Consider the following 115343-nt stretch of genomic DNA (forward strand, 5'->3'; position numbering starts at 1 on the left):
ACCAATGTGGGTACTTTCGGCAGCCTGATGGGCACGCCTATCATCCCCCAGCCACAGGTAGCCATACTTGCAGTGGGCGCCATCAAGAAAAGACCTGTGGTTATTGAAACAGCACAGGGCGATTCCATCGCCATCCGGCATATGATGTACCTGAGTATGAGCTATGACCACCGTATCATCGACGGAAGCCTGGGAGCCACTTTCCTGACTGCCGTTGCCAGGGAACTGGAGCATTTTGATCCGCAGCGCGAGATCTGAATCACCTGGAAAAACTGATTTGAAATATTATTCTGCAGAAGGCTGACCGAATTTTTCGTGGAAAAAGGTCAGCCTTCTTCCTTTTTTCTTCACGATAAATAAATTGTCGTAGGCTGCATCCGGAAGATCTGACAGATAAACCTTACCTGTTAGTCCATTCACCAGGTCATCCACTGTATTGCTGTGACCAACAATCAGGATATTCTTTTTAAGCGATTTGAATTGAGCAATCAACAGGCTATCCACCTTTCCGTAATGCCTGATCCTCAGGCCTTCAGATTCGGCAAAAGGGGCAGCTGTCTGAATTGTCCGGACTGTGTTGGTCGAATAAACGTAACCAACCTTAGCTGTTGCCAGCTTCTCACGCAGCTTATTTGCCCTCTCCCTTCCTTTTTCAGACAATGGCGGATCATTGGGGGATTGCATGGTAATACCATCTGAGGCCTGCGCTTTCTCAGCATGCCTTACAATGTAATATTTCTGACTGCAGCCCGTTAACAGTAAGGAAAGCAGCAGGATTTGGAGGAACCTGTTCAGCATACTTGGGTTTTAAAGCAATTTCAGTAATTTATATTAAAATCAATCGCCATGAAAACTTTATCTCAAACCTGGTTTGCAGAAGGGTATATTGATTTTGAGTTAAAGAAATATACCCTGCTGGCCTACCTGCAGGAAGTGAACCGCCACTTCAACGAAAACAGGCTCTATCCACAGCTCGCGGATATTATTTTCCATTACCACAACATGGTGAAGTTCCGGGAGAATAAGAAATTCCTTCAGGAACAATTCCCGAAAAAACTTACAGGCATCCAGCTTGAAAAACTCCAGGTGCTGTACGAACAGCTTATTGAGGATGATGAGCTGATGGAAGAACTGGAAAACATCATCCAATACGCAGCCGGGGAAATGAAAGGAGCCATCAGGAATGGCACGGAGATTTATGAATTTGTGGAAGACAGGATCCAGATTGAACCAGTCGGACTGGTTCCGCTCGACAACAAGGAAGGTTATTTTTTCCTGAGCCCAGGTTCCACCAGGTCCACGCTCATCTACTACTACCGGTTAAGTATATTCGAAAAACATGATGAACAGTACCGAGCCATCAAAACGGATTTCATAACGCAATGGCAGCGAAGTATTTCAAATACTTACGAGAATATGAAGGTTTCGCTTATAAAAGAAAAAAAAGACCTGCCCAATCCGGCTGTTTACACCATTGAGGCAGATCTTTCATTTCCTTTGGAAGAGACCCTTTTACCCATTGCCAAGCGTTGCCTGGTCAGGTATATTTCTTAATAACCGAGTCCCCAGTCGATCCCTTTCAAGGTTGCCGGAACCCCATCTTTCAGCCATTTGGGAGCGGGGGCTCCTTTCAGGTAGTGATCGAAAAACTGTGCCATCCTGATCGTCCAGTCCTTCCGGTTTCTCCTTTCGATAATACCGTGCAGTTCGTCATTATAATTGATCATCCAAACCGGTTTACCCAGCCTCCTTAATGCTGTGAAATATTCGATGCCCTGGTACCAGGGAACAGCATCATCTTTGTCATTGTGCAGCATCAGCAATGGAGTTTTTACTTTATCGGCCCTGAACAAAGGCGAGTTCTTCAAATAGAGTTCAGGCTTTTCCCAAAGAGTGGCACCGATCCTGCTCTGCGTTCTTTCATACTGAAACTGCCTGCTCAGACCAGTTCCCCAGCGGATACCTCCATAAGCGCTGGTCATATTACTGACAGGAGCGCCGGCTTCAGCGGCTGCGAACATATTTGTCCTGGTAATAAGGTAAGCGATCTGGTACCCTCCCCAGCTATGCCCCTGCAGGCCCATTTTGGTAGAGTCTACCCATGGTTGTCTGGAGAGGTACTTCGCTGCTGATACTACGGAATTGTAGGCATCCTCACCCGGCTGCCCCGTTTTATAATAAATGTTCGGATCAAAGACAAGATAACCGTTGCTGGTATAATACGCTATATTAACCGATGCCCTTACCGGCATTGGCTCAATATAGAAAAACCGCCGGTCGGCATTCTTCTCATAAAAATAAAAGATTACCGGGTATTTCTTTTTGGGATCAAAATTTTCCGGCTTGTACAACAGGCCCTCACTCATTTTACCATCCAGCATTTTCCAACGGTGAAGTTCAACCGAAAACCAGTTATATTCCGATTGCTGCGGATTTATATTACTCATTTTCACATACACGGCAGGGTTAGACACATTCTGCCAGTCAGACTGGTAGATATCCAAACTGGCAGGGGTTTGCCTGGTAAATGCCACCACGCCGGCATTTCTTGATTTCACGGGGTTGCTTAAAACAGCTTCCTGTATGGCAGGTTTGCCACTGGTAAACCTGAACGTGTGTCCCATGGTATGCAATTGCCAGCCATAGCCCTTCGATTTGTGGTCAAACATGCTGAAGAGAACTGATTCACCGTCTTTTATGAATTTCTGTTCCGGATCCACACTGGTATAACGTAAACTGATGCCAAGTTTCCTTCCTTCACCCCCGGTAAGGTTAAATGGTTTTTCCGTTCCCGACGGATCGCATCGCCAGATGTCGTATTTATCATACACATATGCATAACGGTCACCTTCCTGCCAGCCCATCAATCCATGCGGCGGCGGGTCTGCCGGATGATCATCCTCCTCATCATATAATGGAACCGTAATTCCTTTTGTCAGCATGGCAGTTGATGACTTTTTAATGTCATAAACCATCCAGTTTTTTTTCTTTACATCGTACCAGCTGATATATTGTCCGGCAGGTGATATCCTTGCCATCCCCATACTAACTTTTTCCGCAACCGGTTTTCTGCTGCCGGTTTCCAAATCAACCAGGTATAAATTGACCATGCCGTCCATGGACCACTGCTGTTGAACCCTGTATTTATGGTTGCTCGTTCCGAGTGCATATCTCCCATTACCTTCCACTGACGGAAAAATCATTTCGCAGGTATCTGTGCCCAGCTGCACCAGTTTCCCATTACCTGTATGTATAACAGTCAGCCAGCTTCGCTTCAGCTCATTGTTCAGTTGTACCAGTTGCTGGGGTTGCAGGTAATCATCCCTGTAATTCCATACATCCAGCCTGGCGGTTTCAAATTCCACGAGACTGGTATCTTTTACCGGCCTGTCGGGCGCCAACCCGAAAAAAAGTTTTGAACCATCCTTGCTGAAATAATTATTAAAATCCGGACTGATGACCAATCCTGTATTTATATTACCCGTAGTGCGACCGGCCAGCATACGGGCACTGTCATTACCTGGCTGGTAGCTCCATAAGGAATAGTACTTTTTCAAAGCTTTCAGCGAACTGTCTCTCTCTGCAACAAAGGCTAGCATGGTGCCATCGTCCGTAATGGCATAACCTTTCACATCCTGGAATCTCCTGAGAACGGTATCAGCACGGTCTTTGCGGAGCTCATGCCATAATACGAGGGCCTGCTTCAGCGAATCGCCATTTTTCCTGGTGGTTTCAATGACAAGCACCTGGCCATTTTTATTGAACAGGTAATCACTCACCAGTTGGTACCGGAATTCTTTTCCGGTTACCAGATTTTTTACCACCAGTTCCGTCCCTTCTTCCACGTTTTCATTGCCGGATTTACCACCTGGCCTGCTGCCATTCTTTGGAGGGGTCAGTATATTAATTCCCTTTACCCTGGCTTCAGTTACTTTATTACGAAGACTGTCTGCCACCCTGGCAAGACTATCTGCAGTGGTAAGCATTCTTTGCAATCTTGCCAGTGAATCGGGTTGTTCAGATTTTGTACCAGGGACCTTCCAGAGGTGATAAGCCAGCCAGGATTCACCTTTTTCAGGCATTTTATATGATTTCACCCCTGCAAATTTCTGAACGCGCATGGTAGCCAGTTCCAGGATCACCAATGAATCCTTTGGCATATCATTGGGTGGTGTCTTTTTGATCCTTGCCTGGCGGGTATCCTTAAAATATGGTCGGATTTTCGCCACCAGGAAACGGCTGTCATCACTGATAGCGGCCTGGTAACCGCGCGGAATTTCAAGCATGTTTCGCTGGTCTGCAGATTTTACAACCAGCATCCCATCCCCTTCCTGTACTGTTACAGTGTACGCCAGAAATCTGCCATCAGCACTTATCAATTTCTCGCCAATACTTTGCCAGCCATCATAAACCGAGTGGTCCATAGGTTTTTTCTGTGCCATAACCGGGAACAATCCCGTAAGCATTGCCAGAACCAAAAATGCTATTCTCATGTGTTGCTGTTTAGATAATAAAAATAGCACAAACAATATCTTCCTCACTTTGTTAAATCGAATTGTTTTAGCATTACAATGAAAAAAATCACACATTTTCTTATCCTGATATTTTTGCCCTTCCTGTCGGCAACAGCGCAAAAAACTGGTGTTCTATCCGGACAGGTAACTGATCTTACCACCCAGGCTCCGTTATCAGGCGCTTCGGTCCTGCTGGAAGGGTATTCCAAAGGCACCTTATCCGACAGCCTGGGTCGTTTCACCATCACCAGCATTCCAACCGGATCATATAATGTGACCATTTCGCTCCAGGGCTATAAAACCATCACCCGATATAACATAATACTAAGTTCCGGAAATGAACAGGTGCTGAATTTCCAACTTGAACCTGTAGCGGAAACACTTGGCACGGTGGTAGTCAGTGGACGTCGCAGGACGGTTATGGCAGCATCCATTGAAACACCCCTCTCTGTTCAAAAGCTGACTACCGAAGAAATCAAAACAAATCCTGGCGGCAATTTTGACATCAGCCGGGTGATCCAGAGCCTCCCGGGTGTTGGCGGCACATCCGGCAGCGTGGGAGGATACCGCAATGATATCATTATTAGGGGTGGTGCCCCCAATGAAAATGTATACTACCTTGACGGCATCGAGGTTCCGGTCATCAACCATTTCGCTACACAAGGCAGCGCCGGCGGACCAACAGGGATATTGAACGTATCTTTTCTGGATGAAGTAAAACTCAGTTCCTCGGCTTTTAATGCCCGATACGACAACGCCCTTTCATCCGTGTTCCAGTTCAGGCAGAAAAACGGAAATCTCAACCGGACGCAGGGAAACTACCGGTTAAGTGCCACTGAATTTGCGGTTACCCTCGATGGCCCCCTCAGCAGGAAAAAGAAAATCACCTATCTGGCCTCTGTAAGAAGATCCTATCTCCAGTTATTGTTTAAAGCCCTGGATCTCCCCATCCGGCCGAATTACTGGGATTTTCAGACAAAGGTATCCTACCCGGTAAATCAAAAAACAACCATCAGTTTTATCGGGATCGGTGCATTGGATGATTTTAGTTTTACCGCACCCAAAGAAGCCAGTCCCGAAAAGTTATATTCCATCAATGCCAACCCGACCATCGCACAGAAGAGCTATACCATCGGGTTCACTATAAAAAAAACCATTCCGGGCGGTTACTGGGACCTCTCCCTCAGCCGCAATCACCTGCGAAATAATCTCGACAAATTTGAAGACAATAATGATCCGGATGAATCCGAAAGAATTTTGCGCATCCGCTCCTTGGAAAGCGAAAACAAATTACGCCTGGATATCAACCAGCAAAAACACAACTGGAAAATTTCTTATGGAACCATGTTTCAACTGGTGGATTATTCCAACAATGCCTACACCCTGGTACGAAAGGAACTGACAGATGAAAATGGCAGCATTATTCAGCCTGCCGTCTTCACCAGTTTCCGTTCGCCCATTGACCCCTTCCTGAAATTTGGGGTATATTCTCAAATCAGCAGGCGGTTTGCGGACAACCGAATAGGTATAAGCGCCGGCATCCGGTTCGACGGAAACAGCTTTACCTCGGAAGGATCCAATCTGCTAAAAACATTTTCGCCCAGAATGTCACTATCCTATGTACTGACAGAAAAATGGACAGCCAGCTTTTCCATGGGCAGGTATTATAAAATACCTCCTTATACCATACTTGGATTTGCTGATAACAATGGTAAAAGCGTAAACAAAGATGCAGACTACCTGCGTAGTGATCATCTTGCAGCAGGAATAGAGTATTTGTTCTCCGGTAATACGCGTTTTACACTGGAAGGATTTTACAAACGATATACCAATGTACCGGTATCCATCCGCAATGGTATATCACTCTCGAATCTGGGCGGTGATTTTAATGTGCTGGGAAATGAAGCAATAATCACCAATGGAAAAGGAGAAACCTATGGTATCGAATTTTTTGCCCAGCAGAAATTATCCAGGCGATTTTACGGAATTCTATCCTATACCTATTTCCATAGCAGATACAGTGGTTCGGATGGCGTATTAAAACCCAGCTCATGGGATAACAGGCATTTGCTGAGCATCACAGCAGGATACAAACTGCCCCGCAACTGGGAAATTGGCTTAAAGTTCAGGTTGCAGGGTGGCGCCCCTTACACCCCTTTTGATATGACAGCTTCACAACTAAACTACCTCTCCCAGGGAACTGGCATTTACCAGTACAGTTTGTTAAATACCCTGCGGTTAAATGCATTTAACTCCGGAGACCTTCGAATAGATAAAAAATGGAATTTTGAGAATTGGTCGCTAAATGTATACCTCGATGTAACCAACTGGTATGGTGCCGGCACACCAGCCTATCCGCAGTATACCTTCCGAAGGAATGAGGGTAATACAGATTTTCTGACCACCGACGGCCAGCCTGTAAAAGCCAACGGAAGCAATGCTATCCCTCTCATTTTAAGAAACGATGATGCCAATATCATCCCAACCATCGGGTTCATTATTGAGATGTAAAATGAGATCAAAGCGCTTTGTTCCGCATCCTGTAAACCCTGAACATCTGGATGGAAACAGCCAAAACAATCAGCAGGAGTCCAATGTAAAAATTCCAGTTCAGCATTTCATTTTCCTGGTAGATCAGAAAGGCCAGCAGGATACCATATACCGGCTCCAGGTTATAAGTCAGGTTAACCGTAAATGCGGAAATGTATTTCAACGCATATCCTGATAACTGGAATGCCCATACGGTGCAAACCCAGGCCAGAAATAGCAGCCAGCCAAAATCCGAGGGATCGGGAACTAGGTAATCGGTGGGGAACTGGTTCAGGTAAAAAGGCAATAACAGGCTAAGAGTGAGGAAACCGCCCGTCAGTTCATAAGTGGTAAGGGTTTCAACATTTACTTTTTTCAATATCTGCCTGTTGAGTATCGGGAAGATGGCTCCGAGCAGGGCAGAGATAAGTCCAATAATAATACCGGCCTTGTAACGGCTGTCGAAATGAAAAATAATATAGATGCCAGCCATGACCAGCAATCCCAGCAAAATTTCCTGAAATACCGGCCTTCGTTTAAGCATCAACGGTTCTGCTATGGCAGTAAAGAATCCGATGGCCGAAAAACAGACCAGCGCAACGGAAACATTTGAATATTTAATAGCCCCGTAAAAACTAACCCAGTGTAAAGCGGCAACCAATCCCACCCCTGTAATGGCCGCCATCTGCCGGAATGGGATTTTCTGGAGGCGGCCCTTCAGGCCGAATAATAACCATAATGTAACCGCGCTGATTAGAAGCCGGTACCATACCAGCAAACCTTCGTTGAGTGTAATCAATCGTCCCAGGACACCGGTAAAACCGGCAAGTATCACTGCAATGTGTAACCGAATAAATGCTGTTTTCATGCAGCGGCTTCCTCTCCTTCGGTATTTTTCATCCTGCTGTGATAGTCCTTGAAAAGGCTTTCCCACCTGAGTTTCAACACCCCGAGAATTCCTTCTTTCACTATTCCTTTATGCATTTTCGACACTCCGAATTTCCGGTCTTCAAATATGATGGGAACTTCCTTTATTTTGAATCCGAGTTTCCAGGAAGCAAATTTCATTTCTATCTGGAATGCGTAACCGAGGAAACGTATGCCATCGAGATTGATGGCTTCCAGCACTTCTTTTTTATAGCAGACAAAGCCGGCGGTGGTATCCCTGACAGGCATCCAGGTGATCAGCCTGGTATAGAAACTGCCTCCTTTGGAAAGCGCGATCCTGTCCCAGGGCCAGTTCACTGTGCCTCCGCCTTTGACATACCTCGACCCGATTGCCACATCAGCCCCCCCGGTCTTGCAGGCATCATAAAGGCGTTGAAGGTCATTTGGATTATGTGAGAAATCCGCATCCATCTCGAAAATAAAACGGTATCCTTTGGCGATTGACCATTTAAAACCGTGAATATAGGCGGTTCCGAGGCCCAACTTGCCTTTTCGCTCTTCGAGGAACAGCATGCCGGAGTATTTTGCCTGTAGTTCTTTCACTATGGATGCTGTTCCGTCCGGGGAGCCATCATCAATAACCAGCACATGAAAATCCTGATTTAAATTAAAGATTGCATGCAGAATATTGGAAATATTCTCACGCTCATTATATGTAGGTATGATGACGATTTTTTCCAAGCGAAAAATTTGACGCGCAAAGTTACTTTAATTAGCCCTTTTTAAGTAAGGTACGATTGAGTATTTCTGTGAGTTTCTGCTTGGTATGAAGCGGGAAATCCCCTTTCATCATCCAGTCATAATACTGTGGCTCAGATTTCAGGACTTCAGTTACCGGCCGGCCTTTGTGCTTGCCGAAATTGAATACCTCCACCCCGTTGCTGAAGATGAATCGCCTTGCGAAATCGACAACCGGTTCTTCACCAATAAATTTAATGATGGAATCAACCGTATCACCCAGTTGAGGGTAACGTTCGAGTTGCGCCTCCAGCACTTCCCAGGTTGCCTGGGCGTCCACTTCTGCACTATGTGCACCATCCAGGGCTTTATTACAATAGAACTTATAGGCTGCGCTAAGGGTACGCTGCTCCATCATGTGAAATATCTTCTGCACATCCAGCATCCTCCGGTTACCCATTTCAAAATCAAGCCCGGTGCGGAGAAACTCTTCTGCCAGCAGGGGAATGTCAAACCTGTTGGAATTATATCCTGCCAGGTCACAATTCTCCAGAAACTGTTTCAGTTCATTTCCTACCTGGCGGAAAGTGGGGGCATCTCTCACCATATCATCAGTAATACCGTGAATATCAGAGGCTCCGGCAGGAATGGGCATTTCCGGGTTGATGAGTTTTCTTTTGACTGTGCGGGACCCGTCTTTTCCTATCCTGACAATGGCGATTTCCACAATCCGGTCGGTTCCCAGGTTGGTTCCGGTGGTTTCGAGGTCTATAAATGCAATAGGTCTCTGTAATTGTAAAGGCATGGGCAAATGTAAGCTTATATGTGTTTTTCAAAGCAGCAATCCTTGCGTAAACCAATAAATTATTATTAATTTACATATCCGTAAACCCTCCAACCTGCATTTGCATTTAGGTATGCTATTTGCTGAATGGTGAATAATAACAAAAATCATGAAAAAGAAATCTTTAGTCTTATTCCTCCTTGCCGCCCTGGTTATTGGCTTTACTGCCTGTACATCAACTTCACGCAATGGTTGCCAGGTTTCCTCAGGTATGGTTGGATATAAATAATTGAAAAAATGGATTGGATTCAATTGAATGAAACTGCGCAACTGGAAGAAATACGTCAAAAATCCTATTCGCTGCCGCAGGTGATTTTCAAACACAGTACCCGCTGTTCTATAAGTTCAATGGCTAAATCAAGGCTCGAAAGAGCTAATAATCCCGGGGGAATAGAATTCTATTATCTTGACCTGATCCGCAACCGGTCGCTTTCGAACCAGGTTGCGGAAGATTTCAAGGTATGGCATGAATCGCCACAGGTTTTATTAATAATTGATGGAGAATGCCGGTATGATGAGAGCCATACCGGAATCAGCATGGATAGCATCGTTACATCCATTGCCCGATAAAATCCAGGAGCTCCTGCTTGTACTCGGAGTATAATTTTTTAAAGGTCTGTACCCTGTCGCGTACCTCTTCATGATCATCCAGTTTCATTTTTTCTGCCTGGATCTCATTGAGGCCTTTGACCTTCACTGCAAGTTCCTTTTCATGCTCGTTTACATCATGTAACAATTCGTCCAGGATTTCGCGTTGGAGGATAAATTTATTCTGGTGCTGCTCAAGTCCCGGCATCGCATCTTTAACTGTATTCTTTTTAGCCACTTCCAGTAAATACTTATCCAGGATAGAGAACTCTTCTTTAAAATACTTTAATTCACTTGCCCAAAGCTGGTGGTCAATATGAAGCTGCATAGCAGACTTTTTTACCTGATTCATGACAATTAAGTTTACTTAAAGATCGACAGAACCAGGAGCAATGTTTCTGACCCTTGTCAAACATTCCACTGAGATTGGTCAATTTAGTTACGCGAGTAATAATACAACTTCAACAAAATGGGTAAACCAGCATTTTCGCTTAGGGAAAAAAAGCCATTTTGATCGTTCCTGAATGCAATTGCCTCACCCTGCGGTTCTGCCTGAATGCTGATAATAACAGGGTCCTTCTGTAAACCGGAATAAACTGTTTCAGTTGCACTCTTCTTCCAATAATACAGGTTTGAATAGGTGCGTAAAAGAAGCTCTGTACCATCCGGAGACTGAGCGGCCCCTGTGATCCCGCCAATTTTCAACTGACCTTGTCTTTCTGCTGTATTGATGCCATTGCCTAATGAAGCAGCTTTAAGAACGAAAACCTGTGAAGGTGTTTCTTTTGTTACCAACACGATGTCTCCGCTGTTATAATCAATGACCATCGCTTCAGTATTATGATGCATTCCGTCATCATACCGGAATTTGATTTTGTCGTACTGCTCCAGGTTTGATACTGAAGCATCTGGTTCCGGGAACCTGTAAATAAAGTAGGTATCAAACACAGAATAATTATCTCCGGAATCAGCAATATAAAGGTATTTTTTTCCCGCAACCGGCCCTTTACCTATGGCCATATCTTCCCAATCCTGATTGGAAGCACCATGGATCTTTACCGGTGTTCCTAATTGTCCTTCATGGCTAATACTCAGTAATTCAGCCTGGTTATCCTTGTCCTGGATCAGCCAAAGAAATCCTGGCCTGGCATAGCTATCCGCCATGCCGGAAACCTCACCCGGAAAATCAGATGCCAAGACCCTGGATACCACGTTTTGGAAGGACTTTGACTCACCTGTACTGGTTGATTTGCTGCAGCTGAAAAACAGGATACCAAAAGAGGAACAGGCAACCAGTTGTTTTAAGAGAAACATATACGTGAAAATAATAACTTATATATTAAAAACAAAGCCCTGCCTTTAATTCCTTAATTATGGTTTTCCGGGGTAAAGGTCGAATTACAGCATGTGCTTTATGCAATCCAGGGTAATCAGTTGTTTTTTGAACCATCCCAAACTGAGGATCATACATAAACATGTGGTTTCCGCGGAAACAGAAGGCTATCCCTCAAAATGCCTTTAAATTTGAGTAGATTATATCAAGCATGAGGCGATCCCTTATTCAGATTTTACTTTTCCTGGCGATAGTGCCGGCAGCAAGGTCACAGGAATTTACTTTCTCCAGGTTATCCGTAACCGATGGGCTGAGTTCAAATTTTATTTACTCCGTGTGGCAGGACAGGAAAGGCTTTCTCTGGATCGGCACTGAAAATGGATTGCAACGCTATGATGGTAGCAAATTTGTCCAGTTTTACGATCATAACAGGTCTGATAACCTGCCAGCCTCTCCCATTAACCAGATCATGGGAGATAACAATGGCAATATGTGGATCAGGATGGGAAAAAAGACAGGCATTTTCAACCCTTTGACGCTCAGCTACCGTGAAGCTCCCATTATTTCCAAAGATAAATTACCCGTTAGGTCAGAAGCTTCAATCTGGAAAAACAACGAGGGCAGGTTTTTTGTTGTCGTACAGCGTCATTCCTGCCTTCCTTACAATGAAAAACTTCACCGTTTTGAAGAGGGTCCGCTTCCTTTCCGCCTGCCTCCAGACTGGAAACCTAACTATTTACACCAGGACAGCAGGAATGGAAATTATTGGATAGGCACCGATAGCGGGCTGGTTATGTATGATATTAAAGCCAGGACCTGGTTTACGGGTACAAATGCCGGGGATCAGCACCCTGAATTAAAAGCCTTTGCGGCCCACCGGAATGTAAGCAGTATTTGTATCGACAATAAAGGCCGCACCTGGATAAGCTTCTGGAGTTATGATCCCGGAGAAAAAGGTGGGGCCAGGATCGTTTATTATGATCCCTCCCAAAAAAAGACTCATGATTTTTCCGCGAGGGAATTCAGTAAAAACAAGGGGTATACAGAAGTTCACCGGATCAGGTCTCTGAATAACTCCACAGTGTGGACCTACGGCCTGAACCTTTTGGCAATGGAAGACAGTGCCAACAACAGCCTGATGAGCATTACCGACCCGTTCCAGACTGAATATGGCATCCGGTTCAAATATATCAATGACATCTTCGAAGACAATGAAAAAGTCCTTTGGGTGGCAACAGATAACGGGCTGTACGCCACGTCTGCAGAACCTGATAAATCACATCATATCATCCTTTCTCCTTACAAGGAAGAAGCCAATATTACCAGCTTAATGGAAACCAGAGAGGGAAAGCTTTGGCTAGGTACCTGGGGAAGGGGAATTGTATCAACAGAGGATTCCATTGAAGTAAAGAATATATACAAAGCCCACCCTGCCAATGACGATTTTAAAATGGTCTGGGACCTGCACCAGCACAGCAGAACCGGTTATATCTGGATAACCTGCCAGTCGGGGAAACTGGTTCGGTATGATCCCCGCAGGAAGATGTCAGATATGCTTCAACTGCCTGTCTTTAATAACCGGACTGTAAGGCAGGTGGCAGAAGACAAAGAAGGAAATCTCTGGTTTGGCACACAGGGCGGGGAAATTGTACAATACGGCGCGGGGAAGAGCCTTCACCCCGATTCCTTTAGATTAAAAGACAAGCTTTCGTCCATTATCAACAGGCTTTATTTTGACAAGCAGGGCCAATTATGGGTAGCAACGCATGGCGAGGGATTACTGGTCTATGACCCCGGTTCCGGAAAGCGGGTTGCACATTATTCCGATTCAGGGAAACAAAGCAATATGTTCCAGGAAAATGTGATCAGTGACATCGTTGAACTGAATGATTCCGTAATGGCCATTGGTTCCGGCAACCTGAATCTGCTGAATAAAAAAACCGGGCATATTGAAACTATTACACTTTATGAAGGATTACCCAGTTATAATATAACCTCGCTGCAAACAGATGGCTTTGGGCATTTGTGGATCAGCACCAAAGATGGCTTGTTCAAATACAACCCCAGAAAATCTGTCTTTACCCGGTATGACCAGCGGGATGGCCTGATAACAACCGCAAATAGCGAAACCCTTTTGAATAACAGCCTGCTGAGAAAAAATGGCCAGGTTGCTTTTGCGGGAAACCAGCAGGCGGTATTATTCGATCCGGCCTTTTTCATCAGCAAATTGGCCCCAAAGGATGTCACCATTACTGATTTCAAATTATTTAACCGGTATCTCCCCCCGGACTCCATTTTAAGGCTTGATAAGATCAGGTTGAAACATGAGCAAAACTCTATCAGCATTTTATTCGCATCACTCAGTTACAAACAGAGGGGTAAACTGATCTACTATTATATGCTGGAAGGTGCCGACAAAAACTGGATCCGGGATGATGGCGGATTGATAGCGAACTACAGCCTGTTACCTCCGGGTAACTATACTTTTAAGGTCCGGTGCGAAAATGAAGAGGGTACACCATCTTCCAATATGACCCAGCTGAACATACTGATCAGGCCACCATTTTACGGCACATGGTGGTTTATGGTCCTGATCGCAATCGTTATTGCAGGATTAACCTATCTGATCCACCGGCTCAGGATCAACAGGATCCTGGCTGTGGAAAAAGTAAGAAGACGAGTTGCCCGCGACCTGCATGATGATATGGGCTCTACACTCAGTACCATTAATATCCTGAGTGAAATGGCCAGGATGAAGATTGATACCGATACAAAAGCCAGCCGGGACTACATAGAAAAGATTAGCGATAACAGCAGCCGCATGATGGAAGCCATGGATGATATCGTCTGGAGCATCAATCCGATGAACGATAATATGCAGAGAATAACGGCCCGCATGCGTGAGTTCGCCGCCACCGTGCTGGAGCCCAAGGGGATTGAATACAGTTTCCATGTTGATGAAAAAGTAATGGACCTGGTCCTTGACATGGAAGCCCGCCGGGATTTTTTCCTGGTTTTCAAGGAAGCGATCAACAACCTGGCAAAATACTCAATGGCAAAACAGGCTGTAATTGATATCCGGATCAGCCATGGGAAACTGCATATGAATATTAAAGACGATGGTATTGGCTTTGAAACGGAATCCGCAGATTCAGGAAATGGCCTGACCAATATGAAAAAGCGTTCCGAAATGATGAAGGGCCTCCTGCGGATTATTTCGGGAAAAAATGAGGGAACACTGGTTCAACTGGAAGTGCCCCTGACATGATTATGTGATTGTGGGGGTAATCCGGTCTGCTTATTTTTGTCTTGAAAAGCAGCTTATGATAAAAGTGTTGATTTATGAAGACAATCCTCAGTTAAGAGAAGGACTGACCATGCTGATCAATGGATCTGAAGGGTTTGAGGTAATGGCTTCGTTCAAGAACTGCAACAACGCAGTAGAGGAAGTGGAATCCTTCCGGCCGGATGTTATCCTGATGGACATTGACATGCCGGGAATCAACGGAATTGAAGGTTTAAAACTCATTCGCCAGGGCAACAGTGAGGTAAAGGTTCTGATGCTGACTGTGTTCGACGATAACAGGAATGTATTTGAAGCCCTGAAAAATGGTGCAAACGGGTATCTCCTGAAAAAAACACCCCCCTCCCGTTTACTTGAGTATATACAGGAAGCCCATACCGGCGGAGCTCCCATGACAAGTTCAATTGCTTCACAGGTATTGAAAATGTTCTCCGAAATCCAGGCCCCTGCAAACGAAGATTATAATCTTTCGGAAAGGGAAAAGCAGGTCTTGCAATTGCTGGTAAACGGATACAGTTACAAAATGATAGCTGCAGAAATGTTTATTTCCATTGATACGGTAAGATCGCATATCAAGAAGATCTATGAAAAACTGCATGTCAATTCAAAAAGTGAAGCAGTTGCAAAAGCTTTTAAAAATAAAATTGTCTGACCATACAACGTTTTATAAACGGCAATAGTCAAACACACAGACTTATCCTTTTATATGAAGCAGGTAATATTCAAACACTTTTCACTTGCAGTGGTACTGATCCTGTTATCGGCCAGTAGCCTGTGTCCGGTCAGGGCGGAAAAATGCTTTATCATCAAAAGTTGTTCATCAACTGTTGAAATCAGGAACTTGCAGATGAATGCCAGCCAGGAACAGGAAGATGACAGCGAAGACAATCTTCCAATTATCGGCGGGGTAACGGGTATGAGCATGATTTTCCTATAAACCAGGTATAAAAAAAGCTGCTCCCGGAAAGGGAACAGCCTGCATATAGGGTTTAGAGAAAATACTCAGGTCTCCTGTACGAATCCCTTCTTAACGGCATACATAACCAATCCCGCCATCGACTTAGCCCCTGTTTTTGTTTTCAGCTTATCACGGATAGCTTCTACCGTACGCGGACTGATATCTACAATATCTGCAATTTCCTTGGTGGTTTTTTCTTCGCACATCAGCTTCAGGATCCTGATTTCCTTGTCTGTCAGTTGTGCATCAGCCAGTCCATCCGGCTCCATTTTACGGGTCCGGAGACCTGTAAGCAGCGCCTTATTGGTCAGTTCATTAAAGAAGAATTCCTGCTCATAGCAGGTTTTGATGGCCTGGTATATCGTTTCTGAATCAGAATTTTTTGTCAGGTAGGAATTGGCCCCAATCTCCATCAGCTTGGAGATCATGGAATGATCATTATGCATGGAAAGAATGATCACTTTTACATAGGGATTAATCTTCCGGATTTCAGGCAGGGTGGCAATTCCATCCATGATGGGCATCTGGATATCAAGTAAAATAACATCCGGTTCGATGTGTTTCAGCAGGTTCAGTAATTGCATACCATTGTCTGCTTCTGCAATCAACTCTACGTCCTTCTTGGCAGACAAAGCAGTTTTGACTCCTGCGCGAAACAGGGCATGATCATCTGCTATGGCAACTTTAATGGGATTGTTAGGGTCTGGTTTTTTCATACGGTGAATTTTGCGAATGAGTGAAGGACTTTTTTATCATCCTTACAGAATGCAAAATGTAAAAAATCCTGAACATTCACTATGGTATTTATACGTAAATATACCGTTTCGGAATATACTATTAGTATTATTCGTAATAATCACCGTAAACCTCCCGGGATTCGTCCGGTAGCATTATCGGAGTTTTACGAACATAAAGGGAAAATCCGCAAGGCAAAAATTCAGCAATTCCGCTCTTGTGCTGCTGTCTCATTGCTGGTACATTTGTTATAGAAGTTGATTGACGGGATCGCAACCTACAACCATCCAATGTCCAGTAACAACCGTCCAGAACTTTTTCAATATTCTATGAAACCGTCGACTCCAGTGTCAATCAACTTTCTTTTTTCCAAAAATCCATGAAAAGCCCGGAATTTCCTGACCGCTGAATATTCCGTGACCGGCCGAACTGACTCTCACCAATATCCGCTAAACCGTTGAACTCCAATGTCCGACCGATATATTTTTCATCGGTACCCTACAACCAAACCCAGTTCTTTAAATTTCTATGCCTGCTTTGAATGCCACAGGAGCGTAGTAGCGAAGGGGGAATAATTTATCATTCTGGCTAAGACATGAGTGAATGTTTATGAAATCAGCAGCCAACCTTCTAGGTTTACTTAATTCCGATGTGCAGTTCAAGGCAGGCTTTTGTATGCCCTGAAATACCGGTCCAGGAAACTGACTGCGTTTCCGGATCCGAATTTCTGCAGAATCGTGCCCGGATCAATCCAACCGTTTTCAGGTAATTTCCAGGTTCCCCTGTGTTGCAACATATAATTTTCAGCGAGCTTAAGTAAATCCATGCCTAGGTAAGAAAAGTCCATTGAACCAAGACAGCCCTCGGGAGGGTTTATCGTACCATCAAAATCACTACCAATACTGACCATATCCCAGGCAGGCAAACGATGACTGTCCAATACTTCAGCAATATGCTGTATCTGGGCCCAAACAAGGATAGCCCCGGTACTAACTTTCCGGCGGGTAGCGAGGATTGGAGCCTGCTGAAGAAATGACCTGCTGGCCAGTCTTCTTTTATCAAGCTGAATGGCAAATAAACCGCCTGACTTTGAAATCTCCACCAGTTCTTCATCATAGAAATTGATATCCGCCCGGTAAAACAGGTTTTCTGCCCCCGCAATAGTGGTTCCCCCATCAAGTTTCAAACCGGTAATACCTCCATGGCTTACAATGATGGGAAGCCAGGAGGCCTGCCCATAATCTGATTTCAGGATATCAAAATAAAGTTTCCGGCTTTTAAGGCTCATGTGTTTTATATCAACCAGTATCGGAGCACCATTGGACTCGCTTAACAATTCATGCAGGGTATTTACACCCAGATCTGTGAAACCATCATTCAGCCCTTCCCACTGGTTGACCAATGGCCCCAGGGTTTCCAGACTGCGGGCATGCCCGCACAGGTCATTGTAGAAATTATGGGCAAACGTTATAAACACAGGCGGGTGCGCCCAATCTTTAACTGTCCTGATTCTTTCCTTAACCTCATCGGGATCGGTCCTCCGGCCATACATCCCCAGTCCGGTATTGAACACATGGGCGCCTTCAATACTTAACACTACCCCCATCCGGTTTTTTGCAGACATCACTTCCTCCAAGTCCCGGGTTGTAGAAATCATGGTCCAGCTGCGCTCCTCCCCATTTACCGGTGCACTGCGCTGCCCATCACAGAAAAACCTATACTCCCGCTCCAGGTCCTGGAAATAATCAAGGTGGCGCTGCAAATGCCTAACCCGATGATAACCAATACCGGTAACAAGATTGGCCGATATAGCAGATAAGCCTCCACTGCCGGTTAGGTTGATAAAAAAACCCTTCTCAAAAGGATAAAGAGATACAAAAGCAAGTTTCACATTTCCTGAGCTCATCGCTGTAAAATCAGCCTGGGAATAGGCAGAAATACCTGAGATATTTTTAACCAGCCGACGGGCTGGTGTAAGTGACTGGTGATACCACAGGTTGCTCCGCGGATCAGGTTCGGCTGATTCGTTAAATGAATGACCATACGTTTTTAGATTCGGATGACAGTGTATATCTGCAAAATGGAAATCATTCATGACCGCTTGTTTTGGATTCACAGGTCCTCGGAAAAAATCTCAGTTGCATTCACCGCATTCTGCCTGACCAACCTGTAATGCAAACGCAAAGAATGTAACAAACCATATCGTCTGTAAGGCAGCCCATTTTCTTTTGAATATCTCTCCAGAATTTCGGTTACTCCCGGTGCATACACATAACTGATATTCGGGAACAGGTGATGCACCACATGGTAGTGAAAATTCCCCATCAGGCAGCTTGAAGCCCAGTTATCGAAACGGATATCATTGGTAGTACTTAACTGGTGCATGAACCAGCTGCTGTTTATTTGTCCGTCAGGTGAAATCACCGGAAAATTATTACTGACATTCACATGCGGAGTCAATAACACCATTAAGGCCAGAATACTTCCCGCCACTGTAAGTGCAATCAATGAGACCAGCGCCTGCCAAACAGGAACGCCCAGCCAAACAGGTAACAGTACCGTGTAACCGATATAAACCGTTTTAAAAAAGAAAAGCTTTGCATATTCTGTTCGCGGTATAGGATGAAACATACTAACCACCCTGTTATGCTGGAAAAAATCCCTGAAATCACGAATAAATATCCAATTAAAGAGGTAAAGTGGATACAGGAGAAATACGTACAGGTGCTGGAGCTTATTATATTTTTCAGGGGCCTGGTGTGGAAATATCTGTAAAGGTCCGCTTTGTTCAATATCACTGTCCCAGCCGTGAACATTCGGGTAATTATGATGCAGTTTATTATGCCTTTTTATCCAGATAAAACTGTTAGGTCCCAGCAGGTCGAACAGGTTTAGGAAATTCCTGTTGCTTTTTTTGGACCTGAACAGCAAACCATGGGTTGCTTCATGGAACAGGTTCAGGTACAGAAAGATGCCGGTTAAGCCCATGACTGCATAGGCTGAAATCATGACCCCTGCATTAAAACGATAATACAGCCCAAGGAAATATGCTATGAAATAAATTGCCGGAAAGGAAAAAATTTTAAATGCAGAATGCGGGTGATTGTTTTCTGGCAGGTCATTCAGCTTCTCTTTCACCAGTTGGCCGATTCGCAGGAAATGTGCCTGGTCTTCATCAACTTTCCGGAACCGTGGTTTATTTTCCATACATAGGGGATGAAAGGTGAACAGATCGCTTATAACATATTTACCACATTTTAAATTAGCCAATTAAAGGAGAATCAGCAAATCTGATTCCACGGGGCAACAAAAAAGGTGCAGTGTGTAAACTGCACCTTTAGAAATATCAGGAATCAAATGATTACTGTGCGCTTTCGCCTTCGCCGCCGCCTTCCAGTTTCTTCTTCAGTTCAGCCAGCACACCCAGGTCACCGAGGGTAGCTTTCTCAACCTTGCTCTGGATGTTCTTAACAGCTTTCTTGGTTTTGTCAGATTCTGCTTTGGCCTCTTTCTTAATCGCTTCTCTCTCTTCAGCCTTGGCAACTTCCCATGTACGGGTATGACTAACCACGATGCGTTTTTCGTTGCGGTCGAATTCGATCACCATAAACTGGTTGGTCTCCTCGGCATTTACCTGGCCACCATCTTCCTTGTTGAGGTGACGGTTGGGAGCAAATCCTTCCAGTCCATAGGGCAGTTGAACGATGGCACCTTTGTCATCCTTGCGGATAACTGTTCCTTCGTGAACTGTTCCGATAGCGAAAGTATCTTCCAGGGTATTCCATGGATCTTCTTCCAGTTGCTTGTGTCCGAGTTGCAGCTTGCGGTTCTCCTTATCGATTCCGAGGATCATGATTTCGATCTTCTCACCAACTTTGGTGTACTCAGAAGGATGGTTGAAGCGCTTCAGCCAGCTCAGGTCGCTGATATGGATCATACCACCGATTCCAGGCTCCAGTTCCACAAACACACCGTAAGGAGTGATATTCTTCACCAGACCGCTGTGACGGCTGTCAACAGGGTATTTGTTTTCGATCTCGTTCCATGGATCAGGAGTCATTTGCTTGATAGAGAGGCTCATCTTGCGGGCATCCTTGTCGAGGGTAACGATCTTGGCTTCGTACTCGTCTCCCAGTTTAAAGAATTCCTTTGCATTGATGGGGGTGTTAGCCCAGGTGATTTCACTTACGTGAACCAGACCTTCTACGCCCGGCATGATTTCCAGGAACGCGCCATAATCTTCGATATTAACAACCTTTCCTTTAACAACATTACCTTCCGCGATGTTCTCACCCAGTACATCCCAGGGGTGCGGAGTCAGTTGCTTCAGACCAAGGCTGATACGCTTCTTGTCGTCGTCGAAATCCAGTACAACCACGTTCAGTTTCTGGTCCAGCTTCAATACTTCTGAAGGATGGTTGATACGTCCCCAGCTGATATCTGTGATATACAGCAGGCCGTCCAGTCCACCCAAGTCCATGAACGCACCGAAATCGGTGATGTTCTTGATAGTACCTTCCAGTACCTGGCCTTTTTCCAGTTTGCCCATGATCTCAGCACGCTGTGCTTCGATATCGCTTTCAATGAGAGCTTTGTGAGATACAACCGCGTTCTTGATGGTTTCGTTTACCTTAACCACTTTGAACTCCATGGTCTTACCAACAAACTGATCGTAATCAGTTACAGGCTTCACATCGATCTGAGAACCTGGCAGGAAGGTTTCCATACCAAATACGTCCACAATGAGACCACCTTTTGTTTTGCTGGTAACTGTACCGGTAACGATTTCACCAGTTTTGTGTACTTCAACGATTTTTTCCCATGCACGAGTGATGCGCGCCTGCTTGCGGCTCAGGTGCAGGTGACCCTGACGGTCTTCCTTCTCCACTACCATCACCTCTACTTCGTCGCCGATTTTGAGGCCCTGGAGGTCACGGAATTCGTTCAGGGAGATCAGACCATCGCTCTTGAAACCAATGTTCAGAACAACGTCAGTTTTTGTGAGGCCTACTACAGCACCTTTGATCAGCTCACCGTCGGTGATGGCTACAAAAGTGGCATCATAAACCTTGTCATACTTTGCTTTTTCATCAGCATTGTAGGAAGATACATTGCGCTTGTCAATGCTCCAGTCGAAATCGTCGTGGGCAGTGGCTACAGTTGCAACTTCAGTTGCAGCAGCAGGCGCCTCAGGTGCAGTTGTTGTCGCTGTAGTTGCTTCTGCGGGTGCAGCAGCAGACTCCTGATCATCAGCGTTTAGTTGTTTTACAAAAAGATTTAGAAACATAAACTTTCCCCGATGGTTTTATTCGGGGCAGCAAAGATAGGCAAAATCCGCTTCTGAACTGGATTTTAGGGCAAAAAAACAGGGCAAAAACTAGAGGGAGCCTTCAGCCACGGCGGAATGGCAGGATGCAGCTATACTTTGCGCGGCAATAAAACCGCTTGTCCAGGCATGCTGGAAATTGAAACCACCTGTTATCCCGTCCACATCCAGTATTTCCCCAGCAAAATAGAGCCGGGGGTGCAGCCTGCTCTGCATCGTATCCGGGTCCACTTCCGACAGTTTTATTCCACCGGCTGTTACAAATTCCTCCTTGAAGGTGGTCTTCCCTTTTACTTCCAGATCCATGGAAGCCAGGTTTTTAACGAGTTTGTTCTGTTCTTTTGCCGGCAGGTCACTCCACCGGGTTTCAGGCCCGATTCCATTGGCCCCCAACAGGAAATCCCAGAAGCGCTGGGGTAATCCGAAGGGATTTCTATTGGTCATTTTCTGCGGCGCTTTTTCAAACCTGTACTGCTGGAAAAAATCCCGCAGACTGTTTTCATTATAAGCAGGCACCCAATTCACCTGAATTTTAAAATGCCAGTCCTTTTCCGCCAGATCTCTGGCCCCCCATGCACTGAGGCGCAGAATTGCCGGACCACTAAGTCCCCAATGCGTGATGAGTACCGGCCCCCTTTCAGATAATTTTGTACTATTGATTCTGACCTGGGCATCCTGTACCACCAGCCCCATCAATGCATTCAACGGATGGGTCGGAAGATTAAATGTAAAAAGTGAAGGCACCGGTGATTCGATGGAATGTCCGGTTGCAGTGATCCAGTCAAACATGGCAGGCCTGGGAAATCCCCCGCTTGCTATGCACAGGAAATCCGAATGGATGGTTTCCCTTGAACTCTGAATAATCCATTTTTCGCCGGAGCGCTCAACTTTCTGTACATCCTGGTTCAGGCGGATATCAATTCCCAACCGGTTCGCTTCGCGTAGCAAACAATCGATAATGGTGGAGGAATCATTGGTGACCGGAAACATCCTGCCATCCTCTTCCGCTTTAAGGACCACCCCTCTCTCACCGAACCATTTTATGGTATCAGCCGGACCAAAGCGAGCAAAGGTTTTCTTAACAAAATTGCCCCCCCTGGGATATTTTTTTGCCAAAGCAGGCACATCAAAACAGGAATGGGTAACATTACACCTGCCACCCCCACTGATTCTAACCTTGGCCAACAGCTTACTGCTTTTTTCCAGCACCACAACCTTCAAACCCGGTGCTTTTGCTGCCGCATTCACGGCACAAAAAAAACCGGCGGCACCGCCTCCTATCACTACCAGTATTTGTTGTCGCATGACAGCAAAAATAAAGGCAAATAATTTGGAAAGCCTACCATTGAAAACCCGGGAGGTAGAAAAATGTAAGCTGCCAGGAAGGTCCCTGGTTACAAAAATATAATTTGAAGCTGCCTTCAACTGTATTTTCACCCTCGGCGCTCTTTGCCTGGTATTTAATCATTCCCTCAGTAAAGCCCAGCCCCAGTCCCTCTTCCAGCCACTCAAAAGAGGTTTTCCCTATTTTGAATTCCAGTCCGGTGATCAATTCATACCTGTTCCTTTGTTCAATCATTTTGTCGCGAAACTGATCCCGGCTCAGCATGCATCCATCGGCCAGTACCGCAAATTCAGCCAGCACAAAAGACAAAGAATCCAGTTTATTGTTTTCCCAACTATAAAAAATCTCAGCTGTTGCATCATGCAGTTCCATTTCATGGTTTGGATGAAAATCCTCATAATTAAACACACAAACCATACCCGGGATCCTGATATCCTGAATCTGTTCCTGGAACAACTCATCCGTAATGAAATGGTAGAGGACACCGGGGTCTGATTCCCTGAAAACTTCCAGGCAGATACCATTTTCTGATAACAGTTCCCGCAACTGCAGTAAAGCCTGTGGTAATTCCTCTTCGGGAATTTCATCCTTTTTCCTGATAACCGGTTTACCAATGAACTCGTAAACACTAACCGCCGGGGCGTCCTTTCCCATCTTTTCAAATGCCATGACCATTTGAAGAAAATCTCGCTCCGCTTCCGGACTCAGATCGCCAAAGGATCCAAAGGAAGCGCCATACTCGGCCTGCATCTTTAATTTTAGAATATCGTTTTCAATGCGAATGTTTTCCTGCGGGTCAGTGTTAAAGCTTCCCTCAGCCGGATTTTTGTCCTGCTTCATAATAAATGTGTTTAAGTTTTTAAAAGGCCGCTGGCCGATTGACAGGACAAACATTGAAAAAATAAAAAACCTGGTCAGGAGTGAAAACACCCATTTGACCAGGTTTAAAACACCTATAATTATTCTTATCAGTAATCCGCGAAAAGATTGGGGTTATTCTTTTCCTCCAGTTCAATCTGCTCAAAACTGGAAAGTATATCGGCCTTTCCTCTTCTTACACATACCGTATGTTCAAAGTGGGCTGCAGGCTTGCCGTCTTTTGTTTTTACGGTCCAGCCATCTTCTTCGTACCATACTTCCTTCACACCCATATTGATCATAGGTTCAATGGCTATAACAAGGCCATCGTGCAACTTCGCACCGCTGCCCCTTTTACCGTAGTTCGGAACCTGCGGATCCTCATGCAGGTGCCTTCCAATTCCATGCCCTACCAACTCCCTTACCACACCATACTTATGCTTCTTTTCAGCAAAATCCTGTATTGCAAAGGAAATATCACCCACCCTGTTACCGGCTGTAGCCTTTTCAATTCCCAGGTAAAGCGATTGTTTTGTAACACGTAATAAACTTTGAACATTTTCGTCTATAGAACCAATGGCGAAAGTATACGCACTATCACCATGGAAACCGTTTTTATAGGCACCCACATCAACAGAAACAATATCACCTTCTTTCAATGGTACGTCGTTGGGAAAGCCATGAACCACGGCATCGTTCACACTGATACAACAGGTAAAAGGATATCCCTTATAATTTTTAAATGATGGTACCGCATTATTATCCAGGATGAACTGCTCAGCCAGGGCATCGAGCTGCAAGGTTGTAATACCAGGTTTGATGGCCCTGGCAACCGTTGCAAGTGTATTGCTGACAAGCTGGCAACTTTCACGAATCAATTCAACTTCTGCGGTGGTTTTATAGTAGATCATAATTGTTTAATGAGTCAATGGGCAAAATATCGGGTATTTACTAAAAAGAAACCCGGCAAAGTTAGTCTTTTGCCGGGTTTCTGTATAATGCAATGCGTTTTAAATAGGAGTCGTACTAACTGCCTGGCGCCCCTGGATCCGGCCGCTTTTCATCAGGCCATCATACTGGCGCATCAGTAGTTGGGTTTCAATTTGCTGCAGGGTATCCAATACAACACCAACCATGATCAGCAGGGAGGTTCCTCCAAAGAAGGATGCAAAACCCTGGGTGATTCCAAGTCTCTGGGCAAATCCTGGCAGAATACCAACCAATGCGAGCAAAACGGCACCGGGTAAGGTGATCCTGTCCATAACCGCACCAATATAATCAGCAGTAGGCTGACCAGGTTTTACGCCTGGAATGAAACCATTGTTTCGTTTCAGGTCCTCGGAGATTTGCTTGGGGTTGAAAATAAGTGCTGTATAAAGGAATGTAAACGCTACAACTATTACTGCGTAAATCACCATATGCCACGCGTCCCTGGGGTCAGAGAAAATTCTGGCAATACCCTGACCAGATTCAAAACTGGTATAAGAGAACAGGGTTGGCAGGAACATGATGGCCTGGGCAAAAATGATGGGCATAACACCGGCCCCATTCACCTTAAGTGGAAGGAACTGGCGGGCACCACCAAATTGTTTATTACCAATGATCTGCTTGGCATATTGAACCGGGATCTTACGAACACCCTGAACCAGGACGATCAATCCCATAATAATAGCCACCAACACAGCTATTTCAATAATGAAGATCAGGAGACCACCACCGCCGCGGTTGCTTTTAGCAGCCCATTCCTGGATGGCAGACTGTGGAAGGCGCGCAAGGATACCAACCATGATGATCAGGGATGTACCATTACCCAGTCCTTTATCAGTGATCTTTTCACCAAGCCACATAACAAACAGCGTTCCCGCCGTAAGAATAATAGTAGTGGAAAGCCAGAAATAGGGTGTATAACTGTCAAGCATAGCCGAACCGTTCACTTGTTTCAGGTAGGCTACATAAGCACCTGCCTGTACAGCTGTTACAGCAACTGTAAGGTAACGGGTCCACTGGTTGATTTTTTTACGGCCGCTTTCTCCTTCTTTCTGGACCTTTTGCATTTGAGGAACCAAGATGGTCATCAATTGCATGAAGATGGAAGCGGAGATATAAGGCATGATACCCAATGCAAAAATGGATGCTTGTGAGAAAGCCCCACCGGCAAAAGCATCAATCAATCCGAGCGCGCCGGATTTTGCACTGTCAAGGTCAATTTTGGTCGGGTCCAAACCGGGCAATACAATGTGTGCACCGATGCGATAAATCAGAATAAGCAGCAGAGTGGTTATGATTTTACTCCGTAACTCCTCAATGCTCCAGATATTCTTCAGCGTCTGAATTAATTTCTTCACGGGTTTTCTGAGATTTAAATGAGCCTCAAATAAAAAGGACGCATTATATCAATGCGTCCGCGCAAGATAAAGAAAATTACTTTACAATTTCAACGGTACCTCCTGCAGCTTCAATGGCAGCTTTTGCCTTATCACTAACAGCATTTACCTTGAATGTAATCTTGGACTTAAGTTCACCTGTTCCCAGAATTTTAACGTTGTCCGTATGTCCGATCAAACCATTGATATACAGGGTCTCAAGGCTGAATTCAGTGATATTGTATTTTTCAGCAAGCTGATCAATCTGTCCGAGGTTAAATACTTTGTATTCAACACGGTTGATATTTTTAAACCCGCGTTTTGGAACACGACGCTGGATAGGCATCTGGCCACCTTCGTGAGCTCTTTTGCTGGCGTAACCGGCACGGCTCTGACCACCTTTGTTACCCTTTGTAGATGTACCACCCTTACCGGATGCTTCTCCACGACCTAAACGTTTCTGACTGTGAGTTGCGCCTTCAGCAGGCTTCAAATTGTGCAGTTTCATCTTAACTTGATTTTTGACTTAACGGGGAATCGCCCCTCGCTTGTGATTAGAGAAATAGAGAGACGGAGGGATAGAATAATAGCATTAACTATTTCTCTATATCTCCATCTCTCTTTTTAATTATTTATGCCAGTTCTTCCACCTTCAGCAGGTGTTCAACCTTGCGAACCATACCCAGGATCTGGGGAGTGGCTTCAACTTCCCTTGAGGCATTCATTTTTTTCAGTCCTAAAGCAACCAGCGTTTGTTTCTGGCTTACGGGTCTGTCAATGGCACTCTTAACTTGTGTGATCTTAATCTTTTTCATCCGTATGCTTGTTTACAGATTAACCATTAAATACTTTCTTCAGGCTCACGTTACGGGTTTTAGCAACCTGGATAGGTTCACGCAGACTTGCGAGCGCCTTTACAGTAGCTTTTACCACGTTGTGCGGATTTGCAGAACCAAGGCTCTTGGCAAGAACGTCGGTAATACCTGCACTCTCCAGTACAGCACGCATGCTGCCTCCGGCAATTACACCGGTACCATGTGCAGCGGGCTTAATCAGGACCTTGGCAGCGCCATCCTTACACAGCTGGTCGTGAGGAATAGTACCGTGCATTACAGGAACCTTGATCAGGTTCTTCTTGGCATCTTCGATACCTTTTGTAATGGCTTCCTGCACTTCCTTGGCCTTACCCAGACCATGACCAACAACACCATTTTCATTACCTACCACAACCAGGGCAGAGAAACTGAAAGCACGACCACCTTTGGTAGTTTTAACAACACGGTTGATCGCCACAACTTTCTCCTTCAGTTCCAGGTCGCCGGCTTTAACTTTATTTAAAATTACTTGTGCCATTTATTGCAGAAATTAAGTTGAATTTAGATTTTGATAGTACTGATCGTTTAGAATAGAAGACCTCCTTCACGGGCGCCATCAGCTACCGCTTTCACACGGCCATGATACAGGTTTCCACCACGATCGAACACTACGTCTTTCAGTCCCAGCTCGCTGGCTTTCCTGGCAATTGCAGTTCCAACCAGTTTGCTTTTTTCAGTCTTAGTAACCTTTTGGGTCTGAATATCTTTATCGCGGGTTGATGCTGATGCCAGGGTTACACCATTTACATCATCAATCAACTGAACATATGTTTCGGCATTGCTACGGAAAACAGAAAGACGGGGCTTCTGTGCAGATCCGGAAATCTTTTTCCGGATACGATACTTGATCTTCTGTTTTTTGATCGATTTATTTTCCATTTTATCTGTTATTTTATTCCCGATACTGCCGGGAAAAGTTAGATGTTTTATTTACCAGCCGACTTACCAGCTTTCTTACGTACCACTTCACCCACAAAACGAACACCTTTTCCTTTGTACGGCTCAGGCTTGCGAAGACCACGGATCTTGGCAGCTACCTGTCCCAGCAATTGCTTATCAGAACTTTCCAGGATGATCTTGGGATTCTGTCCTTTTTCAGTTAAGGTAGCCACTTTTAATTCCTGGGGAATTTCGAAAATAATATTGTGAGAATAACCCAAAGCCAGGTCGAGGGTATTACCGGTATTGGCGGCTTTAAAACCTACACCCACCAGTTCCATCTCAGCTTTGAATCCTTCTGTAACACCTTTTATCTGGTTGGCCACGAGTGAACGGTAAAGACCATGCATGGCACGGTGACGGATCTGATCAGTCGGACGATTAATAATTACTTCACCATCCTTTACTTCCACGACAATATCACGGTCGATAGTTTGCTTCAACTCACCCTTGGGTCCTTTAACAGTGATCACGTTATCTTTTCCTACAGTAACGGTAACACCTGCGGGAATAGTGATCGGTTTTTTACCTATACGAGACATATCAAATAATTTTGATGTTTATTATTCTGGCTGGGATCGGTCAGTCGGGTATAGGACGACTTAATGTATCTTCAACCAATTATATGGAATTGCGCAATGTTTCCATTGCGCACTGAATTCTTAATAAATGTAACAGAGAACTTCTCCCCCTACGTTCTGTACCTTTGCATCCTTATCGGTCATAACACCTTTAGAGGTGGAAATGATGGCAACACCCAAACCGTTCTTTACACGCTTGAATTCTTCAGGCTTGGCATATTGACGCAGACCGGGGCGGCTAACCCTTTCGAGGCTTTGGATTGCGGGTTGCTTGGTAGCAGGATCGTACTTGAGGGCGATCTTGATTACACCTTGTTTGTTATCTTCTTCAAATTTGTACTTCAGGATATATCCCTTTTCGTACAGAATTTCAGTAATGCGCTTTTTCAGGTTAGAAGCAGGGATTTCCACAATACGGTGTCCAGCCATCTGGGCATTACGAACGCGGGTCAGAAAATCTGCTATAGGATCAGTAACCATTGTTTAAAATGAGTTGTAGTTTGATAATTGAGTTACAATGCGATATCCTATCTGATATCAACAATTTCACAGATCAGTGCACGAGGCAAATGATCTTACCAGCTGGCTTTTTTAACACCAGGGATCTTACCGGCCAATGCCATGTCGCGGAAAGTTACCCTTGAGATACCGAAGTAACGCATGTATCCTTTAGGACGACCGGTCAGCTGGCAACGATTTTTCAGACGAACAGGAGATGCATTTTTTGGAAGTGTATCCAGGGCCTGATAATCACCTGCAGCCTTCAGGGCAGCACGCTTCTCAGCAAACTTGGCAACCAATGCTTCTCTTTTCCTTTGTCTGGCTTCTACTGATTTTTTCGCCATTTTTTATTTCATTTATAGTTTAGAAACTGTTGCCTACTTCTTCCTTCAGCATTCAGCATTCCAATTATTGGTTTTCACCTTTTCTGATATTCTTGAAAGGCATACCGAGTTCCTTCAGTAACTCATAAGCCTCTTCATTGGTGTTGGCAGTTGTCACGAAAGTGATATCCAGACCGGTAATTTTATTAACCTTGTCAATATCTATTTCCGGAAAAATGATCTGCTCAGTTACACCCAGGGTATAATTACCTCGGCCATCAAATGCCTTTTCACTTACACCCTTGAAGTCACGTACACGGGGCAGAGATACTGCAATCAGACGATCCAGGAATTCGAACATCTTCTCACCGCGAAGCGTAACCCTTGCACCGATGGGCATGTTTTTACGCAACTTGAAGTTTGAGATGTCCTTTTTTGACATGGTAGCGACAGCTTTCTGACCAGTGATAGTGGTCAGTTCATCTACAGCGATGTCAACCAGTTTCTTGTCAGCCACGGCGCCATTGACACCACGGTTCAGACAGATTTTGGTGAGTTTGGGAGCCTGCATTACAGTGCCATAGCCAAACTTTTTCATTAAGGCAGGTACAACTTCCTTCTTGTACTTATCTGCCAGACGCGGAGTATATTTAACGGTGCTCATTACTTGATTACCTCCCCTGATTTTTTAGAAACACGAACTAACTTACCTGCTTCACGGGTACGTTTAACCTTGGTAGCTGCCCCAGCCTTTGCATCCCACAACATAACGTTGGAAATACTGATGGCGGCTTCCTTCTTTACAATACCACCCTTGGTATTCTGGGCAGAAGGCTTGGTGTGTTTGGTGATGATGTTTACACCTTCAACCACCACACGGGCTTTATCAACAATAACTTCCAAAACCTTGCGGGGTTTTTTCAGGTCTTTATCGTCGCCGGCAATAATTACCACCGAATCGCCCTTTTTGATGTTATATTTCGCTTTGAATCTTGTGTTCATGTAGATTCTGTTTATCTATTTATCACTTTTGTTTCCAGCCCGTGCTCCCAATCGGGGCGCAAAGGTACGATTATAATACTTCAGGAGCAAGAGAAATAATTTTCATATATCCCTTGTCACGAAGTTCCCTTGCTACGGGTCCGAAAATACGAGTACCGCGGGGTTCATCAGCGTTGTTCAACAATACAACTGCATTGTCGTCGAAACGGATATAGGAACCATCTTTGCGGCGTAATTTGTTCTTGGTACGAACAATTACAGCCTTGGTAACAGTACCTTTTTTAATGCCACCTGCAGGAATAGCGTCTTTAACAGTTACCACGATCTTATCGCCTATCCTGGCGTAATCCTGTCCACTGTTACCCAGTACACGGATCACCAACACCTCCTTGGCTCCACTGTTATCAGCTACATTGAGTCTGCTTTCTTGCTGAATCATCTTAAATTAATTTATCAATTAGTAATGTAAAACAGAGGGATTACTTCACCTTCTCCAGTATCTCGACCATTCTCCAGCGTTTTGTTTTGCTTAGAGGGCGGGTCTCCATGATTTTGACAGTATCACCAATGCTGCACTCATTCTTTTCATCATGAGCATGGAACTTGGTGGTCTTTTTCACGAACTTACCGTAGATAGGGTGCTTCACCTTTCTTTCTACTGCAACAGTAACGGTCTTCTCCATTTTGTTGCTGGTTACTACACCAATCCTTGTTTTACGCAAATTTCTTTCAGCCATTGTTATTCTTTTTAGCTTATTCGCTTGTTGTGTACACCTGGAAACCGCTTATCAGGCAGTCGCCAGTTTTTTGGTTAATTCCGTTTTCAAACGGGCAATGTCCCTGCGCAGGTCACGAATGCTCATAGGGTTCTCCAGCGGTGTAATGGCATGGGCGAACTCAAGCTTCTTCAGGCGCAGTTCATCTTCCTGGATACGAGCCTTCAGATCAGTCAGACTCATATCTTTCAGGCTTGTTACGAAATCGGTTTGCTTTGACATCGTATGGTCGATTTTTTTGTTAAGTTATCTTATGACTGCAGTTCACGGCGAACTACAAACTTTGTTTTGATCGGCAACTTCTGTGCAGCCAGTTCCATTGCTGTTTTGGCTATTTCTTCAGTTACACCGTCACATTCGAAAAGAATACGACCTGGTTTTACCACGGCTGCCCAATGGTCAGGGTTACCTTTACCTTTACCCATCCTCACTTCGGCAGGTTTGCGGGTAACAATTTTATCAGGGAAAATGCGGATCCATACATTACCTTCCCTTTTCATAGATCGGGTCATGGCCTGACGGGCACTCTCAATCTGGCGGTCGGTCATCCACACTGTTTCCAAAGCTTTCAATCCGAACGAACCAAATGACAGGCTGGTACCACGCTTTGCATTGCCTTTTACAGGCATCTTCTGCATCTTCCTGTGTTTCGTTCTTTTAGGTTGTAACATCTTTATTCAATTTGTCAATGTTCTTAAATGCTTTTCTATGGTTTACTGGTATCATTCACCATTCACCATTCACCATTCACGGTTTTAGTTTCTGCGTTCTCTCCTGTCGCCACCTCCACGGTTGCGGTCACCTCCACCTCTCCTGTCACCACCACGGAAGTCACGGCGATCTTCACCACCACGTCCTTCTCTCCTGTCGCTCAGTGCACCTTCCTTGCCACCAATGAAGTTGGGGTTCAGGTCACGCTTAGCAAGTACTTCACCTTTACAGATCCATACCTTGATACCAATCTTACCATAAACAGTCAGTGCAAACACATTGGCGTAATCGATGTCCATACGAAGGGTATGGAGCGGGGTACGTCCCTGCTTGATTTCTTCTGTACGGGCAATTTCAGCACCACCCAAACGACCGCCTACTTTAACCTTGATTCCTTCAGCACCCATACGGAGCGCAGAAGCAATCGCCATTTTAATAGCGCGCTTATAGTTAATACGGTTTTCAATTTGCTTGGCGATGGTATCGGCAACGATATTGGCATCCAGTTCCGGGCGACGAATCTCCAGAATATTGATCTGCACGTCATCCTTGCCGGTCAGCTTCTTCAATTCTTCCTTAATACGATCAACCTCATTACCACCTTTTCCTATAATGATACCAGGCTTGGAAGTGTGGATGGTTACGATCAGCTTACCAAGCGTACGCTCGATAACGATTTTGGAGATACCCCCTTTGTTGATACGCGCCATCAGGTAGGTACGGATCTTATGATCCTCCACCAACTTCCCGGCGTAATCTTTCTTACTGCCGAACCAGTTGCTTTCCCAACCGCGGATGATTCCTAACCTTGCACCAATAGGATTTGTTTTCTGACCCATTTGTTTGGTATATTAAGTTTATACGATTGATTTATTTTGTATCTACAACAACAGTTACGTGATTGCTGCGCTTGCGAACACGATAACCACGACCCTGAGGAGCCGGACGCATACGCTTCAGCGTTCTGGCACCATCAACAAAAATGGTTTTCACCACCAGTTGGGTCTCATCACCACCTTCATTTGCCTGCTTCCAGTTGCTGATAGCACTCACCACCAGTTTACGTAAAGGAACAGCCGGATGCTTGGCATTGTGCTCAAGCACAGCCAGCGCCTTTTCTACTTCCATGCCACGTACCAGGTCAGCCAGTAAACGCATCTTTCTGGGTGATGTGGGGTAATTTCTCAGTTTAGCTACTGCTTCCATGTTTATACGATTCTTGATTCAGAATGCCTAAGCATCCGTTTTTGAATTACATTTTCTTGCTTGAGTGTCCCTTGAAGTTGCGGGTAGGTGCAAATTCTCCTAATTTATGACCTACCATGAACTCCGTTACGTATACAGGGATAAACTTGTTACCATTGTGCACAGCAAAAGTGTGACCCACAAAATCGGGAGTGATGGTAGAGCGACGGCTCCAGGTTTTGATTACACCTTTCTTGGATTTACCATCGGTCATATCCAGCACCTTCTTCTCCAGTTTTGCCTCTACGTAAGGACCTTTTTTAATTGAACGAGCCATATCTAAATTTTAGATTGCTGATTGATGTTTGTTGTTTAATTGGCTAACTTCTTACCGTTAGATCGCTGAATGATCAGCTTATCAGAACCCTTATGCTTACGGGTCTTCAGACCTTTGGCATATTTACCGGTACGGCTTCTCGGATGTCCGCCGGATGCACGTCCTTCACCACCACCCATTGGGTGATCGACAGGGTTCATCGCAACACCACGGTTACGGGGCTTGATACCTTTCCAACGGTTCCTACCAGCTTTACCCATGCTCTGAAGGCTATGGTCGCTGTTAGAAGCCACACCAACTGTAGCATAACAGTTGATCAATACTTTTCTCAGTTCGCCGGAAGGCATTTTCAGTACTGCATACTTTTCTTCCTTGTTGCTCAGCTGTGCAGAAGTACCGGCACTGCGGGCAATCTTACCGCCCTGTCCGGGCTGCATTTCAATATTGTGAACAACAGTACCCAACGGCATGTTCTTCAGCATCAGGGCATTACCCAGTTCAGGAGCAACAGCATCACCACTGATAACTTCAGTACCAACCTGCAGGCCCTGGGGTGCCAGGATATAACGCTTCTCACCATCAACATAATTCAGCAACGCGATGAAAGCTGAACGGTTCGGATCGTACTCAATAGACGCAACTTTTGCAGGGATCCCCTTCTTGTTACGCTTGAAATCAACGATACGATACATCTTGGCATGACCACCACCTATGTAGCGCATGCTCCTGCGGCCTTGTGCGTTACGGCCACCAGTTCCAGATTTTGCTTCCACCAGACTCTTCTCAGGCGTATTGGTGGTGATCTCGGCATACGCGTTTCCAATTCTCCAACGCGTACCGGCTGTCATCGGTTTGTATTTTCTTAAAGCCATCTTCTTTACTTTTTACAGCGAACTTTTCAGCGTCGCCTACTTTAATGTTTGTTGTTCAATTATGCTGCTCCGTACAGGTCGATCGTCTCGCCTTCCGCAACAGTTACCAGTGCCTTCTTGTAAGCAGGCTTACGGCCCTGGATGAAACCGGCTTTTGTAAAGCGGGTCTTGTTTTTACCGGGGATCACTGAAGTATTCACATCCACAACAGTTACACCATAAAAGGTTTCAATCGCCTTCTTGATCTCCAGCTTATTCGCCTTCCTGGCAACCTTGAATGCAAAACGACGCAGGCTCTCCTGCTGGGCGTTTGCCTTCTCAGTTAAAATCGGCTTTATCAGAACTTCAGAAAGTTTCATTTCTTTCTATTTATTAATGTGATAATTATGCGTTTTCTTCTACATCAGCTTCGGTAAATACCTTGGCTGCGCTTTCGCTCATGAGCAATACCTGTGCATTTACGATATCGTATGTATTCATATCGCTCAGCAATGTTCCGCTCACACAAGGAATGTTGCGCAGGCTCAGATAGAGATTCTCACCGGTTTCAGGCAGAACGAACAATGTCTTCTTTTCTGAAAGGTTAAGAGCCTTCAACACACCAGTGAAAGTTTTGGTCTTAGGGGCATCCATTGCGATGTCTTCAACGATCACGATGGCATTCTCCTTGGCCTTATACGCCAGGGCGCTCATTTTTGCCAGGTCCTTCACCTTACGGTTGAGCTTGAAGCTGTAATCGCGGGGCTTGGGTCCGAAGATAGTACCACCACCTTTGTAAAGGGGGTTACGCAGGTTGCCCTTACGGGAACCACCGGTACCTTTTTGACGGTGCAGCTTGCGGCTGGCACCCTTTACTTCCATACGGGTTTTCACCTTATGGGTACCCTGGCGCTGTGCAGCCAGGAATTGCTTTACAGAAAGGTAGAGCACATGATCGTTCGGCTCAATACCGAAGATCTCTTCCGGCAACTCAATGGTTCTTCCGGTCTTCTGTCCTTGTATATTTAATACATCTACTTGCATCGTACTTCAGATTAAATGGTTTACTTCTGGATAAAAACGATAGAACCGTTGTGGCCAGGAACTGAACCACTAACCAGGATATAATTCTTGTCTGGGAAAACTTTCAGGATCTTCAGACCCTTCATCTTCACACGGTCGTTACCCATGCGGCCGGCCATGCGCATACCCTTCATTACGCGGGAAGCGTCAGAAGAGTTACCCAGTGATCCCGGAGCGCGCTGACGGTCGTGCTGACCGTGGGAAGCTTCACCCACACCACTGAATCCATGGCGCTTTACCACACCCTGGAAACCTTTACCCTTGGTATTACCTACCACTTCAACAGTTTCACCTTCAGCGAAAATGTCTGTAGTTACAGTTTCACCCAGAGCTTTTTCTATTGAGAAATCGCGGAATTCTTTAACGAAACGCTTGGCAGCAGTTTGTGCCTTTGAGAAGTGATTTGCTTCGGCTTTGGTAGCATGCTTTTCTTTCTTGTCGCCGAATGCGAGTTGCAGTGCATTGTACCCGTCAGAGTCTTTTGTCTTTACCTGGGTAACTACACAGGGGCCAGCTTCAATGATGGTACAAGCTGTTTGCTTGCCATCGGGACTGAAGATGCTGGTCATCCCAATCTTTTTTCCAATAATTCCTTTCATTTAATTACCATTTGTGCCGCATGGTTAAAAGGACAATCCATTATTCTACCTCCTTGCGAGATAGCGGAAAGATGGACTTCAATCCCCGTTTGCTATTGACCTTTTCCTTTTGTCGCCTCAGTTTCGTCCGGACTTTTATGCCCGGCGGAACCCTGGTAGATCATGTTCCCTTTTCAGAACATGCCGACTTTTGCTGCTGCAACGGCCGGTTTCGGAAGTACCAATAGTAAACAAACCCTGAACGGCTTGTTCATATTTACTTTTACTAATTAATGAATGATAAAGGATTTCCTTTCGGATTTGCCTTTTCACCCAACCCCAGCGCTCTTTTTTCCCGCTTGCCGCGGAATTGAGAGATAGGGCAGTTATTTATAAGAACTAAGTTTTTGCTTTTCAGCGGGTCCTGATTTCAGCGAATCTGTTACGCTTTGATCTCAACCTCCACACCAGAAGGAAGGTCCAGCTTGCTCAGTGCATCTACCGTTCTTGAAGAAGAAGTGTAGATATCCAGCAAGCGCTTGTGCGTGCAAAGCTGGAACTGCTCACGGGCTTTCTTATTCACGTGTGGTGAACGCAGTACGGTGAAGATTTTCTTTTGCGTCGGTAAAGGAATAGGTCCTGTTACCACGGCACCGGTGCTACGAACTGTTTTAACGATCTTCTCAGCTGATTTATCAACCAGATTGTGATCGTAAGACTGCAATTTTATTCTGATTCGCTGTGACATACCTATTATCCCAAAAATTTAATTGGGAGTGCAAAGGTAACGGTAGTTTTCTTTATTGCAAAAGAATTTTAAGAAATTTTCTGGCCGGTCAGGATAATATTTTTCTTCCCTCCCCCATCTGGACAAAATTACCCCATTTTAGCCGCTCCGTTGGTATATTTATCAGGTAACCAAACATCCCCACATGTTCAGATTCAACCGCCTGGCCGCCAGCCTGCTTCTGGCATTACCCCTGCTGGCCTCCGCCCAGAAAAAAAACACACCGCCTCCTGTCCGGGCCATAGACACCCTCGTACAGGAAGCACTTGCCTGGCGTAATATCGGACCCACCCGCGGCGGCAGAAGCAATGCCGTAACCGGTGTTCCCGGAAATCCGCTCCTCTACTATATGGGTAGCACCGGTGGCGGCATCTGGAAAACCGAAGACGCCGGCATTTCCTGGAAAAACATCTCTGATGGTTTTTTCAGAACCGGCTCGGTTGGCGCCATCGCCGTTGCCCCTTCCGACCCAAATATTCTCTATGTGGGTATGGGTGAACATGCCGTCCGCGGCGTAATGACCAGCGCAGGTGATGGTATTTATAAAAGTTCCGACGGCGGTAAATCATGGAAACATACCGGCCTGCCCTCCAGCCAGCACATCGCCGGTATCAGGATCCACCCCGCCAATCCCCACCTGGTATATGTTGCAGTCCAGGGCGCTTTGTACGGCCCCTCCGCCGACCGCGGCGTATACCGCAGCAGCGACGGAGGCCTGTCCTGGGAAAAAATTCACTTCGTAAACGACCTTACCGGCTGCAGCGACCTAAGCATGGATCCCTCCAATCCCAGGATCCTCTATGCCGGCATGTGGGAACACCAACGCAAACCCTGGGTGGTAATCAGCGGCGGCCAGGGGTCCGGTTTCTATAAAAGTACCGATGGCGGCGATACCTGGCAGAAATTGACCGACGGACTCCCTTCCCAAATGGGTAAAACAGCCATCTCTGTTTCTCCGGCCAACCCCAACAGAGTTTACGCCCTGCTCGAAGCTGAGGGCGATAAGGGGGGCGTTTACCGCAGCGAAGACGGCGGGCTCAAATGGTCGCAGGTGAACAAAAACCGCGTTACGGTGGCCCGGGCCTGGTATTATATCAACATCTTTGCCGATCCCCAAAACCCCGATCAGGTCTATGTACTCAACGCTCCCACCCTGAAATCCATTGACGGTGGTAAATCTTTTTCCAATATCGAGGTCCCACATGGTGATTGCCACGACCTATGGATCAATCCCGCCAATCCTGATAATATGATTGAGGCCAACGATGGAGGCGCCTGCATCAGCTTCAACGGTGGCCAGTCCTGGAGCAGTCAGGAAAACCAACCCACCGCTCAGTTCTACCGCGTGATTACTGATAACCGCTTCCCTTATTTTGTTTACGGCGGCCAGCAGGACAATACCACGGTGGCCATCGCCAGCAGAACGGCTTCTGCCCGGATTGGCATGAAGGACTGGTACGAGGTGGCCGGCGGGGAAAGTGCTTTCATTGCCTTTGACCCCAACCAGCCCGAAAAGGTCTTTGCCGGCAGCTACCAGGGGAATATTGATGCCTGGGACGCCACCACCCGCATCGAAAAGGATATTATGTCTTACCCTTTTATCGGCCTGGCCGTAAAACCGGCCGATGCCAGGTACCGTTTTAACTGGAATGCCCCGATTGTAGCCGACCCGCACCGTCCGGGGATCATTTATCACGCAGGCAATGTGGTGTTCCGCACCGATAACAATGGCCAGCGCTGGACAGTCATCAGCCAGGATCTTACCCGGAACGATAAGTCCAAACAGGGCGACGGAGGCACTCCATTCACCAATGAAGGCGCAGGCGGCGAGGTTTACAATACCATCAGTTACCTGGCATGCTCTCCCCTGCGAAAGGGTGAAATCTGGGCAGGAACTGACTGCGGACTGGTGCATATGTCCACCAATGATGGCAGTTCCTGGCAGAATATTACTCCCGCCGGCCTTGGCGAGGTCCTTGTCAACAGCATCGAACTGTCGCCACACGAACCAGGAACAGCCTACCTGGCGGTCACCCGCTACAAGTTCAATGACCCATCTCCCCTGGTCTATTTTACCCGCGACTACGGCAAGTCCTGGTCCCTCCGCGTGAACGGCATCCGCCCCGGCGATTTTGTACGGGTGGTCCGGGAAGACCCTGTTCGCAAGGGGCTGCTATATGCCGGCACCGAAACAGGGATGTATATTTCCTTCAATGGCGGCGAGCATTGGCAACGCTGGAAAACCAACCTGCCTGCGGTTGCCATCACCGACCTAACCATCCGGAACAACGACCTTGTGGCAGCTACTTCCGGCAGGGCTTTCTGGATCCTCGATGACCTGGGCCCTGTTCAGCAGGGTAACTGGGAAGCACAGCCGCTGAAATCGGCAATACTATTTACCCCCAGGCCTACGGTGCGATGGGATGTTCCCGCACCGACAACACCTGTGGCCGGACAAAATCCCCTTAATGGCGTCATCATCCACTACTGGCTGCCTGAAGCGATGGACTCCGCAACCCTCTCCCTGAAAGTGTACGATGGCAATAAAAAATTGCTGCGGACATATAACAGCCGGCCTGATAAAAAGCACCAGGCCTACCCGGGTGGTCCACCACCCCCCCAGATGATTCCTGCCAAAAAGGGATTGAACCGTTTTAACTGGGACATGAGAGGGGAGAATATCCCGGGAGTGCCCAACACCTTCATCAATGGCAGTTACCGGGGTCGCCTGGTTGCTCCGGGTGACTTTACGCTGGTTCTGCAAACTCCGACTGATTCCCTATCCGTATCATGCTCCATAATTGCGGATAAAAGAGTGGCCGCGGCCCTGGCGGACTATGCCCTGCAGGGCCAAATGATCAGCGCCATTGACAGCACAGTTACCGACATGCACCAGTCGGTCTCCCGCATGAAACAAGTGAAAAAACAACTTGAAGACCATGCTTCCCTGCTCAAAGGCAAATCAGGAACAGACAGCCTGCTGAAACTGGGCACAGGTCTCCTGAAAGACATCAACCAGTGGGAAGAAAAACTGATCACCAGCAGGCAGCAGACCTTCCAGGACGTGATCAATTTTTATAACCGACTCAACGCAGAACTGCTGGATCTGAAGAGAAGAATGGATACCCATGACCCGCGGGTTACCGAAGGCGCAAAGCAGCGCTACCGCGACCTGATGGAGGAGTGGGCAGTACAACGGATATCCCTGACCGAAATCATCGATGTGAAGATGGCAGCTTACAATAAACTGTACCGCGACCTTCAATTGCCGGCCTTAGTTCTGCCCGAATAATTTTATGGTGAGCCGGTAAAATATGTATAGGACCAGTGCCAGGATCAGAATCGCCGCTATGACCGGAAACGCCAGGCTTCCTGCGGATCCGGTTATGGCAGCGAGGTTCTCACCGGTGGCAACGACTGCATTTCCCGTACCGGCCGTGGTTTTGGTTGAAAAAAGCCGCAGGAAACCGGTTCCTAGCTGGATGGTACCGGCTGCTCCTCCCCCTGCGATAATGCCCAGGGTCCAGCGCAGAAGGGGATCCCATTCGCCCGTTGGCAGAAACGATGCCGCTACAACTGAACCTGCCACCATCGCCAGCGGGGTGGCCAGTGTATCGAGAATATTATCCACAAAAGCGATGTAATAGCCCGCTATTTCCAATATGGCGGCAGTAGCAAAACTGATGATCGCAGGTAGCGTGCCCAGCCACTCCATTCCGGCATTTACAGGTATCCATTTGAAATAGGCGCCGATGGATGCCGCCAGCAGGGGTATAAATACCCGGAAGCCACAACAGGCACTCAGGGCTATCCCCATGGCAATGGAGGTGATGAGGGTGGTATTCATCGTTACTGTTTGATCACTTACCCCCTGGAGGGCAATACTGTTTCAGGTAGTTGGTGAACAGGGTGGACAAATGAGTGAAAGTTCCTTCGCCTTCCGAAATGCTGTGTGTACGGTTAGGATAACTCATCATCTGGAATTGCTTATTGAAGCGGATCAATTCATTGAACAGCATTTCGGCATTGTTGTAATGCACGTTGTCATCGCCCGTGCCATGGATGTACAGGAGGTTTCCCTTCAGGTTCTTCGCATAGGTGATTGGCGAACCTTTCACAAAATCTTCGCGGTTTTCCTGTGGCAGTCCCATATACCTTTCCTGGTAAATATTGTCGTAGGTCAGCTGGTTACCCACCGCCGCAACAGAAATGCCGGTCTTGTAAATTTCCGGGTACTGGAACATCAGGTTGAGCGTGGCCGATCCACCGCCGCTCCATCCCCAGACCGCCACCCGCTCCGGATCCACATACGAAAGCTTGAGAATTTCTTTCGCTGCCATCGCCTGGTCGCGGATATTCACGGTTCCGATTTTCCGGTATACTGATTTGCGCCACTCCCTTCCTTTACCTACGGGTGTTCCCCGGTTGTCGATGGATATATAGATATAACCGTCCTCCACCATATCGCCCCTATAGAGATGGTTAAACCCGGTGCCGTAGCTATCCCTGGCTGTCTGCCCCCAGGGTTCTGTATACACATAAAACACCACGGGATACTTCTTTGTGGAATCGAAATGGGAGGGCTTGGCCATCCAGCCATCCATGGTTACACCTTCGCTTGTAGTGATGGTAAAAAAATTGATCCTGCTTTCTGCAGTCGCGGCGACACGGATGGCTTCCTCCACCGGTTGTTTCTCACCGATTGCACGATGATCTTTAAGAGAGATCAGCTCACGGGCAGTCTCAACCTTGTGATTGGAAAACACATGCTGCGCATAGACGGCACCGGGAGCAATATTATAATCGTGCGTACCGGGTTGAGTAGCTGGACTGATTTTTTCGGGCGTGCCCTTCCCATCCAGTCTGGTGCGATACAGATAAGATTGCGTGGCATTCTGTGGTGAAGCCATGTAGTAGAGGTAGTTCCCTTTTTCGTCGATTGACATGATATCCATTACATCAAATTCGCCCCTGGTTACCAGCACTTCTTTTTTACCATCGCGGCTGACCCTGTAGATATGACGCCAGCCATCTTTCTCGGATACCCAGAGAAATTCCCTGCCACCGTTGATCCAGTCCCAGCCACCATATGCATAATCCTGGTCCCAGGATGGCAGGATGTCGATCCAGGCTTTATCCTTCTCGCTGTAAATGGTAGTGGCCTCACCAGATCTTACATCGCATAACATAAGCGTTGATTGCTGCTGTTTCCTGTCGAGGTGCTGCAGAATGATTTCATTGGGATCGGCAGCCCATTCCATCCTGGGCACATAGGATCCAAGGATTGGATCATCCGGCACTTTCATCCACTTGATACTTTTTGTGTCGGTTTCCACCACGCCGATCCTGAAAACGGAAGGTTTCTCCCCGGCTACCGGATATTCCACCGGCACAGCTACAGGATAAATGGAATCGGTATTGTTTACCATGAGATATTCACGTGTGGAGGAGGCTATTATCTGCCAGAAGGCAATCTGGCGCGAATCAGGACTCCAGCGGAATCCGTCGCGGCAAAAGAATTCTTCCTCATATGCCCAGTCGAATGTGCCGTTGATGCGTTTCCTGGAACCATCCGTTGTAAGCTGGGAAATCTGGCCGCTGGCAAGGTCTTCTGAATAAAGATTGTAATTGCTGACATAGGCAAGCTTTTTTCCATCAGGGGAAATTTTTGCAAACATCAGGGATGAAGCTGGCAGGGAGCGCCCCATTTTGGTCAGCTTCCAGCCTTCCAGATCAAGCAGGTAGTAGTCACCCATTGTTTCATATCGCCACACCTTTTTGGTATTCGTAAAAATCAGGAGTTTCTTTCTGTCGGGAGAAAAGCTGTATGATTTGATATTGATTACTCCGGGAGCATCTTCCGGCTTCAGGATTGATTTATCAACCACAACGGTTCTGCTCATTTGTGGTAACTGATAAGAGACAAGGCTGCCTTCTTCCAGCACAAAATACGCTTTACCATCGGGTGTCCATTGGAAGCCTCCCTGCGCGGAGGTGTTGAGAAAACTTACGACAAGGAAGAACAGAATAATCAGGTGTCTCATCTTGGAAATTTATGCCTACAATATACAATATCCGGTAACCTACCCCAATAAAACCTTTCACCCAGGGACACAAAAAAACCGGCTCAGAAGAGCCGGTTTTATATTTTAAAGTCAATTGACTATATACCAGATCAGGCATTCACCTTACCCTTCACCTTGGCCACCACTTCTTCAGCGATGTTGTTGGGTGCAGGTGCATAGTGAGAGAACTCCATGGTTGAAGATGCACGGCCTGAAGACAGTGAACGTAACTGTGTTACGTAACCGAACATTTCACTCAGGGGAACTTTGGCCTTGATAACCTGTGCTCCGGCACGGCTGTCCATGCCTTCCATCATACCGCGACGACGGTTCAGGTCACCGGTAACATCACCCATGTACTGGTCAGGAGTAACTACTTCCACTCTCATGATGGGCTCCAGCAGAACCGGCTTACACTTGCGGGCCGCCTCACGGAAACCTTGCTTGGCGCAGAGTTCGAATGACATCGCATCGGAGTCAACCGCGTGGAAGCTACCGTCGTAAATGCGCACTTTCATGCTCACTACCGGATAGTTGGCGAGTACACCGTTTGTCATGGAAAGCTGGAATCCTTTCTGAATGGCAGGAACGAATTCACGGGGAATGGATCCACCAAACAGGTCATTCACAAATTGGAAGCCCTGTCCGGGGTTTGCTGCCAGCCATTCTTCATCAGCTGCGCTCAGTTCAAACACGATATCAGCGAACTTACCACGACCACCAGTTTGCTTTTTCAGGGTTTCACGGTGTTCAACCTTACCGGTGAAAGCTTCTTTATATGCAACCTGGGGATTACCCTGGTTAACTTCAACTTTGAATTCGCGACGCATACGGTCGATGATGATTTCCAGGTGCAATTCACCCATACCACGAAGGATGGTCTGGCCTGTTTCTTCATCTGTATTTACACGCAGGGTAGGATCTTCTTCTACCAGTTTGGCGATGGCCATACCCATCTTATCAACGTCGGCCTGGGTCTTGGGTTCAACAGCAACAGCGATTACCGGCTCAGGAATGAACATGTTTTCCAGGGTGATCGGATGGTTCTCATCACAAAGGGTATCACCTGTTTTGATTTCCTTGAAACCTACGGCAGCACCGATATCACCTGCTTCGATGAAATCGATCGGGTTCTGCTTGTTGGCAAACATTTTCATGATACGACTGATACGCTCTTTCTTTCCGCTGCGTACATTCAGGACATAAGAACCTGCATCGAGGTGTCCTGAATAGGCGCGGAAGAAGGCCAGGCGACCAACGAAAGGATCGGTCATGATCTTGAAGGCCAGGGCTGCAAATGGTTCTTTTGCATCAGGCTTACGGGTGATGGTCTCACCGGTATCAGGATGCGTACCTTCGATAGCGTCGATATCAACCGGGCTGGGCAGGTAACGGCAAACCGCATCCAGTGCAGTCTGAACACCCTTGTTCTTGAAAGAAGAACCGCACATCATGGGAACGATGCTCAGGTCAATAGTTGCCTTACGGATCGCTTCGTGCATTTCTGCTTCGGTGATGGAATTGGGATCTTCGAAGAATTTCTCCATCAGCATGTCGTCGTATTCGGCAACTGCTTCCACCAGGCTGGCTCTCCACTCTTCTGCTTCAGCAAGCATATCGGCGGGCACATCAATTTCATCGAAGGTCATCCCTTCAGTTTCGGCGTGCCAGATGATACCCTTCATCTTGATGAGGTCAACCACTCCCTTGAAGTTATCTTCAGCTCCAATTGGAAGCTGCAGGGGAACGGCTTTCGCACCCAGCATTTCCTTTACCTGCTTCACTACATTCAGGAAGTCGGCACCGGAACGGTCCATCTTATTTACGAAACCGATACGGGGAACCTTGTAACGGTTGGCCTGGCGCCATACCGTTTCTGATTGCGGTTCAACACCATCAACCGCACTGAACAGGGCGATCAGCCCATCCAGAACGCGCATGGAACGCTCCACCTCTACAGTGAAGTCCACGTGGCCCGGAGTATCAATGATATTGAAAGAATATTTTTTAGACTCAGGAGTAACAGTACCCTTGTCGGTTGGGAAGTTCCACTGGCAGCTTACGGCAGCAGAAGTGATGGTAATCCCCCTCTCCTTCTCCTGTTCCATCCAGTCGGTTGTTGCAGCACCGTCGTGCACTTCACCGATCCTGTGAATCATACCTGTGTAGCGCAGGATGCGCTCTGTAGTAGTGGTCTTACCGGCATCGATGTGTGCCGCAATACCAAAGTTTCTTTGAAATCTTAAGTCTGCCATTGTTGTATGTTAAAAATGTTAAGCCTGTTTTTTCGGCCTGATCCGGCAAATGGGACCGGTTAGCTTAAAGCTCACCTAACCCAATTTGGAGCGCAAAGGTAATAATTAGGAATGAAAAAAAATTATCATTGTTGACAAGTCAGAAAAAAAGCGTATTTGAGGCAATCTGCGGCCAAAACGGGAGAAACCAACAGGATATCCACTATTTGAAAAATATGCACATAAAATTGACTGACATATTGGTAGATATGTACAAGCGATGTAAATTTAAAAATCTTTCATTTTTAACCCATTTCTCACTCAAAATCACGAACTAATATGCCCACAAAAAAGAAGGCCGCCAAAAAAGCACCGGCCAAAAAGGCAGTAAAAAAAGCTGTAGCCAAAAAGGCCGTAGCCAAAAAACCAGCTAAAAAAGCTGCAAAAAAAGCGGTAGCCAAGAAGGCTGTAGCTAAAAAAGCAGTAAAAAAAGTGGCAAAAAAAGCAGCTCCTAAAAAAGCCGCCCCCAAGAAAGCAGCAAAAAAAGCAGCCCCTAAAAAAGCTGTAAAAAAGGCCGCACCCAAAAAAGCAGCAGCAAAAAAAGCAGCTCCGAAGAAAGCCGCACCCAAAAAAGCCGCTCCAAAGAAAGCAGCCAAGCCAGCCCCCAAGCCTGTAGCTAAACCAGCAGCAAAAAAGGCCGCATCTAAAAAAGCCCGTAAACCGGCCCCCAAAGCCGTAGCACCTGCAGTTCAGCAGGAAATGCCAATCGTGGAAGCACCTGTAGTTGACACACAGGCTCCGGTTGAGGGAACTTCTGAAAATTAATCAGGTTCAACTAATAAACGAAAAGCCATCCGCAATCGCAGATGGCTTTTTTATTTGCTGAAGCCGGTAGACTTCCTTTTTTATCAGGTAGCCCAGGCTTTATCACCCTTGTTGTAAGGAATACATCCTTCGTATTTTCCGGGAACCGGTACATACCGCAGCGCCTGGGTTGCACCAACTTCAGAAGTGAAGTATCCCTGCAAGGTCAGGTCCTTCATCATCTTGAAATAATGGTTCGGGTCCTCCGGCTTTTTACTTTTCTGGTACTCACGCTGCTCCTTGTCCAGGGCAGTAAGCAACTCTTTGCGCTGGGCCGCGTCAATATTCATGAAATCCTTTCCAAATTGCTTCTCGCTGGCAGCCTGCAGGGCTGCAATACCGTCTACGAAAACTTTCTGGTTTTTCTCCTCGTAACAATCGGTTACCATGATTTTCATGAATGCACCAACCTTGGCAGCTTTTGCACCCGGAGTACTGGTGGTGGGAATAATGGTTTCTGCCACTTCATCCAGCAACGCAACCTCATCCGCACTGAAATCAGTTAAACCTGTTTTCTTTTCTTCAGTTTTGCATCCTGTCAGAAACAGATTGGATCCAACCATTGTACCTCCGAAGATGAGAGCTAAAGTTGAAACGGCTTGTCTACGCTTCATATGATTTTATTTTTTCGGTTATTTATTACTGTTATATGTTTCCTTTTTTCAGTTCATCCACAGCATGTTCAGCAGCTCTTGCCGTTAATGCCATATAGGTCAGTGACGGGTTCTGGCACGCTGATGAGGTCATACATGCACCGTCTGTTACAAAAACATTCTGCGCATCCCATACCTGGTTCCATTTGTTGAGCACAGAGGTTTTGGGATCATTTCCCATCCTCGCTGTTCCCATTTCATGAATACCATGCCCCATGGCATGCCCCCGGTCATAGGTATTTATATCTTTCACGCCTGCCGCTTCCAGCATGTTGACCATTTCCTGTTTGATATCTTCCCTCATGGCCATTTCATTTTCCTTGAGTTCGGCATCCATGGCCAAAACAGGTAGCCCCCACTTGTCCTTCCTGCTTGTGTCAAGAAAGATGCGGTTTTCATGGTATGGCAACACCTCTCCAAAACCGGTGGCACCAATCGTCCAGTGACCAGGCTCTGTCAGCGCTTCTTTTAATTCTGCCCCTACAGATAATTCAGCTACATCCCTGCTCCAGCCGGTGCGGCTTGCAGCGCCCTGGTAGCCAAACCCCCTCAGGTATTTGCGTTTGTCACCATTGATGTTTACAAAACGGGGGATGTAAAATCCATTTGCCCTGCGGCCGGTATAATACCTGTCTTCATAACCTTCCACTTTACCCACAGCTCCCAGGTTATAATGATGATCCATTACATTGTGCCCCAGTTCCCCCGAACTGCTGCCCAGCCCGCCCGGCCAGATATCGGTGGCGGAATTGAACAACACCCAGGCCGAGTTCAATGCTGATGCACAGAGGAAAACAATCTTCGCCTTGTAATTATAGGTCTTGTTGTTTTCAGCATCCAGCACCTCCACTCCATTTGCCTTTTTCGAGTTCTTATCGTACAGGAGCTTTGTTACTATTGAAAACGGCCGTACGGTCAGGTTCCCTGTTTTTCGTGCTGCAGGCAGGGTTGATGATTGCGTGCTGAAATAGCCGCCGAACGGACATCCTTCCCAACACCTGTTACGGAACTGGCACTGCGTCCTTCCGGGAATAGGCGCGGTCAGGTTGGCCACCCGGCCAATGATGAGGTGACGGTTTGAACCGAATTTCTCCTTTATCCGCTGCGCCACATCCTTCTCCACACAGTTGAGGTCCATCGGTGGCAAAAACTGCCCGTCCGGCAAATGCGGAAGGCCTTCCTTCGAACCACTGATACCGGCAAAGCGTTCCACATGATCATACCATGGCGCAATATCCTTATAGCGGATGGGCCAGTCGATCCCGTGCCCATCCCTGACATTCGCTTCAAAGTCGAGGTCACTTAACCGATAACTCTGCCTGCCCCACAATACAGACCTGCCGCCCATCTGATAGCTCCGCCACCAGGTGAAGGGCTTCACTTCCGTATAAGGGCAATCCTGTTCATTGGTCCAGTAATCCATCACTGCCTCATTCAAAGCCCATCCCCTGGAAATAACGGGATAGTCCTTCTTGTGCTGCTCGGTTGCTGTTCCCCGATGCAAAAACTCCCAGGGGTGTTTATTGGCTCCTTTGTAATCTTTGATGTGCTCAAAATCACGCCCCCGTTCCAGCATCAACACTTTGAGTCCTTTCTCCGTAAGTTCCTTTGCAGCCCAGCCACCACTGATACCGCTGCCCACTACAATGGCATCATAGGTATAGTCTTCCTGGGCTTTGCCGTTGATGTTCACCAGCGTTGAATCTCCGGGCATATTGACTGATTAAAGGTTTCCTTTTTTTAATTCACTTACGGCATAGTCTGCAGCTCTTGCGGTCAACGCCATATAAGTGAGAGAGGGGTTCACGCAGGCACCTGATGTCATACAGGCACCATCAGTTACGAATACGTTCTGCGCATCCCAAACCTGGTTCCAACCATTGAGTACGGAAGTTTTCGGTTCACGTCCCATACGAGCAGTACCCATTTCATGGATACCACGGCCCATGGTTCCGTCACCGTTTCTCTTCTGCACATTTTTCACACCTGCGGCTTCCAGTATCTCGGCTGCGTCATTAAGGATATCCTCGCGCATCTTCAATTCATTCTCCCTCAATTCGCAATCAATAGCCAGTACATTGAGCCCCCACTTGTCCGTGCGGGTCTTATCCAGGCTGATTTTGTTTTCGTGATATGGCAGGATCTCACCGAAGCCACCCATACCCATAGTCCAGGTACCTGGTTCGGTCAGCGCTTCCTTGAGTTCAGCGCCGATACTGAGTTCGGCAATATCACGGCTCCAACCCTGACGGCTGGCGCTGCCCTGGTAACCATAGCCCCTTACGTAGCCACGTCCTTCGTCTCCTTTAAGGTTACGGAACCTCGGGATATAAAATCCATTCGGACGACGGCCGGAGAAATATTTATCATCATATCCTTCCACTATCCCCCCTGCACCAATACCCAGGTGGTGATCCATCAGGTTATGCCCCAGTTCACCACTGCTGCTTCCCAATCCGTCGGGCCAGATATCAGTGGCAGAGTTCATCAGAATCCAGGTGGAGTTCAGCGCCGATGCATTCAGGAATACAATCTTAGCATAGTACTCATATGTTTTGTTGGTTTCTGCATCCAGCACCTCCACTCCTTTCGCTTTCTTCGTATCCTTATCATACAGGATCTTGGTTACGATAGAAAAGGGACGAAGGGTGAGATTTCCCGTCGCCATGGCAGCCGGCAGCGTGGCAGACTGAGTGCTGAAATAGCCACCGAACGGACAACCCAGCCAGCACTTGTTGCGATACTGGCAATTGGTTCTGTTATTATGCGGAACGGTCAGGTTGGCACTTCTGCCGATGATGAGCCGGCGTGCATCCTTATAGTGTTTACGAATCCTGTCGGCCGCATCTTTTTCAACGCAGTTCAGTTCCATCGCAGGCATGAATTCGCCATCGGGTAACTGTGGCAGCCCTTCTCTGGAACCATTTACTCCTGCAAATTTCTCTGCATAACTGTACCAGGATGCGATGTCCTTGTAACGGATCGGCCAATCCACGCCATGCCCATCTTTCAGGTTGGCTTCAAAATCGAGGTCGCTGAAGCGATAACTCTGCCGGCCCCAGGTGAGGGAACGACCGCCAACATGATACCCGCGGAACCAGTCGAACCGCTTGATCTCAGTATAGGGACAATCTTTTTCATTAACCCAGAAATCCAGGTTGGTTTCGTTGAGCGGGTAATCCCTTTTCAAAACGGGATAATCCTGGATCATCTGCTGGGTGCGTCCTCCCCTGTGCGGGAATTCCCAGGGATGCTTGTTCGCACTCACATAGTCTTTGATGTGCTCAACATTTCTTCCCCTTTCGAGCAGAATGGTCTTCAGACCTTTTTCGGTCAGTTCCTTTGCAGCCCAGCCGCCACTGATTCCGGAGCCAATGACAATGGCATCATAGGTGTTCTCAGCCATAATATTTGTTTGTGGTTTGTTTTGTTTTGATTGATTTTTTATACGTCGCAGATCTGTATTGCTTTTCTGAGAGAGGCTATCTTATCGGCTGCAGCAGGAATGAATTCCTGGGCCACATAACCTTTGAAACCGGTAGCCACAATGGCTTTCATGATGGCAGGATAATAGAGCTCCTGGCTTTCATCAATTTCATGTCGGCCCGGATTTCCGCCCGTATGGTAATGCCCGAAATAAACATGATTGTTCTGGATGGTACGAATGATATCACCTTCATCTATCTGCATGTGGTAGATATCAAACAGCAGTTTGAAATTGGCTGATCCCAACCGCTTGCACAATTCAATGCCCCAGGCGGACCGGTCACACATATAATCCTTGTGGTCCACGCGACTGTTCAATAATTCCATTTGAAGTACCACGCCATGCTTCTCTGCCAGTCCGATGATTTTTTTTAAACCCTCTGCTGAATTTTTCAAACCGGTTTCATCATCCATTCCCTCTCTGTTGCCGCTGAAGCAGATCAGGTTCTTAAATCCGGCTTTTGCTACCGCCGGAATCATTTCGGAATAGTTTTTAACCAGGGTGGTATGGTATTCAGTATGATTAAATCCATGAACAAGGTTTATCTCAGCGCCGTTGCACATGGAAGAATTGAGACCATGTTTTTTCAGCACATCCCATTCTTTGGGACCTACCAGGTCGATTGCCTTTATACCAATCGTTTTGGCAGTTGTACAAAGTTCATCGAGGGATAAGTGACCATAAGTCCAGCGGCAAACCGCATGATTGATATTGCCTTTCATGGCTACTTTTTCTTCAGATTCCATAACTGATGCCATTCCACTTACCGGGGCAAGCGCAATGCCCGCGCCGGCGGCCAGCATCTTTTTAACGGCATTTCTTCTGGTTGGTTGGTTTTCCATATTTTAAATGTGGATATGGTTCCGGTTGCGGATTAAGCTCCGGCTATTGTTACCTTTTTTTTGTTACGCATATAAATTACCAGTACTGTAAAAGCCACCACCAGTATGATGGGAATAACAGCGGTTGCCCGCAGCACTTCAGGGCCCGCAGTAAGTTGGGCCTGGGCATATTGGGTTGCTTCGGGGGTGCCCGCTGCAGCAGACCGGAAAGTATCCAGCACCGCGCCTTCAGGAAGCTGTTTCGCAAGCAGGCGGTCATAAAATCCCCCCATGAATAAGGTGTAGATGGAAACCGCAAACATTCCTGCGCCACCCACCAGGTTCAGTCCGAGCGCACCTGATTTCGGAATATTTTCCGCCACGAAACCGATCATTGTGGGCCAGAAATAACATACGCCCAATCCGAAAACAAGCGCAGCTACATAGATCATTCCACCACTGACGGAACTCAGAAGGTAAATACCTATTGCCGCCATAATTGCAGACATCAGCAAAACACCCGCCGGGGAAAATTTATGCACTACAGGTTCTGCCAGGCCGCGCCCTACCACCATCACACCGGTAGTAATGGTAAGGATCAGAATCGGGTTGTCAGTAACATTATTCAGCAGTACGCCCACCCACTGGCCCGTAAACAGTTCTGTGATGGCTGTACCAAACATGCAGATGAACATGAAAATGAACAGGGGGCTGGCAACAGCCTTGTACATATCGGCTGTAGACACACCGGAAGCCACACGCTCTGTAACGGGGAAGTCTAACCGGGAAAACAGGTAGCCGTAAATAATTGTGGGGATCAGCATCATGGCTACCTGCACCTGCCAGCTGATTCCCATCTTATCAAAAAAGAAGACAATAAGCGTTCCTATTACAATACCACCGGGGAACCACAGATGGAAGTGGTTGAGTTTGGTAGTCTTGTTCTCTGGATAGAGTGTTGCCACCAGCGGGTTACAGGCGGCTTCCACAGTTCCGTTGGCAATACCGATCAATAAGGTTGAAAGGAAAAGGGTCCAGAAACCACCCGCGAAAATGGTCAGCAGGATTCCAGCGAGGTGAAACACGAAAGCAGCTACCAGTAATTTCTTCATGCCGATGGCATCCACCACCATTCCTCCGATTACTATAGCCAGTGGAAAACCCCAGAAGGCTGTGGCTGCAATGGATGCTAATTGGGAAGCGTTCAAATGAAAATCAACTCCCAACCGGTTCAATATACCGGCACGGATTCCAAAGGAAAGAGAAGTTACTAAAAGAGAAAGGCAGCTTGCTACAAATAATTTGTTACGGTTGATGTTGGCTTGCATATCATTAGTTTGGTCAAACAGAGCAGTGCTAAATTTATGCGATTCGTGTGTATTTCTGACACTCAGACAAGAAATTTGAAAAAAAAAATTTCATAACAGTTGTTAGCTTAAACTATTTTATCAGATTCTTCACTTATTTTATCCCTTTGATGAAAGGCCGGATTTTCGGACGATGAATTAACTGAATCCTTTAATTTAGCCTTCACACTTCAAACAAATTCATTTCTAACGATGGGTGATCTCCAGATAAAAAAACAGCCGAAAAATTACGATGCAGTTATTGTAGGCTCAGGAGCAGGCGGAGGGATGGCTGCTTATGTTTTAGCTAAAGCGGGACTGAAAGTTTGCCTGCTGGAAGCCGGTCCCATGTACGATCCGGCAAAAAATGTAACACAGCTCAAAAACCCGTGGGAATCACCGCGCAGAGGTGCCAGCACCAGGTTCAGACCTTTTGGTGATTTTGATGCCTGCTACTGGGGCTGGGAAATTGATGGAGAACCATACACCAAGGCTGCGGGTACGCAGTGGGACTGGTGGCGGGCGCGGATGCTCGGCGGCAGAACCAACCACTGGGGAAGGATATCCCTTCGTTTTGGCCCCAAAGATTTCAAGAGAAGAAGCATTGACGGTCTCGGTGAAGACTGGCCTATCTCCTACGATGATATCAAACCCTTTTACGACAAGGTGGACCAGTTAATCGGCGTATTCGGCACCAATGAAGGATTGGAGAATGATCCCGATGGAATTTTCCTCCCGCCGCCAAAACCCCGCCTTCACGAATTGGTTGTTAAGAACGGAGCAACCAAGGCTGGAGTTAAAGTAATCCCTTCCCGTATGTCGATGCTGACAAAACCAATCAACGACAAACGCGGTTCCTGTTTTTATTGCGGCCAGTGTAACCGGGGCTGCCAGGTTTATGCCGATTTCTCTTCCTCTTCCGTATTAATCAAGCCGGCCATCGAAACAGGTAATATAGACGTTGTGGCCAATGCTATGGCACGTGAAGTGCTCACCAATAAAGAAGGACTGGCCACCGGTGTTTCCTATGTCAATAAGGACGACATGATGGAATACCAGGTAAATGGTAAAGTGGTGATACTGGCTGCCAGCGCCTGCGAAAGTTCCCGACTGATGCTCAATTCCAAATCAGACCGACATCCGAACGGCCTGGCCAATTCCAGCGATGTAGTGGGAAGATACCTGCACGATTCTACCGGTGCTGATATGGGGGGATTCCTCCCACAACTCCTGGGCCGCAAGCGATATAATGAGGATGGTGTAGGCGGAATGCATGTGTATTCTCCCTGGTGGCTGGATAACAAGAAACTTGATTTCCCGCGTGGTTATCATATTGAATACTGGGGAGGTATGAGCCAGCCTGCTTATGGCTTCGGCGGAGGTATCCAGTTCATGAACGGCAAATATGCAGTGAACGGCAAACAGAAGGAAGGCGGTGGATACGGTGCTTCCCTGAAAGAAGATTATCGCTTCTTTTATGGTGCCAGCGTGGGTATGGCAGGACGGGGTGAGGCTGTTGCATACCGTCACAACAATTGTGAGATCGACCCTAATGTAGTGGATAAATATGGTATCCCGGTGCTGAAGTTCAACGTGAAGTGGAGCGAACACGAGATCAACCAGGCCAAACACATGAAGGAAACTTTCAGGGAAATCATGCATGAAATGGGCGCGGTGATTACCTGGGGAGGAGACGACGGTCCTGAGAATAATTACGGTTTACATGCCCCCGGCAAGATCATCCATGAAGCTGGTACTGCCCGGATGGGCAACAACCCCAAAGACTCGGCACTGAACAAATGGAACCAGGCCCATGATTGCAAAAACCTGTTTGTGGTGGATGGCGCCCCATTTGTATCGCAGGCTGACAAAAACATCACCTGGACCATCCTCGCCTTGTCGATGAGGGCAAGCGAATACATCATCGACGAGTTGAAGAAACAAAATATCTAACCTTTCATCCCTGTTATATGGACAGAAGAAAATCGATAAAGGCCCTGGCACTTGGTACCATTTCCGCAGGAATCCTGCTGGATGCCTGCAAGGAAACCGACAAGAAAACGGAATCGCCGAAATCTTCAGAACCCGCGGCCGGCAAACTCGACCGGATGAAGGAAGAAGAGGACCATTTCAAGAAAGTAAGTTCAGAGAGGTTTTTTACCGATCATGAACTGGCAACCATCACCATACTTGCAGATATCATAATTCCGGCAGATGAAGTAAGCGGAAGCGCATCTGATGCAAAAGTCGCAGATTTCATTGAGTTCATCGTCAAGGATATGCCTGACCACCAAACCCCTATGCGGGGCGGATTAAGATGGCTAGACCTGCAATGTTTCAAGCAGTTCGAAAAATCGTTTAAGGATTGCAGTGAGCAGGAGCGGATTAAAATGGTTGACCAGATCGCATATCCTGCGAAAGCAAAACCCAATATGAAACAGGGTGTTGCTTTTTTCAACCTGATGCGTGATCTTACTGCCTCTGGTTTTTACACTTCAGAAATCGGTGTGAAGGATATTGGCTATGCAGGTAATAAACCTAACCAGTGGAATGGCGTACCCGATGAAGTTCTGAAACAATACAACCTGGCTTATACTGAAAAGGAATTAAAGGAGTGTATCAGCTATAACAAATAAACAGTTCAGGCAATGGGCAGAAAACTCAGGATGGGAATGATTGGCGGTGGCAGGGATGCTTTTATCGGTGGTGTTCACCGGATTGCCGCCTTCATTGATGGCGAAATTGAAATGGTATGCGGTGCTTTCAGCAGCAATCCCGAAAAATCAAAATTAAGCGGCGAGGAACTGAAGCTTTCTGCCGACAGGGTTTACGGATCTTTTGAGGAAATGATCCTGAAGGAAAAAGAATTGCCGGCGGATAAAAAAATGGACTTTGTAAGTATTGTTACTCCCAACCACCTGCACTTTGCCCCCGCGAAAATGGCTATGGAGCACGGTTTTCATGTAGTGCTCGACAAACCCGCCACATTTACGCTGGCAGAGGCGATAGAACTTAAAGAAGTCATTGACCGCACCGGTGCTTTATTCTGCCTTACACATACCTATACCGGATACCCGATGATCAAGGAGGCAAAACACCTTATTGCCACAGGAAAAATCGGAAAGGTGCGAAAGGTTTTTGTGGAATACCCACAGGGATGGTTAACCGAATTCAGGGAAGGCAGCAATTACAAGCAGGCTGCATGGCGCACTGACCCGAAAAGAAGCGGGATTTCAGGTTGCATGGGTGATATTGGCACCCACGCATTCAACATGGCTGAATATGTCAGTGGGCTTCAGGTACAATCTATCTGCGCGGACCTTCATATTGTGGTACCGGGACGTCTTCTTGATGATGATGGTGCCGTACTGTTAAAATTTGAGCATGGCGCAACAGGTTTTTTATACGCCACACAGGTAGCTGCCGGTGAGGAGAACAATTTAAAGATCAGGGTATATGGAGAACTGGGCGGTATTGAATGGCAACAGGAAGATGCCAATACCCTGCAGGTAAAATGGCTGCATGAGCCTACACAGATACTGAGGGCAGGAACGCCTTACCTGAGTGCTAATGCCCGTTTTGGAACCCGCACTCCCCCTGGTCATCCCGAAGGATATCTCGAAGCTTTTGCCAACCTCTACCGCAATTTTGCACTCACTCTCCAGGCCCGTCTGTCGGGTGATGCGCCGCGTCCGGAATGGCTCGATTTCCCCGGAATCGAAGCAGGCATCCGTGGAATGGCATTTATTGAAAACGTGATTGCAAGCAGTAAAAGCGAACTGAAATGGACCCCGTTTGATCCGGGAAGTTAGCATTCAGCGCGAAGAATTTAATTCCCGGACACAAACAACAATCCGCAAACACCAAACTAATTTGAAATGACAACCTTAAAAGGACCCGGTATTTTTCTCGCCCAGTTTATGGGAGATAATGCGCCTTTCAACAACCTCAGGTCTATCTGCCTTTGGGCCGAATCTTTGGGCTTCAGGGGAGTTCAGATACCTACCTGGGACAGTCGCTGTATTGACCTGCAGAAAGCTGCTGAAAGCAAGACCTATGCTGATGAAATAAAAGGTATTATCGAAGAATGCGGTATGCAGATTACGGAGTTGTCTACCCACCTGCAGGGCCAGCTGGTAGCGGTTCATCCTGCATATAATGAACTCTTTGATGGCTTTGCGCCCGAGTCTGTCAGGGGCAATGCGGCAGCCCGTACCGAATGGGCGGTTCAACAATTAAAATATGCCGCACAGGCATCGCGTAACCTGGGGCTCAATGCACACGCGACTTTCAGCGGATCCCTGCTTTGGCACACCGTTTATCCCTGGCCGCAGCGTCCGGCCGGACTGGTGGAAACTGGCTTCCGTGAACTGGCTAAAAGATGGAAACCCATTCTCGATGTATATGAAGAGAACGGGGTTGACCTTTGTTATGAAATCCATCCAGGTGAAGACCTGCATGATGGCATCTCCTATGAATTGTTCCTGAAGGAAGTGAACAATCATGCAAGGGCCTGCCTGTTGTATGATCCGTCCCATTTCGTATTGCAATGCCTCGACTACCTGGAATATATTGATATCTACCATGAAAGGATCAGGATGTTCCATGTGAAGGATGCTGAGTTCAATCCAAGCGGACGCCAGGGCGTATATGGAGGCTACCAGAGCTGGATCAACCGCGCCGGCAGATTCCGTTCCCTGGGAGATGGCCAGGTGGATTTCGGTTCAGTTTTCAGCAAACTCGCTGCCTATGATTACAAAGGCTGGGCCGTGATGGAATGGGAATGCTGTCTTAAACATCCTGAAGATGGTGCAAAAGAAGGTGCTATCTTTATTCAGGATCATATCATCAGGGTAACCGAAAAAGCATTTGATGATTTTGCCGGTACCGGATCTGATGAAAATTTCAATAAAAAGATTTTAGGAATTCAATAAACAAACAACAATGAAAAAGTACTTCATTCTGGCGGGTATCAGCGCCTTTGCATTTGCATGCGGAAATTCAGCTACTGAAAACAAAGCCGGGGAAACTGCGGCCGCAACAACAGAACAGACTGCACCTGCTGCTGCAGAACCCTCTGCCAACGAAGAGAAAGGCATCGAACTCATCGCAGGCAATGACTGTCTTACCTGTCATAAAGTAAATGAAAAATCTATCGGTCCTTCTTATACAGATGTTGCCAACAAATACAATGCAGACGATGCTACAATTGCAGATCTGGCAGGTAAGATCATCAAAGGAGGAAGCGGTGTTTGGGGAGAAGTTCCCATGACAGCACATCCTCAGTTGTCTGAAGATGATGCCAAAATCATGGTGAAATACATCCTCTCACTGAAAAATCAATAAAATGATAAAACAGACTGTAACAGTCTTTTCAATTGCCCTCCTGACTATGTCTGCATGTAGTTCCACCCAAAAAACTCTGGGCGATAATATGCTCAGCAAACAGGAAAAGCAGGAAGGCTGGCAACTGCTCTTTGATGGCGTAAGCACCAAAGGCTGGCATACTTACGGTAAATCCGAGGTAGGGGCAGCCTGGCAGGTGAAGGATGGCACCATTTTCCTGGATGCAAGCAAAAAAGCAGGATGGCAAACCAGTGGTGGTGGCGATATCGTCACCAACGATGCGTTTGAGAATTACCATCTGAAACTGGAATGGAAAATTGCGCCCAACGGCAACAGTGGAATCATTTTTAATGTACAGGACGATCGTGCCAGATATGAGCATGTGTGGCATACCGGAATGGAAATGCAGGTGCTCGATAATAATGGCCATCCTGATGCAAAGATCCACAAACACAGGGCCGGTGATTTGTACGACCTGATTGCCTCTTCGGTTGAAACCGTGAAACCGGTAGGAGAATGGAACCTTGCTGAGATCATTCAGAACCAGGGCAAACTGGAACTGAAACTGAATGGTGCAACGATTGTAACCACTACCCTTTGGGATGAAGGCTGGAAAAATCTGCTGGCAAACAGCAAGTTTAAAAACATGCCTGATTTCGGACGCTTCAGAGGTGGCAATATTGCCCTGCAGGATCACGGCGATAATGTCTGGTACAGGAATATCAAAATTCGAAAACTCTGATAATAAAGGCCGCATCAGCGGCCTTTACCGTTTATATGAAAAGAATAGTTTCCAGTTTACTTCTAATCTTTGCATTATCGGATGCCGGCAGTCAGCATTCGACCCGGCAATCTGTGGAATCATCCCCCCTTACCAAACCCGGGATTCTCTTATATTCAGCCACAAAAGGCTTCCGGCATTCATCCATACCGGATGGAATTGAAGCCATTCAAAAAATGGCAGTAGTACACAACTGGAAAATTACTGCAACAGAAGACAGCCTGTATTTCTCAACACATGACCTGCAGCAGTTTTCGGCTATTATTCTGCTGAATACTACAGGGAATATTTTTGACAGCAGCAGTGAGCGGGCCCTGCAGCAATATATCCGTTCCGGTGGTGGTCTTGCCGGTGTGCATGCGGCTACAGACTGCGAATATAACTGGCCCTGGTACAATCAATTGATCGGGGCCTATTTTGAGTCGCACCCCGCAATACAGACAGCTACCATCAGGGTAAAGGAAAAACACCCTTCAACCGCCCATTTGGAAGGCACCTGGGTCAGGAAGGACGAATGGTACAATTTCAAAAATCTCTCCCCGACCGTAAAAGTATTGCTGGAATTAGATGAAACAACCTATAAGGGAGGGAAAATGGGTACCAGCCATCCAGTTGGCTGGTACCAGGAATTTGAAGGTGGCAAAGTGTTTTATACGGCTCTCGGACACACAAAAGAATCCTATACGGAACCCGCATTTCTGAAACATCTTGAGGGAGGAATCCTTTCAGTAATGAGGAAGTAAACAGGATTATGGGGCTGTTTTCACTCCATTCTATTCACTCGTCACCGCTCACACCTCACAAAAGGTTTGCCTTGATATAAGCGATGCTCTTCTGGATACTGCCAATATGATCCGGAACATAGTTGGTCTCATGCTCCAGGAAGAAATGTTTCATGCCTGAAGTCTTTGCGGCTTTAAAGATCCGCTTGTAATCAATGGTGCCATTTCCGATTTCAGTATTCTGTGCACGGTTGGCCTTATCCATGTCTTTAACATGCCATAAAGGTACCCTGCCCTTCATTTTTCCAAACAGTTCCACAGGATCCACACCCGCATAAACTGCCCAGAACAGGTCCAGCTCCCATTTTACAAGGTCCTTATCTGTTTCACTGGTCATGATATCAAAACCGGTTGTTCCGTCATAGGATTTGAACTCAAAATCGTGGTTATGGTAAACCAGCTGGAGACCTGCTTTTTTGCAGATAGTTCCGGCTTCATTGAGTCGGGCGGCAATTTTTTTGTAGTCATCCAGGCTGGCCCTTTTATCAGCCGGGAGGTAGGGAATGGTCAGGTATGGACTCTTCAGCTCCAATGCGGCACCGACCATTTCATCCAGTTCAGCTTTACCGGCCTCTGTACCTTCAAAAATAAACTTCCCGGGCATATAATGACCACTGGGAACTTTCAGTCCCAATGATGACATAAATGAGGCAAATTCCTTAATGGGAATACCAAAGAAGCCTCCTTTACCAAAGCCATACATTTCGACCTCGGTAAATCCGGAAGCGGCTACTTTTTCAATAGTACCCCGGGGGTCTTTCGCCACCAGTTCGCGAAGGGTGTACAACTGGATTCCGACATTTTTGTATTTTTTTGCGGCAAGCAAAAGGTCGGGCATCAATAACATCGCGGGAGTAATTAATCCCGCATTTTTTAAAAAGGTTCTGCGTGTTGACATATGGTCAAGTTTGGAATGTTACTGCGTTGGGCGCAGATTGGTTTGGTTTATTTGTGTCAATTAGACACTCAATTTACTAATTTAGTTCTTACCACGCTTAAAAAACAAAAGCCGGTCCTGAAAAGGACCGGCCTATAAAAAAGGTATAATATCAGTTAGATACGGAAGTGTGAGAATGCCTTGTTGGCTTCAGCCATACGGTGGGTATCTTCTTTCTTCTTGAAGGCTCCACCTTCACCCTTGGCCGCAGCAACGATCTCGTTAGCCAGCTTATCAGCCATGCTACGACCGTTTCTTTCACGGCTGAAACGGATCAGCCACTTGATGCTGAGGGAAATCTTCCTGTCAGGACGAACCTCGGAAGGAATCTGGAAGGTAGCACCACCGATACGGCGGCTGCGCACTTCCACAGCTGGGGTTACATTCGAGATAGCTCTTTTCCAGATCTCATATCCGTCTTCACCGGTAATCTTGCTTACCTTATCAACTGCGTCGTAGAAGATCTCAAATGCTACACTCTTCTTGCCCTGCCACATGATATTGTTGACAAAACGTGTAACCAGTTTATCGTTATACCTGGCATCGGGCGCCAGAGGTAATTTTTTGGCTTGTGCTTTCCTCATGGGAGAACTATTTTATATTATTTTTTACCAGCTTGTTTTTTGTCTCTCTTGGTACCGTATTTAGAACGGCTCTGCTTTCTGTCTTTAACACCGGCAGTATCGAGGCTACCACGAACAATGTGGTAACGTACACCCGGAAGGTCCTTCACACGACCGCCGCGGATCAGTACGATTGAGTGCTCCTGCAGGTTGTGACCTTCACCCGGAATATAGGCGATAACCTCCACTTTGTTGGTCAAACGAACCTTAGCCACTTTACGCAGGGCTGAGTTTGGTTTTTTAGGGGTCGTGGTGTACACACGGGTACAAACACCGCGACGTTGAGGGCAGGCATCCAGCGCCCTGGACTTGCTTTTTGCCTTGATGATTTCTCTACCTTTTCTTACTAATTGCTGTATTGTAGGCATTCTAACCTTTTTTATTTGGGACGGCAAAGGTAAAAACCATTGCCAATAAAACAAAATAAAATTCTAAACTTTAAACATCCACTGGTGAACATCGGTCTCCCTGCCTTCTCTGATGGCGGCCAATTGCTCTTTAACTGCCGTAGCAACCGGGAATTTATTTATATCAAACTCCATAATGAAGTCCTTGTACCTCAACTCCTTAATAGGCGCGATAACAGCTGCTGTACCGGTACCGAAGGCCTCCTGTAGCTGCCCTTTTCCGTAGGCTTCCATCAGTTCATCAATATTAATCCTTCTTTCTTCCACTTCCAGTCCCTTTTCCCGCAAAACGGTAATTACACTGTCCCGGGTAACCCCAGCCAGGATGGTACCCTCCTCCAAAGATGGGGTAAACACCTTGCCATTGATGACAAAAAACACATTCATCATGCCCACTTCCTGCAACCACTTGTGCTCAAACGCATCAGTCCAGAGTACCTGGTCATATCCAATTTTCTGGGCTTCCGTTGTTGCCAGCATACTCCCTCCGTAGTTTCCTGCATTTTTGGAAAAGCCCACCCCACCCGGTGCAGCCCTTGTATAATGCTCTTCCACCAGAATTTTCATCGGTTTGGCATAGTAGGGTCCCGTGGGGCTCAGGATGATAAGGAACTTATACGTTTGGGACGGACGAACCCCCAGCATGTGATCTGTAGAGAACATGAAAGGGCGTATATATAAGGAATGGTCTTTAATGGCAGGTATCCAGTTCTTGTCAAGCGCAATCAGTTTACGCATTCCTTCAATAAAGATTTCCTCAGGCACTTCCGGCATATTCATCCGGAGAGCTGATGTATTGAAACGCCTGAAATTATCATAGGGCCTGAAAATGACCGCATTGCCGTCCTGGTCTTTGTACGCCTTAATACCTTCGAAAATCGCCTGCCCATAGTGCAGGGCTGCCAGTGAAGGTTCAAGTTCCAGGGGCTGGTAAGGCTTGATGGAAACAGATTTCCACTCGCCATCCACATAATCCGCTTCCAGCATGTGATCAGTGAAATATTTGCCGAAGGGGAGGTTTTCAAGAACAATGTCACGGAGCTTACTGTGCTCAACTTTATGAACAGGTATATCAAAAGCTGCAATCATATTGGTACATTTGCTGCAAAGTAACAACGATTTAAGTGGGCGACCAAACTTGGTCAGCCATTTTGCTAACATTTGTTAGCTTTTTTATTTCAACCCAATTTTTCTGAATGCAACTAAACGAGATCCGGCTGTCGGATGAATTATTACAGGCATTGTACACCAGTTCACTGGTGCTTCCCGATAATACCCGGGTGAAACAGCCTGTCATGCAGCCCCTCGCGGAACATCCCGCCCCCCTGCAGGAACCTGCACCGGCTCTCCGGCAAACACCAGTGGCAGAACAACCCGAGGTCCGGCAGGGCGCCGGCCCCATTCAGTATCTGGGGAAAAATAACAGGAATTTCGTAATCCTGGTTCATTATCCCGACCAGTTGCACCTGCCTGATGACGCGTTTGAATTTCTCAGCAATGTTCTGAAAGCCTGCCAGCTGAACGCCGCAGACGTGGCCATTGTAAACCAGGCCAGCCAGTCTGCCCGCCTGCCAGACATTCAGGCACAACTCTCCCCCACTTTCCTGATCTGTTTCGGAAAGGAGGCTAAACCTGAGGACCTGCCGGATATTAACCAGCTGGTACCCGGAAACCTGCAAAACTTGAAATATATGCTGGCACCTGAACTGGATGTGTTGAAACAAAACTCCGAGGCCATAAAACCGCTGAAGAAGCAGTTGTGGGAAGGACTCAAACAAATGCTCCAAATTCAATAAGATGGAATTGATTTTTGCCACCAATAACCCCAATAAGGTAAAGGAGATTCAGCACATCCTGCCTGCAGGAATCAAGGTAGTTTCACTGAAAGAGGGCGGCATCAATATAGATATTCCGGAGCCCCATGATACCCTGCAGGCTAATGCTTCTGAAAAATCCTCCGTCATTCACAGGCTGACCGGAAAGGATTGTTTCAGCGAAGACACAGGGCTGGAAGTAACAGCTCTTAACGGAGCCCCGGGTGTAAAATCTGCCCGTTACGCCGGGGAAAATGCATCGAACGAACAGAATATCGGGAAACTGCTGGAAGAGATGAATACCCTTTCGGATCGCCGGGCTCGTTTCAGAACGGTCATTTCCTTAATTTTAGCCGGCCGGGAATATTTTTTTGAAGGGATCTGCAATGGAACCATTAGCCGGGAGCCTGCCGGTACAAATGGTTTCGGTTACGATCCGGTCTTTATCCCCGACGGAAGCCAGCGGACATTCGGCGAGATGAGCCTGGAAGAAAAAAAAGCTTTCAGTCACCGGCGCAAAGCCACCGATCAATTGGTGGATTTTTTACTAAGTCAGGCAACCATATGATGAACGATAGCGACTTAATCAAAGGAAGTATAGATGGCGACCCAAGGATGCAGGAAGCATTGTACCAGAAGTATGCACCCAAAATGTATGCGGTCTGCCTGCGCTATGCAGGAAACAATGACGATGCCAAGGACCTGTTGCAGGAAGGTTTTATCAAGGTTTTCAGGAACCTGGATAAATTCAGGAATGAAGGTTCCTTTGAGGGTTGGCTGAGAAGGGTATTTGTGAATACATCCATTGAACAATATCGTCGGAAAGTTCATCTGAACAGCATTTCAGAGCAGGAAGAAAAAGGAATTGAAGATGCATCCGTATCTGTGCTGGACCAACTGGCTGAAAGGGATATCATCCGGTTGGTGCAGGAATTATCGCCCGGTTATCGTGCGGTGTTCAACCTTTACGTGATTGAAGGTTACTCGCACAAGGAAATCGGTGAAATGTTGCAGATCAGCGAGGGTACCAGCAAATCGCAACTGGCAAGGGCCAAGGCCATCCTGCAGAAGAAAGTGGCTGAATTTTTAGGAGAAAAAAGAAAATAACCGCCAACTGATGACCGATCCGTTACGCAACAAATTAAGTAATTGGGAAACGCCACCACCATCTGGGGCCTGGGAAAACATTTCCCGGGAGGTTTCAGAATACCGTGCGGAAAAATCTCTTTCAGAAAGGCTGCTGGCCGCTGAAAATGCTATACCCGCCGATTCCTGGCAGGCTATCGCTCAAAGTCTTTCCACCGGAACAACTATCCTTCAGCAGACACCAGTTTTCCGGCCTCCGATACCAATACGCCCCTTATACCCTTATCTCATCCGCTATGGAGCCGCTGCCATTGTGATCGGTTTCCTGGCCTGGGTATTGGTTGACAACCCATTTCGGGAGCCGGAATCAATAACCACTTCAATCATTCCCGCCCAAAATACCGTAACCGAAAAACCACTTGCGGCTTCGCCGGAAACACCATCCAACAGTCAGGACGATATTCCATCCGGGAAAGTCCCCCTGGCGTTAAATTCAGTTGGTTCCGGTCTTTCAGAAAAAAGAAATTTTCTGAAACGGGAACCCAAACACGCGGTGGTCCGCCCCCGATATGCCGTAAACGTCCAAACACCCCGGAGCCAGGTACTCCCGAAAAAAGCACCAGCCTCGGGCATTCAGTCCCTTCCAGTGCAAAACCGGGATCCGAGGTATATCCTGGTTGCAGACCAGAATGGCAGCCCGGTAAAACTATCAGCAAAGTTTGCTCCGCTGTATTACCATCTCTCCAACCCCGGCTCATCAAACCCAACAGGAACACCCCCTGCCATCATGGACAAACTGGAACAAATGATCCTGAGAAGTCAGTATATACCGGAACCGACCAACCTGTTTGACCTGCTTAGGTTAAGGGATATCCTGCAACAGGAAAAATGAGCACTTTTATAAATGAATAATAATGGCAAGGATCAGGTTAGATATTCCGGCTGATTTCAACTTTACAACCCGCATACCCGTAAGGATAACCGACCTGAATTATGGTGGACACGTAGGCAATGACACCATACTGACGCTTATACATGAAGCCAGGATGCAGTTCCTGCAACAAGCCGGCTATAGCGAACTTGATCTTGCCGGTGCAGCCCTGATAATGGGCGATGTAGCCATTGAATTTAAACACGAAATGTTTTATGGCGACCACCTGGAAGTAAGTGTGGCGGCGGGAGATTTCTCAAGGGTGGGTTTTGACCTGTATTACAAACTTGAAAAAGTTACCGGTGACCGGCGCGTACTCATTGCACAGGCAAAAACCGGTATGGTCTGCTTCAACTACCAGTTGAGGAAAGTTGTTGCCATTCCCTCCGGCGTTCCTGAAAAACTTGCTCTCCTTCAAGCAACCACCAGCCACCAACCACCCACATTCAATTAGTAGTTATCGTCATTCCATATCCTCCACCCTTCTTCAGCCTGGATTAATAACATATCATGCCCGTTTTCTATAACGGCACCCTTTGCTTTACCCATAGACAGGAAACGGGTTTCTGGCGGATTATAGACCAGGTCGTAGAGGTAGTGATCTTTTCCGATATGGGAATAATCCATGGGGGGCATTTCATTTTCATTTGGGTGCATCCCCAGTGGCGTTGTGTTGATCCAGAGTCGGGTATTGCTGAGTTGTTCCTTTGTAAGGGATGAGTAATCAAGGATCCCTTTCTCCGCATCGGCCCTGCGGCTTATAACGGTGAAGGGTATATGTAGTTTTTCAAGTACATACTGAACTGCTTTGGAAGCGCCGCCAGTACCCAGGACAAAAGCACGATCGTGCCTGGGCTGAAGGTATTTGCGCAGTGACAGTTCAAATCCCGTTACATCGGTGTTATAACCAATCAGTTTCCCGTTTTTAATTTTAATGCAGTTGCAGGCTCCGATAGCTTTCACTACAGGGGAAAGTTCATCCAGAAATGGAATTACTTTTTCCTTATAAGGAATGGTAACATTCAGCCCTTCGAGCAAGGGATGATTTTCCAGCAAGGCAGGAAATTCATCTATTGATGCGATGGGGAAATTTTCATATACGGCCCCGATGCCTTCCTTTTCAAATTTGGCACTGAAATAACCTTTCGAAAAAGAATGGCCCAGGGGGTAACCAATCAGCCCGAACAGCCGCATCAGGCGTTTTCTTTGTTGAGGAACATATGGAAAGTATCACCTCGCAGTCCAACCCGCATCGCCTCCAGTGATAGCATTTCAGAAGGGGCAATATTACCGAGGTTCACATTACAGCCGATCAGTTCGATGAAGTAAAGCTGTTGTGCTTTCTGCGGAGCTTCCCAGATAATTTTTTCTTCCGGGATCTGGGTCAGGATTTCCTGTACCAAACCTTCCCTTACCTCACCGCTGCCCCTGTAGATGCCGACATTTCCTGCCTCACGGGCTTCGGCGATCACATAGGTAGAGCCGGCTTCCAGTTCCGCACGCATCAGTTCGATCCATTTGTAGGGAGGAATGATATGGGCCGCATCCTTGCTTCCGACTTCACTCAGCACGGTTCCATGCTTGGTCAGTTTTTCAATATAGCCGCATTTTTCGGCATGCGGTATGGTGATGGAACCATCGCTTACCTCCATCATGGAAATGCCATAATCCTTGCAGACACTGATATAATCTTCAAACTGGTTGCGGATGAGAAAGGCTTCAAAAAGGGTACCGCCAAAATAAACAGGAATATCATAAGCACGATACACCTCCAGTTTTTCACGCAGGTTGGGGGTGACATAAGATGTTCCGAAACCTAGTTTTACAATATCAACATGCGGGTGCGCCACACTTAGGAAATTCTTACTCTCTTCGATACTCAGGCCCTTATCCATTACCATGGTAATGCCATTCCTGCGAGGTTTTTTAACCCTGTCAGGAATTTGTGTTAAGTTGAAATTCATGTAGTTGCTGTTTAACAAATGCCGCGCAAAAATAGTAAACCGTGGGCATATTATGCCTTTCCGGCTTTCCGGTTCCTGGCAATTACATCAACTACCAGCTGATTTTGCAGGATGGCGGGATAAAGAGCAACAAATTCCCGAAGCAGTCTGGGCGCCTTTTGCAGGGCCCTTTCCAGGAAAATCAGGCCTTCCTTTGACTTGCCCAGGGCCAGCAGGATGGCGCTTTTATAATAAAGAAAAAGTGGCTTCCTTTCCGTATGTTCCAATGCGGCTTCAGCCTGCTCCAGCGCCTCTTCATAAAATGCGCCTACGTACAGGCACCTGATCAATGCCTCCCATCCGCTGCTGTTTCGCGGCCTCGCTCTTACCACATTGGAGAAATAAAAAATGGCATCTCTGGTTTCCCCGAGGTGAATCTTGCATTCACCCATCGCCAGGTTAAATTCAGGCACAGATTTATGTATCTGCATGGCTGTTTCAAGCTGCTTCACAGCCTGTGACCACTGTTCCTCATTGATATAGGTGCAGGCAATTTTATAGTACAACTTGCTGTCATCGGGATTCAGGTGCACTGCCTTCCTGTAATAAATCCTTGCCTGGGCATAATTTTTTAGCCGGTCATAACAGTGACCAATAGCCTCATAAATAACATCTTCCGGACGGCTCAGTTCCAGCACCTTTTCAAGCACTTCAATAGCATCCCTGAACTTGCGCAGGCGGATATATGCATCACCCATATTGCGGTACGCAAAGTCGAATTTCTCGTCTATTGTGATGGCGAATTTATAGGCATCTATGGCTTTTTCATAGAGTTTCAGTCCCTGGAATGCCGCAGCCAGGTTGAACCAGGCAAGTTCATTGTAAGGATGATCCTCCAGTATCTGCTGATGAAGCCGGATACTCTCCTCATTACGGCCGGTAAAATCTGTCCAGAAACAGATTTTATACAGCGCTTCTTCGTTTGTGGGTTCTTCCTCCAGTATCAGTTTGAGGCAATCAAATATTTTATCAAATTCCTCATAATCATCGTATACATCGGCCAGTTCAAATAATAAATCAATCCGTTCCTCTCCCTCAAAAAAGGTCAGGGCCTGCTGAAGTAAGGCAATGGCTTTATCCTGCTGATCCAGGGCCAGGAAGGCATCTGTACGTAAGATATAAAGATCGATGTCGGTACTGTCCAGCAACTCGGCCAGGTCTAGCATATCCAGTGCATCCTGGTATTTCCTGGTCGCTATCAGGATATCAGCCTTGCGCAACAGCAGGGAGGCAGAATAAGGAAATTGTTCAACGGCCATGTCACAGGCTTCCTGGGCCTGGCCAAGGTCTTCCTTATCATCATAATAATTTATGATTTTTTCAAACGACTCTTCATCCAAAAAGGGGTAAGAACGGCCGGTTTTCCTGTCGTTATAAAGCCTCAGCAACTCCTCCATATCCTCATTATCCTGGCGAAAGGGGTATTCTTTCATTTACTATAGGTTATTCTAATTTAGCTTAAACAGAAAAAATTGCCAAGTTTTTGTAACAAATTTTACCCCCATGCGTTAATATCATATTAAAGTTTGTGATAAACGGTTTCTGAATTAGCAAATAATTTGTTTATTTTTGTGCTGATGTTAAGAAAACTCCATACAAGAATTGCCAGGCATACGCTGAAACTGTTGGTTGCAACGGTGATGCTGGGTTTTGCCGGGCTGGCATTTGCCAGTATGGGAGGTGAAAAGAGAGCTAAAAAGAGCAACAAGGTTGTGACAGATTTTGTTCCGATCAAAACCAGCAATGGCTTCACCCTGAAAGCTGGTCCTGCCTACAAAGGGAGTATTACACTCAACCAGCATAAATCATCTTCACCATTTTCTTTCAATACCCTGGTTACCTACCAGAAGGGTAATACAACTTATATCATGCCATATAACAACAGGGTTTCTATTGGCAAAACCACCAATAATTGCAACAATATGCAATTACTCCGTCTAAAGGTTCGAATGCATAAATAGTCCGGCTTTACCGTGACTTCCTTCCCTTTTTGCTTTCTTCGTAACTCATTTCCCGGAACCCGGTTTTGGGGATATCAAATTTTGATACTGGTACAGGATTGAGACTAACCTGTGAAACGACATAACGAATAGTCAGTTTTCCCTGGGTCAGTTCATACTCCAGCGGCAGCCCCTTAAGGTTGCTAAACTGGGAATTATAGTTATTATTTTCCGGGATGATATCTTCCGTATAGTACACCACAAAAGAACTGCCATCTTTCAGATCAGCCACAGCCTTCCGGCAATTGTAACCAGCCAGCATCTTGGTTTCTCCGGTATTGGTGAACCTGATGCCTTCATATTTGCGGTTTTTGTCTTTCCAGTCATCTGCCGTCATCCGGATGAGCACTTTCTGCCCCCCAACCTCCTGCAGCACCACACCTGCACCCGTCCGGGCATCATGGATAGTGGTAAAACTTGCCAGGGCGCTGACCATTTCAGAACGGCTGAAGCTCCCCTTCAGGTAAACTGTTGTAGTGGCGCCATCAAAAGCGTCAGCCAGCTTAGGTTCTACGCTACCGGTGTTGATCACAGCATCGTATACCACAGTGAGGTCGGCAACCTTTTTCTGGGCCTGTACAGACAACAATCCGGCTGCGAGAATTCCTGAAAGAATTATTTTTTTCATGGTCTTATTTCAGCTATCAGACGATATTTAGCGGACCCGGGTTGTCTACTTACCCTTTTTCTGCTGCATCCCCTGCACCCGCTTTTGTGTTTCCTGCATTTCTTCCAGCTTGGACTGCCATTTTGATTTTGTTTTTGGCTTGGTCCGGTTTGCGGCCAGTTGTGCCACAATCTTGTCGTGGTCAATGATATAATTCTGGATGATCCACTGCAATACCAGGGTAATGATATTGGATACCGTATAATACCAGGTCAAAGCTGATGGCAGTCTGTTGAAGAATACCAGCAGGATGACAGGGAAAATATACGGCATATATTTCAACATCGGATTATTCTGGTCCGGTGTCATGTTCATATTGTAGATGGAAATCAGGAAACTTGTGATCACAGCCGTAAGGGTAAAAAGGCTGATATGGTCTCCGAAGCCCAGAGGAACAGTGAAAGGGAGTTTGGCAATTACATCATAGGTTGACAGGTCATGCGCCCAAAGGAAACTTTCTCCCCTTAATACAATGGCTGAGTTAAAGAAACTGTACAATGCAAAGAAGATAGGAATCTGCAGCAGGGCTGGGATACATCCTCCAAGCGGATTTACACCGGCTTCCCGGAATAATTTCATCTGCTCCATTCCAAAGGTCTGCTGGTCGTCGCCGAACTTTGCCTTCAGTGCATCAATCTCAGGGCGAAGTGCCTTCATTTTAGCCCCGCTGAGGTAACTGGAATAAACCAGTGGCGATGTTATCAGGCGGATAAACAATGTCAGCAGCGCAATTACAATACCATAACTGGCAATGAACTTCTTGATGAAATCAAAAACCGGCATTACGATATACTGATTAATAGGTCTTACAAAAGCATAGAAACCCTGTCCCAGGTTCACTATCTTATCCATTTTCTCCACCCCCAGGCTCCGCAGTACCTTGTAATCATTAGGCCCGTAATAAAACTGCATGGGAATAACCACACTGTTGCCACCGGAAAGTTTTTTCTGGAAACTGGCTTTTGCCGCCACGATCAGACTGGAGCTGTCTTCACCCGGGCTGGTCCATTCAACCTGCCCTGCATCGAACTTGTCCTTTGCAATAAGGGTGGTATTAAAGAACTGCTGCTTGATACTTGCCCAATGCACGGGCTTCTCAAACTTTTCCAGGTCATTGGAGAAGAGGTTAAAATAGTCATACTCACCATCTTCCACAATTACAAGCTGTGACTGCTGGCGCTCATATTTCACATCCTTCTCCTGTTGACGGGCATCAACCGTCCATTGCAGTTGCAGGTTCTGCTGGCTTATCAACGAGGATACACCATTAATTTTCAGATTGAAATCTACCAGGTATGACCCCTGTTTAATCAGGTATTCATGCTGTATGGTTTCGCCGTTATTCCCAGCAACTTCGTAGCTGATCGTATGGTTACCGGCTGCATCCTTTGAGGCCCCCTTAAACTGGAAAAATAAATCCCCGGACTGGGTGCTTTGATTGGGAGCGGTATTTACAGGATAGCTGATCTTGTCGCTCCCGTCATGGATAAGGGTAACCTGGCTGCTGTCGGAGCGTTTAAAGTTCCTGAGTGCCACCTGTACGGGCTGACCACCTTTATTGCTGAAGCGGACAGACAACAGGTCGGTTTCCACATCCTGGAATTCTTCGGTACCACCTATGGCCCTGGCCCAACCCTTCACAGTAGAATCAAGCGCAACCTTTGCAACAGCACTGTCCTTCCGGGATGCGTCCGCAGCTTTTTTCTTTGCTGCATCTAATCTGGCTATGGAATCTTCATATTGCTGTCTCTGACCCTGCAATTCCTGGCTGTTTTTCGAAGAGATAAACAGGTAAACGAACAGAAGTACGCCTAATAGCACAAAACCAATAATCGTGTTGCGATCCATGCTTTGCATGTAATAATATTTTTAAGACGTGCAAAGATAGGTAATGGTTTGTGGTTTGTGGTTTGTAGTTTTCAGGTATTGGGGAAACCCACTCCTGATTGGGTTCTGCAATTCCTGCCCCCAGCGGAAGACCGCAAACTGCAAACAAAAAAAGCCCCGAAGGGCCTTTTTCTAAATCATTTCACTTTGAAGTAAAGGGTTTCTGATACCTTCCTTCTTTTCCGCATTCTCTTTGGCGGCTTTTACAAAATGAACAAAAACCGGGTGGGGATTTTCCACTGTACTTTTCAGTTCCGGATGATACTGCACGCCTATGAAAAATGGATGATCGGGCAATTCTACAATTTCTACCAATCCGCTTTCCGGATTTTTACCACTGGCAACCAGGCCTGCTTTTTCAAATTCCTCCATGTATATGTTGTTGAACTCCCATCTGTGACGATGCCTTTCCGTGATCAAAGTAGTCCCATATATCTGGTGGGCAAGTGTTCCGGCTTTGATTTCGCATGGATAGGATCCCAACCTCATGGTACCTCCCTTTGCAGTTACTGATTTCTGTCCTTCCATCAGGTCAATGACTGCATGACCGGTATTTGGATCCATCTCGGTGGAATGGGCATCTTTCCAGCCCAATACATTTCGGGCAAACTCTATGACGCTCATCTGCATACCAAGGCAGATTCCAAAGAAGGGCAGTTTGTTTTCACGGGCATACTTAACCGCAATGATCTTTCCTTCAATTCCCCTGTGGCCGAAACCCGGTGCAACCAGCAATCCATCAAGGTTTCCGAGTTTCTCAGCCACATTCTCATCCGTAATGAATTCACTGTGAACATTCATCACATTAACCTTACACTCGTTCATGGCACCGGCATGGATGAATGCTTCCAGGATTGATTTATAGGCATCCTGCAGTTCAATATACTTGCCGATAAGGCCGATGGTAACTTTGCTTTTTGGGTATTTCAGTTTATCCAGGAATTCCTTCCACTTGCTTAATTCAGGCTCGGCATATTGGGTAATATTCATTTTCTTCAGGCATATCTGGTCAAGCTTTTCGTGCATCATTGCAACCGGCACCTCGTAAATGGTAGGCGCATCAGCCGCTTCTATAACAGCTTCCTTTTTAACATTGCAGAAAAGGGCAATTTTTTTCCTGATTTCAGGGGTCAGCGGTTCTTCCGTACGGCAAACTATAATATCGGGGTGAACACCTTCCTGGCTGAGCAGTCTTACACTGTGCTGTGTGGGCTTGGTTTTCAGTTCCTTTGCAGCCCTGAGGTAGGGAACCAGGGTCAGGTGCACGACCAGGCAATCTTCTTCCGGTAATTCCCACTGCAACTGGCGCACGGCCTCAATAAAAGGAAGGCTCTCAATATCACCAACTGTTCCGCCGATTTCGGTGATCACAATATCAAAACCATTTTGCCCGAGTAATAACATGCGGCGCTTAATCTCATCTGTAATATGAGGTACAACCTGGACAGTTTTACCCAGGTAAGCACCTTCCCTTTCCTTATTAATTACAGTCTGGTAAATACGACCGGTGGTAACATTGTTGGCCTGGGAGGTAAAAATGCTCAGGAACCTTTCATAGTGGCCAAGATCAAGGTCGGTTTCGGCTCCGTCTTCCGTAACATAACATTCACCGTGTTCATAAGGATTCAGGGTACCCGGATCAACATTGATATAGGGATCGAATTTCTGGATGGTTACTTTTAATCCCCTTGCCTGCAATAGCTTACCGAGCGAAGCGGCAATGATTCCTTTCCCTAATGAAGAGGTTACACCTCCCGTTACAAAAATATACTTGGCCATATCTCTTGAGTTTACACTTATAACAAATTCGGGCTGGCTGCACACTGAAAAAGCATATACAGCAAGTACATATGTACTTCCTGTATAAATAATTCCAATGTTATTAAGAAAACCGCAAATCCAGTCGGACAATTGACCTTGCGGAAAAATGAAATATGTATATCCGGGAGGTCGGGCAAAGATACAATAAAACACAATAGGCACCCGGAAACCCGGATGCCTATTTTTTCCTTTTGGTGATTATTGCTTAATTATTTGATAGTCACTTGTGAAATGGGACCTGGTGTAATGGGGGTAGCTTTTATCAGCCCCGACTGGTTCCTTTTTAATAAAATATCCTTTATCTTTTCATTGTTATCCTTGTTGGCGTGTAGCACTATGATCGCAACAACTTCAATAAATAATATCCAGATACTAATATTCTTTTTCATAAACATTCGGTTCTAATTGTTTATCACAGGCTTACGGAGCTGCAAAGTATAACAAATTTTAATATTTGCAAAGTAGCCTTCTGTTTTTACCATATTACATTAACGAAGCACCTCATAATATATTATTTGTACCACAAATATTCCACTTCAATTTTTCAGTCCATTTGAATTTTAATAAAACTTGCTGAAATCCCCTTTATAATTGAAGAGCTCAGCCCCTGGTGTTCCATCTCATTCAACCCTGCTATGGTGCATCCTTTCGGGGTGGTCACCTTGTCTATTTCCTGTTCCGGATGGGTACCTTTCTGCAAAAGAAGCTCCGCGGCACCCTTTACCGTTTGGGCTGCTATCAGGCTGGCTGTTTTCGCATCAAACCCAATCTCGATCCCTCCCTGAATATTAGCCCTGATATACCGCATGGCATAGGCTGTTCCACAGGCCCCCAGTACGGTGGCGGCATCCATCAGTTTTTCCTCAATTACGACTACCCTGCCAACCTGGTTGAAAAGTTCCAATACCCAGTTGATCTGTTCCTGGCTGGCATTGACATGACTGATGCAGGTCATGCTTTCCCGGATGGCAATGGCAGTATTAGGCATCGCCCTGAATACCGGAACAGCCCCTTTTGATACAAGTTCATCGCCAATTTCCTTCATACTCACGCCAGTTACTACGGAGATGACTACCTTATCTGCCCCGATAACCGGAACCAGTTCCTTTACCACTTCCTTTATCTGGTAGGGTTTAACCGCCAGCAAAACCACATCACTTTCCTGCGCCGCTGCAAGGTTATCACTGGTAATCCTGATCCCTTTTTGTGAAAGGGGCTGCAGTAATGTCAGGTTTCTGCGGGTTACGGTAATATTTCCGGGTTCGGTAAAACCACCTGCAAGAAGGCCTTCAGCTATAGATATGCCCAGGTTTCCACCACCAATTATGGCAATTTTCTTACTCATATGGTCATATTTAAATAAAAATGCCATCACACCTTAGGGGGCGTAATGGCAGCAATCATTTTGTAAATATAGGGAATTAAAAGTATTTATTTTCCACCAGGTAGTTTCTCACATAATCATCCACACCTTCCTCAAGACTGTAGAATGGTTCATTGTAACCGGCCTTCCTGAGTTTATCCATATTTGCTTCTGTAAAATACTGGTATTTATCCCGAATATCCAGCGGCATATCGATAAACTCAATTACAGCCGCTTTATTTATTCCTGCAAAAGTTGCTTTCACCAAATCCTCGAAAGTCCTGGCGGTACCGGTACCCAGGTTGTACAAGCCCGATTCAGGCTTATTTTCCATCAACCAGAAACAAACCCGGATCACATCCTTGACATAGATAAAATCACGTAACTGCCTTCCGTCCTGGTAGTCGGGGCGATGTGACCTGAAAAGTTTTACTAAGCCTTGTTCCCGGATCTGGTTAAACGAGTGCCAGATCACGCTGGCCATGCGTCCTTTATGGTATTCGTTCGGACCATACACATTAAAAAACTTCAGTCCCGCCCAAAACGGCGGATGACATTCTTCATGTAAAACCCACTTATCAAACTCATTCTTTGAAATACCATAAGCGTTAAGTGGCTGAAGGCTGAAGGGCAATTCATGGTTATCGTCATAACCCAGTTCCCCATCACCATAGGTTGCGGCGGAGGAAGCATATACGAGCGGAACATTATGAATGGTACAATAGTTCCAGACTTTCTGCGAATATTCAACATTCAGTTCCTGGTGAATGGCATAGTTGAATTCTGTAGTGTCGGTACGTGCACCGATATGGAAGAAAAAACTGACCTGTGGCTGGTGGTCATTCAGCCATTCAAAAAACAATCCCCGGTCTATTTTTTCAATAAACAGCTTACCCTCCAGGTTAGGTTCCTTATCCTGCCGGCTGAAATCATCAACCAGTATCAGGTTTGTATATCCTTTCAGGTTGAGGTAACCAACCAGGCAACTCCCGATAAAACCGGCGGCACCGGTCACCACTATCACCGTCTTATTATCCATACTTTAAAAATAATCATTCACCATTCACCATTCACCGTTTTACAGCGCACTCAGTGCGTGCTCACTTTCATGTCCGGCCAGCAATTTTTCAATGGCCGTATCATACTTATTTTTCCAGTCATTAATGGTTCCCCAGTTTTCGCCATCGATGGAAATACTTCCGTTGGTGACGGTTCCAAGGCGCTGGAAGGCGGTCTTACCACGCAGGGCGTCTTCAATATCACACAACATCCTTGGTTTAACGGTAACCACCACCCTGCTCTGGCCTTCGCCAAAAAGATAGGCATCCTTACGGTAAGCACTATCCGTAGATATCTCAAATCCTTTACCGCCGGCAAAGCCTGACTCCGCAAGGGTAATGAACAAACCGCCTTCGCTGATATCGTGCGCAGATTCGATCATTTTGTTTTTGATCAGGGAAGAGATGGTTTGCTGCAGTGCAACTTCTTCTTCCAGGTCAAAGCGTGGCGCTGGGGAAAACTCCACGCCCACAATTTTGTGCAGGTATTCTGAGCTATTGATATCATCACTGGCCTGTCCGATCATAAGAATAATATCTCCCTCCTGCCTGAATCCAAGGGTCATTTTATCTTCCATGCTATCCAGTAATCCTACCATGCCAATGGTTGGTGTAGGGTAAACTGCACCATCGGGGTTCTGGTTGTAGAAACTTACGTTTCCCCCTGTAACGGGTGTATTGAAACGGCGGCAGGCATCACCCATACCTTTTATGGCCTGTACGAACTGATAATATACCTGTGGGTCATAGGGATTTCCAAAGTTCAGGCAGTTGGTTACACCCAGGGGCTCACCGCCGCTGCAAACAATATTTCTGGCAGCTTCCGCCACAGCGATCATTGCACCTTTATAAGGATCGGCATACACATAACGGCTGTTACAATCCGTAGTTACAGCAAGTGCCTTGTTACTGGGTTTGGCAAGTACAACGGCAGCATCACTGGGTGAATTGGTTGAAGTATTACCTGTTCCCACCATACTGTCGTACTGCACATACACCCAGCGCTTTGAAGCGATGTTGGGGATTTCAACCATTTTTTCCGCCACTGCTTTCAGGTCGGAAGCAACAGGCACGGCCGACTGGTCGAATGCATTTATTTTCTCAAAATAAGCGGGGGTCTCATAAGGCCGGTCGTATTGCGGGGCACCGCCTCCCAACACCAGCTCATATGCAGGGATGGAGGCTTCCAATTCGCCGTGCATGTAAAAATTCAGGATGCCATCTCCCGTAACCTCACCAATAACAGAACAGGGCAGGTCCCACTTTTCAAAAATGGCTTCCACTATTGATTCCTTGCCCTTTTCAACGACCATGAGCATACGCTCCTGGCTTTCACTCAGCAGCAACTCCCATGTTTTCATATTCTGCTGGCGGGTAGGCACTTTATCCAGGTCTATTCGCATACCCACGCCTCCCTTGGCACTCATTTCGGCGGTGGAGCAGATAATACCGGCTGCACCCATATCCTGCATACCAACAACGGTTCCGGTTTTAATTACTTCCAGGCATGCTTCCAGCAGTTTCTTTTCCTGGAAGGGGTCTCCTACCTGAACGGCAGGCAGTTCTTCGGTACTTTCGGCGGTAATATCGGCCGAAGCGAAAGAAGCGCCACCGATTCCATCCTTACCAGTAGCGGAACCAACAAACATCACCGGATTGCCTATGCCTTCAGCAGTAGCACTGACGGTACCACCGGCTTTCACTATACCCACACTCATAGCGTTTACTAGGGGGTTGGTATGGTAACAATTTTCGAAATAGATCTCTCCGCCAACGGTAGGCACGCCAAAGCAGTTGCCATAATGCCCGATACCGTGCACCACCCCACCCAGCAGGTGTTGTGTTTTGCTTTCGTTCAGGTTACCGAAACGAAGGGAATTGAGGGCTGCAATTGGTCTGGCCCCCATGGTAAAAATGTCGCGATGGATACCTCCCACACCGGTAGCTGCACCCTGGAAAGGTTCAATGGCCGAGGGGTGATTATGGCTTTCAATCTTGAAAACCACACCGTAGTCATCGCCCATGTCCATAAGACCGGCGTTTTCTTCACCGGCAGCCACCAGCATCCGGCCACCTTCCCGGGGAAGGGTTTTCAGCCACTTAATAGAATTCTTATAACTGCAATGTTCACTCCACATGCCACTGAAGGCACAGAGCTCGTTAAAATTCGGCATCCGGCCGAGTTTCTGTTGTATAAGTTCAAATTCTTCGTCTGTCAGACGGAGTTGGCGGGCTGTTTTTACTGTTACTTCCATGATTTTAGGCGGATAGTGTAAGAAAGCGCAAAGGTAAGGTACAGGCGGCACCTTGTAAAATCAGTTGTTAATTATTTCAGATAGGGTAATATTGTGGCTTCTGTATGCTGATCGCGTTTGTCCATAACCAAAAGGCCTTACTGCCCGAAATTGCCGCCTACCGGCATTTTTTTGAAGGCAAAGGCCTGCACACGGCAGAATGTCTTCCGGCAGAAATTCCGGATATCCGCCCCGATATAGAATGGCATTTCATGGGAACCCATTTCAGCAGGAGGTTCAGGAACAATCTGGTGATACACGAATACGCATCCCTCTCGGCCCCGCCTTTCCGGAAAATCAAGGACCTTGTCAAAAGGGAAACCAGCACCAAACCGGATTTCAGGATTTTCATGAATGAGTACATCAGGAATAGTCTGTCATTTAATGACGGCATTCCCTGGGGTTACAGGAATATGATATATATAGAAGATGGTTCCCCTCCGCAGCATGTCATCCCTCCATTATACGATTTTATTTATGCCGGAACACTCGATAAAACCAGGGAACCTCATAAATGGCTGGATTGTTTTACGGAGGGTGGCTCCATGAGTAAACGGACGGTCCTTGTTTTGTCCGGAAGGAATGAGGATCTGGTACGAAAATACAGGGCATGTTCCAATATCAGGTTTGCAGGCCCGGTGCCCCCTGATCAGGTAGCCGGGTATGTTCACCAATGCAGGTTCGGGATCAACTACCAGCCGGACAGGGAACCATTTAACCGGCAGCCCTCCGCGAAACTACTCACGTATGCGGCATGCGGCTTACCGGTCGTTTCGACAGATTATGTATGGGTGCGCGAATTCCAACAACAGTACGGAGGAAAATATTTCTTTCTAAAAACTGACCTGTCCAATTTCACCTGGGAAAACCTGAACCGCTTTCAGTTCAGCTCACCTGACCTCAGCGAGTGGGGTTTAAGTACCCAACTTAAAAGGTCAGGGGTTTGCGAATTCCTGGCCAGCCGAACGGGCATGAAAGGCTTGGCCATTATTGAGTGATGGTATTGATCACGGAATGGTATTCAGCAATAATCTTGCTAATGTCAAAGTTTGAAACCACTAACTCCCGCCCTTTTTGCCCCATGAGTTTCCGGGAGGCCTCCGGCATCTGCAGGATTTGTTCCATTTTATCGGCCAGGTCAAATGGATCGCCCGGCAGGCAGAGAAATCCTGTGATCTGGTCAAGGACCACTTCACGGCAGCCCCTGCTTCTGGAAGTGATGACAGGCAGTTCCATGCTGGCGGCTTCCATCAGGCTGCGAGGCACCCCTTCATTATAATAAGAGGGGAAAATGAAACAATCGGCCACTGAGAGTTCGGGCCTGACGTCGCTGGCAAATCCATGGTATTGAAGCAATCCTTCCCCTTCCCATTTTTTAAGGTCAGCGGGCGCAATGGCATCCGGATGGTGTGCTTCCTCAAACCCGATCAGCACCGATTCAAAATGGTAGTGCTTCCTGCGAAGTATCCTGCAGGCGTCTGCGTAAACAGCAATTCCCTTGCTTTTAAGCAGGCGGCAGGCCATCAGGAAACGGAATGGTCGGGGCTGCAGGCTTAGGGAAGCCGGGGGAGAGAAAAAACCGGTATTCACCCCTTCACCGGGCAGTACTTTGATTTTTTCAATGGAAACAATTTTTTCCGATGAGAAAACCCGGGCATCTTCATTGTTGAGAAACCAGACTTCTGTTGCCTTCCTGAGCGCATGCCTGTACAACCTTCTGACAATATGGTACAGGAGGTTATGTTTCGAAAATACATATCCCAATCCTGTAACCACCGCAACCGAAGGAATTTTTAATGCACCGGCAGCCATCGTTCCGTAAATATTCGGTTTGGCCACATAGTGAAAGATCAGGTCCGGGCGATGAAGGGCATACAACTGCTTTAACCTGAGGAAGAGTTTCAGGTCTGCCAGCGGGTTGGTGGAGCGGTTGTCAAAAGGAATACTGATATGCCGGCAGCCCGCATCTTCCAGGAAGGAAATGTATTCATCAGCAGGACTGATCACCAAAACTCTGTGCCCGGATTCCAGCATACTACGAATCACATCGATCCGGAAATTATAAACGGACCAGGCATTATTGGACACAAATGCGATTAACAGCGATTTATCATGCTCCACAGGCTTACTATAACATTAAGTTCAAATGTATAGATTTGAACGGAAAAGAAAGGAAACAGGATGCTTATATACTTACAATTTCTGGCGGCTTTTGTAATGCTGGTGATTCTAACCAGGTGGCTCACACGAAAAACTGATCCTTCTTTTGGCACTGGCCGGATCGTGCTTGCACTTGCCGCCAAAGTCCTGATGGGCTGCCTGTATGGTTATGTTTTCCTGAAATATTATAATGGGGATGACACCTGGGTTTTCAACGCGGACAGCATGAATGAAATGCGCAAATTGCTCGACCGTCCCGTTCATTTTTTTGAAGACATCAATCTATTCCGGCAGATCAGTGAATATGGCCTGGTGCAGGGTTTGAAGGAATTCAGGAGCAAACTTGAGCTGGCCATGATAATCAAACCACTTGCGATATTCAATCTTTTCAGCAAGGGTAACTATTATATTAATATCATCGCATTCAGTGCCATCACGTTCTGGGGGCATTTCTGGCTTTACCAGTTAATACGGCAAAAATTGCCGGAAAGCAGGAACTGGGTGTATTTGGTGATATTCCTTTACCCCCCTGTACTGTTCTGGCTCAGCGGCATTCGTACCGACGGAATTTTATTTTTCTTTTTTTCCCTGCTGCTCTACCAATTCAATAACTGGCTGGCAACAGGAAAAAGGTCCGGACTGTACCTAACCATTCTTGCTTTTACAGGTATGCTTTTCATTAGGGTTTCCACCGGTTTCCTGCTATTGCCCGGTTTGTTTGCCTGGTGGCTGGTGATCCGTAAAAAAAGGCCTGTAAGAAACACTTTTATAACCGTGCATGCTCTTTTCCTCCTGTTCTTTTTTACAACGGCATTATTGAAAGGTCATTTTAACCTGCCTGGGATGGTAGTGAACAAGCAGCAGGAATTCCTGGTCCTGAAAGGGAAAACCAGGCTGGCACTGGAGCCGCTGAATGGCAATCCCGTATCTTTTATCAAAGTATTTCCCCAGGCGGTAGCGAATACAACCATATTTCCCTTTCCCTGGGAGGCAAAAGGGGGCCTGCAGTACATAACCGTTATACAAAATTATTTTTTAATATGTTTATTTCTGGTGGTTCTGATCCGCAGGTATCCGGGTCGCAGGTTCCTGGCGGGAGAACCCCTTTTCACGGTTTTGCTATTTTTTAGTGTTTGTGTTTATTTGTCAATAGGTTATACCATTCCATTCCCGGGGGCAATTGTCAGGTATAAAGTCATTCCGGAAATCAGCCTGTTACTTTTATTGCTATTTGCCGCCGGTGGAAAGGAACTTTCAAATTATAAATATTTTAATGTTTATAAAAACACTGAAAAATGACTGGTTCTATCAGGCATAAGTAGGAATCGTATTACTTTTTTTAGGAAATTAGCGGAAATTTGATCGAAACAAAGGACTCAACCGATTGAAATTCTTTATTTGTCAATTATTTGCACAGCTAAAAATTATTTTTCATGTCATTACGTTTCAACGCGCTCAACAACATCAACAAGGGTAAGGAAACAAATGTACCAGCCTCTGCAAAAATCACTGCAGTGTTTGGTGAAAATGTATTCACCCTGCAAAAAGCCAGGGCTTTCCTCAGCGACGAAGCTTATAAGAGCCTCATCGCATCCGTTAAAGGGAACAAGAAAATTGACCGTACTGTTGCCAACCAGATTGCAGCAGGTATGCGTCAGTGGGCAGAAACAAAAGGTGTAACACACTATACCCACTGGTTTCAGCCATTAACCGGCACTACAGCAGAAAAGCATGATTCTTTCTTTACACTGAAGGGAGACGGCACTGCCATAGAGGAGTTTGATGGAGCCGCCTTGATCCAACAGGAACCAGACGCATCATCTTTCCCCAGCGGTGGTATCCGTGCAACTTTTGAGGCCCGCGGATATACTGCCTGGGACCCATCCTCACCGGCCTTCATTATGGAGATCGGACAGGGTAAAACACTCTGTATCCCCACCATATTTGTATCCTATACTGGAGCGACCCTCGACTATAAAGCTCCTTTGCTTAAATCACTTGAAGCCCTTAACAAGCATGCTGTTGAAGTGGCCAACTATTTTGATAAGAATGTGAGCCGCGTATCTGCCACCCTTGGATGGGAGCAGGAATATTTCCTCATCGATGAAGAGATGTTCAATTCACGCCCTGACCTGGTATTGAGTGGCCGTACGGTTTTTGGTCATGCATCAGCAAAAGGCCAGCAACTGGAAGACCATTATTTTGGGGCCATTCCAGAGCGCATTTATGCCTATATGCGCGACTTTGAAAATGAATCCTACAAACTGGGTATTCCTTTAAGGACCCGTCACAATGAGGTAGCTCCTGCACAGTTTGAGTGTGCGCCCATCTTTGAGGAAGTGAGTGTAGCTGTTGACCATAACACACTGCTGATGGACGTTATGAACCGCGTTGCACGTCGCCACAAACTGCGTGTATTACTGCACGAAAAACCATTTGCAGGCATTAACGGTAGCGGTAAGCATAATAACTGGAGTATGTCCACAGACACTGGTGTAAACCTGCTGGCTCCGGGCAAGACGCCAAAGACCAACCTTATGTTCCTGGCCTTTTTCGTAAATACCATCAAGGCGGTTCATGATTATTCAGACCTGTTACGTGCATGTATCGCATCTGCGGGTAATGATCACCGTTTGGGTGCCAACGAAGCGCCTCCTGCCATCATTTCCGTATTTGTTGGCCAATACCTCAGCAATGTACTCGGAGAGATCAAGGAAAGAGTGGGAGATAAGTTCGATGAGCAGGATGAAGCCATCCTCAAGCTCGACCTGCACCGCAGCATTCCGGAGCTTCTGCTTGACAATACTGACCGTAACCGTACATCCCCCTTCGCATTTACCGGAAACAAGTTTGAATTCCGTGCGGTAGGATCTTCTGCGAACTGTGCCAATGCAATGACCGTGTTAAACTCTATCATGGCAGAAACACTGAAGACGTTCAAGAAAGATGTGGATGCCCTGATCGAAAAAGGTGACAAGAAAGAGATCGCCATCATGCACGTGATCCGCGAATACATTGTTGCCAGCGACAAAGTGCTGTTTGAAGGCGACGGATACAGTGAAGAGTGGGCAAATGAAGCTGCAAAGCGTGGCTTACCTAACGTTAAAACCACGCCTCTCGCCCTGGATGCTATGGTAACCGATAAGGCCAAGCACCTGTATGAAAGTAATGATGTGTTGACACATGTGGAACTGGAAGCCCGTCATGAGATCGAGCTGGAGAAATACATCAAGCATGTGCAGATTGAAGCCCGCATCATGGGAGAGCTCTGCACCAGCCACGTGCTGCCTGCGGCTATCAAATATCAGAATATGCTGATCAACAATATCAGGGGACTGAAAGAGATCGGCCTGAAGGAAAGCAATTATGCCAATCAGCTCCAGATCCTGGAAAAGATCAGCGAGCACATCAATATCCTGAGTGACCTGGTGGAGAAAATGATCGAAGCCCGGAAAGTGTGCAATGCCATGGACAATACCCGTACCAAGGCCATTGCTTACGAAAGCCAGGTAAAAGCTCCGTTCTTTGACGCAATCCGTTACAGGGTTGACAAACTGGAATTGCTGGTGGATGATTCTAACTGGCCCCTGCCCAAGTACAGGGAAATGCTGTTCATCCGTTAATCATAATGAGTTTATCAACCGGGTACACCGGCCGGATTACCCAAAGTATCTTACAGATCATAAAAAAATCCCGACGCCAATGGCAGTCGGGATTTTTTTTATGCCTGATAATTCTCAGCAACAAAAATGGCTATCCGGTTTGGATAGCCATTCAACTATGAAATATGCCGGTCTGATCAAATTGAGATTGCCTACTTCTTAATAAGCTTCTTTGTTTCGCGGTATCCGGTTCCCACTCTGATATCTAGCAGGTATTGCCCGGGCAGCAAACCGGCTGCCTTTATTTTTTTACGCAGTATGTCATTTTCTTTCCGGAATGCATCCTTAAATATAAGCCTTCCCAAAAGATCATATACCATGACTTCCCCCTTACCCATAACCTTGTTATTGAGGATAATATCAAACTCCTCTGCTACTGGATTAGGATAAACAACAAGCCCTTTCTTTGCCAGAATCAAATTGCCGGAAACATCCATATTTCCACTTTCAACCGCCGTTTCATGATTGGCCATTCCGGTGGCAGGGGAAACAACATTCACCTTGATCAGCGGAGAAATAACCGTTGCGGTACTATCATCGGTTATGTATAACCGGTAGGTAAAAGTTCCCTCAACCAACCAGTTAATAGTATTCAGCGGAGCCGAAGGAGCTGTCATCGGGGATGCTTTCGGGCCACTAAGCTGCACCCAGGAATAACGGACGATCCTGCCATCAGGGTCATAGGATTTCGTTGCATCCAATGTTACAGAATTGGTCGGCAAGGTTACGGTCAGTGATGAATCTGCCAGCAATAATACCGGGGCAAAATTTGGCAATTTCTCTTTGATTGGTGGACCAACCTGAATGGTTATTAAAGGTGAGATTCCGGCCAGTCCCTTATCATCAGTGATGTAAAGACGGTAAGTATAGGTGCCTTCCACCAGTCCCGTGACCTGGGTTTTGCTGCCCGATGGGGTTGTCATCGGCGATGACCTGGGACCTGACAATTGAACCCAGGTGTATTTCGATATGGTACCATCCAGATCATAGGAGCCTGATCCATCCAGATCAGCTGTTGACTGTGGAGACACAATATATTGATCCGCTCCGACTACGGCGATCGGTGGCAGGTTCACCCCTGTACCTGAGGAAACTGTTCCGTCCACATAAACCTGAACATACCCGGTACCGATTCCTCCTTTGTCATCTGTAACGGTAAGCTTGAAATAATAGTTTCCTTTGGAAAGGTTGGAAACCATCGTATTCTGACTATCGGGATTACTGATTGAAGCCTGGGTCGGTCCTGATTCCTGGCTCCATTTGTAGGCATTAACAACACCGTCAGGATCATAGGAACCGGCACCACTCAAAGTTGTCGCATTGGTGGGCAGGATTACTTGTTTGGTGGATCCGGCATTGACATTGGGACTCAGGTTGACCGGGGTGCTAGCCCTTGCCTCCACCTCAACCGTGGAAAAGGCTGTTGCACCAAGGCTATCCTTTACAGTAAGCCTGAAAATATATTTCCCTGGCAACAGATTCGTCACTCTGGTAATCGCTGAGCCAGGAGTCCACATAATAGGGGTATTGGGGCCGGACTCCTGTGTCCATTTATATTCAACAATCTTTCCGTCCGGGTCGTAAGAGTTGCTTCCATTTACAGTTGCATAGGTAACAGGGAAGCTGGCGAGCTGCTTGGTCCCTGCATTTGCGATAGGCTGCAGATTTCCGGTTTCATTCGCTGGAATGATGAAATCATTCAGGATAGCCTCCTTGTTGCCGATTTTTACATTATCAATATAGTAAACCCGGGTATTCAACACTGAAACTTCGGCAGGTACATTCCAGCCAGTATTCCAGGCCCATTTATATAATCCCAATTTGAAGTAGGGAGGATGCGATCCCCGGTAAAAATTGCTTCCGTTATACTCCAAAATAAGTTTCCCGTTTTTCCAGATCTTGAGGTATCCATCGTTGTCAGGCGAAAAATGATACTGGAAAATCCAATCATTCCAAACGCCCTTTTCCCAGGGACCAAGATTAAAAACCTTTCTTTTTACATTGGCGCCTTTATCAATATTAATATCAACGGAGTCATATTTAAGGTCGATGATAAAATCACCTTTGAATATCTGAAAGGATAAGGGCGGAGAACCAGCCACCGCCGTTGACCCGGTTGCAGAAAAATGCCATTGGGCCAGGGCCTCGTAAACAGAATCACGCTTGAAATCTTCCGGAAAAAACGTACTGAATGCCCACCATTCGCGATTGGAATCCGGCGGAAACGGATACGTATTTTCAATTAGTTCGGCTCTTTTCCCTGAGGCAATTGTACTGTCGGTTTTCCTAAGTTCCACCCGTAATGCCTTTTTACCGGTTCTTTTTAAAGCTTCCGTTGTGGTAAGGGAATAGGAACAGCATGACTGGGCAAAATCCCATCCATACCGAAGGTCCTGCCCTTCAAAATCTGCCTGAAGAACAAGGTTACTCTGTGCGCTTGTTTTAAGGATGCCGCCAATTACCAAAAGGATAAGCACCCCTCCCCGTAACAGGGTAGTAAAATTCTTCTTTTTCATCACTTTAAAGTTCAAATATGGGGGGTACGCAACTATTGCCTGTCAGTTAAACAGTAGCAATCATAATAAATTGGAAAGGAAGAGGATTTTGGACCGATTATTCCGAGCCAGATCTTTGGTAAAGTCTTGAATAATGGGGCCTAAGGAAGTGCAAAATATATTAATAAGTGGAAAAATCCTAGCGTATTTTTACGGAAACCCAGTCCAGCGCTTTATTTAGCTGTTCCTCCATGGTTAAATTACTGTTATCCAGTACCAGGGCATCCGCAGCCTGGCGCAAGGGACTCACTTCCCGGTTGCTGTCAATATAATCCCGCATTTCAAGGTTATTCTTCACCTCTTCAATGGTAATATTGGGGTTTTTCGCATATAGTTCCTTAAACCTGCGTTCAACCCTAACGGCATTGTCTGCAGTCATGAAAATTTTCAATTCCGCATCCGGAAATACCACGGTTCCGATATCCCGGCCATCCATTACAATTCCCTTTTTCTTTCCCATAGCCTGCTGCTGTTTTACGGCATACTCCCGTACTTCCCTGATAGCAGCGATCTCACTTACCTTTTCGGCAATCACCAGATCACGGATCACATACTCCACATTCTCATCATTCAAAAAGATTTCGCTTTGCTGGCTCTGCTCATTGAAACGAAAATCGAGCTGGATATTGGAAAGGGCCTCCCGGACTTCCCGGATATCGGTCCAGTCAATATGATTCCTCAAAAAATAAAGGGTAATGGCACGGTACATTGCACCGCTGTCAATGTAAACATAGTTCAACTCTTTTGCCAGTTGACGGGCAACGGTACTCTTACCGCAACTACTCCAACCATCGATGGTAATGATAATTTTCTTTCGGGCTGCCATGGTGCAAATATCTTTCAAATATGGCGGCAAAACAAGATCTGCCTCTATTCTTCAATCAGTTACAGATGAATATCATGAAATGATTAAGAAGGGCAACCATAAGAAAAGCCGCCTGAAATCGAGGCGGCTTTTCCTTTACGCGTCTGACATACGTCAGACGCACGTCAGACGCATATTAAGCTTCAGATTTTTCCTTTTTCGGTGGAGAGGATTCTTTCAGGGTGAAAGTAATCTTATTCTGCTCTTTGTCGAGGTTGGCAATCAGGACATCTCCTTCCTTGATGGTCATATTCAGGATCTCTTCTGCCAGGGGATCTTCCAGGTATTTCTGCAATGCCCTGTGGAGCGGCCTTGCGCCGAATTGCTGGTCATATCCCTTTTCTGCAATAAAGTTCTTTGCTTCCTCTGTCAACTCCAGGGAGAAGCCCAGGTTCTTCAGTCGCTTCATCACACCTGCCAGCAGGATATCAATGATTAAGAATATATGTTCTTTTGTCAGGCTGTTAAAGATAATCACATCGTCAATCCTGTTCAGAAACTCAGGCGAGAAGGTACGCTTCAGTGCCTTTTCGATCACGGCCTTATTGTTCTCATCCGAACTGGCAGTCCTGGCTGATGTGGCAAATCCGACGCCTTCGCCGAAATCTTTCAACTGGCGAACGCCGATATTGGAAGTCATGATGATCATGCTGTTCTTAAAATCCACCTTTCTGCCCAGCCCGTCGGTCAGTTGTCCGTCATCAAGCACCTGGAGCAGGATATTATAAATATCGGGGTGGGCTTTTTCAATTTCGTCCAGCAGGATTACTGAATAGGGCTTACGGCGTACTTTTTCAGTGAGTTGTCCGCCTTCTTCATATCCTACATAACCGGGAGGTGCACCAATCAGTCGGCTGATGGTAAATTTCTCCATGTATTCGCTCATATCAATCCGGATCAGGGCATCTTCGCTGTCGAACATATACCGTGCAAGGGAACGTGCCAGCTCAGTTTTACCCACACCTGTTGGTCCCAGGAATATAAAGGTACCAACGGGCTTTTTAGGATCTTTCAGGCCTACTCTGTTACGCTGGATGGCTTTCACCACTTTCTGGATCGCTTCATCCTGGCCAATGACCATGCCGCGCATATCCTCTGCCATCTTCTTCAGTTTCTCGCTCTCGGCCTGCACCATCCGTTTAACCGGGATGCCTGTCATCATGCTCACTACTTCTGCAATATCTTCTTCAGAAATGGGATAGCGCTTATGCTTACTCTCTTCTTCCCATTGTGCTTTCGCCTTCTCGAGTTCTTCCTGCAACCTCTTTTCCGTGTCACGGAGAGAAGCTGCCTCTTCAAACTTCTGGCTTTTCACCACACGGTTCTTTTCATTCTTCACATCTTCGATCTTCTTTTCCAGATCAAGAATCTCTTCCGGGACATTGATATTCTTCAGGTGAACCCTGGCGCCAACTTCATCCAGTACGTCGATGGCCTTATCGGGAAGCAGGCGGTCTGTCATATACCGGTCACTCAGCTTTACGCAGGCATCGATGGCATCATCCGCGTAAGAAACATTATGGTAGTCTTCGTATTTCGATTTGATGTTGTTCAGGATAAGAATCGTTTCTTCTACACTTGGCGGATCTACCATCACTTTCTGGAAACGACGATCGAGGGCGCCGTCCTTCTCAATATACATACGGTATTCATCCAGTGTGGAAGCACCGATACATTGCAATTCTCCCCTTGCCAATGCAGGCTTGAAGATATTGGAAGCATCCAGTGAACCACTGGCGCCACCGGCCCCAACAATGGTATGGATCTCATCGATGAAGAGGATGACATCCCGATTCTTCTCGAGTTCATTCATGATGGCTTTCATGCGCTCTTCGAACTGGCCACGGTATTTGGTACCGGCCACCAGGGCCGCCAGGTCAAGAGAGATCACCCGCTTATCAAACAACACCCTTGAAACCTTACGCTGCACAATACGGAGGGCCAGGCCTTCCACGATTGCAGTCTTACCAACCCCCGGCTCACCGATAAGGATCGGGTTATTCTTTTTACGGCGGCTGAGGATCTGGGACACACGCTCTATCTCTTCTTCACGTCCTACGATCGGATCAAGAGCTCCGGTTTCAGCCATGCGGGTAATGTCGCGGCCAAAATTATCCAGTACCGGTGTCTTGCTTTTGGTAGCACCGGTCTGCTTGGCTTTTTGCTGGCTGTATTTTTTCTCCTCATCAAAATCATCATCATTCTCTTCAGGGTATTCGCTGCGCACATCATTGCTCTTCACTACCCCCAGTTCGTTCCTGAAAAGATCATAATCAACATCGAACTGGTTCAGAATCTGGGTAGCAATGTTTTCCTTGTTCTTGAGGATGGAAAGCATCAGGTGTTCTGTTTCAACAGTGGGACTCTTCAACGCTTTTGCTTCCAGCACCGTAACCCGGATCACCTTTTCGGCCTGCTTGGTAAGCGGCAGGCTATTGATATTGGCAATATTTTTTCCGGTTTTATCCTTCACGGCCAACTCAACCTCCTTTCTTAGCTCATATAAGTCAACATTAAAACTTTTCAATATACGGACTGCAGTATTGTCGCCCTCTCTTATCAGCCCCAGCAGCAAATGCTCGGTACCAATAAAATCATTCCCCAGACGCAATGCTTCCTCCCTACTGAACGAGATAATCTCCTTTACCTGGGCTGAAAAATTGTTGTCCATTTTATAAGTTGTTGTGTTATACAATAATAACGAATATTTTTGAGTTTAGGTTTGCCCCACCCGTACCGAAATAACGTTAAATTCCATACATAATTATCAACAATATGCAGGTCAAAATTGATACCAAGGAGAAATTCCATGCCATAACCATACTTGACCCCACAATTACTGCTAATATGACAGCAGATTTGCAAAACAGTTTAGGTCCCTACCTGCAAAATGACGTTAAAAACCTGGTGTTAAACCTGAAGTCTGTGGAAAAGATGGACCTTGAAGCTGCTGAGACCCTGGTTAAAATTCAGCAAAGCTTTTATGAAAACAATGCTTCCTTTGTGATATGTGAGATCCAGCCCACCCTTGAATCCTTCCTCGATGATCAACAACTGCTCGAGATCATGAGTGCCACCCCTACTGAAAGTGAGGCCTGGGATATCGTCCAGATGGAAGAGATCGAGCGTGAATTACTTGATGATGAAGAACCTATTTTTTAACTGCTTACTATGCTGGCTGTTACCATACTTGGAAATAATTCCGCCTTACCTGCTTTTGACCGGCATCCGACGGCACAGATCGTGACCCTCGATGAATTCCTGTTCCTGGTAGATTGTGGTGAAGGCACCCAGATGCAGATGGCCAAATACAAGATCAGGCGCAGCCGCATACAACATATTTTCATCTCGCACCTTCATGGCGATCATTATTTCGGGCTGATCGGATTAATTACCAGTATGGGTTTACTGGGCCGGGAGCTTGACCTTCATCTTTTCGCACCGGAACCACTGAAAGAGATGATCGAGATGCAACTGAAAGTGGCAGATACAGCCCTGCCTTACCAACTGCATTTCCATCCGCTGGGGGATGATGGGATCATCATTGAGAATGAAAAATTCAGGGTCAGCAGTTTCAAGGTCAGCCATAGGATTCCCTGCTGGGGGTTCCGATTTGAGCAGGTGAAAGCACCCCGGAAGATAAATCCTGAAAAAGCCATTGAGCATGGTGTTCCGGCCGTTTTTTTCGACAGGTTGAAATGGGGCGAGGACTACACCACCAAAACCGGCAAACGTATCCTGAATGAATGGGTAACGGATGAGGCGCCCAGGCCTAAGTCCTATGCTTATTCCGCTGACACCTGTTACGATGAAAGCATCATTGAACATGTACGGGGAGCAAACCTGCTCTACCACGAAACGACCTACCTGAAAGACCTGGAAGACCGCGCTGCCAAGCGCTTTCACTGCACCACCCACCAGGCTGCCACGATTGCGAAGAAGGCCGGTGTAGGCAGATTACTGATCGGCCATTTCAGTTCCAAATACGAAAAACTCAACCAGTTCGAAGAAGAAGCGAAGGAAGTGTTCCCCGATTCCTTCCTGGCACTGGAGGGAGTGAGTTATCGGGTGTGAATGGGGATTTTTTTTTAGCTGACTGATCCGCTCTATTTTTTAGTGTTGAGCCAGCTAAGGAAATCATCAAAAACAGATCTCCATGCTTTTTCGTTGTGCTGGCCTTCTGCATTGATATTTACAGGATATGTGTTCCCGGATTGGGCGGATAATTGGCCGGCAACTTTTTGTAAATCCTCCACCATGGGGCCGCCTTCATTTTGTCCACCATAAAAATAAAACCGGGGCAAATGTCTGACTGCACGGGGGAGGGTGGCCCTGATCGTACTATCCAAATTGGGGGCGATCCAGAATGAAGGTGAAAAAACACCAATATGTCCGAAAACAGTTGGATGTAATAAGCCTGCATAAAATGAAATTAATCCACCCATGGAACTCCCGGCCATGGCCGTGTACCGGGCTGCTGATTTGGTACGGTAATTCCTGTCGATAAAAGGTTTCAGGTCATTGACGATAAAATCGAGGTAGGCCCTACCCTCTCCTTTTCCGAACCTTTGTTCATCAAAAAGATTGAATTCATTCATTCTTTTTTGCTGACCATTATCTATTCCAACAATTATCCATTGCCGGGAGATACTGTCCATCGCTTCATCGGCGCCCCATTCCCCTGCAAAAGAAGTCGCTGCGTCAAAGATGTTCTGCCCGTCATGCATGTATAAGACCGGGAAACTTTTTCCAGATTTATCGTAAGATTCGGGCAGGTATATCCAGACTCGCCGGGTCCTGTTAAGCTGGGGTATTCTAAAAGCCGTATCGATAATGCTGACGCGGGGGCTTGCAGTGGATACATGGCCATTTGACTGTGCATTCAGTAATTCGGCAACCAGCGAAAGAAACATCAGCGTTAAAGGAATCCTTTTCATGGCAGGTGTAATTGACTCCAAATGCAGGAAGGTCAGCAAACGGACGGATTACCTCTCAACAAAGAAATACTCCGCCATCTTTCGATTGTCAGTACAGCTAAAATCACAGCATCAGGAAGCGACAGACTTCAGATATATTTTAACCTTTTTTGCGAGTCCCTCGCTCAGCGGCACCATTGGCAACCTAAGATGATTTTGGATCAAGCCCAGTTCTGCCAGAAATGCCTTTACTCCAGCGGGGTTGTTTTCCGCAAACAACAGGTGGTAGGCTTCGAGCATGGAATCGTTCAATTCCTTTGCTTTTTTGAAATCAAATGCGAGACCGGCCCTGACCATATTGGAGAACCTTTCAGGAAGGCAGTTAGCTGCCACGCTGATCACACCATCCATACCACAAGCGAGTTGCGGCATTACCAGGTCATCATCCCCACTGACCACCAGGAAATGATCCGGCCTGTCTTTCAGGAGATGCATACATTGAACCATATTATTGGCGGCTTCTTTGATGCCACCAATATTCGGAATCTCATGCGCCAGTTTCAGGGCGGTGGCGGCATCGAGATTACGGCCTGTGCGACCTGGCACATTGTAAAGGATAACCGGCTTTGGTGAAGCTGCAGCCACCACTTCATAGTGTTTGTAAATACCCTCCTGTGAAGGCTTGTTATAATAGGGGCTAACGCTCAGGATTGCTGCTGCTTTTTCGAGTGGCATTTTCTCGAGGTCACGGGCCACTTCATGTGTGCTGTTACCGCCCATACCCACTACAATGGGTACCCGACCATTGACCTTTTCAAATACGAAGGTGACAATATCCGTCTTTTCCTCTTTGGAGAGTGTAGGCGTTTCACCGGTAGTGCCCAGGGCAACCAGGTATTCCACTCCATTGCTGATGATGAAATTGATCAGGTTTTCCAGCGCATTAAAATCAATATCACCTGAATGGGTAAAAGGTGTAACGATGGCTACACCGGTACCGCGTAAAGTTTGTCTGAGAGACATGGAAACAATGAATATTTAGTGTTGAAAAATTAAATAAAACCACAGGTGCCGGATCAAACCGGCAGTTCATCCCAAAAGCCCATTTTACTGAACTTTTCGATGCGTTGTTCCACCCGCTCTTCCGCGGGGACCTGTTTAATTTCCTTTAAAGTTTCAATCAGTGCCTGTTTGAGGTTGGCGGCGGCCTCATCATAATCCCAATGAGCACCACCGATAGGCTCGGGAATGATCCGGTCCACCAGGCCGAACTGGTACATATGATCGGGGGTCAATTTAAGTTCATCTGCAGCTTTTTCCTTTTGGGCCCAGCTTCTCCAGAGGATGGAGGAGCAGTTTTCAGGGGAGATTACCGTGTACCAGGAGTTCTGGAGCATAAAGACCCTGTCCCCCACCCCAATGCCAAGGGCACCGCCGGAAGCTCCTTCACCAATGATCACGCAGATCACCGGTACTTTGAGGCGCATCATTTCATAAATATTGCGGGCGATGGCTTCCCCCTGGCCGCGTTCTTCCGCTTCCAGTCCGGGGTAGGCACCGGGTGTATCAATCAGGGTTACGATGGGTTTGTTGAATTTTTCGGCCAGTTTCATGAGGCGGAGGGCCTTGCGGTAGCCCTCGGGGTTGGCCATGCCGAAATTGCGGAGCTGACGCATTTTGGTATTGATCCCCTTCTGCTGACCAATAAACATGACCGTTTCGCCGTCGAGCTGGGCAAATCCGCCGACCATGGCTTTATCGTCTTTCACATTGCGATCTCCATGCAGTTCCACGAAATTGGTGGTCATTTTGGAGATATATTTCAGGGTATAAGGGCGGTCGGGGTGGCGACTGAGCTGTACTTTCTGCCAGCTGCTGAGGTTTTCTGTGATCTCCTTTCTTTTGGCCAGCACCTGCTCTTCCAGTTTTGCCACGTAGTCAGCATTGTCAACCTTAGTCTTTTCTGCGGTGAGTTTCAGGCGTTCGATTTCATCAAACAGGTCTTTGATAGGTTTTTCAAAATCCAGGAATTGTCTGTTCTTGTTCTCCGGCATAAGTGATGGTTGAGCTGTAAAATTAAGGGTTGAATTTTTTTTCGGAAAAGTTTTGTTTGTAAGGAACAAATCCCATTATCTTTGCAATCCCAAAACACGGTATAAGCATCGTATGGCGGGAAACGGATCGGTAGTTCAGTTGGTTAGAATGCCGCCCTGTCACGGCGGAGGTCGCGGGTTCGAGTCCCGTCCGGTCCGCAAACTGAAATAAAAAGAGCCGCTTAGCATATACTAAGCGGCTCTTTTTATTTCACTGACATCCGGTGTCTGACGAATGATGTCAGACACCGGATGTCAGACACCTGAAAGATGAGACCATTATCGGGCTTTTTGAGCCTGTTAATAAGCCTCCCCAGCCTGAAATCCTCCGATACCTTACGGGTTCTTACGTCCCTCCCAACACCATCATGGCACCAACAAGGCACCATCAGCCTTGAGCGATAGAATATATTTCACCATCAGTTCAGCGTCTTCTCTGGATAGATTCGGATGGGGAGACATCACCGGCCTGCCCCAGGCACCATAACCGCCGTTGATGATCCTATGGGCCAGGTATTCAATATGGTTTCTGTTTACGGGATAACGTTCAGCAATATCCGTAAACGCCGGCCCCTTGGCTCTTTTATCTCTTGTGTGACAGGTATGACAATCTGAATAGGCGATCAACACTTCCCCACGCTGCGCCTCCTTGAATGGAATACTGTCATTACTGCCCGGAATTTGCCTGATATAATCTGCTCTCCGATTAGTTGTTGCTACAGTGCTTCGCTTTTCAGGTTCGGAACTGCATGACAGACAATACGATCCCAGGGCTACAACCAGCAGCAAATATTTTTGCAGGCGGATCAAGCCGGGTTATTTTTTGATCACCGGCAGTCTGATCACCGATGGATATTTGGCCGAATGATGGATCCTGTTTTCCACGGTTAAACCGGTGGATTCATCATAGTTATTGCCACCCGTATTCAGGTTGCGCTCGAAGCGGGGGAAATTACTGCTGCTCACTTCTATTCGGATGCGGTGACCCGGCGCAAAATAATTACTGGTAACCATGGGCGTTAGATCCACCTTGTACACTTTGTCTTTTTCCATCATCACTTCCTTGTCATATCCTTCCCGGTAGCGCAGCCGCTGGATGGTTTCATCGAGGTTGTAGGCCTTGCCGTCGGGATAAACATCAATCAGTTTGATGGTGATATCGGTATCGGGTCCGGTAGAGGAAACATAGAGCGTGGATTCAATGAAACCGGTGATCTCCACTCCCTCCTTTAATTCTTCGGAAGTGTAGACCAGGATATCGTTCCGCAGTTCCATTTCCGACTGGTCAAAGGAGCCGCCCTGGATGGCGGTACCCGTGCAGCAGACATTGCCGCCATAGGAAGGTACCGGGTTCATGGGATCATAGGTGAAAGCATCAGCCGGGCTCTTCGCCCCCGGCTTTTTCAGGCTCAGACTTCCATCGCCCAGGCGGCTGTTGGCCTTGCCACCGCTGTTCAGGTAAAAGGTTTTCACCTCTGTGTTCTGCAGTGGAAAACTTTCTGCCTGCTGCCACTGGTTGCTGCCCATGGTGAAATAGCGCACCCGCGGATTGGTTTCCTTAAATGAATTCTTCTCTCCTTTCAGCAGCATATCAAACCAGCCCCAGGTAAGTTCATCATAATTCAGGCGGGCATCACCCATACTGCGCTGGCCAACGATGGTATTCTCTGTGGCGCGCTTATAAGAGCAATGCAATACAGGAGCGATCACCAGGTACTGGTTGTCGGCCACCGCTGGATTTTTTGCGGAATTACGAACATGATTAAACAAGGCGATATTAGGCGCCGAGGAAACATCGTACCAGGATACAAACCAGTAAGCGGGCACTTCCAACGGCATATTATCGTGATATAAACCTCCCTGGAACCAGGCGGGGTCATTGGGTTTACGGGCAATCATTTTATCATAAATACCCACCTGGCCGTGTGCATTTTTAATGATATCCTTTACAGGCAGGTGCCGCAGTTTCACCGACCAGTCAACCCTGGGCATTTCAGTGCCCATATCGTAAAAACGCTGCAGTCGAAGCAGGTCTTCCTGTTTGATATCTTTGGGTAGGCTGGGTTTGTACAAATCGTTTTGTGTGCCGTACAACCAGGCGGTAAACAGCATCTGTTGCGCTCCTCCGCGGTACCAGTTGCCCTGCTCCATGAATTTGCCCACACGGCCCACGCCGGCGCCAAACCCCTGTGCCACCATAGCTGCCAGCGCAGGATGGTTTTGTGAGGCCACCGCCATTTGCCACTCTGCTGTAGAAGAACAACCGATCAGCCCGATCTTTCCATTGCTCCAGGGTTGTTTAGACATCCAGTCGAAGGCATCATAGCCATCGGTGATCGGCGTACCCAGGATATCCCATTCGCCTTCGGAAAAGAACCTTCCCCTTTCATTCTGCACCACATAAGCATATCCCCTGCTGACTGCATTATACGCTTCTTCCAGGGCGCGGGTGGTCATCTTGCCATCTACCCAGGTATTGAAGTTGTAAGGTGTGCGGGAAAAAACGATGGGTACTTTTTTATCACCTTTCGGGCGGTAAATATCCGTAGCAAGCCGGATACCATCGCGCATGGGCATCATTACCTTCTGGTCTATGATGGCAATGGAATCCAGTTTCCAATAAATGGCTGCCGTATCCTGGCCTGAAACCAGGAAGGCAGAAAAGAGAAGTCCAATGAATAACAATAATTTTCTCATGTGTAGTGCTATTTTACAAGTTGCGGGTATTTAACACCCAATTGTTCCAGGTAAGTATTGTATTTGGAAGGATCATAATAATAAGGTTTCAGCAGGGGCCGATAGGTATCCATGATCCTTTTATTCAGTTCAATGGCAGGTGGATTATCAGGCTCCACAAAAGAAACATATTTCGTGTCCTTCGTTTGCACATTACGGTGATAGTCCCATGCATCACGGATGATCTGCGGATTGGTAAACAGATCAATCAGGGTGAGCGCCACCACCTTGCTGCCTGCCAGTACGCCTTTGTGAGCGATGGGTGTAGCCATCGCCATGGCATCCGCCCAGTTGTGGCCCGGGGTTCCCGGTATATTGGAGGGATACCGCAGTACAACAGTCGGTACATTCCAGGCGATATCAGCAATATCATCGCTGCCGCCACCCATGGAGAATTGAACCGGTCCTTTTAAGGAATCAATTTTTGTGGCCAGCCCGTCGATTGGTTCACCCATCGCAGTTTTTTTAGGAGCGTTCACCAGTTTCTGCACCGCCCTTGCGAATTGCTGGTCGTCATCGGACCAAACAGGCAATCCAACCGACCTGATATTATCATAAACCGACTCTGCGATGGCTTTATTAAAATGACCCGGCCATGCGGTACCCAGCAGGCGGTATGAAACCCTTGTGCCGGTCATAGCTGCAACTGACTTTGCATAAAGCACTGCCTCATCATACATGGACCTGATGTCTTCGTATGTTCTTTCCCGTAAATAATACCAGACCGATGCTTTGGAAGGCACCACATTGGGCTGGTCGCCGCCGTCGGTCACCACATAGTGGGAACGCTGGGTGGGCTTCAGGTGTTCGCGTTTGAAATTCCAGGCGATATTCATCAGCTCAACCGCATCCAGCGCACTTTTACCTCTCCAGGGAGCCCCTGCAGAATGGGCTGAATTTCCCTCGAAAGTAAATTCAACTGAAACCAGCCCGTTGTTGCCCGCATCGCCCCAGGACACACCAAGGTTACTGCTGACGTGGGTAAAAATACAGGCATCCACCTCTTTGAAAAAGCCGTCACGTATATACCAAGCCTTGCTTCCAACCAGTTCCTCTGCCACGCCGGGCCAGATCACCAAGGTGCCGGGCAGGTTTTTAGCTTCCATGATTTTTTTTACTTCGATGGCTGATAATACCAGCAGCGGCAATCCGGAATTATGTCCTTCCCCGTGGCCGGGAGCTCCTTCCACGATGGGTTCTTTATAGGCCACTCCGGGTTTTTGGGAGGCTTTCGGAATGCCATCGATATCACTGCCCAGCGCTATTACTGGTTTACCATTTCCCCATTTAGCCAGCCAGGCGGTGGGGATGCCACTGATACCGCGTTCTATTGTAAATCCGTGTTTTTCGAGTATGCCTGTCAGGTAGGCCGAGGTTTCTGTTTCCTGGAAGCCCAGTTCAGAAAAACTGAACACCTGGTCCACCATCTCCTGGGCCATTTTCATTTTACCCTCCAGGGAAGTCAGCACATCCTTTTTCATGGTGGCAACCATGGGATCGGGTTTGGCTTTCTTCTTTTGAGAAAATACCTGGAGAGAAAACAGGAATGCCAGCATAGTGACGAAGGAATATCTGTAGCTCATGTGTAGGGGATTTCCTTTCCAATTTAAACAATCGCAGGGGTATGTGGAAAAAAACCGGTGCATTACCGTTAGTGAGGGATGGTTTCAGGAATGCCAATTGGCTTTTTCCCACTTCCAAAACAATTCCGACCAATGAGCAACGGGTTCGTGGATGCCCATTCGCCTGCCCAGCATACCCAGAATCTCACCAACGCCCAGCCCCGAATGCCGGAGATGGGTAATACTGGTATCCCCGGCAGATTTGGATAATTTCTCACCCGACACATGGGTCAGTAATGCATGGTGATAAAACGCAGCATTCATGAAAGTACTATCCGGCAGGAAGCGGCAGAGATCAAGTTGCACCAGGGATGAATCCAGGAGGTCCTCCCCCCTTATGATCAGATCCACGCCAAAATAATCATCATCGATGACGGAAGTCAACTGGTAGGCCGGGAAGCCATCCTTTTTCCGGACCACCCAGTCGTGCAGGGCGCCGGGGAAACTGTATTCTTTGATGGTTCCATCTGGCCCACGCATCCCAACAGCTCCGGACCTGCTGGTGTTAAACCTCCAGCTCGCGCCGGGAGTGTCCAGGGGCAGTTTTTTTTCGCGGCAATTACCCGGGCATCCCGCTTGCAGGCCTGATCGGGCCATGGTGGCCCGGGAACAGGTACAGGCATATACCAATCCATTTTCTGCCAGGTGATCCAGTGCATTCCGGTACAGGTTCAGCCTTTGGAGCTGTGACCAGGACCTCCGGCAATCGTCCGGATCCTGCGGACCTTCATCCCAGGGCAGGTCAAAAAAGCGCAGGGTATCAAAAATATCGTGGAGGTATTCTTCCCGCACTCTATCCTGGTCAAGATCATCAATCCTGAGCAGGATGCCTGCCTTGAATTTCCTGGCCAATCCGGCTGTCAGGATGAAGGAGAAAAGGTTTCCCAGGTGCAGGTAACCGCTGGGGGTAGGTGCGATTCGGGTTTTGCGGAAAACGGGCACCTGGTTCAAGGGCAACATATGGGCAAAGTTTTATCGGGTCAGCGCTGGTGGCCTGGTAACAAAAATAGCGAACCCGGCGTAGCTGACAAGTGTTGGCATCAGCGTAAAAATTTGTTTGAATATTAATTTTGTTTTTATATTCGCACCCCGCAAGAGCGGAATGGATCGGTAGTTCAGTTGGTTAGAATGCCGCCCTGTCACGGCGGAGGTCGCGGGTTCGAGTCCCGTCCGGTCCGCAGAAAAGGACTATCAGCGATGATGGTCCTTCTTTGTTTTGTGGAAATCAGCCGGCGGGAAATTTAAGGATGAGTTAGCTTTTGCATCAATCGTCACGATTCCAGCTATGAAACAGGGTAGCAGATAAATTCTACCAGCGAAAGAGTTATATTAAACTGATTTGATAAAGCAATCAGAGATTTTGAGAGTCAGAACAGGAAATGCTATTTTAAATACCGCTCGCATTGTTTCCAGAAACCAGAAAAAGAGGGATAATAATCAGTTACCTGCGGAAACATCCAGTCGCGGCTGTCTTTAATACCAGGATAATGGCCAAAAGCCGGATGTTCCTTCGCAATAAAAGCCTCGCTCATGTCCAGATTACAATCTTTATATAAAGATTGCAGTGAAGATACCTCGCCACAATATATCTGTATGCCTGCTATATTTTGGGAAAGTTTGATGATAAACGCTATTACTTTTTCACTTACCGGAAACTTGCTGAAATGAGAGGGTTCCAACAATAAAACCCGGTTTACATTTTCATTTTTTCTCCAAAGCGGATCAATATTATAAGCATTGTAAATTAATGTGGGTTTTGTTGTATCAACAAGCGGCAGTGCTGTTGCCGGAAGTGTTGTTTGCAATTGTAAAGTACTGGTTCCCTTTAATGCATTCGGCACCCAAATTGACGATAAATTATCGTAGGGCATATCTAAAAATGTATGCTGCTGTCTGGTGTTTGTATATTTATTAATGTTATCCTGGTTACAAAAATATTTTTTTGAAGAAAAAGCGCCTGCCACCCATTGCCAGCTACAATTGTTACTCGCAATATCACCATCCAATAAATGATAGTACAGCCATTTTGAAGGTTGCAACCAATGCGCCCTGGCAATATTGCAGGTGATAGAAGCCAAATACATTCTTATGTGATTATGCATGTAGCCTGTGGCATATAATTTTTTTATTTGATTGTCAATGACGGCAATGCCGGTAGCGGCATCATGTATGGCAGTAACCATCCGGTGATGCTGTACATCTGGTTGGGGGTGTTTTAAATCCTCCCAGATTAAATCGCATTTTACCTGCCATACCCGTTGAAAATATTCGCGCCATGCCAATTCCTGTAAAAACTTTTCTATTTCATACGGCTTATATCCTCTTTTCAACACAGATTCCTGAACCTGCCTGATATTAATGACACCTCTTGAAATATAAGGCGATAAACGGGTAACGGCGCCAGTAATATAATTCCTTGTTTTTGCATATTGAACAGGGTTAATATGCGCTGTTTTTTCAAGTATCAAATCATAGTCGGTGGTAAATTCAAATTGTAGAGATTCTTTTAAATCACTCAATAAGCCTGACATAACTATCTTTTACTTATTTTATTATTTGTAATTGTTTTTTGCCGTGTACACCTAAAACGGGTAACCTCATTGCCTCTTAAAGCAGCGTGCTTGGTACTCCGGCCATTGGTCCTTTTGCGCCAGAGTTTAAAACTGCCGGCTTTCAATTCTTTACGCATTAAAGCGATCACCTGTTTTTCCTTTAGCCCAAACTGCATTTCAATAGCTTCAAAACTGGTACGGTCTTCCCAGGCCATTTCAATTATACGGTCAATGTCTTTTATGGAGAATGTTTGTTCAATCATGGTTTTGCATATTTTAACCATTGTAAACGCCGTGTTCTCTATGCGCCTCTTTGCATTACACTGATTCCATTGTCATGCCATACGATATTATTTTTCGCATGTATTATCATTACAGGATTGGGCTGTTATTTATTTTTTCTGCATTTATCGCTGCAATACTTTACTTCAGTCCAAACTTTTGACCATTTTTTACGCCAGCTAAAGGGCCGGTTGCAGACAATGCATACTTTAACCGGTAAATTTTCTTTTTTTACAGTTTTCATTATTCTAAGAAGCTATCAAGCTTTTGCAGGAACTGTTCAGCATTGGCTAAATGAAGTTGTTGTTTTTCGGTTGACATTTTATCAAAAGTATTTACCAGCATACCTAAACGTGGATTTTTTAAAAAGAAACTGCGGTGTACATGCATAAAACGCCAGAACAATCCATCCCATACAGGTTGCCAATTACCTTTTTCATAATCGCCCATTTTCAATAAATAATTACTTCCGCTTATGTAAGGCTTGGTAGCCATCAGTCCGCCATCGGCAAACTGCGTCATACCGTAAACATTGGGTACCATTACCCAATCGTAGGCATCAATAAACATTTCCATAAACCACCGGTACACTTCATCCGGATCAAATTCGCACAGCAACATAAAATTACCCAGCACCATGAGCCTTTCGATATGGTGACAATAGCCCGTTTTTATAATTTTTTTTATAGTTACATCAATGGGAGCTATCCCAGTTTCACCTGTCCAAAAAACAGCCGGTATCTTTCTTTTAAACTTCCAGTAGTTGGTGGTGCGTTGTTTGCTGCCTTCACGTTCATATACGATGCGGATAAATTCCCGCCAACCCATAATTTGCCGTAAAAACCCTTCCAAAGAATTAAGTGGGATATTGTAGTTTTTTGCAGCTGCAAGCGCTTTGTCAATAATCTGTTGAGGTTTCAGCAGCCCAATATTTAGCATGGGTGATAATACCGAGTGGTGCAGCACGGATTCTTTAGACACAATGGCATCCTCGTAAATTCCGAAATTTTCAAACCGGATCTTTAAAAAGTCATCCAGCCAATTTTCAGCGTCGGCGAAAGTAACTACGAATAAACAGGGGCTGCTTAAATCACCATAATTCTCAGAAAAATGTTTCTGTACGTATTGCCTGGATTCACTTATATACTTATTCTCTTCGGGTATTCCAAGCGCGGGCACCTTCCCGGTTTTTGGAAATTTCTCCCGGTTTTCCGAATCAAATGTCCACTTGCCGCCCAGTGGTTTTCCATCATTTTCCAACAAAATATTTCGTTGCTTACGCTGCCATGTATAAAAGTCAGTTTGAAAATAATTTTTCTTTTTGCTGAAATACCCATCCGCAGCTTGTAAAGAATTTAAAAAACCAGGGCTGTCATAAAGGTGAAGGGTAATTTTATTCTTATTACAGGCCCTGCGCATCCTTTTCAGTAACCAATCATCTGCCACCGAAGCTATATGGATATCGGTTATATTTTCCCTGGCGAGGGTATCCACCAGTTGCCTGCAATCATTTTCTTTCAGGTTTGTATCAACATAATTAACAGCATAGTCATTTTGCTTTAACCAGTTTTCATAAAACTTCATACTGGCCCTGTGTAACAATAATTTTTTCCGGTGAAAATTATACTGCCTGAAAAACAACCACTCTTCCACCAGGTAAACCACCCGGTTTTGTTGCAATGCCGGGTGATTTTGGAATAACTGGTGCGGAAAAATGATAGTAACTCCATCTGCCATACCGTAATAAACGACAATCAGGGCTTAATGTTTAAAAAAACGGCGACTTTGAAACTATAATACCTACATTAATGCCCTATAAATTCGTCCCCTAGCTTCTTCAACCGGCGTAAATTGATTATTTCTTTATCGCTTTTATCAGGACAAATGATCCTTCGCCATAACCAGGTTTTGCTATTTCAAATGACATAATTTCATCAAGCCCTTTGAACAATGTCTGGGTATAGGTGAGATCCCTGAACCTCGCTTTCTTCAGTTCTTCGGCGACCCTGTCTACCTTGTAAAAATTAGCAGACCTGTAAAAAATGCTTTGGGGCTTTTTCGCTTCATACATCCTTCCGATTGCGCTTTCCTTATCAATGAATCCAACAATCAGGCAGGCTCCGTTTTTCAGCACCCTGTATGCTTCCTTAAACGCTTCATGTAAATCATCAAAATAACTGATACAAAATGTCATCAGCACGAAGTCATATTTATTATCCTTGTAGGGAAGTGATTCAGCTTTTCCATCCATTACTTCAATTCCTCTTTTGGCGGCAAGGCTGCGCATATTGGCGGAAGGCTCAATTCCTTCCCTGATACCCAGCGCTTCAGCAAACCTTCCGGTTCCCATGGCCACTTCAATGCCGTATATATTGTCGCCGGTTGGAAGAATATCACGGATTGCCTCCAGTTCTGACTGGAACACAAAAGGATACTTTTCAAACCATTCTTCATATTCCGCAACGTGCTGATCAAACGCGAGTGTTTGTGACATACAATAATTTTTGAAAGGTTATAAATGTCTCAGGGCCGGGAAAACCTTGATTCAGGCAGAAGAATTTCAATAAGGCGGGATCAGAAGCATATAAAATTAACCCTATAATACAAGAAGAAAGATGACAATAGTCAGTTGCCGGATTTATTTTTATCACGCAAAACCAGCCATACACTTAACCCCAGGCTTACCAGGAAGACCACTAAAGTGCCGGTTTCCACCAAACCGGGATCCAGGTCGGCACCGGTCAGTTTCAATATCAGGAAATGAATATAGGACCCCGACCGGTCATGGTATCCAAGCGCTCGCCTTACGTCCCAGTGCCAATCCGTACAGAAGCAATACCCCCAACCATACCAGATACCCAGGACAAACCAGGAGAATGCAGTAAGTGACAGGGTGAGCAACTGAAGTTTCCTTGTCTTCCGGAAGGCCCACCCAACAATATTGAAAAGGGTAAATACCGTATGGAACACAAAGAAAAAGATATTCAGGAACTGGTACCAGCTGTTCATATTATCATTCAGAATTAAAACGGCGATGGACTAATACAGGTCCAGCCACCATCCACCACGATGCTCTGCCCGGTAATGTGTTTTGCTTTATCCGACACCAGGAAAAGGGCCGTATTGGCGATATCGTTTACAGAAGCAGGCCTGCCCATGGGAGTCAAACGCGACCAGGTGGCAGCATAAGCGGGATCATTCAGGGTTCTTTCCGTTAAAGTTGCCCCCGGTGCAATGGTGTTCACATTGATCTTAAAAGGAGACAATTCTATCACCAGGTTTTTTGCCAGCATTTCGAGTGCGGCCTTGCTCATGCCATAGGCAGCCAGGTCCTTATGTGCCTGGTGACCCGTAACAGATGAAGTGAATAGGATGGAACCACCCGATGGCTGCTTTTTCATCTGGCTGGCGGCAGTCTGGGCAAGAAAGAAACTACCTCCCAGGTTAACCTGCATTACTCTCTCAAACGACTCTTTGGGATAAGTAAAAAAATCCCCGAACAAGGTAATGCCGGCATTGGCAATGGCGATGTCCAACCGGCCGAATTTATTTACTGCCACATCAACCATCTCCCGGATAAAAACCAAATCACTGGAATCCCCGGCCATGGCCAGACATCTACCATGGGTAGTTTCCCTGATACGCTTAACTGCACTTTCCGTCAATTCGGGGTCAAGATCGTTTAACACCACAGCGGCCCCTTCTTCGGCAAGAGCCCTGCAGATCTCATACCCTATTCCCTGGCCGGCGCCTGTAACAATGGCAACTTTATCTTTAAATGTCATAGCAATTCGTTTAATGCGAATCCCTTGATACATCCTTTCCGGAACCGCCTTTTAAAAAATCCATATCAGCGCCCAGGTGGGCCTGTTCTACATGCATCTGGTATAAGTGCACATATCCGCGTGACTGAACAGGTTCTGAAGGTGCCCAGATGGCTCTCCGCAAATCCAGCTCCTCTTGGGAAACATGTAATTCCAAAGATCTTTTGTGGGCATCCAGGGTGATCATATCACCATTGCGAACAAGTGCCAGCGGGCCGCCAACAGCGGCTTCGGGGGAAACGTGCAGCACCACCGTACCAAAGCCAGTACCACTCATCCGGCCATCAGAAATACGAACCAGGTCTGTAATACCCTGTTCCAGCAGTTTTTTTGGCAATGCCATATTTCCCACTTCCGCCATGCCGGGATAACCCCGCGGTCCCACATTCTTGAGTACCATGATGCTATTGCCGTCAATATCAAGTTCAGGATCGTCTATACGTGCATGATAGTCTTCGATATTCTCAAAAACAACTGCCCTGCCAGAATGTTTCAGTAATTGCGGGCTGGCTGCGGATGGCTTCATCACAGCACCATCAGGCGCGAGATTTCCCTTTACCACCACAATACCCGATTCCGCTTTAAAGGGACGATCCATGGTGGAGATTACATCGGGGTTGTAGATTTCCGCACCCTGACAATTTTCGCCAATGGTTTTACCATTCACCGTAATGGCATCAAGGTGAATGATGGCCGACATTTCCTTTATCAATGCAGGCAATCCGCCGGCATAGTAAAGGTCTTCCATATAGTGTTGTCCGGATGGCTGGATATTGGCCAGCAAGGGAACCTCCCGGGAAAATCTGTCAAAATCATCTAACTCCAGGTCAACGCCGATACGGCCGGCAATGGCCAGGAGGTGGATGACAAAATTGGTCGAACCGCCAATGGCGGCATTCACCCTGATGGCATTTTCAAACGCTTTACGGGTGAGTATGCGTGACAGGGTCAGGTCCTGTTTTACCATTTCCACAATGCGGCGCCCGGATAATTGCGACAGGACTTTACGTCGCGCATCCGCAGCGGGAATGGAAGCATTATTGGGCAGCGACAGTCCAAGCGCTTCCACCATGGCAGCCATGGTGGAAGCCGTACCCATTACAGCGCAATGCCCCTGTGTGCGGGCCATACAGGCTTCCGCCTCCAAAAACTCGGCAGGTGTTATTTCACCTAATTTACTGGCCACATCAAAGCGCCAGACATCCGAAGTTCCAATATCGCGTCCTTTCCAATGACCTTTCAGCATGGGTCCGCCGGAGATAACCAGTGTGGGCAGATTCACACTGCAGGCGCCCATCACCAGCGAGGGGGTTGTTTTATCGCAGCCGCACAAAAGCACCACCCCGTCAATTGGATTGGCGCGGATGGACTCTTCCACATCCATGCTCACCAGGTTGCGGTATAGCATGGCGGTTGGCTTTACCAGGGTTTCACCCAGGGACATAACGGGGAACTCTACCGGAACCCCCCCGGCCTCCAACACCCCTTTTTTCACAGCTTCCGCAAGGTCCCTGAAATGGGCATTACAGGGCGTCAGTTCACTCCAGGTATTACAGATCCCGATCACCGGTTTACCCTCGAACATATCCGTAGGGATGCCCTGATTTTTCATCCAGGCGCGGTAAATGAAACCGTCCTTCCCTTTGCGACCAAACCAGTTACTGCTTCTGAGGTTCATGGGTTGCTTTTAATGGTTGTACCGCTTAAGCCAGGATTTGATTAATCTGTCTGAGTTCATCATCAGCAAACCGGTAATTCGACAGGCATTTCAGTGAATCATCAATTTGTTCCGGTCTGCTCGCCCCAATCAGCACGGAGGTAATGCGTGGATCTTTTATCACCCAGGCAAGCGCCATCTGCGCCAGGGTCTGGCCACGCTGTTTTGCCAGTTCGTTTAACCGCGCTGCTTTTGCAATGCTGGTTTCGGTAACTGCATTTTCTTCCATGGCACCATTACCCAGGTGACGGGCTGCCCGTGAGAATTCCGGAATTCCTTTCAGGTATTTATCGGTCAGCAGTCCCTGCGCCAGCGGCGAGAAAGGAATACAGCCCATACCCTCCTCTTCCACAGCTTCGAGTAATCCGTCTTCAATCCACCTGTCGAACATATTGTATTTGGGCTGGTGGATCAGGCAGGGTGTTCCCAGTTGTTTGAGTATGGCAGCTGCTTTGCGGGTCTCGGCCGGAAGGTAGCTGGAGATACCCACATACAGGGCCTTGCCCTGGCGAACGATCAGGTCCAGTGCAGCCATGGTTTCTTCCAATGGGGTTGTCGGATCGGGACGATGGTGATAAAAAATATCAACATAATCCAGCTTCATTCGTTTCAGGCTCTGGTCCAGGCTGGACACGAGGTATTTCTTTGACCCCCAGTCGCCATAGGGTCCGGGCCACATGCGCCAGCCGGCTTTGGAGGAGATCACCAGTTCATCGCGGTGGTCGCGAAAATCGGAGTGCAGGATCCTGCCGAAGTTTTCTTCGGCTGAGCCTGCAGGTTGTCCGTAATTATTGGCAAGGTCAAAATGGGTGATGCCGGCATCAAAAGCCCTGCGCAGGATGGCCCGGCAATTTTCTATCGGATCTATATCCCCGAAATTGTGCCAGAGACCCAGGGACACAGCAGGAAGCATGAGGCCGCTATTTCCGCAGCGGCGGTACTCCATCGAATCATAACGGGAAGGGTTAGGTGAATATGACATAGCAGTGTTAGTTTTGGTTTTGATTGCAGGTATAAAATCAATGGATGGCTTTCCTGATCTTCATGGCAACCGGATCCCAGTTGATGATTTTCTTTTGAAAATAACTGTCGTTGCAGGAAAGGCAGGGGGCGGCTGCACGGAAGCCAAAAACCGCATCTTCCACCACAGGCTTTCCGGTTCTGATGGCCTCAAAGAAATTGGTAAAATGATCGAGGTGTGCATTATATCCCGCCGGCGCTTTATATTGAACATCCGCTTTTACAGGTGCCTGCCGGTCTTCCGCGCTGTACTTTTTATTGTATTCATTCATTAAAGCATCCTGCATGGACTTCGTGTAGGTATTCAATGCATCCCAGCCGCCGATCCCGGGTGCTTTGGCCATGAGGCTGTGTTTGATCAGGAGGCTGTTCCCCCTGAGATCCATTACGCCTTCTTCCCCGATCATCCGGATGGAGCTGGTATCGCCGCCGCCGCTGATGAAATTAACCCTTAAGGAGAGTTGGAAAGGCGGATGTTCGACTGCCTGGGGGTACTCCATGATGGCTGTCATGACATCGGGCACATCACGGCCATCTTTCCAGTGCGACAATTGTCCGGAGGAGAATATTTTATCGGGACCTTTAGAACCGGTAATCACATGAATGGCGGAAAGCAGGTGTACAAACAGGTCTCCGGCAACCCCGGTACCATAATCGCGGTAATTACGCCACCAGAAGAACTTTTTTGCATCATAGGGAATCTTCGCCGCGCCTGCTATATACCTATCCCAACTGACTGTTTCGGGAGATGCGTCCAATGGCATGGTATATTGCCAGGCGCCAAGAGCACTCTGGCGGTCGAAGGAAGCTTCGATCATATTCAGTTTTCCGATCTCTCCAGCCCTATATAGTTCTGCCGCTTTTGCATATACGATGCTGCTTACCCCCTGGCTACCAACCTGCATAATTTTACCACTTGCTTTCTGGGCGGCAATTACCGGCAAGCCCTCACTGATCCTGTGCACCATGGGCTTTTCACAATACACGGCCTTGCCAGCCTGCAAAGCATCGATGGTGATTCTTGCATGCCAGTTATCGCTGGTCGCAATAATCACAGCATCTATATCTTTCCGGTTCAGTATCTCACGGTAGTCCTGGGTTACAAACAGGTCCCTGCCGTACAACTCCTGAGCACGTTCGAGTCTGCCTTTATACAGGTCGCATGCGGCCACCATCTCCACGCCCGGAACTTTCAGGGCAGAACCGATATTCTGGTAGCCCATAATGCCCATACCGATCACGCCGATCCGGATTGCATCGTTGGATGAGATTTTTTTATCATAGGACAATATCCTTTCCTCTGCGTCGTCAGAAGATAAAGCCAGGAGTGGTCCTGAAGCCAGCAACATTGCGCTGCCTCCAAGCGACTGAAGGAATCTGCGCCTGGAGGATGAATTGTTTTTAAGAGCCATGATTAACCTTTAGCAATTTTTAATTAGAATGGATTCTAAAGATAAGAATTGCATCGTTCCTCACAGCAGGGCTAAAAAAAAGACGGACAGCATTATTTGCGGTCCGTCTGTCTAAAATCAATATTCAAACTTGAACTGGGCTTCACCATCCGTGCCTGTCAGTGCATATCCTTCCGCATCATAGGTAAATTGATTGCTTTGATTTTCGTCCAGTTCGGTTCCCGGGAAATCGAAATTCATAGTCAACAGGTCATTCTTTGCTGCAAACTGAAGGGAGAACCCTGCATGATCCAGGATATATTTCGAAACGACGGGAAAAATTGGTTTCTTGTTTCCGTAGGTAAAAGTGGCCTTGAAAAAATCGCTGCCCACAGATTTAACCTGGGTAAGGTTTCCATTCAGGTACTGAAGGTCAAAGTCCATTTCTTCTTCCATCATTTTCATCAGCAGGCGAATCTTTGTAACCTGTCCGTTGGTAACAGTATAGGTCAGTTCATCATCCTCAATTAAATCATCAGGTTCGCCTGCGACCTGCCTCCAGCTCTTGAAAGTGCCGGTTGCGGGAATGTTATTCAGGTAGGTATAGGTATAGATATTTTTAACGCCGTCATTAATTTCTTCCACCTTGATAACATTACCTGCCACGTCGTAGGTAAAGTTGGTTTTATCCGTATTGTCTGTGCTGATTACAGACACAAGGCGCTTGCCGGCATCATAGGTAAAGTTTAGCACTTTGGTTTCACCATTTTCGGTGACGGTCATTTTTTTTAAGAGGCGGGAGTTGTTGTTGTTGCCGGAGCCTGGCTCTTCAGATTTATCTTTCTTGCAGGCGGACATAGAAATGGCAGCAATGGCTGCCACCATCAGGAAAATTTTCTTCATAAAAAAGGTTTATACGTTTTTAAAACGGAGGCAATATTACAAGCCGGTATCCAAAACGATAAACCCTAACAGGATGAAATGCGTTAAAATCTGTATGAACGGATGAGTTCCCTTCCCTTGGGAGGGTGGGCGAAGGACCAAACTCAACAAGATTCAAAAGGTTGAAATATTTGTCAAGCCGGCCTGTACGGAAATTCCGCTCTGCATAATCACTGTTTTCCGTCAATAATTGACCATAGAAACCAATGCAGACGTATCGCTAGGGTAAGAGAGTTGATTCGAAATTTGTACCTGGCATATTGTGGTTATTTAGCTCCGGAATAAGGTGGACAGTTTCAGTGGAATTTCAACTATGATCGCATAAGGCCCGTGGTCTATTTCCACCGAGTTACTTGCGTTAAGCTATTGCAAATAGTATCCGATGATCAACCAAGCGAATACCAGGTCCCTTTTCCAACACCATGCTTCTGCAAATGTTTGTCATCGACCAGTGCTTCAAGGTGTTTCTTAATAGTATTCCGGTTAGCCTCTGTCAGCACCACTATGTCACTGATTGTTATACGACCCCTTGACTTTACCAACTCCAAAATTTTCAGGGATAGTTCCGGAAGCCGACCTAATAACAATTTTTCCCTTTCCAATTTTACTTCCAATCGTTGCTTTTGTTGTTTCAGTGCCTTTAGAAAAAATAATATCCAGGGTTGCCAGTTGGGGTTATCTGAACGCAGCGTTCCCTGTGTTTGTCGTAGTCCAAGATAATATCCTTCTTTGCTATTCTCAATTACGGCTTCCAACGAACTATACGGGACATAGGCGTACCCTGCCGAAAGCAAAAGCCATGTAGTTAGAATTCTTGATAGCCTTCCGTTACCATCCTGGAACGGATGAATTGCCAGGAATTCAACGATAAAAACCGAAATGATAAGTAATGGGTGCAATCTTTTTTTCTCCATCCCTTCCCATGTCCATTCCACCAGTTCTGCCATTCGAAATGGCGTATCAAACGGGCTTGCTGTTTCAAAAACAACCCCCAGGCTTTTTCCATCAGCGTCAAAGGCCTCTACATGATTATGGTTCTTTTTATATCCTCCCCGATGCCAGCTATCTTTTTCGCTATACTGAAGTAGATCTCTGTGAAACTGTTTGATATAATTTTCTGTAAGCGATATCTCCGTGTGATGCTGAAAGATAGTATTCATTACTTCAGCATAACCCGCTACTTCCTGCTCATCTCTTGTATTGAATTTTTTTATTTTAAGATTGCTGAGCAATGCTTCTACCTGCTGGTCACTCAATTTGCTTCCCTCAATCCTCGTAGAGGAACCTATACTTTCGACGGTAGCTACCCGTTTTAACGATTGCAATTGTTCAGGAGCCAATTGGCCTAATGCCCTCCAGGCCCCCTTAAATTCATCTATTTCGGCAATCAATGAAAGGAATTTTGGAGTAATCTGAATATGTTGAACATTAATCATTACCCGTATTATTACCCAAAAATACCCAAATGCAAGAAATTACCCAAATATTTACCCGTAAATACCCAAAAATTACTCTGTTTTGGATAAGTTTGAGTAACTACTTGAAATTCCGCTCTGTATAATCACTATTTTCCGTCAATAATTGATCACAGAAATCAATGCAGACAAAATCGCTGCCATAAAAGAATTGATTCGAAATTTGTACCTGATTAATAGTGGTCATTCAGACCCGGAATAAGGTGGTCAGCACCAGTGGAATTTCCAGCCGTGAACTCCTGGCTTTGGGCTGCAGGCCACTGAGCCCCTTTTCCAGATACATCTTGTACCACTTGTAAAACGTGCTCTTGTGGATACCCAACTGCCGTAAGGTTTGGTTCACCCCCAGTTCAGAGCCATCCACCAATCGAATGATCTCTTCTTTCTCCGCAGCTGATAGTCGCATATACTTTCTCCTTTTTTCGTTTACTCCAAAATGGTCAAGCTTTTTTTTACTATGTCATAGCGCAGCATCAGATCCGCAACCATTTCTTTGAGCTTCTGATTCTCCTTCCGCAAATCAGAGACTTCATCGGAAGTGGCTTCGCGGGTAATATCCCCGGAGAGCCGCTTTTTGCCGGCCTCTAAGAACTCTTTATTCCACTTGTAAAACTGGGTTTGGTGAATACCGTGCTTTCTACAGATCTCCGCTACAGAAGTCTCCCCGCGGATCGCTTCCATGACAATCAGTATTTTCTGTTCTGAAGTAAACAGGCGTCGGGTCTTACGGCGAATGTCCTTGACAAAATTCTCCGTAGATTGTTTGGATGGGATTGATTTCATTGTTAGAAATGTTTAATGATGAATAATCTCAAAAAAACACTCTCTTAAATTACTACCTTAATGGTACACTTTGCGCTGAAGATTTACAGTAAATGTTGACCCCACTGGACTTGAGGGAAGTTGAGTTACAAAGCAACCGCCCACTCCAATCATACTCGAATATGCTTTTGCAATTGTCACAGTGAAAGTATATTCCGTGTTCGGACAATACTCATTACTCTCAGATGGAGAAATTGATTGGGCATTAGCTGTTTTAAAGAGGATGCCGCTTAACAGGAGAAGGAATTTGTTTCATAACTATTTTATTCTTTTTCTAAATGAAAATGAAAGCCAATCGACATCTGGAATCCGTTTTTGCTACTCCTAAATGTGCCTGAGGGATCGTTCGCGGTGTGTAGCTTATGTGAGTACCCTAACAATATTTCCAAACCAACTGATGAATTGAAAAAAACCTCTGATCCACCCATTAAAAAGAACTGGTTAAACTTACCTCTATCTTTTGGCGGATTGTTGTTAGCGTTTACTCCAAACTGGTAACTTACATCGGCGAGAAGGTTAAATTGCTTATCAGGTTTCAGGAAGTAATATCTTGCAAAGGGTCCTATAGCGAATTTGATATTATTATTAATTCCTCCACCTGAACTCTCTCCTTTATAAGAAGTAAGAAATGGCCTCAACCCACAACCCAGTTTTTCAGCAAAAAAATAACCCACAGTACCTGATAAATCGATACTTGTGTATTTACCGGTAACATCAATCGAGGGGTGTGTATAATGCTCGTTATAGGAGTAAAAGCTACCAGAGCCGCCTAATAACCAGGTATTCTGAGATAACTGTCCATTTGATACGGATACAGAAAAGAAAGCCGCAATGAACAAAAGAAATTTCATAGATAAGTTTATGAAGCGAACATAAACTGGCTATATTATCGGAATATTATCGTCGTATTAATATAGCGTGAAATTGATTGATGCAGGGGAATGTATGCCTTGGTTACATAAGGTGGAAATTCCGCTCTGCATAATCACTATTTTCCGTCAATAATTGACCATAGCAACCAATGCAGACAAATCGCTGCCGTAAGAGAATTGATTCGAAATTTGTACCTGACTAATAGTGGTTATGCAGACCCGGAATAAAGTGGTCAGCTTCCTTGGAATTTCCACCCAGTATAGTAATCAGCTCCGCCTCTTTGGAGCCGAGCATCTCTTTCAGAATTTTCTTTTCGGCATCCCGTCCGATGACAGATTCTTCCATAAGTTATGGACAAATTTATTCCTTTATAATCATCCACAAATACATCAAATTTTACACTTTCAAATTACCGCTACAAATTTCAAGTCACTATCATCCTTCCCCTGGAGGAGGAGGAATCTCTGAAGGCGGCTTTTCATATGGCTCTTCATCAGGGATGATATCTGGCTCCTCTTCCGGAATTTTTGGCGCATCTGGTTCCGTGGCAGGTTTTACCTCGGGCAGCTTCTCGGGAACCGGCATTTCCGCCGGCTCATCCGGTTGTATTTTCTTTGGCATACACTATGATTTTTTTCTGTTCTTTTCCCACAGATCCATAAAATCCAACACCTCCTCATCAGAGAGGTTGTAAAATGTTTCATAGGCCTGTGAAACGGCGTAATAATAATCCGGCACTTCAAGGATAATCACATCATCGACCATTTTCCTCAGCCTGTTTTCCATTTCATTTCCGGCTACCGGCGCAGCCACCACCAGTTTTGCCGGTCCCTTTTTTTTACACATCTCAATGCCTGCAAACAAGGTTGCACCGGTAGCAATACCATCATCCACCAGGATAACGGTCTTCCCTTTCAGTTCAGGGAATGGCTTCCCCCGGCGTAGAACCTGGATCCTGCGTGCTATTTCTTTTTTCTGCTGCAACACTACTTCTTCAATCACTGTTTCTGGCAGCTCCGACCGTGCCTGTGGCCTCAGGTAAACAGAACCATCTTCGGCGATGGCCCCAAAAGCGTATTCCGGGTTAGAGGGATGCCCCAGTTTACGGGACACCAGTAATGAAAACTCACCCTGCAACTGAATGGCCACATAATAACCCGTTTCCGCGCCCCCCCTGGGTATCCCCAATACCACCGTATCGGGCCCCTTGTATTGCTCCAATGCTATGGCCAATTGCATGGCGGCATCCCTTCTGTCTGTAAACATGGTGCATGTTTTATGATATGATCAATTCCGCACTTTTACCAAACCTGGTCCCGAACCTTTCCGATAATAACTGAATCCGGTCCAGGCACCACTCCCGATCCTTACCGGTGGCCAGGTTAACCTGGCAATCACGGATCAGCACCGGAACCAGTGCAAGTTTCTGAATCAGGTGTCTTGCTGCGGTGACCTGGAAATAGAATGAATGGTCGTTCCGGTAGTTTTCATGTACGGCATAATCATCTACAAAGTCGCCCGTATCATAAAGTATCAATTTCCCTTTGTACAGTTCAATGCCCTGGAAATTGTGCGCACTGTGCCCGTGAATGATATCCGCGCCGGCATCAATCATCTCATGGGCAAAGGAGATGAAACCCGGTTCGGGATATAGGTTCATGTTAGGTCCCCAATGAATACTGACGATTACAATATCTGAATGTCTATAAAGATC

General features: G+C 46.6%; 114 protein-coding genes, 2 tRNA genes and 1 pseudogene (2 of these 117 only partly in view). 28 read left to right on the forward strand and 89 right to left on the reverse strand.

Translation table 11 applies throughout. The annotated features are described in order from the left end of the window. Nucleotides 1-258: the end of a dihydrolipoamide acetyltransferase family protein gene (locus BC349_RS03375; protein ID WP_187255325.1), read on the forward strand. It extends 1152 nt beyond the left edge of the window; only the last 258 of its 1410 coding nucleotides appear in the window; the start codon falls outside the window, past its left edge; it ends in the stop codon at nt 256-258. Between the two features lie 27 nt (nt 259-285). Here the strand turns inward: BC349_RS03375 and BC349_RS03380 are convergent, their stop codons facing one another. Next, nucleotides 286-798: a SixA phosphatase family protein gene (locus BC349_RS03380; protein ID WP_187255326.1), complete on the reverse strand. Its 513-nt coding sequence runs from the start codon at nt 796-798 to the stop codon at nt 286-288. Nucleotides 799-846: 48 nt separating this feature from the next. Here BC349_RS03380 and BC349_RS03385 point away from each other — a divergent pair, with 48 nt between their 5' ends. After that, on the forward strand, nt 847-1554 hold the full coding sequence (locus BC349_RS03385; RefSeq protein WP_187255327.1) for a hypothetical protein: 708 nt from the start codon (nt 847-849) through the stop codon (nt 1552-1554). On the opposite strand, the gene BC349_RS03390 is transcribed toward BC349_RS03385, so the two are convergent. After that, nucleotides 1551-4493, reverse strand: a complete 2943-nt coding sequence (locus tag BC349_RS03390) for a S9 family peptidase (RefSeq protein WP_187255328.1) — start codon at nt 4491-4493, stop codon at nt 1551-1553. The genes BC349_RS03385 and BC349_RS03390 overlap by 4 nt on opposite strands. A gap of 78 nt (nt 4494-4571) precedes the next feature. Between BC349_RS03390 and BC349_RS03395 the strand changes: the two genes are divergently transcribed. After that, entirely contained in the window at nt 4572-7025 is a 2454-nt protein-coding gene (locus tag BC349_RS03395) for a TonB-dependent receptor (RefSeq protein ID WP_187255329.1), read from the forward strand. 7 nt (nt 7026-7032) lie between these two features. Here the strand turns inward: BC349_RS03395 and BC349_RS03400 are convergent, their stop codons facing one another. Genes BC349_RS03400 through BC349_RS03410 form a run of 3 tightly spaced genes read right to left on the reverse strand, consistent with a single transcriptional unit; the run spans nt 7033 to nt 9474 of the window. Beyond that, on the reverse strand, nt 7033-7911 hold the full coding sequence (locus BC349_RS03400; protein ID WP_187255330.1) for a DMT family transporter: 879 nt from the start codon (nt 7909-7911) through the stop codon (nt 7033-7035). Then, a complete protein-coding gene (locus BC349_RS03405; RefSeq protein ID WP_222840059.1) occupies nt 7908-8672 on the reverse strand; it encodes a polyprenol monophosphomannose synthase in 765 nt (254 codons plus the stop codon). The genes BC349_RS03400 and BC349_RS03405 overlap by 4 nt, the downstream gene beginning before the upstream one ends. 31 nt (nt 8673-8703) lie before the next feature. Then, nucleotides 8704-9474 (reverse strand): 3'-5' exonuclease, encoded by a 771-nt coding sequence (locus tag BC349_RS03410; protein ID WP_187255331.1) that lies wholly within the window; start codon nt 9472-9474, stop codon nt 8704-8706. A gap of 276 nt (nt 9475-9750) precedes the next feature. On the opposite strand from BC349_RS03410, the gene ytxJ reads away from it, so the two are divergent. Further along, nucleotides 9751-10083, forward strand: coding sequence for a bacillithiol system redox-active protein YtxJ (gene ytxJ, locus BC349_RS03415; RefSeq protein WP_187255332.1), 333 nt, complete (start codon nt 9751-9753; stop codon nt 10081-10083). Here the strand turns inward: ytxJ and BC349_RS03420 are convergent. Further along, on the reverse strand, nt 10064-10453 hold the full coding sequence (locus BC349_RS03420; RefSeq protein WP_187255333.1) for a hypothetical protein: 390 nt from the start codon (nt 10451-10453) through the stop codon (nt 10064-10066). The two genes, ytxJ and BC349_RS03420, sit on opposite strands and share 20 nt — an antisense overlap. A gap of 83 nt (nt 10454-10536) precedes the next feature. After that, a complete protein-coding gene (locus BC349_RS03425; protein WP_187255334.1) occupies nt 10537-11415 on the reverse strand; it encodes a hypothetical protein in 879 nt (292 codons plus the stop codon). Between the two features lie 230 nt (nt 11416-11645). Between BC349_RS03425 and BC349_RS03430 the strand changes: the two genes are divergently transcribed. Genes BC349_RS03430 through BC349_RS03440 form a run of 3 tightly spaced genes read left to right on the forward strand, consistent with a single transcriptional unit; the run spans nt 11646 to nt 15675 of the window. Then, entirely contained in the window at nt 11646-14702 is a 3057-nt protein-coding gene (locus BC349_RS03430; protein ID WP_187255335.1) for a ligand-binding sensor domain-containing protein, read from the forward strand. A 55-nt stretch (nt 14703-14757) separates the two neighbouring features. After that, entirely contained in the window at nt 14758-15390 is a 633-nt protein-coding gene (locus BC349_RS03435) for a response regulator (RefSeq protein ID WP_187255336.1), read from the forward strand. 54 nt (nt 15391-15444) lie between these two features. Next, on the forward strand, nt 15445-15675 hold the full coding sequence (locus tag BC349_RS03440) for a hypothetical protein (RefSeq protein ID WP_187255337.1): 231 nt from the start codon (nt 15445-15447) through the stop codon (nt 15673-15675). Between the two features lie 65 nt (nt 15676-15740). On the opposite strand, the gene BC349_RS03445 is transcribed toward BC349_RS03440, so the two are convergent. The 29 genes from BC349_RS03445 to rpsJ all read right to left on the reverse strand — a co-directional run bounded on the left by BC349_RS03445 (nt 15741) and on the right by rpsJ (nt 36813). Continuing rightward, nucleotides 15741-16412 carry a response regulator transcription factor gene (locus tag BC349_RS03445; RefSeq protein ID WP_187255338.1) on the reverse strand — a complete coding sequence of 224 codons (672 nt, stop codon included), beginning with the start codon at nt 16410-16412 and terminating at the stop codon, nt 15741-15743. A 677-nt stretch (nt 16413-17089) separates the two neighbouring features. Continuing rightward, nucleotides 17090-18526, reverse strand: coding sequence for a membrane dipeptidase (locus BC349_RS03450; protein WP_187255339.1), 1437 nt, complete (start codon nt 18524-18526; stop codon nt 17090-17092). A 17-nt stretch (nt 18527-18543) separates the two neighbouring features. Then, nucleotides 18544-19638: a fatty acid desaturase family protein gene (locus BC349_RS03455; protein ID WP_187255340.1), complete on the reverse strand. Its 1095-nt coding sequence runs from the start codon at nt 19636-19638 to the stop codon at nt 18544-18546. A gap of 154 nt (nt 19639-19792) precedes the next feature. Continuing rightward, the gene (gene rpsA / locus BC349_RS03460; protein WP_187255341.1) at nt 19793-21718 is read right to left on the reverse strand and encodes a 30S ribosomal protein S1; all 1926 of its coding nucleotides are present in this window, start codon (nt 21716-21718) and stop codon (nt 19793-19795) included. A 90-nt stretch (nt 21719-21808) separates the two neighbouring features. Further along, nucleotides 21809-23062 (reverse strand): BaiN/RdsA family NAD(P)/FAD-dependent oxidoreductase, encoded by a 1254-nt coding sequence (locus tag BC349_RS03465; RefSeq protein WP_187255342.1) that lies wholly within the window; start codon nt 23060-23062, stop codon nt 21809-21811. 34 nt (nt 23063-23096) lie between these two features. Beyond that, nucleotides 23097-23942, reverse strand: a complete 846-nt coding sequence (locus tag BC349_RS03470; RefSeq protein WP_187255343.1) for a hypothetical protein — start codon at nt 23940-23942, stop codon at nt 23097-23099. Between the two features lie 128 nt (nt 23943-24070). After that, a complete protein-coding gene (gene map, locus BC349_RS03475; protein ID WP_187255344.1) occupies nt 24071-24871 on the reverse strand; it encodes a type I methionyl aminopeptidase in 801 nt (266 codons plus the stop codon). A gap of 99 nt (nt 24872-24970) precedes the next feature. Next, nucleotides 24971-26305 (reverse strand): preprotein translocase subunit SecY, encoded by a 1335-nt coding sequence (gene secY / locus BC349_RS03480; RefSeq protein ID WP_187255345.1) that lies wholly within the window; start codon nt 26303-26305, stop codon nt 24971-24973. Between the two features lie 76 nt (nt 26306-26381). After that, nucleotides 26382-26816 carry a 50S ribosomal protein L15 gene (gene rplO / locus BC349_RS03485; protein WP_246456769.1) on the reverse strand — a complete coding sequence of 145 codons (435 nt, stop codon included), beginning with the start codon at nt 26814-26816 and terminating at the stop codon, nt 26382-26384. 139 nt (nt 26817-26955) lie between these two features. Then, complete coding sequence (rpmD, locus tag BC349_RS03490) at nt 26956-27138, reverse strand: 50S ribosomal protein L30 (RefSeq protein ID WP_187255347.1); 183 nt, start codon at nt 27136-27138, stop codon at nt 26956-26958. 19 nt (nt 27139-27157) lie between these two features. Further along, on the reverse strand, nt 27158-27676 hold the full coding sequence (gene rpsE, locus BC349_RS03495) for a 30S ribosomal protein S5 (protein WP_187255348.1): 519 nt from the start codon (nt 27674-27676) through the stop codon (nt 27158-27160). A 47-nt stretch (nt 27677-27723) separates the two neighbouring features. Next, nucleotides 27724-28077 carry a 50S ribosomal protein L18 gene (gene rplR / locus BC349_RS03500; RefSeq protein WP_187255349.1) on the reverse strand — a complete coding sequence of 118 codons (354 nt, stop codon included), beginning with the start codon at nt 28075-28077 and terminating at the stop codon, nt 27724-27726. Nucleotides 28078-28124: 47 nt separating this feature from the next. Continuing rightward, on the reverse strand, nt 28125-28679 hold the full coding sequence (gene rplF / locus BC349_RS03505) for a 50S ribosomal protein L6 (RefSeq protein ID WP_187255350.1): 555 nt from the start codon (nt 28677-28679) through the stop codon (nt 28125-28127). A 120-nt stretch (nt 28680-28799) separates the two neighbouring features. Then, nucleotides 28800-29198 (reverse strand): 30S ribosomal protein S8, encoded by a 399-nt coding sequence (gene rpsH, locus BC349_RS03510; protein ID WP_187255351.1) that lies wholly within the window; start codon nt 29196-29198, stop codon nt 28800-28802. Between the two features lie 95 nt (nt 29199-29293). Next, a complete protein-coding gene (gene rpsN, locus BC349_RS03515) occupies nt 29294-29563 on the reverse strand; it encodes a 30S ribosomal protein S14 (protein WP_187255352.1) in 270 nt (89 codons plus the stop codon). A gap of 64 nt (nt 29564-29627) precedes the next feature. Next, complete coding sequence (gene rplE / locus BC349_RS03520) at nt 29628-30206, reverse strand: 50S ribosomal protein L5 (protein ID WP_187255353.1); 579 nt, start codon at nt 30204-30206, stop codon at nt 29628-29630. Continuing rightward, the gene (gene rplX, locus BC349_RS03525) at nt 30206-30544 is read right to left on the reverse strand and encodes a 50S ribosomal protein L24 (protein WP_187255354.1); all 339 of its coding nucleotides are present in this window, start codon (nt 30542-30544) and stop codon (nt 30206-30208) included. The genes rplE and rplX overlap by 1 nt, the downstream gene beginning before the upstream one ends. Nucleotides 30545-30614: 70 nt before the next feature. Then, nucleotides 30615-30983: a 50S ribosomal protein L14 gene (rplN, locus tag BC349_RS03530; RefSeq protein WP_187255355.1), complete on the reverse strand. Its 369-nt coding sequence runs from the start codon at nt 30981-30983 to the stop codon at nt 30615-30617. 40 nt (nt 30984-31023) lie between these two features. Further along, nucleotides 31024-31281 carry a 30S ribosomal protein S17 gene (gene rpsQ / locus BC349_RS03535; RefSeq protein ID WP_187255356.1) on the reverse strand — a complete coding sequence of 86 codons (258 nt, stop codon included), beginning with the start codon at nt 31279-31281 and terminating at the stop codon, nt 31024-31026. Nucleotides 31282-31332: 51 nt separating this feature from the next. Next, nucleotides 31333-31542, reverse strand: a complete 210-nt coding sequence (gene rpmC / locus BC349_RS03540; RefSeq protein WP_187255357.1) for a 50S ribosomal protein L29 — start codon at nt 31540-31542, stop codon at nt 31333-31335. Between the two features lie 29 nt (nt 31543-31571). Beyond that, nucleotides 31572-31991: a 50S ribosomal protein L16 gene (rplP, locus tag BC349_RS03545; RefSeq protein WP_187255358.1), complete on the reverse strand. Its 420-nt coding sequence runs from the start codon at nt 31989-31991 to the stop codon at nt 31572-31574. A gap of 84 nt (nt 31992-32075) precedes the next feature. Continuing rightward, a complete protein-coding gene (gene rpsC, locus BC349_RS03550; RefSeq protein WP_187255359.1) occupies nt 32076-32870 on the reverse strand; it encodes a 30S ribosomal protein S3 in 795 nt (264 codons plus the stop codon). Between the two features lie 31 nt (nt 32871-32901). Then, the gene (gene rplV, locus BC349_RS03555; RefSeq protein WP_187255360.1) at nt 32902-33237 is read right to left on the reverse strand and encodes a 50S ribosomal protein L22; all 336 of its coding nucleotides are present in this window, start codon (nt 33235-33237) and stop codon (nt 32902-32904) included. Nucleotides 33238-33283: 46 nt separating this feature from the next. After that, nucleotides 33284-33553 carry a 30S ribosomal protein S19 gene (rpsS, locus tag BC349_RS03560; protein WP_187255361.1) on the reverse strand — a complete coding sequence of 90 codons (270 nt, stop codon included), beginning with the start codon at nt 33551-33553 and terminating at the stop codon, nt 33284-33286. A 35-nt stretch (nt 33554-33588) separates the two neighbouring features. Then, nucleotides 33589-34425: a 50S ribosomal protein L2 gene (gene rplB, locus BC349_RS03565; RefSeq protein ID WP_187255362.1), complete on the reverse strand. Its 837-nt coding sequence runs from the start codon at nt 34423-34425 to the stop codon at nt 33589-33591. Nucleotides 34426-34484: 59 nt separating this feature from the next. Then, nucleotides 34485-34784: a 50S ribosomal protein L23 gene (gene rplW / locus BC349_RS03570; RefSeq protein WP_187255363.1), complete on the reverse strand. Its 300-nt coding sequence runs from the start codon at nt 34782-34784 to the stop codon at nt 34485-34487. Nucleotides 34785-34809: 25 nt separating this feature from the next. Further along, nucleotides 34810-35448, reverse strand: coding sequence for a 50S ribosomal protein L4 (gene rplD, locus BC349_RS03575; RefSeq protein ID WP_187255364.1), 639 nt, complete (start codon nt 35446-35448; stop codon nt 34810-34812). A gap of 20 nt (nt 35449-35468) precedes the next feature. Continuing rightward, the gene (rplC, locus tag BC349_RS03580; protein ID WP_187255365.1) at nt 35469-36086 is read right to left on the reverse strand and encodes a 50S ribosomal protein L3; all 618 of its coding nucleotides are present in this window, start codon (nt 36084-36086) and stop codon (nt 35469-35471) included. A gap of 421 nt (nt 36087-36507) precedes the next feature. Continuing rightward, nucleotides 36508-36813: a 30S ribosomal protein S10 gene (gene rpsJ / locus BC349_RS03585; protein ID WP_039142986.1), complete on the reverse strand. Its 306-nt coding sequence runs from the start codon at nt 36811-36813 to the stop codon at nt 36508-36510. Nucleotides 36814-36997: 184 nt separating this feature from the next. On the opposite strand from rpsJ, the gene BC349_RS03590 reads away from it, so the two are divergent. Then, nucleotides 36998-40144: a WD40/YVTN/BNR-like repeat-containing protein gene (locus tag BC349_RS03590; protein WP_187255366.1), complete on the forward strand. Its 3147-nt coding sequence runs from the start codon at nt 36998-37000 to the stop codon at nt 40142-40144. Here the strand turns inward: BC349_RS03590 and BC349_RS03595 are convergent. The 9 genes from BC349_RS03595 to BC349_RS03635 all read right to left on the reverse strand — a co-directional run bounded on the left by BC349_RS03595 (nt 40127) and on the right by BC349_RS03635 (nt 52304). Beyond that, nucleotides 40127-40699: a DUF4126 domain-containing protein gene (locus BC349_RS03595; RefSeq protein WP_187255367.1), complete on the reverse strand. Its 573-nt coding sequence runs from the start codon at nt 40697-40699 to the stop codon at nt 40127-40129. The two genes, BC349_RS03590 and BC349_RS03595, sit on opposite strands and share 18 nt — an antisense overlap. Nucleotides 40700-40712: 13 nt before the next feature. Next, on the reverse strand, nt 40713-42896 hold the full coding sequence (locus BC349_RS03600) for a S9 family peptidase (protein ID WP_187255368.1): 2184 nt from the start codon (nt 42894-42896) through the stop codon (nt 40713-40715). Nucleotides 42897-43027: 131 nt separating this feature from the next. Beyond that, nucleotides 43028-45172, reverse strand: a complete 2145-nt coding sequence (gene fusA, locus BC349_RS03605; protein ID WP_187255369.1) for an elongation factor G — start codon at nt 45170-45172, stop codon at nt 43028-43030. A 296-nt stretch (nt 45173-45468) separates the two neighbouring features. Continuing rightward, nucleotides 45469-45882 (reverse strand): hypothetical protein, encoded by a 414-nt coding sequence (locus BC349_RS03610; RefSeq protein ID WP_187255370.1) that lies wholly within the window; start codon nt 45880-45882, stop codon nt 45469-45471. Nucleotides 45883-46059: 177 nt separating this feature from the next. Continuing rightward, nucleotides 46060-46629, reverse strand: a complete 570-nt coding sequence (locus BC349_RS03615; RefSeq protein ID WP_187255371.1) for a gluconate 2-dehydrogenase subunit 3 family protein — start codon at nt 46627-46629, stop codon at nt 46060-46062. A gap of 31 nt (nt 46630-46660) precedes the next feature. Then, nucleotides 46661-48382, reverse strand: coding sequence for a GMC oxidoreductase (locus tag BC349_RS03620; RefSeq protein ID WP_187255372.1), 1722 nt, complete (start codon nt 48380-48382; stop codon nt 46661-46663). A 9-nt stretch (nt 48383-48391) separates the two neighbouring features. Next, complete coding sequence (locus BC349_RS03625; RefSeq protein WP_187255373.1) at nt 48392-50074, reverse strand: GMC oxidoreductase; 1683 nt, start codon at nt 50072-50074, stop codon at nt 48392-48394. Nucleotides 50075-50112: 38 nt separating this feature from the next. Continuing rightward, nucleotides 50113-50997 carry a hydroxypyruvate isomerase family protein gene (locus BC349_RS03630; RefSeq protein WP_187255374.1) on the reverse strand — a complete coding sequence of 295 codons (885 nt, stop codon included), beginning with the start codon at nt 50995-50997 and terminating at the stop codon, nt 50113-50115. A 32-nt stretch (nt 50998-51029) separates the two neighbouring features. Beyond that, on the reverse strand, nt 51030-52304 hold the full coding sequence (locus BC349_RS03635; RefSeq protein ID WP_187255375.1) for an MFS transporter: 1275 nt from the start codon (nt 52302-52304) through the stop codon (nt 51030-51032). 231 nt (nt 52305-52535) lie between these two features. Here BC349_RS03635 and BC349_RS03640 point away from each other — a divergent pair, with 231 nt between their 5' ends. From BC349_RS03640 to BC349_RS03670, 7 genes are all read left to right on the forward strand, one after another. Then, nucleotides 52536-54275: a GMC oxidoreductase gene (locus BC349_RS03640; protein WP_187255376.1), complete on the forward strand. Its 1740-nt coding sequence runs from the start codon at nt 52536-52538 to the stop codon at nt 54273-54275. Nucleotides 54276-54292: 17 nt separating this feature from the next. Continuing rightward, complete coding sequence (locus BC349_RS03645; RefSeq protein ID WP_187255377.1) at nt 54293-54958, forward strand: gluconate 2-dehydrogenase subunit 3 family protein; 666 nt, start codon at nt 54293-54295, stop codon at nt 54956-54958. Between the two features lie 12 nt (nt 54959-54970). Next, on the forward strand, nt 54971-56134 hold the full coding sequence (locus tag BC349_RS03650; RefSeq protein ID WP_187255378.1) for a Gfo/Idh/MocA family protein: 1164 nt from the start codon (nt 54971-54973) through the stop codon (nt 56132-56134). A gap of 66 nt (nt 56135-56200) precedes the next feature. Beyond that, nucleotides 56201-57256, forward strand: a complete 1056-nt coding sequence (locus BC349_RS03655; protein ID WP_187255379.1) for a sugar phosphate isomerase/epimerase family protein — start codon at nt 56201-56203, stop codon at nt 57254-57256. A 10-nt stretch (nt 57257-57266) separates the two neighbouring features. Then, nucleotides 57267-57668, forward strand: a complete 402-nt coding sequence (locus BC349_RS03660; protein WP_187255380.1) for a c-type cytochrome — start codon at nt 57267-57269, stop codon at nt 57666-57668. Between the two features lies 1 nt (nt 57669). Then, nucleotides 57670-58410, forward strand: a complete 741-nt coding sequence (locus BC349_RS03665) for a 3-keto-disaccharide hydrolase (RefSeq protein ID WP_187255381.1) — start codon at nt 57670-57672, stop codon at nt 58408-58410. A gap of 35 nt (nt 58411-58445) precedes the next feature. Beyond that, nucleotides 58446-59192 carry a ThuA domain-containing protein gene (locus BC349_RS03670; protein ID WP_187255382.1) on the forward strand — a complete coding sequence of 249 codons (747 nt, stop codon included), beginning with the start codon at nt 58446-58448 and terminating at the stop codon, nt 59190-59192. A 55-nt stretch (nt 59193-59247) separates the two neighbouring features. On the opposite strand, the gene BC349_RS03675 is transcribed toward BC349_RS03670, so the two are convergent. The 4 genes from BC349_RS03675 to BC349_RS03690 all read right to left on the reverse strand — a co-directional run bounded on the left by BC349_RS03675 (nt 59248) and on the right by BC349_RS03690 (nt 62287). After that, nucleotides 59248-60129 (reverse strand): sugar phosphate isomerase/epimerase family protein, encoded by an 882-nt coding sequence (locus BC349_RS03675; protein ID WP_187255383.1) that lies wholly within the window; start codon nt 60127-60129, stop codon nt 59248-59250. Nucleotides 60130-60284: 155 nt separating this feature from the next. Beyond that, nucleotides 60285-60752 carry a 30S ribosomal protein S7 gene (gene rpsG / locus BC349_RS03680; RefSeq protein ID WP_187255384.1) on the reverse strand — a complete coding sequence of 156 codons (468 nt, stop codon included), beginning with the start codon at nt 60750-60752 and terminating at the stop codon, nt 60285-60287. 17 nt (nt 60753-60769) lie between these two features. Further along, complete coding sequence (gene rpsL / locus BC349_RS03685; RefSeq protein ID WP_187255385.1) at nt 60770-61159, reverse strand: 30S ribosomal protein S12; 390 nt, start codon at nt 61157-61159, stop codon at nt 60770-60772. A gap of 63 nt (nt 61160-61222) precedes the next feature. Next, a complete protein-coding gene (locus BC349_RS03690) occupies nt 61223-62287 on the reverse strand; it encodes a branched-chain amino acid aminotransferase (RefSeq protein ID WP_187255386.1) in 1065 nt (354 codons plus the stop codon). A gap of 107 nt (nt 62288-62394) precedes the next feature. Here BC349_RS03690 and BC349_RS03695 point away from each other — a divergent pair, with 107 nt between their 5' ends. Genes BC349_RS03695 through BC349_RS03715 form a run of 5 tightly spaced genes read left to right on the forward strand, consistent with a single transcriptional unit; the run spans nt 62395 to nt 65483 of the window. After that, complete coding sequence (locus tag BC349_RS03695) at nt 62395-62994, forward strand: hypothetical protein (RefSeq protein WP_187255387.1); 600 nt, start codon at nt 62395-62397, stop codon at nt 62992-62994. 1 nt (nt 62995) lies between these two features. After that, nucleotides 62996-63580 (forward strand): RdgB/HAM1 family non-canonical purine NTP pyrophosphatase, encoded by a 585-nt coding sequence (gene rdgB / locus BC349_RS03700; RefSeq protein ID WP_187255388.1) that lies wholly within the window; start codon nt 62996-62998, stop codon nt 63578-63580. Beyond that, complete coding sequence (locus BC349_RS03705) at nt 63577-64119, forward strand: RNA polymerase sigma factor (protein ID WP_246456770.1); 543 nt, start codon at nt 63577-63579, stop codon at nt 64117-64119. Before rdgB ends, BC349_RS03705 begins: the two co-directional genes overlap by 4 nt. A 10-nt stretch (nt 64120-64129) precedes the next feature. Continuing rightward, nucleotides 64130-64990 carry a hypothetical protein gene (locus BC349_RS03710; protein ID WP_187255389.1) on the forward strand — a complete coding sequence of 287 codons (861 nt, stop codon included), beginning with the start codon at nt 64130-64132 and terminating at the stop codon, nt 64988-64990. A 22-nt stretch (nt 64991-65012) separates the two neighbouring features. After that, complete coding sequence (locus BC349_RS03715; RefSeq protein ID WP_187255390.1) at nt 65013-65483, forward strand: acyl-CoA thioesterase; 471 nt, start codon at nt 65013-65015, stop codon at nt 65481-65483. Here BC349_RS03715 and BC349_RS03720 read toward each other — a convergent pair. The 3 genes from BC349_RS03720 to BC349_RS03730 are packed head-to-tail and all read right to left on the reverse strand — an operon-like array spanning nt 65480 to nt 68465. Next, a complete protein-coding gene (locus tag BC349_RS03720) occupies nt 65480-66223 on the reverse strand; it encodes a shikimate dehydrogenase family protein (protein ID WP_187255391.1) in 744 nt (247 codons plus the stop codon). The two genes, BC349_RS03715 and BC349_RS03720, sit on opposite strands and share 4 nt — an antisense overlap. Beyond that, the gene (locus tag BC349_RS03725) at nt 66223-66993 is read right to left on the reverse strand and encodes a phosphosulfolactate synthase (protein ID WP_187255392.1); all 771 of its coding nucleotides are present in this window, start codon (nt 66991-66993) and stop codon (nt 66223-66225) included. The genes BC349_RS03720 and BC349_RS03725 overlap by 1 nt, the downstream gene beginning before the upstream one ends. 50 nt (nt 66994-67043) lie before the next feature. Further along, complete coding sequence (locus BC349_RS03730; RefSeq protein WP_187255393.1) at nt 67044-68465, reverse strand: tetratricopeptide repeat protein; 1422 nt, start codon at nt 68463-68465, stop codon at nt 67044-67046. A 144-nt stretch (nt 68466-68609) separates the two neighbouring features. On the opposite strand from BC349_RS03730, the gene BC349_RS03735 reads away from it, so the two are divergent. Beyond that, on the forward strand, nt 68610-68993 hold the full coding sequence (locus tag BC349_RS03735; protein ID WP_187255394.1) for a hypothetical protein: 384 nt from the start codon (nt 68610-68612) through the stop codon (nt 68991-68993). 7 nt (nt 68994-69000) lie between these two features. Here BC349_RS03735 and BC349_RS03740 read toward each other — a convergent pair whose 3' ends face one another. The 7 genes from BC349_RS03740 to purL form a co-directional block, all read right to left on the reverse strand. Next, complete coding sequence (locus BC349_RS03740; RefSeq protein WP_187255395.1) at nt 69001-69660, reverse strand: hypothetical protein; 660 nt, start codon at nt 69658-69660, stop codon at nt 69001-69003. 45 nt (nt 69661-69705) lie between these two features. Beyond that, nucleotides 69706-71556: a membrane protein insertase YidC gene (gene yidC, locus BC349_RS03745; RefSeq protein WP_187255396.1), complete on the reverse strand. Its 1851-nt coding sequence runs from the start codon at nt 71554-71556 to the stop codon at nt 69706-69708. Between the two features lie 162 nt (nt 71557-71718). Next, complete coding sequence (gene pyrG / locus BC349_RS03750) at nt 71719-73365, reverse strand: CTP synthase (protein WP_187255397.1); 1647 nt, start codon at nt 73363-73365, stop codon at nt 71719-71721. A gap of 251 nt (nt 73366-73616) precedes the next feature. Beyond that, a complete protein-coding gene (locus BC349_RS03755) occupies nt 73617-73796 on the reverse strand; it encodes a hypothetical protein (protein WP_187255398.1) in 180 nt (59 codons plus the stop codon). 155 nt (nt 73797-73951) lie between these two features. Beyond that, a complete protein-coding gene (gene proC / locus BC349_RS03760; protein ID WP_187255399.1) occupies nt 73952-74752 on the reverse strand; it encodes a pyrroline-5-carboxylate reductase in 801 nt (266 codons plus the stop codon). A gap of 76 nt (nt 74753-74828) precedes the next feature. Then, a complete protein-coding gene (rfaD, locus tag BC349_RS03765) occupies nt 74829-75809 on the reverse strand; it encodes an ADP-glyceromanno-heptose 6-epimerase (RefSeq protein ID WP_222840060.1) in 981 nt (326 codons plus the stop codon). A gap of 39 nt (nt 75810-75848) precedes the next feature. Next, nucleotides 75849-78083 (reverse strand): phosphoribosylformylglycinamidine synthase subunit PurL, encoded by a 2235-nt coding sequence (gene purL / locus BC349_RS03770; protein ID WP_187255400.1) that lies wholly within the window; start codon nt 78081-78083, stop codon nt 75849-75851. 104 nt (nt 78084-78187) lie between these two features. Between purL and BC349_RS03775 the strand changes: the two genes are divergently transcribed. Beyond that, nucleotides 78188-79120 (forward strand): glycosyltransferase family protein, encoded by a 933-nt coding sequence (locus tag BC349_RS03775; protein WP_187255401.1) that lies wholly within the window; start codon nt 78188-78190, stop codon nt 79118-79120. Here the strand turns inward: BC349_RS03775 and BC349_RS03780 are convergent. Next, nucleotides 79110-80243 (reverse strand): glycosyltransferase, encoded by a 1134-nt coding sequence (locus BC349_RS03780; RefSeq protein ID WP_187255402.1) that lies wholly within the window; start codon nt 80241-80243, stop codon nt 79110-79112. The genes BC349_RS03775 and BC349_RS03780 overlap by 11 nt on opposite strands. A 60-nt stretch (nt 80244-80303) precedes the next feature. Between BC349_RS03780 and BC349_RS03785 the strand changes: the two genes are divergently transcribed. Further along, nucleotides 80304-81581: a hypothetical protein gene (locus BC349_RS03785; protein WP_187255403.1), complete on the forward strand. Its 1278-nt coding sequence runs from the start codon at nt 80304-80306 to the stop codon at nt 81579-81581. Between the two features lie 134 nt (nt 81582-81715). Further along, complete coding sequence (locus BC349_RS03790) at nt 81716-83905, forward strand: glutamine synthetase III family protein (RefSeq protein WP_187255404.1); 2190 nt, start codon at nt 81716-81718, stop codon at nt 83903-83905. Between the two features lie 191 nt (nt 83906-84096). On the opposite strand, the gene BC349_RS03795 is transcribed toward BC349_RS03790, so the two are convergent. From BC349_RS03795 to BC349_RS03805, 3 genes are all read right to left on the reverse strand, one after another. Next, nucleotides 84097-86460, reverse strand: coding sequence for a PKD domain-containing protein (locus tag BC349_RS03795; RefSeq protein ID WP_187255405.1), 2364 nt, complete (start codon nt 86458-86460; stop codon nt 84097-84099). Between the two features lie 178 nt (nt 86461-86638). Beyond that, nucleotides 86639-87325 carry a (d)CMP kinase gene (gene cmk / locus BC349_RS03800; RefSeq protein ID WP_187255406.1) on the reverse strand — a complete coding sequence of 229 codons (687 nt, stop codon included), beginning with the start codon at nt 87323-87325 and terminating at the stop codon, nt 86639-86641. 175 nt (nt 87326-87500) lie between these two features. Continuing rightward, nucleotides 87501-90035: an ATP-dependent Clp protease ATP-binding subunit gene (locus BC349_RS03805; RefSeq protein ID WP_187255407.1), complete on the reverse strand. Its 2535-nt coding sequence runs from the start codon at nt 90033-90035 to the stop codon at nt 87501-87503. A gap of 104 nt (nt 90036-90139) precedes the next feature. Between BC349_RS03805 and BC349_RS03810 the strand changes: the two genes are divergently transcribed. Together BC349_RS03810 and BC349_RS03815 are read left to right on the forward strand one after the other, a co-directional pair. Further along, nucleotides 90140-90526: an STAS domain-containing protein gene (locus tag BC349_RS03810; RefSeq protein ID WP_187255408.1), complete on the forward strand. Its 387-nt coding sequence runs from the start codon at nt 90140-90142 to the stop codon at nt 90524-90526. A gap of 9 nt (nt 90527-90535) precedes the next feature. Continuing rightward, on the forward strand, nt 90536-91438 hold the full coding sequence (locus tag BC349_RS03815; RefSeq protein WP_187255409.1) for a ribonuclease Z: 903 nt from the start codon (nt 90536-90538) through the stop codon (nt 91436-91438). Between the two features lie 32 nt (nt 91439-91470). On the opposite strand, the gene BC349_RS03820 is transcribed toward BC349_RS03815, so the two are convergent. From BC349_RS03820 to BC349_RS03830, 3 genes are all read right to left on the reverse strand, one after another. Beyond that, the gene (locus tag BC349_RS03820) at nt 91471-92301 is read right to left on the reverse strand and encodes an alpha/beta hydrolase (RefSeq protein WP_222840061.1); all 831 of its coding nucleotides are present in this window, start codon (nt 92299-92301) and stop codon (nt 91471-91473) included. A gap of 111 nt (nt 92302-92412) precedes the next feature. Further along, nucleotides 92413-93303 (reverse strand): 4-hydroxy-tetrahydrodipicolinate synthase, encoded by an 891-nt coding sequence (dapA, locus tag BC349_RS03825; RefSeq protein ID WP_187255410.1) that lies wholly within the window; start codon nt 93301-93303, stop codon nt 92413-92415. 53 nt (nt 93304-93356) lie between these two features. Beyond that, complete coding sequence (locus BC349_RS03830) at nt 93357-94334, reverse strand: acetyl-CoA carboxylase carboxyltransferase subunit alpha (protein ID WP_187255411.1); 978 nt, start codon at nt 94332-94334, stop codon at nt 93357-93359. Nucleotides 94335-94458: 124 nt separating this feature from the next. On the opposite strand from BC349_RS03830, the gene BC349_RS03835 reads away from it, so the two are divergent. Further along, nucleotides 94459-94532, forward strand: a tRNA-Asp gene (locus BC349_RS03835). Nucleotides 94533-94739: 207 nt separating this feature from the next. On the opposite strand, the gene BC349_RS03840 is transcribed toward BC349_RS03835, so the two are convergent. The 4 genes from BC349_RS03840 to BC349_RS03855 all read right to left on the reverse strand — a co-directional run bounded on the left by BC349_RS03840 (nt 94740) and on the right by BC349_RS03855 (nt 99691). Next, a complete protein-coding gene (locus tag BC349_RS03840) occupies nt 94740-95183 on the reverse strand; it encodes a c-type cytochrome (RefSeq protein WP_246456771.1) in 444 nt (147 codons plus the stop codon). A 6-nt stretch (nt 95184-95189) separates the two neighbouring features. After that, on the reverse strand, nt 95190-97070 hold the full coding sequence (locus BC349_RS03845; RefSeq protein WP_187255412.1) for a CocE/NonD family hydrolase: 1881 nt from the start codon (nt 97068-97070) through the stop codon (nt 95190-95192). A gap of 8 nt (nt 97071-97078) precedes the next feature. Beyond that, complete coding sequence (locus BC349_RS03850; protein WP_187255413.1) at nt 97079-98692, reverse strand: amidohydrolase; 1614 nt, start codon at nt 98690-98692, stop codon at nt 97079-97081. 84 nt (nt 98693-98776) lie between these two features. Beyond that, nucleotides 98777-99691: a glutamate--tRNA ligase family protein gene (locus BC349_RS03855; protein WP_187255414.1), complete on the reverse strand. Its 915-nt coding sequence runs from the start codon at nt 99689-99691 to the stop codon at nt 98777-98779. 144 nt (nt 99692-99835) lie between these two features. Here BC349_RS03855 and BC349_RS03860 point away from each other — a divergent pair. Further along, a tRNA-Asp gene (locus tag BC349_RS03860) sits at nt 99836-99909 on the forward strand. Nucleotides 99910-100113: 204 nt separating this feature from the next. On the opposite strand, the gene BC349_RS03865 is transcribed toward BC349_RS03860, so the two are convergent. The 19 genes and pseudogenes from BC349_RS03865 to BC349_RS03955 all read right to left on the reverse strand — a co-directional run. Continuing rightward, nucleotides 100114-101262: an FAD-binding domain-containing protein gene (locus BC349_RS03865; protein ID WP_187255415.1), complete on the reverse strand. Its 1149-nt coding sequence runs from the start codon at nt 101260-101262 to the stop codon at nt 100114-100116. A 2-nt stretch (nt 101263-101264) separates the two neighbouring features. Next, a complete protein-coding gene (locus tag BC349_RS03870) occupies nt 101265-101546 on the reverse strand; it encodes a TIGR03643 family protein (RefSeq protein ID WP_187255416.1) in 282 nt (93 codons plus the stop codon). Between the two features lie 125 nt (nt 101547-101671). Beyond that, nucleotides 101672-101809, reverse strand: a complete 138-nt coding sequence (locus BC349_RS20150; protein WP_187255417.1) for a DUF2256 domain-containing protein — start codon at nt 101807-101809, stop codon at nt 101672-101674. Beyond that, on the reverse strand, nt 101809-103302 hold the full coding sequence (locus BC349_RS03880) for a cryptochrome/photolyase family protein (RefSeq protein WP_187255418.1): 1494 nt from the start codon (nt 103300-103302) through the stop codon (nt 101809-101811). The genes BC349_RS20150 and BC349_RS03880 overlap by 1 nt, the downstream gene beginning before the upstream one ends. A gap of 118 nt (nt 103303-103420) precedes the next feature. Next, a complete protein-coding gene (locus tag BC349_RS03885) occupies nt 103421-104059 on the reverse strand; it encodes a class I SAM-dependent methyltransferase (RefSeq protein WP_187255419.1) in 639 nt (212 codons plus the stop codon). 131 nt (nt 104060-104190) lie between these two features. Continuing rightward, the gene (locus tag BC349_RS03890; RefSeq protein ID WP_187255420.1) at nt 104191-104574 is read right to left on the reverse strand and encodes a DUF2784 family protein; all 384 of its coding nucleotides are present in this window, start codon (nt 104572-104574) and stop codon (nt 104191-104193) included. Nucleotides 104575-104588: 14 nt separating this feature from the next. Further along, entirely contained in the window at nt 104589-105350 is a 762-nt protein-coding gene (locus BC349_RS03895; RefSeq protein WP_187255421.1) for an SDR family NAD(P)-dependent oxidoreductase, read from the reverse strand. Nucleotides 105351-105360: 10 nt separating this feature from the next. Further along, nucleotides 105361-107067, reverse strand: coding sequence for an IlvD/Edd family dehydratase (locus BC349_RS03900; protein WP_187255422.1), 1707 nt, complete (start codon nt 107065-107067; stop codon nt 105361-105363). A gap of 25 nt (nt 107068-107092) precedes the next feature. Beyond that, nucleotides 107093-108088: an L-glyceraldehyde 3-phosphate reductase gene (gene mgrA / locus BC349_RS03905; protein ID WP_187255423.1), complete on the reverse strand. Its 996-nt coding sequence runs from the start codon at nt 108086-108088 to the stop codon at nt 107093-107095. A 37-nt stretch (nt 108089-108125) separates the two neighbouring features. Next, the gene (locus BC349_RS03910) at nt 108126-109538 is read right to left on the reverse strand and encodes a Gfo/Idh/MocA family protein (RefSeq protein WP_187255424.1); all 1413 of its coding nucleotides are present in this window, start codon (nt 109536-109538) and stop codon (nt 108126-108128) included. Nucleotides 109539-109655: 117 nt separating this feature from the next. Beyond that, entirely contained in the window at nt 109656-110420 is a 765-nt protein-coding gene (locus BC349_RS03915; protein ID WP_187255425.1) for a hypothetical protein, read from the reverse strand. Between the two features lie 425 nt (nt 110421-110845). Then, nucleotides 110846-111895, reverse strand: coding sequence for a Fic family protein (locus BC349_RS03920; protein ID WP_187255426.1), 1050 nt, complete (start codon nt 111893-111895; stop codon nt 110846-110848). A gap of 226 nt (nt 111896-112121) precedes the next feature. Then, a pseudogene (locus BC349_RS03925) lies at nt 112122-112343 on the reverse strand (transposase); the annotation flags it as partial. Nucleotides 112344-112360: 17 nt separating this feature from the next. Then, nucleotides 112361-112717 (reverse strand): transposase, encoded by a 357-nt coding sequence (locus BC349_RS03930; protein ID WP_187255428.1) that lies wholly within the window; start codon nt 112715-112717, stop codon nt 112361-112363. 302 nt (nt 112718-113019) lie between these two features. Beyond that, a complete protein-coding gene (locus BC349_RS03935; protein ID WP_187255429.1) occupies nt 113020-113607 on the reverse strand; it encodes a hypothetical protein in 588 nt (195 codons plus the stop codon). Nucleotides 113608-113827: 220 nt separating this feature from the next. After that, entirely contained in the window at nt 113828-113974 is a 147-nt protein-coding gene (locus BC349_RS03940) for a hypothetical protein (RefSeq protein WP_187255430.1), read from the reverse strand. 90 nt (nt 113975-114064) lie between these two features. After that, complete coding sequence (locus BC349_RS03945) at nt 114065-114250, reverse strand: hypothetical protein (RefSeq protein WP_187255431.1); 186 nt, start codon at nt 114248-114250, stop codon at nt 114065-114067. 3 nt (nt 114251-114253) lie between these two features. Beyond that, entirely contained in the window at nt 114254-114895 is a 642-nt protein-coding gene (locus BC349_RS03950) for a phosphoribosyltransferase (protein WP_187255432.1), read from the reverse strand. A 10-nt stretch (nt 114896-114905) separates the two neighbouring features. After that, nucleotides 114906-115343 carry the end of a CapA family protein gene (locus tag BC349_RS03955; RefSeq protein WP_187255433.1) on the reverse strand. 531 nt of this gene lie beyond the right edge of the window, so only the last 438 of its 969 coding nucleotides appear in the window; the start codon falls outside the window, past its right edge; its stop codon occupies nt 114906-114908.

Source organism: Flavihumibacter stibioxidans (assembly GCF_014332695.1).
Classification (GTDB): domain Bacteria; phylum Bacteroidota; class Bacteroidia; order Chitinophagales; family Chitinophagaceae; genus Flavihumibacter; species Flavihumibacter stibioxidans.

Coding starts and splice junctions, on each gene's coding strand:
- BC349_RS03380 (WP_187255326.1), bottom strand. CDS start 798: ATGCTGAACAGGTTCCTCCAAATCCTGCTGCTTTCCTTACTGTTAACG.
- BC349_RS03385 (WP_187255327.1), top strand. CDS start 847: ATGAAAACTTTATCTCAAACCTGGTTTGCAGAAGGGTATATTGATTTT.
- BC349_RS03390 (WP_187255328.1), bottom strand. CDS start 4,493: ATGAGAATAGCATTTTTGGTTCTGGCAATGCTTACGGGATTGTTCCCG.
- BC349_RS03395 (WP_187255329.1), top strand. CDS start 4,572: ATGAAAAAAATCACACATTTTCTTATCCTGATATTTTTGCCCTTCCTG.
- BC349_RS03400 (WP_187255330.1), bottom strand. CDS start 7,911: ATGAAAACAGCATTTATTCGGTTACACATTGCAGTGATACTTGCCGGT.
- BC349_RS03410 (WP_187255331.1), bottom strand. CDS start 9,474: ATGCCTTTACAATTACAGAGACCTATTGCATTTATAGACCTCGAAACC.
- ytxJ (WP_187255332.1), top strand. CDS start 9,751: ATGGATTGGATTCAATTGAATGAAACTGCGCAACTGGAAGAAATACGT.
- BC349_RS03420 (WP_187255333.1), bottom strand. CDS start 10,453: ATGAATCAGGTAAAAAAGTCTGCTATGCAGCTTCATATTGACCACCAG.
- BC349_RS03425 (WP_187255334.1), bottom strand. CDS start 11,415: ATGTTTCTCTTAAAACAACTGGTTGCCTGTTCCTCTTTTGGTATCCTG.
- BC349_RS03430 (WP_187255335.1), top strand. CDS start 11,646: ATGAGGCGATCCCTTATTCAGATTTTACTTTTCCTGGCGATAGTGCCG.
- BC349_RS03435 (WP_187255336.1), top strand. CDS start 14,758: ATGATAAAAGTGTTGATTTATGAAGACAATCCTCAGTTAAGAGAAGGA.
- BC349_RS03440 (WP_187255337.1), top strand. CDS start 15,445: ATGAAGCAGGTAATATTCAAACACTTTTCACTTGCAGTGGTACTGATC.
- BC349_RS03445 (WP_187255338.1), bottom strand. CDS start 16,412: ATGAAAAAACCAGACCCTAACAATCCCATTAAAGTTGCCATAGCAGAT.
- BC349_RS03450 (WP_187255339.1), bottom strand. CDS start 18,526: ATGAATGATTTCCATTTTGCAGATATACACTGTCATCCGAATCTAAAA.
- BC349_RS03455 (WP_187255340.1), bottom strand. CDS start 19,638: ATGGAAAATAAACCACGGTTCCGGAAAGTTGATGAAGACCAGGCACAT.
- rpsA (WP_187255341.1), bottom strand. CDS start 21,718: ATGTTTCTAAATCTTTTTGTAAAACAACTAAACGCTGATGATCAGGAG.
- BC349_RS03465 (WP_187255342.1), bottom strand. CDS start 23,062: ATGCGACAACAAATACTGGTAGTGATAGGAGGCGGTGCCGCCGGTTTT.
- BC349_RS03470 (WP_187255343.1), bottom strand. CDS start 23,942: ATGAAGCAGGACAAAAATCCGGCTGAGGGAAGCTTTAACACTGACCCG.
- map (WP_187255344.1), bottom strand. CDS start 24,871: ATGATCTACTATAAAACCACCGCAGAAGTTGAATTGATTCGTGAAAGT.
- rpmD (WP_187255347.1), bottom strand. CDS start 27,138: ATGAAAAAGATTAAGATCACACAAGTTAAGAGTGCCATTGACAGACCC.
- rpsE (WP_187255348.1), bottom strand. CDS start 27,676: ATGGCACAAGTAATTTTAAATAAAGTTAAAGCCGGCGACCTGGAACTG.
- rplR (WP_187255349.1), bottom strand. CDS start 28,077: ATGGAAAATAAATCGATCAAAAAACAGAAGATCAAGTATCGTATCCGG.
- rplF (WP_187255350.1), bottom strand. CDS start 28,679: ATGTCTCGTATAGGTAAAAAACCGATCACTATTCCCGCAGGTGTTACC.
- rpsH (WP_187255351.1), bottom strand. CDS start 29,198: ATGGTTACTGATCCTATAGCAGATTTTCTGACCCGCGTTCGTAATGCC.
- rpsN (WP_187255352.1), bottom strand. CDS start 29,563: ATGGCGAAAAAATCAGTAGAAGCCAGACAAAGGAAAAGAGAAGCATTG.
- rplE (WP_187255353.1), bottom strand. CDS start 30,206: ATGAGCACCGTTAAATATACTCCGCGTCTGGCAGATAAGTACAAGAAG.
- rplX (WP_187255354.1), bottom strand. CDS start 30,544: ATGAACACAAGATTCAAAGCGAAATATAACATCAAAAAGGGCGATTCG.
- rplN (WP_187255355.1), bottom strand. CDS start 30,983: ATGATTCAGCAAGAAAGCAGACTCAATGTAGCTGATAACAGTGGAGCC.
- rpsQ (WP_187255356.1), bottom strand. CDS start 31,281: ATGGCTGAAAGAAATTTGCGTAAAACAAGGATTGGTGTAGTAACCAGC.
- rpmC (WP_187255357.1), bottom strand. CDS start 31,542: ATGTCAAAGCAAACCGATTTCGTAACAAGCCTGAAAGATATGAGTCTG.
- rplP (WP_187255358.1), bottom strand. CDS start 31,991: ATGTTACAACCTAAAAGAACGAAACACAGGAAGATGCAGAAGATGCCT.
- rpsC (WP_187255359.1), bottom strand. CDS start 32,870: ATGGGTCAGAAAACAAATCCTATTGGTGCAAGGTTAGGAATCATCCGC.
- rplV (WP_187255360.1), bottom strand. CDS start 33,237: ATGGAAGCAGTAGCTAAACTGAGAAATTACCCCACATCACCCAGAAAG.
- rpsS (WP_187255361.1), bottom strand. CDS start 33,553: ATGGCTCGTTCAATTAAAAAAGGTCCTTACGTAGAGGCAAAACTGGAG.
- rplB (WP_187255362.1), bottom strand. CDS start 34,425: ATGGCTTTAAGAAAATACAAACCGATGACAGCCGGTACGCGTTGGAGA.
- rplW (WP_187255363.1), bottom strand. CDS start 34,784: ATGAAACTTTCTGAAGTTCTGATAAAGCCGATTTTAACTGAGAAGGCA.
- rplD (WP_187255364.1), bottom strand. CDS start 35,448: ATGCAAGTAGATGTATTAAATATACAAGGACAGAAGACCGGAAGAACC.
- rplC (WP_187255365.1), bottom strand. CDS start 36,086: ATGAAAGGAATTATTGGAAAAAAGATTGGGATGACCAGCATCTTCAGT.
- rpsJ (WP_039142986.1), bottom strand. CDS start 36,813: ATGTCACAGCGAATCAGAATAAAATTGCAGTCTTACGATCACAATCTG.
- BC349_RS03590 (WP_187255366.1), top strand. CDS start 36,998: ATGTTCAGATTCAACCGCCTGGCCGCCAGCCTGCTTCTGGCATTACCC.
- BC349_RS03595 (WP_187255367.1), bottom strand. CDS start 40,699: ATGAATACCACCCTCATCACCTCCATTGCCATGGGGATAGCCCTGAGT.
- BC349_RS03600 (WP_187255368.1), bottom strand. CDS start 42,896: ATGAGACACCTGATTATTCTGTTCTTCCTTGTCGTAAGTTTTCTCAAC.
- fusA (WP_187255369.1), bottom strand. CDS start 45,172: ATGGCAGACTTAAGATTTCAAAGAAACTTTGGTATTGCGGCACACATC.
- BC349_RS03615 (WP_187255371.1), bottom strand. CDS start 46,629: ATGAAGCGTAGACAAGCCGTTTCAACTTTAGCTCTCATCTTCGGAGGT.
- BC349_RS03620 (WP_187255372.1), bottom strand. CDS start 48,382: ATGCCCGGAGATTCAACGCTGGTGAACATCAACGGCAAAGCCCAGGAA.
- BC349_RS03625 (WP_187255373.1), bottom strand. CDS start 50,074: ATGGCTGAGAACACCTATGATGCCATTGTCATTGGCTCCGGAATCAGT.
- BC349_RS03630 (WP_187255374.1), bottom strand. CDS start 50,997: ATGGAAAACCAACCAACCAGAAGAAATGCCGTTAAAAAGATGCTGGCC.
- BC349_RS03635 (WP_187255375.1), bottom strand. CDS start 52,304: ATGCAAGCCAACATCAACCGTAACAAATTATTTGTAGCAAGCTGCCTT.
- BC349_RS03640 (WP_187255376.1), top strand. CDS start 52,536: ATGGGTGATCTCCAGATAAAAAAACAGCCGAAAAATTACGATGCAGTT.
- BC349_RS03645 (WP_187255377.1), top strand. CDS start 54,293: ATGGACAGAAGAAAATCGATAAAGGCCCTGGCACTTGGTACCATTTCC.
- BC349_RS03650 (WP_187255378.1), top strand. CDS start 54,971: ATGGGCAGAAAACTCAGGATGGGAATGATTGGCGGTGGCAGGGATGCT.
- BC349_RS03655 (WP_187255379.1), top strand. CDS start 56,201: ATGACAACCTTAAAAGGACCCGGTATTTTTCTCGCCCAGTTTATGGGA.
- BC349_RS03660 (WP_187255380.1), top strand. CDS start 57,267: ATGAAAAAGTACTTCATTCTGGCGGGTATCAGCGCCTTTGCATTTGCA.
- BC349_RS03665 (WP_187255381.1), top strand. CDS start 57,670: ATGATAAAACAGACTGTAACAGTCTTTTCAATTGCCCTCCTGACTATG.
- BC349_RS03670 (WP_187255382.1), top strand. CDS start 58,446: ATGAAAAGAATAGTTTCCAGTTTACTTCTAATCTTTGCATTATCGGAT.
- BC349_RS03675 (WP_187255383.1), bottom strand. CDS start 60,129: ATGTCAACACGCAGAACCTTTTTAAAAAATGCGGGATTAATTACTCCC.
- rpsG (WP_187255384.1), bottom strand. CDS start 60,752: ATGAGGAAAGCACAAGCCAAAAAATTACCTCTGGCGCCCGATGCCAGG.
- rpsL (WP_187255385.1), bottom strand. CDS start 61,159: ATGCCTACAATACAGCAATTAGTAAGAAAAGGTAGAGAAATCATCAAG.
- BC349_RS03690 (WP_187255386.1), bottom strand. CDS start 62,287: ATGATTGCAGCTTTTGATATACCTGTTCATAAAGTTGAGCACAGTAAG.
- BC349_RS03695 (WP_187255387.1), top strand. CDS start 62,395: ATGCAACTAAACGAGATCCGGCTGTCGGATGAATTATTACAGGCATTG.
- rdgB (WP_187255388.1), top strand. CDS start 62,996: ATGGAATTGATTTTTGCCACCAATAACCCCAATAAGGTAAAGGAGATT.
- BC349_RS03705 (WP_246456770.1), top strand. CDS start 63,577: ATGATGAACGATAGCGACTTAATCAAAGGAAGTATAGATGGCGACCCA.
- BC349_RS03710 (WP_187255389.1), top strand. CDS start 64,130: ATGACCGATCCGTTACGCAACAAATTAAGTAATTGGGAAACGCCACCA.
- BC349_RS03715 (WP_187255390.1), top strand. CDS start 65,013: ATGGCAAGGATCAGGTTAGATATTCCGGCTGATTTCAACTTTACAACC.
- BC349_RS03720 (WP_187255391.1), bottom strand. CDS start 66,223: ATGCGGCTGTTCGGGCTGATTGGTTACCCCCTGGGCCATTCTTTTTCG.
- BC349_RS03725 (WP_187255392.1), bottom strand. CDS start 66,993: ATGAATTTCAACTTAACACAAATTCCTGACAGGGTTAAAAAACCTCGC.
- BC349_RS03730 (WP_187255393.1), bottom strand. CDS start 68,465: ATGAAAGAATACCCCTTTCGCCAGGATAATGAGGATATGGAGGAGTTG.
- BC349_RS03735 (WP_187255394.1), top strand. CDS start 68,610: ATGTTAAGAAAACTCCATACAAGAATTGCCAGGCATACGCTGAAACTG.
- BC349_RS03740 (WP_187255395.1), bottom strand. CDS start 69,660: ATGAAAAAAATAATTCTTTCAGGAATTCTCGCAGCCGGATTGTTGTCT.
- yidC (WP_187255396.1), bottom strand. CDS start 71,556: ATGCAAAGCATGGATCGCAACACGATTATTGGTTTTGTGCTATTAGGC.
- pyrG (WP_187255397.1), bottom strand. CDS start 73,365: ATGGCCAAGTATATTTTTGTAACGGGAGGTGTAACCTCTTCATTAGGG.
- BC349_RS03755 (WP_187255398.1), bottom strand. CDS start 73,796: ATGAAAAAGAATATTAGTATCTGGATATTATTTATTGAAGTTGTTGCG.
- proC (WP_187255399.1), bottom strand. CDS start 74,752: ATGAGTAAGAAAATTGCCATAATTGGTGGTGGAAACCTGGGCATATCT.
- rfaD (WP_222840060.1), bottom strand. CDS start 75,809: ATGGATAATAAGACGGTGATAGTGGTGACCGGTGCCGCCGGTTTTATC.
- purL (WP_187255400.1), bottom strand. CDS start 78,083: ATGGAAGTAACAGTAAAAACAGCCCGCCAACTCCGTCTGACAGACGAA.
- BC349_RS03775 (WP_187255401.1), top strand. CDS start 78,188: ATGCTGATCGCGTTTGTCCATAACCAAAAGGCCTTACTGCCCGAAATT.
- BC349_RS03785 (WP_187255403.1), top strand. CDS start 80,304: ATGCTTATATACTTACAATTTCTGGCGGCTTTTGTAATGCTGGTGATT.
- BC349_RS03790 (WP_187255404.1), top strand. CDS start 81,716: ATGTCATTACGTTTCAACGCGCTCAACAACATCAACAAGGGTAAGGAA.
- BC349_RS03795 (WP_187255405.1), bottom strand. CDS start 86,460: ATGAAAAAGAAGAATTTTACTACCCTGTTACGGGGAGGGGTGCTTATC.
- cmk (WP_187255406.1), bottom strand. CDS start 87,325: ATGGCAGCCCGAAAGAAAATTATCATTACCATCGATGGTTGGAGTAGT.
- BC349_RS03805 (WP_187255407.1), bottom strand. CDS start 90,035: ATGGACAACAATTTTTCAGCCCAGGTAAAGGAGATTATCTCGTTCAGT.
- BC349_RS03810 (WP_187255408.1), top strand. CDS start 90,140: ATGCAGGTCAAAATTGATACCAAGGAGAAATTCCATGCCATAACCATA.
- BC349_RS03815 (WP_187255409.1), top strand. CDS start 90,536: ATGCTGGCTGTTACCATACTTGGAAATAATTCCGCCTTACCTGCTTTT.
- BC349_RS03820 (WP_222840061.1), bottom strand. CDS start 92,301: ATGAAAAGGATTCCTTTAACGCTGATGTTTCTTTCGCTGGTTGCCGAA.
- dapA (WP_187255410.1), bottom strand. CDS start 93,303: ATGTCTCTCAGACAAACTTTACGCGGTACCGGTGTAGCCATCGTTACA.
- BC349_RS03830 (WP_187255411.1), bottom strand. CDS start 94,334: ATGCCGGAGAACAAGAACAGACAATTCCTGGATTTTGAAAAACCTATC.
- BC349_RS03845 (WP_187255412.1), bottom strand. CDS start 97,070: ATGAGAAAATTATTGTTATTCATTGGACTTCTCTTTTCTGCCTTCCTG.
- BC349_RS03850 (WP_187255413.1), bottom strand. CDS start 98,692: ATGAGCTACAGATATTCCTTCGTCACTATGCTGGCATTCCTGTTTTCT.
- BC349_RS03855 (WP_187255414.1), bottom strand. CDS start 99,691: ATGTTGCCCTTGAACCAGGTGCCCGTTTTCCGCAAAACCCGAATCGCA.
- BC349_RS03865 (WP_187255415.1), bottom strand. CDS start 101,262: ATGTCAGGCTTATTGAGTGATTTAAAAGAATCTCTACAATTTGAATTT.
- BC349_RS03870 (WP_187255416.1), bottom strand. CDS start 101,546: ATGATTGAACAAACATTCTCCATAAAAGACATTGACCGTATAATTGAA.
- BC349_RS20150 (WP_187255417.1), bottom strand. CDS start 101,809: ATGAAAACTGTAAAAAAAGAAAATTTACCGGTTAAAGTATGCATTGTC.
- BC349_RS03880 (WP_187255418.1), bottom strand. CDS start 103,302: ATGGCAGATGGAGTTACTATCATTTTTCCGCACCAGTTATTCCAAAAT.
- BC349_RS03885 (WP_187255419.1), bottom strand. CDS start 104,059: ATGTCACAAACACTCGCGTTTGATCAGCACGTTGCGGAATATGAAGAA.
- BC349_RS03890 (WP_187255420.1), bottom strand. CDS start 104,574: ATGAACAGCTGGTACCAGTTCCTGAATATCTTTTTCTTTGTGTTCCAT.
- BC349_RS03895 (WP_187255421.1), bottom strand. CDS start 105,350: ATGACATTTAAAGATAAAGTTGCCATTGTTACAGGCGCCGGCCAGGGA.
- BC349_RS03900 (WP_187255422.1), bottom strand. CDS start 107,067: ATGAACCTCAGAAGCAGTAACTGGTTTGGTCGCAAAGGGAAGGACGGT.
- mgrA (WP_187255423.1), bottom strand. CDS start 108,088: ATGTCATATTCACCTAACCCTTCCCGTTATGATTCGATGGAGTACCGC.
- BC349_RS03910 (WP_187255424.1), bottom strand. CDS start 109,538: ATGGCTCTTAAAAACAATTCATCCTCCAGGCGCAGATTCCTTCAGTCG.
- BC349_RS03915 (WP_187255425.1), bottom strand. CDS start 110,420: ATGAAGAAAATTTTCCTGATGGTGGCAGCCATTGCTGCCATTTCTATG.
- BC349_RS03920 (WP_187255426.1), bottom strand. CDS start 111,895: ATGATTAATGTTCAACATATTCAGATTACTCCAAAATTCCTTTCATTG.
- BC349_RS03930 (WP_187255428.1), bottom strand. CDS start 112,717: ATGAAATCAATCCCATCCAAACAATCTACGGAGAATTTTGTCAAGGAC.
- BC349_RS03935 (WP_187255429.1), bottom strand. CDS start 113,607: ATGAAATTTCTTTTGTTCATTGCGGCTTTCTTTTCTGTATCCGTATCA.
- BC349_RS03940 (WP_187255430.1), bottom strand. CDS start 113,974: ATGGAAGAATCTGTCATCGGACGGGATGCCGAAAAGAAAATTCTGAAA.
- BC349_RS03945 (WP_187255431.1), bottom strand. CDS start 114,250: ATGCCAAAGAAAATACAACCGGATGAGCCGGCGGAAATGCCGGTTCCC.
- BC349_RS03950 (WP_187255432.1), bottom strand. CDS start 114,895: ATGTTTACAGACAGAAGGGATGCCGCCATGCAATTGGCCATAGCATTG.